This window comes from Pseudomonas sp. MF06569 (genome assembly GCF_059862735.1).
Genome location: NZ_JCBCUZ010000021.1, coordinates 1 through 98,192, shown reverse-complemented (window position 1 = coordinate 98,192; position 98,192 = coordinate 1). Strand labels below are relative to the sequence as shown.

The 98,192-nt window shown below is 58.0% G+C and carries 92 protein-coding genes, 1 tRNA gene and 1 pseudogene; 53 read left to right on the top strand and 41 right to left on the bottom strand.

Annotated features, from left to right (window positions below; all coding sequences use genetic code 11):
• Window positions 1-113 precede the first annotated feature (113 nt).
• From AC19YQ_RS18160 to AC19YQ_RS18125, 8 genes are all read right to left on the bottom strand, one after another.
• On the bottom strand, window positions 114-458 hold the full coding sequence (locus AC19YQ_RS18160; RefSeq protein WP_500595629.1) for an Arm DNA-binding domain-containing protein: 345 nt from the start codon (window positions 456-458) through the stop codon (window positions 114-116).
• 230 nt (window positions 459-688) lie between these two features.
• Window positions 689-1,876 (bottom strand): fumarylacetoacetate hydrolase family protein, encoded by a 1,188-nt coding sequence (locus tag AC19YQ_RS18155; RefSeq protein WP_326397506.1) that lies wholly within the window; start codon window positions 1,874-1,876, stop codon window positions 689-691.
• A gap of 133 nt (window positions 1,877-2,009) precedes the next feature.
• A complete protein-coding gene (locus AC19YQ_RS18150) occupies window positions 2,010-3,794 on the bottom strand; it encodes an IlvD/Edd family dehydratase (protein WP_326397507.1) in 1,785 nt (594 codons plus the stop codon).
• A gap of 16 nt (window positions 3,795-3,810) precedes the next feature.
• Window positions 3,811-4,695, bottom strand: a complete 885-nt coding sequence (locus tag AC19YQ_RS18145) for an NAD(P)-dependent oxidoreductase (RefSeq protein ID WP_133077328.1) — start codon at window positions 4,693-4,695, stop codon at window positions 3,811-3,813.
• Window positions 4,692-6,062, bottom strand: coding sequence for an MFS transporter (locus AC19YQ_RS18140; RefSeq protein ID WP_500595628.1), 1,371 nt, complete (start codon window positions 6,060-6,062; stop codon window positions 4,692-4,694). The genes AC19YQ_RS18145 and AC19YQ_RS18140 overlap by 4 nt, the downstream gene beginning before the upstream one ends.
• Window positions 6,063-6,213: 151 nt before the next feature.
• Complete coding sequence (denD, locus tag AC19YQ_RS18135) at window positions 6,214-7,188, bottom strand: D-erythronate dehydrogenase (RefSeq protein WP_133077330.1); 975 nt, start codon at window positions 7,186-7,188, stop codon at window positions 6,214-6,216.
• Between the two features lie 38 nt (window positions 7,189-7,226).
• Window positions 7,227-8,075, bottom strand: a complete 849-nt coding sequence (locus AC19YQ_RS18130; RefSeq protein WP_133077331.1) for an ureidoglycolate lyase — start codon at window positions 8,073-8,075, stop codon at window positions 7,227-7,229.
• 126 nt (window positions 8,076-8,201) lie between these two features.
• Window positions 8,202-8,942 carry an SDR family oxidoreductase gene (locus AC19YQ_RS18125; protein ID WP_133077332.1) on the bottom strand — a complete coding sequence of 247 codons (741 nt, stop codon included), beginning with the start codon at window positions 8,940-8,942 and terminating at the stop codon, window positions 8,202-8,204.
• A gap of 106 nt (window positions 8,943-9,048) precedes the next feature.
• Here AC19YQ_RS18125 and AC19YQ_RS18120 point away from each other — a divergent pair, with 106 nt between their 5' ends.
• Both AC19YQ_RS18120 and AC19YQ_RS18115 read left to right on the top strand, forming a co-directional pair.
• Window positions 9,049-10,005, top strand: a complete 957-nt coding sequence (locus AC19YQ_RS18120; protein ID WP_133077333.1) for a LysR family transcriptional regulator — start codon at window positions 9,049-9,051, stop codon at window positions 10,003-10,005.
• 116 nt (window positions 10,006-10,121) lie between these two features.
• The gene (locus AC19YQ_RS18115; protein WP_326397509.1) at window positions 10,122-11,390 is read left to right on the top strand and encodes an MFS transporter; all 1,269 of its coding nucleotides are present in this window, start codon (window positions 10,122-10,124) and stop codon (window positions 11,388-11,390) included.
• A 121-nt stretch (window positions 11,391-11,511) separates the two neighbouring features.
• Here AC19YQ_RS18115 and AC19YQ_RS18110 read toward each other — a convergent pair whose 3' ends face one another.
• The 9 genes from AC19YQ_RS18110 to AC19YQ_RS18070 all read right to left on the bottom strand — a co-directional run bounded on the left by AC19YQ_RS18110 (window position 11,512) and on the right by AC19YQ_RS18070 (window position 19,458).
• The gene (locus AC19YQ_RS18110; protein ID WP_133077335.1) at window positions 11,512-11,763 is read right to left on the bottom strand and encodes a hypothetical protein; all 252 of its coding nucleotides are present in this window, start codon (window positions 11,761-11,763) and stop codon (window positions 11,512-11,514) included.
• 95 nt (window positions 11,764-11,858) lie between these two features.
• A complete protein-coding gene (locus AC19YQ_RS18105; protein ID WP_219262045.1) occupies window positions 11,859-13,181 on the bottom strand; it encodes an MFS transporter in 1,323 nt (440 codons plus the stop codon).
• Window positions 13,182-13,221: 40 nt separating this feature from the next.
• Window positions 13,222-14,457, bottom strand: coding sequence for an L-fucose:H+ symporter permease (fucP, locus tag AC19YQ_RS18100; protein ID WP_133077337.1), 1,236 nt, complete (start codon window positions 14,455-14,457; stop codon window positions 13,222-13,224).
• Window positions 14,458-14,513: 56 nt separating this feature from the next.
• Window positions 14,514-14,855 (bottom strand): L-rhamnose mutarotase, encoded by a 342-nt coding sequence (locus tag AC19YQ_RS18095; RefSeq protein ID WP_133077338.1) that lies wholly within the window; start codon window positions 14,853-14,855, stop codon window positions 14,514-14,516.
• On the bottom strand, window positions 14,852-15,628 hold the full coding sequence (locus AC19YQ_RS18090; protein ID WP_338648665.1) for an L-fucose dehydrogenase: 777 nt from the start codon (window positions 15,626-15,628) through the stop codon (window positions 14,852-14,854). Before AC19YQ_RS18090 ends, AC19YQ_RS18095 begins: the two co-directional genes overlap by 4 nt.
• Complete coding sequence (locus tag AC19YQ_RS18085) at window positions 15,625-16,470, bottom strand: amidohydrolase family protein (RefSeq protein ID WP_500595627.1); 846 nt, start codon at window positions 16,468-16,470, stop codon at window positions 15,625-15,627. The genes AC19YQ_RS18090 and AC19YQ_RS18085 overlap by 4 nt, the downstream gene beginning before the upstream one ends.
• Window positions 16,471-16,494: 24 nt before the next feature.
• Window positions 16,495-17,772, bottom strand: a complete 1,278-nt coding sequence (locus AC19YQ_RS18080; protein ID WP_133077341.1) for an L-fuconate dehydratase — start codon at window positions 17,770-17,772, stop codon at window positions 16,495-16,497.
• A 14-nt stretch (window positions 17,773-17,786) separates the two neighbouring features.
• Window positions 17,787-18,635 (bottom strand): fumarylacetoacetate hydrolase family protein, encoded by an 849-nt coding sequence (locus AC19YQ_RS18075; protein ID WP_133077342.1) that lies wholly within the window; start codon window positions 18,633-18,635, stop codon window positions 17,787-17,789.
• A gap of 82 nt (window positions 18,636-18,717) precedes the next feature.
• Window positions 18,718-19,458 carry an SDR family oxidoreductase gene (locus tag AC19YQ_RS18070; RefSeq protein WP_133077343.1) on the bottom strand — a complete coding sequence of 247 codons (741 nt, stop codon included), beginning with the start codon at window positions 19,456-19,458 and terminating at the stop codon, window positions 18,718-18,720.
• 241 nt (window positions 19,459-19,699) lie between these two features.
• Here AC19YQ_RS18070 and AC19YQ_RS18065 point away from each other — a divergent pair, with 241 nt between their 5' ends.
• A complete protein-coding gene (locus AC19YQ_RS18065) occupies window positions 19,700-20,461 on the top strand; it encodes a FadR/GntR family transcriptional regulator (RefSeq protein ID WP_326427268.1) in 762 nt (253 codons plus the stop codon).
• Between the two features lie 121 nt (window positions 20,462-20,582).
• Entirely contained in the window at window positions 20,583-21,848 is a 1,266-nt protein-coding gene (locus AC19YQ_RS18060) for an EAL domain-containing response regulator (RefSeq protein ID WP_500595625.1), read from the top strand.
• Here AC19YQ_RS18060 and AC19YQ_RS18055 read toward each other — a convergent pair.
• Window positions 21,803-23,101 carry a histidine-type phosphatase gene (locus AC19YQ_RS18055; protein ID WP_338648663.1) on the bottom strand — a complete coding sequence of 433 codons (1,299 nt, stop codon included), beginning with the start codon at window positions 23,099-23,101 and terminating at the stop codon, window positions 21,803-21,805. The genes AC19YQ_RS18060 and AC19YQ_RS18055 overlap by 46 nt on opposite strands.
• A gap of 374 nt (window positions 23,102-23,475) precedes the next feature.
• Between AC19YQ_RS18055 and AC19YQ_RS18050 the strand changes: the two genes are divergently transcribed.
• Window positions 23,476-24,717, top strand: coding sequence for a glutamine synthetase family protein (locus tag AC19YQ_RS18050; protein ID WP_338649463.1), 1,242 nt, complete (start codon window positions 23,476-23,478; stop codon window positions 24,715-24,717).
• Window positions 24,718-24,781: 64 nt separating this feature from the next.
• On the top strand, window positions 24,782-26,110 hold the full coding sequence (locus AC19YQ_RS18045; RefSeq protein ID WP_500595623.1) for an MFS transporter: 1,329 nt from the start codon (window positions 24,782-24,784) through the stop codon (window positions 26,108-26,110).
• Between the two features lie 70 nt (window positions 26,111-26,180).
• On the opposite strand, the gene AC19YQ_RS18040 is transcribed toward AC19YQ_RS18045, so the two are convergent.
• The 4 genes from AC19YQ_RS18040 to flgA form a co-directional block, all read right to left on the bottom strand.
• Window positions 26,181-26,921 (bottom strand): flagellar brake protein, encoded by a 741-nt coding sequence (locus AC19YQ_RS18040; protein WP_500595622.1) that lies wholly within the window; start codon window positions 26,919-26,921, stop codon window positions 26,181-26,183.
• A 96-nt stretch (window positions 26,922-27,017) separates the two neighbouring features.
• Complete coding sequence (locus tag AC19YQ_RS18035; protein WP_133077350.1) at window positions 27,018-27,485, bottom strand: flagella synthesis protein FlgN; 468 nt, start codon at window positions 27,483-27,485, stop codon at window positions 27,018-27,020.
• A 51-nt stretch (window positions 27,486-27,536) separates the two neighbouring features.
• Window positions 27,537-27,863 carry a flagellar biosynthesis anti-sigma factor FlgM gene (gene flgM / locus AC19YQ_RS18030; RefSeq protein WP_326397514.1) on the bottom strand — a complete coding sequence of 109 codons (327 nt, stop codon included), beginning with the start codon at window positions 27,861-27,863 and terminating at the stop codon, window positions 27,537-27,539.
• A gap of 151 nt (window positions 27,864-28,014) precedes the next feature.
• Window positions 28,015-28,785: a flagellar basal body P-ring formation chaperone FlgA gene (gene flgA / locus AC19YQ_RS18025; protein WP_326427264.1), complete on the bottom strand. Its 771-nt coding sequence runs from the start codon at window positions 28,783-28,785 to the stop codon at window positions 28,015-28,017.
• A gap of 78 nt (window positions 28,786-28,863) precedes the next feature.
• On the opposite strand from flgA, the gene AC19YQ_RS18020 reads away from it, so the two are divergent.
• The 6 genes from AC19YQ_RS18020 to flgE all read left to right on the top strand — a co-directional run bounded on the left by AC19YQ_RS18020 (window position 28,864) and on the right by flgE (window position 33,925).
• Window positions 28,864-29,826, top strand: coding sequence for a chemotaxis protein CheV (locus AC19YQ_RS18020; RefSeq protein WP_133077352.1), 963 nt, complete (start codon window positions 28,864-28,866; stop codon window positions 29,824-29,826).
• 12 nt (window positions 29,827-29,838) lie between these two features.
• Window positions 29,839-30,666 carry a protein-glutamate O-methyltransferase CheR gene (cheR, locus tag AC19YQ_RS18015; RefSeq protein ID WP_219262053.1) on the top strand — a complete coding sequence of 276 codons (828 nt, stop codon included), beginning with the start codon at window positions 29,839-29,841 and terminating at the stop codon, window positions 30,664-30,666.
• 314 nt (window positions 30,667-30,980) lie between these two features.
• Window positions 30,981-31,388, top strand: a complete 408-nt coding sequence (gene flgB, locus AC19YQ_RS18010; RefSeq protein WP_133077354.1) for a flagellar basal body rod protein FlgB — start codon at window positions 30,981-30,983, stop codon at window positions 31,386-31,388.
• Between the two features lie 3 nt (window positions 31,389-31,391).
• Window positions 31,392-31,835 (top strand): flagellar basal body rod protein FlgC, encoded by a 444-nt coding sequence (gene flgC, locus AC19YQ_RS18005; protein WP_133077355.1) that lies wholly within the window; start codon window positions 31,392-31,394, stop codon window positions 31,833-31,835.
• A gap of 15 nt (window positions 31,836-31,850) precedes the next feature.
• Window positions 31,851-32,576, top strand: coding sequence for a flagellar hook assembly protein FlgD (locus AC19YQ_RS18000; RefSeq protein ID WP_219262054.1), 726 nt, complete (start codon window positions 31,851-31,853; stop codon window positions 32,574-32,576).
• A gap of 29 nt (window positions 32,577-32,605) precedes the next feature.
• Window positions 32,606-33,925 (top strand): flagellar hook protein FlgE, encoded by a 1,320-nt coding sequence (flgE, locus tag AC19YQ_RS17995; RefSeq protein WP_133077357.1) that lies wholly within the window; start codon window positions 32,606-32,608, stop codon window positions 33,923-33,925.
• Between the two features lie 133 nt (window positions 33,926-34,058).
• On the opposite strand, the gene codA is transcribed toward flgE, so the two are convergent.
• The 3 genes from codA to bglX form a co-directional block, all read right to left on the bottom strand.
• Window positions 34,059-35,294 carry a cytosine deaminase gene (gene codA / locus AC19YQ_RS17990; RefSeq protein ID WP_338648660.1) on the bottom strand — a complete coding sequence of 412 codons (1,236 nt, stop codon included), beginning with the start codon at window positions 35,292-35,294 and terminating at the stop codon, window positions 34,059-34,061.
• A 170-nt stretch (window positions 35,295-35,464) separates the two neighbouring features.
• A complete protein-coding gene (locus AC19YQ_RS17985; RefSeq protein ID WP_133077359.1) occupies window positions 35,465-38,338 on the bottom strand; it encodes a ribonucleoside-diphosphate reductase subunit alpha in 2,874 nt (957 codons plus the stop codon).
• 693 nt (window positions 38,339-39,031) lie between these two features.
• A complete protein-coding gene (bglX, locus tag AC19YQ_RS17980) occupies window positions 39,032-41,323 on the bottom strand; it encodes a beta-glucosidase BglX (protein ID WP_338648659.1) in 2,292 nt (763 codons plus the stop codon).
• A 242-nt stretch (window positions 41,324-41,565) separates the two neighbouring features.
• Here bglX and AC19YQ_RS17975 point away from each other — a divergent pair, with 242 nt between their 5' ends.
• The 6 genes from AC19YQ_RS17975 (at window position 41,566) to AC19YQ_RS17950 (ending at window position 46,052) form a co-directional block, all read left to right on the top strand.
• Complete coding sequence (locus AC19YQ_RS17975; RefSeq protein WP_500595621.1) at window positions 41,566-42,174, top strand: LemA family protein; 609 nt, start codon at window positions 41,566-41,568, stop codon at window positions 42,172-42,174.
• Window positions 42,175-42,311: 137 nt separating this feature from the next.
• A complete protein-coding gene (locus tag AC19YQ_RS17970; protein ID WP_500595620.1) occupies window positions 42,312-43,052 on the top strand; it encodes a TPM domain-containing protein in 741 nt (246 codons plus the stop codon).
• Window positions 43,053-43,079: 27 nt separating this feature from the next.
• On the top strand, window positions 43,080-43,694 hold the full coding sequence (locus AC19YQ_RS17965; RefSeq protein WP_133077363.1) for a TPM domain-containing protein: 615 nt from the start codon (window positions 43,080-43,082) through the stop codon (window positions 43,692-43,694).
• A gap of 106 nt (window positions 43,695-43,800) precedes the next feature.
• Window positions 43,801-45,018 (top strand): class I SAM-dependent methyltransferase, encoded by a 1,218-nt coding sequence (locus AC19YQ_RS17960; protein WP_133077364.1) that lies wholly within the window; start codon window positions 43,801-43,803, stop codon window positions 45,016-45,018.
• Window positions 45,019-45,134: 116 nt separating this feature from the next.
• The gene (locus tag AC19YQ_RS17955) at window positions 45,135-45,716 is read left to right on the top strand and encodes a DJ-1/PfpI family protein (RefSeq protein WP_133077365.1); all 582 of its coding nucleotides are present in this window, start codon (window positions 45,135-45,137) and stop codon (window positions 45,714-45,716) included.
• Window positions 45,717-45,731: 15 nt separating this feature from the next.
• Window positions 45,732-46,052 carry a ribbon-helix-helix domain-containing protein gene (locus tag AC19YQ_RS17950; RefSeq protein ID WP_133077366.1) on the top strand — a complete coding sequence of 107 codons (321 nt, stop codon included), beginning with the start codon at window positions 45,732-45,734 and terminating at the stop codon, window positions 46,050-46,052.
• 138 nt (window positions 46,053-46,190) lie between these two features.
• On the opposite strand, the gene AC19YQ_RS17945 is transcribed toward AC19YQ_RS17950, so the two are convergent.
• From AC19YQ_RS17945 to AC19YQ_RS17935, 3 genes are all read right to left on the bottom strand, one after another.
• Window positions 46,191-48,737: a TonB-dependent receptor gene (locus AC19YQ_RS17945; RefSeq protein WP_338648658.1), complete on the bottom strand. Its 2,547-nt coding sequence runs from the start codon at window positions 48,735-48,737 to the stop codon at window positions 46,191-46,193.
• A 120-nt stretch (window positions 48,738-48,857) separates the two neighbouring features.
• Window positions 48,858-49,799 carry a FecR family protein gene (locus AC19YQ_RS17940; protein WP_338648657.1) on the bottom strand — a complete coding sequence of 314 codons (942 nt, stop codon included), beginning with the start codon at window positions 49,797-49,799 and terminating at the stop codon, window positions 48,858-48,860.
• Window positions 49,796-50,335: an RNA polymerase sigma factor gene (locus tag AC19YQ_RS17935; RefSeq protein WP_133077369.1), complete on the bottom strand. Its 540-nt coding sequence runs from the start codon at window positions 50,333-50,335 to the stop codon at window positions 49,796-49,798. Before AC19YQ_RS17935 ends, AC19YQ_RS17940 begins: the two co-directional genes overlap by 4 nt.
• Before the next feature lie 172 nt (window positions 50,336-50,507).
• On the opposite strand from AC19YQ_RS17935, the gene AC19YQ_RS17930 reads away from it, so the two are divergent.
• Complete coding sequence (locus tag AC19YQ_RS17930) at window positions 50,508-50,840, top strand: YegP family protein (RefSeq protein ID WP_133077370.1); 333 nt, start codon at window positions 50,508-50,510, stop codon at window positions 50,838-50,840.
• Between the two features lie 15 nt (window positions 50,841-50,855).
• On the opposite strand, the gene AC19YQ_RS17925 is transcribed toward AC19YQ_RS17930, so the two are convergent.
• Entirely contained in the window at window positions 50,856-51,881 is a 1,026-nt protein-coding gene (locus AC19YQ_RS17925; RefSeq protein WP_326427255.1) for a DUF4917 family protein, read from the bottom strand.
• Window positions 51,882-52,019: 138 nt separating this feature from the next.
• On the opposite strand from AC19YQ_RS17925, the gene yiaY reads away from it, so the two are divergent.
• On the top strand, window positions 52,020-53,168 hold the full coding sequence (gene yiaY, locus AC19YQ_RS17920; RefSeq protein ID WP_133077372.1) for an L-threonine dehydrogenase: 1,149 nt from the start codon (window positions 52,020-52,022) through the stop codon (window positions 53,166-53,168).
• Window positions 53,169-53,242: 74 nt separating this feature from the next.
• Here the strand turns inward: yiaY and AC19YQ_RS17915 are convergent, their stop codons facing one another.
• Entirely contained in the window at window positions 53,243-54,766 is a 1,524-nt protein-coding gene (locus AC19YQ_RS17915) for a fumarate hydratase (RefSeq protein ID WP_133077373.1), read from the bottom strand.
• A gap of 333 nt (window positions 54,767-55,099) precedes the next feature.
• On the opposite strand from AC19YQ_RS17915, the gene AC19YQ_RS17910 reads away from it, so the two are divergent.
• Entirely contained in the window at window positions 55,100-56,038 is a 939-nt protein-coding gene (locus AC19YQ_RS17910) for an iron-sulfur-binding ferredoxin reductase (protein ID WP_500595619.1), read from the top strand.
• 68 nt (window positions 56,039-56,106) lie between these two features.
• Here AC19YQ_RS17910 and pyk read toward each other — a convergent pair whose 3' ends face one another.
• Complete coding sequence (gene pyk, locus AC19YQ_RS17905) at window positions 56,107-57,558, bottom strand: pyruvate kinase (RefSeq protein WP_133077375.1); 1,452 nt, start codon at window positions 57,556-57,558, stop codon at window positions 56,107-56,109.
• A 161-nt stretch (window positions 57,559-57,719) separates the two neighbouring features.
• Here pyk and AC19YQ_RS17900 point away from each other — a divergent pair, with 161 nt between their 5' ends.
• The 3 genes from AC19YQ_RS17900 (at window position 57,720) to sbcB (ending at window position 60,159) form a co-directional block, all read left to right on the top strand.
• The gene (locus AC19YQ_RS17900; protein WP_133077376.1) at window positions 57,720-58,100 is read left to right on the top strand and encodes a tol-pal system YbgF family protein; all 381 of its coding nucleotides are present in this window, start codon (window positions 57,720-57,722) and stop codon (window positions 58,098-58,100) included.
• A gap of 180 nt (window positions 58,101-58,280) precedes the next feature.
• Window positions 58,281-58,640, top strand: a complete 360-nt coding sequence (locus AC19YQ_RS17895; protein ID WP_133077377.1) for a PilZ domain-containing protein — start codon at window positions 58,281-58,283, stop codon at window positions 58,638-58,640.
• Between the two features lie 67 nt (window positions 58,641-58,707).
• Window positions 58,708-60,159 carry an exodeoxyribonuclease I gene (gene sbcB / locus AC19YQ_RS17890; protein ID WP_500595618.1) on the top strand — a complete coding sequence of 484 codons (1,452 nt, stop codon included), beginning with the start codon at window positions 58,708-58,710 and terminating at the stop codon, window positions 60,157-60,159.
• Between the two features lie 76 nt (window positions 60,160-60,235).
• Here the strand turns inward: sbcB and mvaT are convergent, their stop codons facing one another.
• Window positions 60,236-60,613: a histone-like nucleoid-structuring protein MvaT gene (gene mvaT, locus AC19YQ_RS17885; protein WP_133077379.1), complete on the bottom strand. Its 378-nt coding sequence runs from the start codon at window positions 60,611-60,613 to the stop codon at window positions 60,236-60,238.
• A 350-nt stretch (window positions 60,614-60,963) separates the two neighbouring features.
• Between mvaT and purU the strand changes: the two genes are divergently transcribed.
• Both purU and AC19YQ_RS17875 read left to right on the top strand, forming a co-directional pair.
• Window positions 60,964-61,812: a formyltetrahydrofolate deformylase gene (gene purU, locus AC19YQ_RS17880; protein WP_500595617.1), complete on the top strand. Its 849-nt coding sequence runs from the start codon at window positions 60,964-60,966 to the stop codon at window positions 61,810-61,812.
• A gap of 132 nt (window positions 61,813-61,944) precedes the next feature.
• Window positions 61,945-62,205 (top strand): hypothetical protein, encoded by a 261-nt coding sequence (locus AC19YQ_RS17875; RefSeq protein ID WP_133077380.1) that lies wholly within the window; start codon window positions 61,945-61,947, stop codon window positions 62,203-62,205.
• Here the strand turns inward: AC19YQ_RS17875 and AC19YQ_RS17870 are convergent.
• Together AC19YQ_RS17870 and AC19YQ_RS17865 are read right to left on the bottom strand one after the other, a co-directional pair.
• Window positions 62,128-63,471 carry a methyl-accepting chemotaxis protein gene (locus tag AC19YQ_RS17870; protein WP_500595630.1) on the bottom strand — a complete coding sequence of 448 codons (1,344 nt, stop codon included), beginning with the start codon at window positions 63,469-63,471 and terminating at the stop codon, window positions 62,128-62,130. The genes AC19YQ_RS17875 and AC19YQ_RS17870 overlap by 78 nt on opposite strands.
• Window positions 63,472-63,494: 23 nt before the next feature.
• Complete coding sequence (locus AC19YQ_RS17865) at window positions 63,495-64,016, bottom strand: cache domain-containing protein (protein WP_500595616.1); 522 nt, start codon at window positions 64,014-64,016, stop codon at window positions 63,495-63,497.
• Window positions 64,017-64,211: 195 nt separating this feature from the next.
• Here AC19YQ_RS17865 and AC19YQ_RS17860 point away from each other — a divergent pair, with 195 nt between their 5' ends.
• Window positions 64,212-65,696 carry a helicase HerA-like domain-containing protein gene (locus AC19YQ_RS17860; RefSeq protein ID WP_500595615.1) on the top strand — a complete coding sequence of 495 codons (1,485 nt, stop codon included), beginning with the start codon at window positions 64,212-64,214 and terminating at the stop codon, window positions 65,694-65,696.
• Window positions 65,697-65,711: 15 nt separating this feature from the next.
• Here AC19YQ_RS17860 and AC19YQ_RS17855 read toward each other — a convergent pair whose 3' ends face one another.
• The gene (locus AC19YQ_RS17855) at window positions 65,712-66,167 is read right to left on the bottom strand and encodes a DUF721 domain-containing protein (protein ID WP_133077383.1); all 456 of its coding nucleotides are present in this window, start codon (window positions 66,165-66,167) and stop codon (window positions 65,712-65,714) included.
• 308 nt (window positions 66,168-66,475) lie between these two features.
• Between AC19YQ_RS17855 and secA the strand changes: the two genes are divergently transcribed.
• The 4 genes from secA (at window position 66,476) to AC19YQ_RS17835 (ending at window position 72,232) form a co-directional block, all read left to right on the top strand.
• Window positions 66,476-69,223, top strand: a complete 2,748-nt coding sequence (secA, locus tag AC19YQ_RS17850) for a preprotein translocase subunit SecA (RefSeq protein WP_133077384.1) — start codon at window positions 66,476-66,478, stop codon at window positions 69,221-69,223.
• A 116-nt stretch (window positions 69,224-69,339) separates the two neighbouring features.
• Window positions 69,340-70,557, top strand: coding sequence for a bifunctional glutamate N-acetyltransferase/amino-acid acetyltransferase ArgJ (gene argJ / locus AC19YQ_RS17845; RefSeq protein ID WP_338648648.1), 1,218 nt, complete (start codon window positions 69,340-69,342; stop codon window positions 70,555-70,557).
• Window positions 70,558-70,658: 101 nt separating this feature from the next.
• The gene (locus AC19YQ_RS17840; RefSeq protein WP_338648646.1) at window positions 70,659-71,291 is read left to right on the top strand and encodes a glutathione S-transferase family protein; all 633 of its coding nucleotides are present in this window, start codon (window positions 70,659-70,661) and stop codon (window positions 71,289-71,291) included.
• The gene (locus AC19YQ_RS17835) at window positions 71,288-72,232 is read left to right on the top strand and encodes a Nudix family hydrolase (protein ID WP_338648643.1); all 945 of its coding nucleotides are present in this window, start codon (window positions 71,288-71,290) and stop codon (window positions 72,230-72,232) included. The genes AC19YQ_RS17840 and AC19YQ_RS17835 overlap by 4 nt, the downstream gene beginning before the upstream one ends.
• 205 nt (window positions 72,233-72,437) lie before the next feature.
• Here the strand turns inward: AC19YQ_RS17835 and AC19YQ_RS17830 are convergent, their stop codons facing one another.
• Genes AC19YQ_RS17830 through AC19YQ_RS17820 form a run of 3 tightly spaced genes read right to left on the bottom strand, consistent with a single transcriptional unit; the run spans window position 72,438 to window position 75,980 of the window.
• Window positions 72,438-73,019: a cob(I)yrinic acid a,c-diamide adenosyltransferase gene (locus tag AC19YQ_RS17830; protein WP_326397524.1), complete on the bottom strand. Its 582-nt coding sequence runs from the start codon at window positions 73,017-73,019 to the stop codon at window positions 72,438-72,440.
• 2 nt (window positions 73,020-73,021) lie between these two features.
• Window positions 73,022-75,058, bottom strand: coding sequence for a sensor histidine kinase (locus tag AC19YQ_RS17825; RefSeq protein WP_500595613.1), 2,037 nt, complete (start codon window positions 75,056-75,058; stop codon window positions 73,022-73,024).
• Window positions 75,059-75,104: 46 nt separating this feature from the next.
• Window positions 75,105-75,980: a putative 2-dehydropantoate 2-reductase gene (locus AC19YQ_RS17820; protein ID WP_326399008.1), complete on the bottom strand. Its 876-nt coding sequence runs from the start codon at window positions 75,978-75,980 to the stop codon at window positions 75,105-75,107.
• Window positions 75,981-76,185: 205 nt separating this feature from the next.
• Between AC19YQ_RS17820 and AC19YQ_RS17815 the strand changes: the two genes are divergently transcribed.
• Complete coding sequence (locus AC19YQ_RS17815; protein WP_007906601.1) at window positions 76,186-76,671, top strand: YajQ family cyclic di-GMP-binding protein; 486 nt, start codon at window positions 76,186-76,188, stop codon at window positions 76,669-76,671.
• A gap of 136 nt (window positions 76,672-76,807) precedes the next feature.
• Window positions 76,808-77,650 (top strand): mechanosensitive ion channel family protein, encoded by an 843-nt coding sequence (locus AC19YQ_RS17810; protein WP_326397527.1) that lies wholly within the window; start codon window positions 76,808-76,810, stop codon window positions 77,648-77,650.
• A gap of 268 nt (window positions 77,651-77,918) precedes the next feature.
• Here the strand turns inward: AC19YQ_RS17810 and AC19YQ_RS17805 are convergent, their stop codons facing one another.
• Window positions 77,919-79,211: an OprD family porin gene (locus AC19YQ_RS17805; RefSeq protein ID WP_500595612.1), complete on the bottom strand. Its 1,293-nt coding sequence runs from the start codon at window positions 79,209-79,211 to the stop codon at window positions 77,919-77,921.
• A 6-nt stretch (window positions 79,212-79,217) separates the two neighbouring features.
• On the opposite strand from AC19YQ_RS17805, the gene AC19YQ_RS17800 reads away from it, so the two are divergent.
• From AC19YQ_RS17800 to AC19YQ_RS17790, 3 genes are all read left to right on the top strand, one after another.
• Window positions 79,218-79,616 carry a hypothetical protein gene (locus AC19YQ_RS17800; RefSeq protein WP_500595611.1) on the top strand — a complete coding sequence of 133 codons (399 nt, stop codon included), beginning with the start codon at window positions 79,218-79,220 and terminating at the stop codon, window positions 79,614-79,616.
• Window positions 79,617-79,995: 379 nt separating this feature from the next.
• On the top strand, window positions 79,996-80,421 hold the full coding sequence (locus tag AC19YQ_RS17795; RefSeq protein ID WP_326399010.1) for an HIT family protein: 426 nt from the start codon (window positions 79,996-79,998) through the stop codon (window positions 80,419-80,421).
• A gap of 2 nt (window positions 80,422-80,423) precedes the next feature.
• Complete coding sequence (locus AC19YQ_RS17790; RefSeq protein WP_029611570.1) at window positions 80,424-80,630, top strand: SlyX family protein; 207 nt, start codon at window positions 80,424-80,426, stop codon at window positions 80,628-80,630.
• Window positions 80,631-80,697: 67 nt separating this feature from the next.
• Here AC19YQ_RS17790 and AC19YQ_RS17785 read toward each other — a convergent pair whose 3' ends face one another.
• Window positions 80,698-81,300 carry a cold-shock protein gene (locus AC19YQ_RS17785; RefSeq protein ID WP_095029645.1) on the bottom strand — a complete coding sequence of 201 codons (603 nt, stop codon included), beginning with the start codon at window positions 81,298-81,300 and terminating at the stop codon, window positions 80,698-80,700.
• A gap of 515 nt (window positions 81,301-81,815) precedes the next feature.
• Here AC19YQ_RS17785 and AC19YQ_RS17780 point away from each other — a divergent pair.
• The 17 genes and pseudogenes from AC19YQ_RS17780 to AC19YQ_RS17700 all read left to right on the top strand — a co-directional run bounded on the left by AC19YQ_RS17780 (window position 81,816) and on the right by AC19YQ_RS17700 (window position 95,065).
• A pseudogene (locus AC19YQ_RS17780) lies at window positions 81,816-82,136 on the top strand (ribbon-helix-helix domain-containing protein).
• Between the two features lie 180 nt (window positions 82,137-82,316).
• Window positions 82,317-82,538, top strand: a complete 222-nt coding sequence (locus AC19YQ_RS17775; RefSeq protein ID WP_029611571.1) for an FmdB family zinc ribbon protein — start codon at window positions 82,317-82,319, stop codon at window positions 82,536-82,538.
• A 109-nt stretch (window positions 82,539-82,647) separates the two neighbouring features.
• The gene (gene aspS, locus AC19YQ_RS17770) at window positions 82,648-84,423 is read left to right on the top strand and encodes an aspartate--tRNA ligase (protein WP_326397529.1); all 1,776 of its coding nucleotides are present in this window, start codon (window positions 82,648-82,650) and stop codon (window positions 84,421-84,423) included.
• Window positions 84,424-84,532: 109 nt separating this feature from the next.
• A complete protein-coding gene (locus AC19YQ_RS17765) occupies window positions 84,533-85,279 on the top strand; it encodes a YebC/PmpR family DNA-binding transcriptional regulator (RefSeq protein WP_095035545.1) in 747 nt (248 codons plus the stop codon).
• Between the two features lie 292 nt (window positions 85,280-85,571).
• Window positions 85,572-86,096, top strand: a complete 525-nt coding sequence (ruvC, locus tag AC19YQ_RS17760; protein WP_019410235.1) for a crossover junction endodeoxyribonuclease RuvC — start codon at window positions 85,572-85,574, stop codon at window positions 86,094-86,096.
• A 111-nt stretch (window positions 86,097-86,207) separates the two neighbouring features.
• Window positions 86,208-86,816, top strand: coding sequence for a Holliday junction branch migration protein RuvA (ruvA, locus tag AC19YQ_RS17755; protein ID WP_326397531.1), 609 nt, complete (start codon window positions 86,208-86,210; stop codon window positions 86,814-86,816).
• A complete protein-coding gene (ruvB, locus tag AC19YQ_RS17750; RefSeq protein ID WP_326397533.1) occupies window positions 86,817-87,875 on the top strand; it encodes a Holliday junction branch migration DNA helicase RuvB in 1,059 nt (352 codons plus the stop codon).
• Between the two features lie 137 nt (window positions 87,876-88,012).
• A complete protein-coding gene (gene ybgC / locus AC19YQ_RS17745; protein ID WP_326397534.1) occupies window positions 88,013-88,480 on the top strand; it encodes a tol-pal system-associated acyl-CoA thioesterase in 468 nt (155 codons plus the stop codon).
• Window positions 88,470-89,165: a protein TolQ gene (gene tolQ / locus AC19YQ_RS17740; RefSeq protein ID WP_016782231.1), complete on the top strand. Its 696-nt coding sequence runs from the start codon at window positions 88,470-88,472 to the stop codon at window positions 89,163-89,165. Before ybgC ends, tolQ begins: the two co-directional genes overlap by 11 nt.
• Before the next feature lie 23 nt (window positions 89,166-89,188).
• Window positions 89,189-89,641 carry a protein TolR gene (gene tolR / locus AC19YQ_RS17735; protein WP_162200692.1) on the top strand — a complete coding sequence of 151 codons (453 nt, stop codon included), beginning with the start codon at window positions 89,189-89,191 and terminating at the stop codon, window positions 89,639-89,641.
• On the top strand, window positions 89,641-90,735 hold the full coding sequence (gene tolA / locus AC19YQ_RS17730; RefSeq protein ID WP_326397536.1) for a cell envelope integrity protein TolA: 1,095 nt from the start codon (window positions 89,641-89,643) through the stop codon (window positions 90,733-90,735). The genes tolR and tolA overlap by 1 nt, the downstream gene beginning before the upstream one ends.
• A gap of 47 nt (window positions 90,736-90,782) precedes the next feature.
• Window positions 90,783-92,033, top strand: a complete 1,251-nt coding sequence (gene tolB / locus AC19YQ_RS17725) for a Tol-Pal system beta propeller repeat protein TolB (protein ID WP_016782234.1) — start codon at window positions 90,783-90,785, stop codon at window positions 92,031-92,033.
• 51 nt (window positions 92,034-92,084) lie between these two features.
• A complete protein-coding gene (pal, locus tag AC19YQ_RS17720) occupies window positions 92,085-92,585 on the top strand; it encodes a peptidoglycan-associated lipoprotein Pal (protein WP_003441254.1) in 501 nt (166 codons plus the stop codon).
• Window positions 92,586-92,591: 6 nt separating this feature from the next.
• The gene (ybgF, locus tag AC19YQ_RS17715) at window positions 92,592-93,410 is read left to right on the top strand and encodes a tol-pal system protein YbgF (protein ID WP_133077400.1); all 819 of its coding nucleotides are present in this window, start codon (window positions 92,592-92,594) and stop codon (window positions 93,408-93,410) included.
• 163 nt (window positions 93,411-93,573) lie between these two features.
• The gene (gene queE, locus AC19YQ_RS17710; RefSeq protein ID WP_133077401.1) at window positions 93,574-94,221 is read left to right on the top strand and encodes a 7-carboxy-7-deazaguanine synthase QueE; all 648 of its coding nucleotides are present in this window, start codon (window positions 93,574-93,576) and stop codon (window positions 94,219-94,221) included.
• A gap of 1 nt (window position 94,222) precedes the next feature.
• Window positions 94,223-94,915: a 7-cyano-7-deazaguanine synthase QueC gene (gene queC, locus AC19YQ_RS17705; protein ID WP_133077402.1), complete on the top strand. Its 693-nt coding sequence runs from the start codon at window positions 94,223-94,225 to the stop codon at window positions 94,913-94,915.
• A gap of 74 nt (window positions 94,916-94,989) precedes the next feature.
• Window positions 94,990-95,065, top strand: a tRNA-Lys gene (locus AC19YQ_RS17700).
• Window positions 95,066-95,710: 645 nt separating this feature from the next.
• Here the strand turns inward: AC19YQ_RS17700 and AC19YQ_RS17695 are convergent.
• Window positions 95,711-97,624, bottom strand: a complete 1,914-nt coding sequence (locus AC19YQ_RS17695) for an acyltransferase family protein (protein ID WP_500595610.1) — start codon at window positions 97,622-97,624, stop codon at window positions 95,711-95,713.
• Window positions 97,625-98,192 lie beyond the last annotated feature (568 nt).

Below are 98,192 nucleotides of genomic sequence, written 5' to 3'. Positions count from 1 at the left end.
AGCACGAGGTCGGCAGCCTCGCGTTTGAATTCAGCGGAAAAGGTACGGCGTTGTTTGGTCATCTGACACCTCGATCTGGCGAGTATTCTCGCCTAAAAGGGTGTCCGGTTTCATTAGACCACTACAGCCTTGAACCACGGCAGATAGGTGTCGTCGAGGAATGCGCGCAGGGTAGGGGTGCTGGCGTTCCTGCGGTTTTGGGTGACCGCCAGTGGTTCGCCGTGCTCATGTGCGTCTGTTAGATACCTGCCAGCCTCAGTGCGGGCCTGATCCAGCGTCATCACCCCCACGCGGCCTAGAGTGGCATTCTTGTTGCGCCCCCACGTCACCATATAGCTCATGTGCCCACTGGGCAGAACGCGAATAAAAAAACCGGGGAGGTGGGTGTCGTGAACACGATAAACTTTCGGCTCTGCGGACAGGCTGCTAATGAGTCTTTGGGTAATCTTAGTCTTCATGATTCCAGTCGTGACAGCAGTGTGACAGAAGAAAGCACAGTATCAGTCAGTATCAGAACACACAATCACACAGCAACGCCCTTTGTTTGCTGGGTTTGTCCTGTGTTTACTGGTTTGTAGTTGACCCTCCTAAGGGGAAGGTTGCAGGTTCGAACCCCGCCTGGGACACCAGATACGCAAAGGCCCCGCACTGTTGAACAGGCGGGGCCTTTTTTGTGGCTTTCAATCAGTCAGGCCTGGCCCAGCAGCCCGCGCCCCGCCAGGTTCTTCATCAGTGCCCCAACCCCGAATGCCCATTGTGGAGCCTGGTCGCTACCCGTCACGCGATTGTGCAGGGCGCCCAGGGCGGGTGACGAAATGCTCACTACGTCGTCCGCCTTGTGGGTGAACCCCTGACCCGAATGGTCGCGGTCTTCTGTGGGCGCGAACAGGGTGCCGAGAAACAGCACAAAGCCGTCCGGGTACTGGTGGTTGGCATTGAGGGTTTGCTCCGCCAGATTGGCCGGGTCGCGGCTGATCTGGTTCATGGAACTCTTGCCGTCCAGTACGTAGCCGTCCGTGCCTTCGACGCGCAAGGTCACTTCGCATTGGCGCACGTCGTCGAGACTGAAGTGTTCGTCGAACAGGCGAATAAACGGTCCCAGTGCGCAGGATGCGTTGTTGTCCTTGGCCTTGCTCAGCAGCAGCGCACTGCGGCCTTCGAAGTCGCGCAGGTTGACGTCGTTGCCCAGGGTTGCGCCGTGAATCCGGCCCTGGCTGTCCACCGCGAGCACGACTTCCGGTTCCGGGTTGTTCCAGCTTGAACCCGGGTGAATGCCGATGGCATTACCGCTGCCCACCGCCGCCAGTATCGGGGCCTTGGTGAAAATCTCGGCGTCCGGGCCGATACCGACTTCCAGGTACTGGGACCACATGTTCTGTTCGATCAGCACCTGCTTGAGGCGCATGGCCTCGGGCGAGCCGGGGAGCAGGTCGCGCAGGTTGTCACCGATGACGTCCTGTACCAGGGCGCGGATCTCTTGAGCACGCAGGGCATCGCCGCCTGCTTTTTCTTCGATGACTCGCTCGATCATGCTGGCGGCAAATGTCACGCCTGCGGCCTTGATCACTTGCAGGTCTGCAGGGGCCAGCAGATAGGGCTTGGCCATGTCACGCTGCTCGCCACTGTTGGCCAGCAGGGCCTGAATCGTACCCAAGGCCGTACCGCTGATTTCGCGTACGCTTTGCAGCGGTTTGTCGCTTTCCAGTAGCGCGCTCAGGGTGGCGAAGTGCGCGGTGCAGTCGATCACCTCGCCGTCTCGAATCACCACCACGGCCGGACCACCACGCTCGCCAGGTAGCCATACACGACCCACCAGCGTCGCGCGCTGCCAGTCGTTCGGCAGGGAGTTTTCTACGGTCAATTGCAGCGTTTGCATAGGCCTGATCCTTGAAAAAATGGGCAGTGCGGGAGCGGACTTGCTCGCGATGACGCCACTGCGGTGTACCTGAGAGAGCGCGCCGCCTGCATCGCGAGCAAGCCCGCCCCCACAGGTCATGTGTCCATAGTGTTTAGTGAGAGTGGCGGGGCGGGCCGTTTTCCGGGATCACGCGCCAGTACAGTGTTGCCGGTTCCAGGCAGCCGCCCGTGGACAACTGGCCTACCAGTTGGCGATACAGTTCCTGCCACGGCGTTTGCGACGGGGCCAGCGGTGGCAGGGGTTCCTGGCGACGCTCGTTGAGCACGCTTTCGTCCACCAGCAAATTGACACTGCGCGCATTCAGGTCGACGCGCAGGCGATCCCCCGTGCGCAGCAACGACAGGCCGCCGCCCACGGCAGACTCCGGAGACATGTTGAGAATCGACGGGCTGGCCGAGGTGCCGCTTTGACGGCCATCGCCCATGCACGGCAGCGAGTCGATCCCGGCCTTGATCAGGTTGGAAGGCGGTGCCATGTTCACCACCTCGCCACTGCCGGGAAAACCGACAGTGCCGCAGCCGCGAATCACCAGAATGCAGCGTTCATCGATGTCCAGCGTCGGGTCGTTGATGCGCGCCTGATAGTCTTCGGGCCCCTCGAACACAATGGCCCGCGCTTCGAAACTGTTGGGTTGCAACGGGTCGCTGAGATAGGTCTTGCGGAAGGCTTCACCCACCACCGACATTTTCATGATGGCGCTGTCGAAGAAGTTACCGCTGAGTACGATAAAACCGGCGCGGTGCATCAGCGGATCTTCGTATGAGCGGATCACGTCGCGATCGCCGGTGACGCAGTCGGCAACCACGTCCCCCATGCTGCGGCCACTGACGGTGAGGCAGTCGCGGTGCAGGCGCCCAACCTTGTCCAGTTCATGCATCACTGCCGGTACGCCGCCCGCGCGGTGGAAGCTTTCGCCAAGGTATTCACCGGCAGGCATGCAGTTGACGAGCAACGGGACGTCTTCGCCCACACGCTGCCAGTCTTCCAGCGACAGATCGATGCCACTGTGGCGGGCAATGGCAATCAAGTGTGGCGGGCAGTTGGTGGACGCGCCCAGTGCCGAGGCCACGGCGATGGCGTTTTCAAAGGCGGCGTGGGTCATGATGTGCGATGGGCGCACGTCTTCGCGCACCAGGTCGACGATGCGCATGCCGGTGGCATAGGCCATTTGACCGCGCTCGCGGTACGGTGCCGGAATGCTCGCGCAACCAGGCAGCGACATGCCCAGTGCCTCGGCCAGTGCGTTCATGGAAAGCGCGGTGCCCATCGTGTTGCAGTGGCCCACGGACGGCGATGAAGCCGTGGTCAGGGTCATGAACCCTTCGTAGTCGATCTCCCCTGCGCTGAGCAGGTTGCGCGCATGCCACAGGACGGTGCCGGAGCCGATGCGCTGGCCTTTGTGCCAGCCGTCGAGCATTGGCCCGCCGGACAACACGATAGAGGGCAAGTCAGTGGTGGCCGCCGCCATCAGGCAGGCCGGGGTGGTCTTGTCGCAGCCTGTGGTCAGCACGACGCCGTCCAGCGGGTAGCCGTGAAGCACTTCCACCAGGCCCAGATAGGCGAGGTTGCGATCCAGCGCCGCGGTTGGGCGACGTGACTGTTCGGCGATCGGGTGCACCGGGAATTCCATCGGAATGCCCCCCGCGTCGCGAATACCGTCCTTGACCCGCTTGGCCAGTTCGATGTGGTGGCGGTTGCAGGGCGTGAGGTCGCTGCCGGTCTGGGCAATACCGATGATGGGCCGTCCCGATTGCAGTTCGGCCCGGGTCAGGCCCTGGTTCATGTAGCGCTCAACGTACAGCGCAGTAAGGTCGGCGTGGCTTGGATCGTCGAACCACAGCTGGCTGCGCAGGCGGCGTGGGGTTGAATCGGTCATGGCAGGCTCCAGCAGATTATTCGGGCAAAGGGTTGTTGCGGCGCACTTGGCGGATCAGTCCGGCGTGGTCGAGTTCGCCGTCACCGGCCTCGACCATCGCTGCAAACAGACTGTCCACCAGGGTGCCCACGGGCAGGTTCAGGCCCAGCTTTTGCGCTTGTGCGAGGGCGGTCCGGGTGTCCTTGAGTTGCCACTTGGCCGGGCCGCCGGGGGTGAAGTCGTTGTTAAGCATGCGTTGGCCGTGTTGACGCCAGATCGGCGAATCGATGAAGCCCCCCATCAACGCTTCGTGGACTTTTGACGGGTCGGCGCCGCCGCGCTCGGCCAGCAGCAGGCCTTCGGCAACGGTGGCGATGGTGCTGGCGACAATCAACTGGTTGACCAGTTTGGACAGTTCGCCAGTGCCCGCCGGGCCGACGTGTACCGGGCGGCCCATGGCGGCCAGCACCTCGCGGCCTTGCTCGAAGGCCACGGTTTCACCACCGACCATGATCGCCAGGCTGGCTTCCCGCGCCCCACGCTCGCCCCCCGACACCGGGGCGTCGAGGTAGCGCAGGCCCCGTTCGGCACATAGCCGTGCCTGTGCGGCGGCGGTGTCGACCGGGATCGAACTCATCACAATCACCAGCGCACCCGGCGCCAAGGCCAGGGCAGCGCCGTTCTCGCCAAACAGCACCTCGTCGCAGGTCGGGCCATCGCTGAGCATGCAGATCAGCACCTGGGCGCCGTTTGCGGCATGCGCCGGGGCCTGAAAAGCCTCGGCACCTTGTGCCGCGAGTGCCTGCGCCCTGGCGGAAGAACGGTTCCATGCCCGCACCGGGAAGCCTGCGTGCAGCAGGTTGCGGGCCATGGGCTGGCCCATGATCCCGGTACCGATGAAGGCTACGGTTGGCAGGCTCATGCTTTGCCTCCAGCCGCCGGGACCATTTGCTCGCCAATCTGCGACACCTTGTTGCGTGGCATCAGCACCATGCCCAGGCCACCCAGGCCGACCAGTGCAGCAATCACCATGAAGCCTGGGGTGTAGCTGCCGGTGACGGTGAACAGATAGCCGGTCAGGTAAGGGCCGATAAAGCCGCTGAGGTTACCGATGGAGTTGATCAGGCCAATCCCCACGGCGGCCCCGACGCCCGTCAGTACTTGCCCCGGGACGGCCCAGAACACGTTGATCGCGCTGTAAACACCCATCGCCAGAAGGATGAAACCGACGACGATGATCCACGGCTGGTTGAGCCACAGCGCCACGGCAATGGACACGGCCGCGAGCATGGCGGCGCCGCCGGCATGCCAGTGACGTTCTTGCAGGCGATCAGAGCGACGGCTCCACCAGATCATCGCCACAGCGGCGACGGCGTACGGGATGGCGGTGATCAAGCCGTTCTGCATCAGGCCGATCTCCAGCCCGAACGAGCCACGGAACGAGGCCAGTACGGTGGGCATGAAGAAGTTCATCGCGTTGGAGCCCGACGTGATGCCGAAATACACCAGCGCCAGCAGCCATACCTGACGGTTGCACAGTGCCTTGCGGATCATCTGGCCTTTGGTCGGTTGAATGCCCACCACCAGCGGTTTGTTGCGCTCTTCCTGGGCCAGGGTGTTGATCAGCCAGTTGCGCTGTTTGTCGGTCAGCCAGTGAGCATCCGCCGGGTGGTCGGTGAGGTAGAAGTAGCACACCACACCGAGGATCACGGCCGGTACGGCCTCAACGATGTACATCAGGCGCCAGCCGACCAAGCCCCAGGCATCGCCCAGTTCCATCAGGCCTACCGACAGGGGCGCGCCGATGATTTGTGCAATGGGAACGCCCAGGTAAAAGGTAGCGATCATGCGGGCGCGGTAACGGCTCGGGAACCACAGCGACAGCAGGTAAATGACCCCCGGAAAGAACCCGGCCTCAGCGATACCCAGCAGTACGCGCAGGGAGACGAAGTGCACGGGCGTCTGCAAAAAGCCCATGGCCCCTGCGATGATGCCCCAGGTCACCATGATCCGTGCAATCCAGACACGGGCGCCGTAGCGGTGCAGCAGAATGTTGCTCGGCACTTCGAACATGAAGTAGCCGAGGAAGAAAATACCCGCGCCCAGGCCATAAATAGTCTGGCTGATGCCGATGTCTTCGTTCATCCGCAGTGCGGCGAACCCGACGTTGTTGCGGTCCAGGAAGGCGACCAAAAACAGCAGGATAAGAAAGGGGATCATGCGTTTGGTAACGCGCTTGATCGTCTGTTGTTCGATGTCGGAGACATCGGGAAGTGGCGTTGTGGTCATATCGCACGGCCTCAGTTTTTATTGTTGTGTGTAACGCGAGCTTTTTTGCTTTTTGTGGGAGCGGGCTTGCTCGCGATAAAGGCGACGCGGTGTCACTGAACAACCGCATCGATCCCGTCGCGAGCAAGCCCGCACCCACAGAGGTGTGGGGTTATTTGGGGGCCGTATCCTCGATATGGGCGCGCACGATGGCGTCGAAGTCCGGGTCGGCGGTAAAGCCCAGTGCCCGGGCGCGAGGGGCCTGGACCTTGCTCGGCCAGCTTTCGACGATGCGCTGGATGGTGGCGTCCGGCTCCCAGCGAATCAGTTGGGTGACGTCCTCACCGGCGACCCGTTGCAGCGCCGAGACCATGTCCGCCACGGTGGTGGTCACACCCGGCAGCGGGATGATGCGTTCGTTGCCCAGGGTTTGCGGCGACAGGGTCATGCCCAGCAACATCGATTCGATAATGCGACGCGGCGAGGTCAGGTACACCTGGGTGTCCGGGCGCACCGGGCAGACGGCAGGCAGGCCTGCCAGCGGTTCGCGGATGATCGAGCTGAAGAAGGTCGATGCCGCTTTGTTCGGCTTGCCGGGGCGCACGGCCACCGTTGGCAGGCGCAGCACGCGGCCATCGACAAAGCCCTTGCGCGCATAGTCGGCCACCAGCAGTTCGCCCACGGCTTTTTGCATGCCGTAGGAGGACTGAGGGGTGAGTACGGTGTTGTCATCGACCACAGGCGGCAGCGTGCCGCCAAATACGGCGAAGCCGCTGGCATACACAAAGCGCGGTGCGTTGCCCTGTTTGCGCAGGGTTTCGAGCAGCAACATCAGGCCGTGAAGGTTGACCTGCATGCCGAGGTCGAAATCCGCCTCGGCAGCCGAGCTGACCACCGCTGCCAGGTGCCATACCAGATCCACGCCGTCAGTCACCCGGGCGATGACTTCAGGGTCAGCCACATCACCGGTCACCAGTTCGATGCGCGGATCACTGGGCAGGTCTTCGCCCGCAAAGGCATCAAACAGCACGATGCGTTCAATGGCACGAGGTGCCTGGCCTTCGAGGGTCAGGGTGTTCAGGTCAAGCAGACGCTGAGCCAGTTGCTTGCCGATAAAGCCGGTACCGCCGGTGATTAGAATTCTCATGTACAGCCCCTGTTTCTTATAGTTGTTTGAGCGGTGAATCAGTCGGCCTGCACGGTGCGCTGGCGCTGTTCGCCCAGGCCGCTGATGCCCAGGCGCATTTCCTGACCCGGGCGCAGATAGACCGGCGACGGCTTGACGCCCAGGCCCACACCCGGTGGCGTACCGGTGGAAATCACATCGCCTGGTTGCAGCGACATGCAGCGGCTCAGGTAGGCAATCAATGCCGGGATCTGGAACACCATCGTGCGGGTATTGCCGTTCTGGTAGCGCTGTCCATCTACCTCTAGCCACAGGTCGAGCTGGTGTGGATCGGTGATTTCATCACGGGTCACCAGCCACGGGCCGAGGGGGCCGAAGGTGTCGAACCCCTTGCCCTTGTCCCAGGTGCCGCCACGCTCCAGCTGCCATTCGCGTTCGGACACATCGTTGATCACGCAGTAACCGGCCACGTGTTCCAGTGCGTTGTGTTCGTTGATATTGCGGCCGCCCTTGCCGATCACCACGCCCAACTCGACTTCCCAGTCGGTCTTGGTCGAGTCGCGGGGAATTTCTACGTTATCGTTCGGGCCGCAGATGGCGCTGGTCCATTTACTGAACACCACCGGTTCCGACGGCACGGCCAGACCGGACTCTGCGGCGTGGTCCGCATAGTTGAGACCGATGCAGATGAACTTGCCGACCTGGCCGACACAGGCGCCGATACGGGGCGAACCACTGACCAGCGGCAGGGTGGCGGGGTCGATCTTGCTGAGTGCGGCCAGGCTTTCGGGGTTGAGCGCGGAGCCTGCGACATCGGCGATGTGCGCCGACACATCACGGATATTGCCTTGAGCATCCAGCAGACCGGGTTTTTCCTGACCTTTATCGCCGTAGCGCAGCAGTTTCATAAAAGCTCCTTTATCCAAATAAGAAGAGTGCAGCCATTTCCTGTAGCCGCTGCCGCAGGCCCTTCAAAAGCGGGGTAGCTGCGCTACCCATCGCAGCCTTCGGCAGCGACTACAGTGAGTCTGGTTTCAGTTGCTCATCCCGCCATCAATCACCTGGGTCGTGCCGGTGGTGTAACTGCTGGCATCGCTGGCCAGGTACAGCGCCAACCGGGCGATTTCTTCAGCGTTGCCAATGCGGCCCATGGGCTGGCGGTCGACGAAAGCCTGGTACACCTCGGCTTCGGAGCGCCCTTGCTCAAGTGCCTGCTGGGCGATGCGCTGGCGCAGCGACGGGGAGTCCACCGTGCCGGGGCAAATGGCGTTGCAGCGAATGCCCTGGCCTACGTAGTCGGCGGCCACCGATTTGGTCAGGCCGATCACGGCGGCTTTGCTGGCGGTGTAGGCAAAGCGGTTGGGCACACCTTTGACGCTGGAGGCCACCGAAGCCATGTTGATGATCGAGCCACCACCGTTGCTCAACATGCCTGGCAAGAAGGCACGGATCATCCGGTACATGGCCGTTACGTTGAGGTCGAAAGAGAATTGCCAGGCCTGTTCGTCGCACTCAAGGACGGCACCGCTGTGCACGTAACCGGCGCAGTTGAACAGCACGTCCACGTTGCCCACCTGTTGGCAGATCGCGTCAATGTCCGAGGCACGGGTCACGTCCAGAGACAGGGTTTGAATGCCGGGAATGTCGTGCAATGCTTCGATATGCAGGTCGGTGGCGATGACCTGAGCGCCGGCATCCCGAAAGGCCAGTACCGATGCGCGGCCTATGCCCTGCGCTGCAGCGGTGATCAGAACGCGTTTGTTGGCTAGGTTCATGACAAGAGTCCGTTGTTATTATTTGGCGCAACCCCTTCACACTAAAGTTGCTTTGCGATAATCGCCAATGAGATATTCTCAGGACTTAATAACCGGAGGTTATCGGATGGCGGATGTCGGGTTTAACCAACTGTGCAACTGGCTGCGGTTTCGCCATTTGGTGCTTATCGACACGCTGGCGCGCACGCAAAACATGCATGCCACCGCGCAGGAAATGAGCATCAGCCAGCCAGCAGTCAGCAAGATGCTGCGTGAGATCGAGCACCAATTGGGTTTCGACGTCTTTGCCCGTTTGCCGCGCAGCATGACGCTTACCGATCTGGGTACCCACGTGGCCCGGTTCGCCCAGATCGCGTTGAACGATACCGGCCAGTTCGTCAGCCAGATCAATCATCTGCGCCAGGGCGGGCATGGCCTGCTGAAGGTCGGCACTATCTATGCGGCAACGGCTCTGGCGGTGCCCGCGGCGATTGTGAGGGTCAAGCAGCAGTGGCCGTTGCTCACCGTGCAAGTGCTTGAAGGCACCAGTGCCAACATGCTGACCCTGCTTGAACACAAGGAACTGGACCTGGTGGTGGCCCGGTTTACCCTCGACCGTCACCGTGAACTGTTCGAGTTCCAGGCGCTGGCACCGGAGCCGTTGTGTCTGGTCACCGGCAGTCAGCATCCGTTGGCGGGGGCCAGCGAAGTCCCCCTGGCCGAACTCGGCAGTTGGCCCTGGGTGATTTACCCCACGGGCACACCGATGCGGGCGCGGGTAGAAAAAGCCTTTGTCGAGGCGGGTATGCAAACCCCTGAAAACACCGTGGAAACCGTGTCCCTGCAAACCACGATGCAACTGCTGCAAACAACGCCTGCGGTGGCCATGCTGGCGGAGTCGATGGTCGAGCCGGAAATCCAGGCCGGGCGCTTGACCCGTCTGGCGTTGCCGTTTCCCCTGGTACTGGCGGATTACGGCGTGATTACCCGGCGCAACGAAGTGCCTCAGTGGTCTGCCAAAGCCTTTATCGATGCCCTGTTAAGTGGTCCCGATGCCCTGCGCGGTGCTCGCCAGACATCTTGATAACCCTCAGTTATTAACTGATCCAATCATGTGATTGGGCACAGGCCAGATCGCCCTCTAAAGTGAGCGTCGCCCCACCTGCCGGGTAGGGGCGAAACCGCTCATGAGAGGCGCGAATGAGAACAATAAAAAGCTACAAGACGCTGACAATCTTCTTCCTGTTCCTGATTGGCGTGGTCAACTACCTGGACCGCAGTGCGCTGTCCATCGCCAACACCACTATCCAGAAAGACCTGGCCATCAGCCCGATGCAAATGGGCGTGATGCTCTCTGCATTTTCCATTGCCTACGCCTTCTCCCAACTCCCCCTCGGTGCCTTGATCGACAAGCTGGGCAGCAAGCTGGCACTGGGTGGCTCGCTGGTGGTGTGGTCGGTAGCGCAGGCGGCTTTCGGGCTATTCAGCAGCTACGGCCATCTGGTCGGGCTGAGGGTATTGCTGGGGATTGGCGAGGCACCGGTCTTTCCTTCGGCGGCCAAGGCCTTGTCGGAGTGGTTCGACACCCAGGAGCGGGGCACGGCAACCGGCTGGGTGTGGTCCTCGACCTGCATCGGGCCGTGCCTGGCGCCGCCTTTGTTGACCGTATTCATGGTGCATCTGGGCTGGCGCGGGATGTTCATCCTGACCGGTGTGATGGGCCTGTTACTGGCGGTGTGCTGGTTCAAGTTCTACAAAAGCAAAGCGCAATACATGGCCGAAACAGGCCGCGCAGAACCGGTACCGGTGCAGCAGGCCAAGGCGCCGAAAGTGCGCTGGACCTCGCTGTTCAAGGACCGCAATACATGGGGTGCATTCCTCGGGTTCATGGGCGTGATCTACATGATCTGGCTCAATCTCACCTGGCTGCCCGGCTACTTTGAGCGCGAGCATGGCCTGGACCTGTACCGCACGGCCTGGGTGATATCTCTGGCTTATCTGTTCGGCGCCTTGGGCACCATCGTCGCCGGCAAATGCTGCGACCGCCTGGTGGCGAGGGGCATGCGGGTACTGGCCAGCCGAAAACTGATGGTGATTCTGGGCCTGCTGGGCGGGGCGCTGTTTACCCTGATCGTGGCGTTTACCACCAACGTGGTGGCGTGCGTGATCCTGCTGTGCCTGACCATGTTCTTCATCAACATCTCCAGCGCCACGGCGTGGATGATCGTCAACACCATCGTGCCGTCGGAGCGTGTCGCTTCGTTTGGTTCGATCCAGAACTTTGGCGGTTATCTGGCGGGCTCCATAGCCCCGATCCTGACGGGGTTCAGCGTTCAGCAGAGCGGCTCGTTTTCTTCGGCATTCGTGATCAGTGCGGTGGTGGCTGCGTGTTCGGCTTTCGCCTACTTTGCGCTGCTCAAGGAGCCGAAAGCCCCGCAGGCACCGCAGGCTGCGTTTGTCCCCGCCTGACTGAGAGAGGGTTTGTTGGGAGCGGGCTTGCTCGCAATTCGGGCGACACGGTGTATCTGAACTACCGCGTCGATATCATCGCGAGCAAGCCCGCTCCCACGGGGGGGATAGGTGTTTACCGTTACAACCACGACTCGGTAATGCGTCGGTCCAGCTCTTCCCAGTCAGCCATGCCCAGCACCCGGGTGGTGTTCAGGCCGCGCAGGTAGCCCCGCAGTTGATGGGCGCTGGCGTGTCTATCGGCAGTGCGGGTGCTTTCGCTTTGGAGCGCCTCTTCATAAAGGCTCAGGTACTCGTTCACCCGGTCGCGGTACTCGGGCAGTACCGCTTCGCGAATCAGGTCGAAAGTTCTCAGTTTTTGATTGGTATTCACGGGTCACCCTTTGTGAGATTTCGGGCTGTTGTTTTGATTCCAACTGTTTCCCAATGTAGCTCACATGTGACCCGTGTTAATACCCGCCGCTGCGGTCAGCGTGTCGCAGGTGCTGTCACGGACGGTGAATCAACCTGGATGCCGGGTTCTTGTCCGGTTCTTGCACAGCGGATCAACATCAGCGCGCCCAGCAACGCCGTCCCGGCCAAAAAGTACATGCCTGCATGGGGGTTGTTGAAGTAGCCCTCGGCCCAGGTTTTGACCGTGGGTGCCAGGAAACCACCAAGGTTGCCCAGCGCACCAATCACCGCAATCCCGCTGGCCGCCGCCGCGCCGCCCAAAAAGCGGGTAGGCAGTGTCCAGAACAACGGTTGCACGGTAATAAAACCGGCGGCTGCCACGCAGAACGCCAAAATCACCAGTGGCAGGCTGCCACTCAATGTCGATCCCACCATGCCCACTGCCGCCAATGCCAGCATCAGCGCGGCGAAGCGGGTTTGCTGACCTGTGCGGTCGGCATGGCGAGTCACGATGTACAGCATGCACACGGTGGCAATCCACGGAATTGAAGTCAGTGCGCCGACTTTCAAGCCAATGCCGGTGCCCAGCAACTCGGCGATCCGCGTCGGCAGGTAGAACAGCACCCCATAGACGCTGACCTGTATCGTGAAATAGATCAGGGTGAAGTACAGCACCACCGGGTTGATCAGTGCCGCGCGCCACGACGAAGGGCCCTTGTTGGCCTTGAGCAGGTGTTCTTTTTCCAGTTCGTGTTCGATGACTGCCTTTTCTTCAGGGCTCAGCCACTTGGCGTCGCGGGGTTTGTCGGTCAGGTAGAAGAACGCAAACACGCCGATGATCGAAGCCGCGAGGCCTTCGGTCACAAACATCCATTGCCAGCCGGTGAGGCCGAATTGCGCGGTTTCCAGCAACCAGCCCGACACGGGCCCGCCCACCATCAGCGACACCGGTACGCCGAAATAGTAGATGCCGTAGGCCGAGCCGCGCTGGTTCTGCGGGAACCAGTAGGTCAGGTACAGCACCACCCCCGGCGACAGACCCGCTTCGGCCACGCCCAGCAAAAAACGCAGGATGTAAAAGCTGGTTTCGTCGTGGGCAAACATCATCGCCGCCGACACCAGCCCCCAGGTGACCATGATCCGGCTCAGCCAGATGCGGGCGCCGATCTTGTGCAGCATCAGGTTGCTGGGGACTTCGAACACCGCGTAGCCGATAAAGAAAATCCCCGCGCCTAACGCAAACGCTGCGTTGCTCAGGCCGGTGTCCGCCTGAAAGGCGTGTTTGGCAAAGCCGATGTTGGAACGGTCGATGATGGCCATCGCGAACATCAACGCGACAAAGGGCAGGATGCGCCAGCGAATTTTACTCAGCGCCTGTTGCAGGACGGGGTTGGACATGAGGTGCTCCGATTATTTTTTTTGTGGAGTACAACGGCATTTAAAGGGCTGGCTTGCCTCTGAGAGCACCACGGGCATAAGCCGCAACGATCACAAAGCAACCCATCGGCAGCAGGTAGGCCACGGCCGTGGAGGTGTGGTCGGCCACCAGGCCCATCACGTAGGGCAGCAGCGCGCCGCCGACAATGGCCATGATCATGAATGAGCTGCCGCGCTTGGTATGCGGCCCGAGGTTTTTCACGCCCATGGCAAACAGCGTCGGGAACATGATCGACATGAAGAAGAACGTCGCCACCAGCGCCACCACCGACAGGCCTTCAATCCCCGTTACCACCACCGCGCACAGCCCGACGTTGATCAATGCGTAGATCAGCAGCAGACGCTGGGCGTTGACGCGGCCCATCAGCCAGGTGCTGAAGAACCGGCCAAACATGAAGCTGAGCATCGCCACCGAGAGCAAATACGCGGCTTGCTGGCTGCTCATGTGTGCCCAGTGTTCGGTGACGTAGTTGATGAAAAAAGCACCCACGCCGACCTGGGCGCCCACATAGAAAAACTGGGTGATCACCCCTGTGACGAACTCGCGGTGCTGCCACAGGGTTTTGTGGTCGTGCTGCCCGGCTTGCACTTCCTGCTCGCGCAAGTCGGGCAACGGGGTGCGGGCGATCAGCACCGCCACCAGCAACACCAGCGCGGCAATCACCAGGTAGGTCATTTGCAGCGATTGGGTGGTGTCGGTGCTGTTGGCTCCACTGAAGAACAGTGCGCCGCCAATCAACGGTCCGAAGAACTGCCCCAGGCCGTTGAATGACTGTGCCAGGTTCAAGCGTCGCTCGGCACCGGCGGGCTCACCCAATACCGTGGCATACGGGTTGGCGGCGGTTTCCAGGCAACCCAGGCCGCAGGCGATTACAAACAGGGCGAACAGAAAGAACTGAAAGCTCTGTGCGGCAGCGGCTGGCATGAACAGCAGGGCGCCGGTGGCGTAGAGGCACAGGCCCAGCAAAATACCGGCCTTGTAGCCGTATCGGTCCATGATGAAGCCGGCAGGCAGGGCGATCAGAAAGTACGCCCCGAAGTACGCGCTTTGCAGCAGGCCCGACTGGGCCTTGCTGACGTGCAGGGTTTCCTGAAAGTGTTTGTTCAGTACATCGAGCAGGCCATAGGACAGCCCCCACAGGAAAAACAGGCAGGTCACCAGAATCAGTGCCCAGCGATAGGACGTAACCGCCCGGGTAAAGGACGGCTCTGCGACGTTCGAGTGCTTGAGTGACATGACGCATCTCCTTTTTATTGTTGTGTGCGACTTGCATGGTTCTGTGTGGAAGCGGGTCAGGATGAGTGTTTCAAACTGAATATCCGGCTCATTGGCGCCCATTTTTCATGGGGCAAGGTCCAGGGTGTGGGCTGTTGGAAGCGCCACATCAGTGCCTCCCATTCCTGCACCCTGGGGTCGCTGGCGCTGGCCCGTTCAAAAGCTTCAGTGCTGAAGCCGGGGGCGGTGTCCATGACCATGAACAACCGGGTGCCCAGGCGCCAGATCTGCATGTCCAGTACGCCGTGCTGGCGCAGGTGGGCGCTGATCTGCGGCCAGATGTGCCGGTGCAGGCGCTCGTACTCGGCGATCAATGCCGGGTCGTCCTTGAGGTCCAGCGCCAGGCACTGGCGAGTCATGTCAGCGCCCGGTCCAGGTGGGTGTAGCCACCGTCCACCACCAGCCATTGCCCGGTGGTGTGGGAGGCACGCGAGGACAGCAGAAACAGCACGCTGTCGGCGATCTCCGAGGCCGTGGTCATGCGTTGGCCGAAGGGGATTTTTTCGACGATGCTCGAAAGCTTGGCCTTCGGGTCGGCGAACGTGTCGATCCAGCGCTCATACAGTGGGGTCATGACTTCTGCCGGGATCACCGCATTGACCCGAATCCCGTCGGCCAGCAACGAAGTGGCCCATTCGCGGGTCAACGACAGTTGCGCGCCCTTGGCCGCGGTATAACCGCTGGTGCCGCCTTGCCCGGTGAGGGCCGTCTTGGAGCTGATGTTGACGATGGCCCCGCGAGTGGCCTTGAGCGCGTCGACACACAAGTGGGTCATCACGTAGTAATGGATGAGGTTCTTTTCCAGGGAATCGACAAAGGCCGAGCGCCCGGCCTCAAGGCCTACGCTGTCGTTGACCCCGGCGTTGTTGACCAGCCCGTCGATGCGTCCAAAGCGTTGCAGCACCGTCGCGACCGCTGCGCGGCAGGCGTCTTCGTCACGCAGTTCGACCTGGATGAACAGGCTCTGCGTACCGCGTAGATCCAGTTGCCGTGCCAGTTCATCGGACAGTGGGCTGTGACCGAAAATCACCGGTATCGCGCCTTCGTCGGCCAGCCCCAGGGAGATGGCCGCGCCAATCCCCGAACCGCCGCCAGTGACGATAAACACCTTGTCTTGCAGATACAGATTCATGGAGTCGATCCCTCTATGTTGTAGACGCGGCACGCCGTGCCACCCCAAATGGCCGCGTCTTGCGACACGCTGGCGAGCACGTCGCAGGTGTGTGCGTATTCGCTGGCCAGCAGGCACACCGGCCAGTCGGAGCCGAACATCAAGCGGTCGGGGCCGAACAGTTCCAGTGCGGTGTGCAAATAAGGCGTCAGTTGCCCGCTGTGCCAGTCTTGCCAATGGGCTTCGGTGATCAGCCCCGACAGCTTGCAACTGACGTGGGACAAGGCAGCCAGCGGCGCGAGCTGTTTGGCCCAGGCCTTTAAATGGTTGGCCTGCACATCGGGTTTGCCCAGGTGGTCGAGCACCAGATGATGCTGATCGTGTTGTCGGCACAGTGCCGTTGCCGCCCCCAGATCCTGGGCCTTGATCAGCACTTCATAGACCAGGCCCTGGCGCTGCAAGGTGCTCAGCCCCCGGTTGAACGCCGGGTTCTGCATGAACCCGGCCGGTGAGTCTTCGTCTTGCAGTTGATGCCGAAAACCACGCAATGCCGGTGCCTGCGCCCAGCGCTCCAGGGACTGTTCAAGATCCCCCGCGCACAGGTCGACCCAACCCACCACGGCGCGAATCCACGGGTAACGCTCAGCCAACAGCAACAATTGATCGGTTTCGCCGGTACAGGCCCGGGCCTGCACGGCAATGCAGCCGTCAAGCCCGGCCGCATCCAGCAGCGGGCGCAGGTCTTCAGGCTCAAAGTTGCGGCGCAAAGCGTCCATGCCGTGACCTATCCAGGGATAGCTGGCCGGGTCATAGCGCCAGAAGTGCTGGTGGGCATCGAGCCGTAGTGAGTGTAAGGACGACATTATTATTGTGCTCCGCCCGTGGGTTCAGCCCCGGTACCGATACTGCTCGCGGGACGCTGCTTTCATCTGGATCGAGAAGCCCGGCGCCTGGGGTGGCATATAGGCCGCGTTGCGAATCACGCACGGGTCTTCAAAGTGCTCATGCAGATGGTCGACAAACTCCACCACCCGGCCTTCGTGAGTCCCGGCGATGCACAGGTAATCGATCATCGACAGGTGCTGCACGTATTCGCACAAACCTACGCCACCCGCATGGGGGCACACGGGCAGGTTGTATTTGGCGGCCATCAGCATCACGGCCAGCACTTCATTGACCCCGCCGAGACGGCAGGCGTCGATCTGCACCACATCAATGGCTTCGCGCATGATCAGTTGCTTGAACACGATACGGTTCTGGCACATCTCACCGGTTGCGACCTTGACCGGGGTAACGCCCAGGCGGATCTTGCGATGACCTTCCACGTCGTCCGGGCTGGTGGGTTCTTCGATAAACCACGGGTTGGCAAATGACAGCTCGCGCACCCAGTCAATGGCCTCGTCCACTTCCCATACCTGATTGGCGTCGATCATCAACTGGCGATCCGGCCCCAACACCTCGCGTGCGATACGCACGCGGCGGATGTCGTCCTGCAGGTCATGGCCGACCTTCAGTTTGACGTGGCTGAAGCCTGCATCCACCGCCTCCTGGCACAGCCTGCGCAGTTTGTCATCGGCATAACCGAGCCACCCGGCCGAGGTGGTGTAGCAGGGGTAGCCGTCAGCTTCGAGCGAAGCCAGGCGCTCGGCCTTGCCCTGGGCGCGTTCGCGCAACAACGTGAGGGCTTGTGCCGGGGTTATGCAGTCGGTGATGTAGCGAAAATCAATGCAGCGCACCAGTTCTTCGGGGCTCATGTCGGCCACCAGGCGCCACACGGGTTTGCCTTCTGCCTTGGCCCACAGGTCCCAGGCGGCATTGACCACCGCGCCAGTGGCCAGGTGAATGGCGCCCTTGTCCGGGCCGATCCAGCGCAGTTGGCTATCGCTGGTGACGTGGCGCCAGAAGCGGCCCATGTCTTCGGCGATCCATTCCAGCTTCAACCCCACCAGCAGGCTGGACAGGGCCTTGATCGAGGCGCAGCAGATTTCATTGCCACGGCCGATGGTGAAGGTCAGGCCATGGCCTTCAAGGCCCGGGGTGTCGGTTTCGAGGATGACATAGGCCGCCGAGTAGTCCGGGTCCGGGTTCATCGCGTCAGAACCGTCGAGCGATTGCGAGGTGGGGAAGCGGATGTCTTCAACCCGTACGGCAGTAATCGTGGTCATGGTGCAGCTCCCTGTCAGTCGGCATTCACGGTGCGTTGCTGTTGTTCGCCCAGCCCGCTGATACCCAGGCGCATGGTCTGGCCTGCGCGCAGGTACACGGGTTCGGGCTTGATGCCCAGGCCGACACCTGGCGGGGTGCCGGTGGAAATCACGTCGCCCGGTTGCAGGCTCATGAACTGGCTGAGGTAGCTGATGATTTTCGGGATCTGGAAAATCATCGTCCGCGTGTTGCCGTTCTGGTAGCGCTTGCCGTCCACTTCCAGCCACAGGTCGAGCTGGTGCGGGTCGGCGATTTCATCACGGGTCACCAGCCACGGCCCAAGCGGGCCGAAGGTGTCGCAGCCCTTGCCTTTGTCCCAGGTGCCGCCCAGCTCCAGCTGGAACTCACGCTCGGACACGTCGTTGATCACGCAATATCCAGCCACATGCTCAAGGGCATCGCTTTCGCTGATGTAGCGACCGCCTTTGCCGATGACCACGCCCAGTTCGACTTCCCAGTCGGTTTTGCGCGAGTTGCGCGGGATTTCAACGTTGTCGTTGGGGCCGACAATGGCGCTGGTCCATTTGCTGAACACCACAGGCTCGGCGGGGATGGCGGCGCCGGTTTCGGCAGCATGGTCGGCGTAGTTGAGGCCGATGCAGATAAATTTGCCGACCTGACCAACGCAGGCGCCGATACGTGGGGAGCCCTCAACCAGTGGCAGGGTCGAGGGGTCGATATCTTGCAGGCGGGCAATGCTTTCGGGGCTCAGGGTTTGGCCTGCGATGTCTGCGACCACTGCGGACAAGTCGCGCAGTTGACCGTTGTTGTCGAGCAGGGCAGGGCGTTCCTGACCTTTGTCACCGTAGCGCAGCAGTTTCATAAACAATCCTTTTTGGAAGGGGTAGGGCCCTGTGGAAGCGAGCAAGCCCGCTCCCACGAGAGCAAAGTCAAAAGCGATGGCGTCAGTTGCTCCAGCCGCCATCAATGATTTGTGCCGTGCCGGTGGTGAAGCCGCTGGCACTCGATCCCAGGTACAGCGCCAACTGGGCGATTTCTTCGGCGGTGCCGATGCGGCCCATGGGCTGGCGCGCAGCAAAGGCGGCGTACACCTCGTCGACACTGCGGCCTTCGCGCAGAGCCTGTTCGCTGATGCGCTGGCGCAGGGAAGGGGAGTCGACGGTGCCGGGGCAGATGGCGTTGCAACGGATGTTCTGGCTCACAAAATCAGCCGCCACTGAACGGGTCAGGCCAATGACCGCGCCTTTGCTGGCGCAGTAGGCAAAGCGGTTGGGCACGCCTTTGACGCTGGAGGCCACCGAGGCCATGTTGATGATCGAACCGCCGCCGTTGCCCAGCATGCCCGGCAAGAAAGCGCGGATCATGCGGTACATGGCGGTCACGTTGAGGTCCAGGGCGAAGCTCCAGTCCTTTTCGCTGCATTCCAGAATATTGCCGCTGTGAACCACGCCCGCGCAGTTGAACAGCACATCCAGCGGGCCAAGTGTTTTGGCCAGGCGCTCGATGGCAGCGGCGTCGGTGACGTCCAGAAGATGAGTGTGCGCGCCTTCAAGGGCGTCGAGGGCGGCGGCATTGATGTCGGCGGCGAAGACTTCGGCGCCAGCGGCGAGATACGCCTGGACACTGGCCTGGCCAATACCCTGAGCGGCCGCAGTGATCAGCACGCGTTTGCCGGAAAGATCCATGGGGGCTCCATTGCGATGTTGTTGTTTTTGTCGTTATAGGCCTAATGGTCAGGCCATTGCGGGCGTAACAAATGGCAAAACGACGCAAGTGTGTGGATAAGGTTTGCTATGATCGCTTTACGTTATCCGTCCAATGGTCAGGCCATTGGTCCTTTTGTAGCATGCACCTCAAGCTTCAACAAGCGCCTTTTTTTGCCAAACGAGCTTGTCGAAGGCTGTCCTTACCAGAGCTTATTTCCTGATGCCATTTCAAGTTATTGATAATCAAAGGCTTTATCGGCAAATCGCTGATCAGCTACGGGCCTTGATCGACAGCGGTGAATTTCCGCCGGGCAGCCGCTTGCCGGCTGAGCGGGAGTTGGCCAAGTTGCTGGGCGTGAGTCGCGCTTCGGTGCGCGAGGCGATGATTGCGCTGGAAGTCATCGGCCTGGTGGATGTGCGCGTGGGTAACGGAGTGCTGGTCTGTGAGCCTCCGGTGCAGGCGGTGTCCGATGAGCCGGTGATGGCCCAGGCCACCCGCAATCAGTGGAAAGAACTGGACCCCGAACTGGGCATCGAAGTTGATTTCAGCGCTGAAATCCCGCCGTTCGCCTTGCTTCAGGCCCGGCGCCTGATCGAGCCCGAGGCCGCTGCACTGGCGGCGGTGAATGCCAGTGACGAAGAATTGGCGGGCATCCGCGAGGCGTTCGAACGCAACGTGCAGGACAATCGCGAAGACTCCCATACCCACCCGGGCGACCGCCTGTTCCATATCCGCATCGCCCAGGCCTCGGACAACCCGGCCTATGCGCTGATGATCCAGCATTTGCTGGGGCACCGTTACGGCAGCATGTTCCAGCGTTTGCAAAGCCATTACACCCCGGACGACATGATTCATCGTTCGGAAAATGAACACCGGCGCGTGCTGCAAGCGCTGGAGCAGCACGACCCGGACGCTGCGCGTCAGGCCATGGCCGAGCACCTGGATGAGGTGATCCGCATCTTCACCCGCAGTGCTCGCTGACGCTCAATCGACAGCCGGGTCGGCTTGGGATAATTCCTACGTTTAAGGGGAAATTTCCTAGGTAACTATCCTGTTGTCTCCGGGACAATTGACCTACACCGTTTTTCGATGGGTCAACCTGATGTCTGGTCATTCACTGCGTATCCTGATTTTGGAAGATGACGACTTCCAGCGCGCCGTAGCGGTGAGCCTGTTTCGCTCGCTGGGCTGTCATGAAGTGTTTGAGGCCAGTGATGGCAGTGAGGCGCTGGCGGTTCTTGAGCAGGCAGGTGCGGTGGATATCGCCGTGTGCGATTTGCAGATGGAAGGCATGGACGGTCTGGCCTTTTTGCGCCGGGTGGGCAAGTCGGGGCAAGCCAAAGCCATCATCATCAGCAGTGCCCTGTCGGCTGACTTGCGCCGCACGGCGCGTCAGATCGTTACCCTTTTGGGGGTGGAGTTGCTGGGTGATGTCGGCAAGCCGCTGCACGCCGAAGTGCTTGGGCCTCTGCTGGCAAAGTATCAGGGCGCCTGCACCACCGAGAAAACGCCCGGCAGTAAGGTGCAACTGGCCTGTGAAGACGAGGTGCGCCAGGCCCTGGCCCTGCAGCAACTGCAGGCCTGGTACCAACCCAAGTTCAACCTGCAGACCGGCGAGGTGTGTGGTGTTGAGGTGCTGTGTCGCTGGCAGCACCCGAGTAAAGGGGTGCTGCCCCCGGCCATGTTTATCCTGGTGCTGGAGCGCTGCGGGTTGATGGACGACATGTTGTTTGCCCAACTGGATCAGGCGTTGAGACTGCAAGAGCAAGCCAGGATTCAGGGCTTTCCCTTGAACATGGCGTTCAACCTGCAAACCGTGCAATTGGCCAATAACCAGCTGACTTACACCCTCAAGGGCATCCTGACCCGGCATGCGACGCCAGGCTCCAGGCTGACCTTCGAACTGACCGAGAACGGACTGCTGCAAGCGCCGGCCGCCAGCCTGGAGAACCTGGTACGCCTGCGAATGATGGGCTGCCGGTTATCGATCGACGACTTTGGAACCGGGTTTTCCTCGCTGCAACGGCTGTGTCAGTTGCCATTTAATGAAATCAAGCTCGACGCCGGGTTTGTTCGCCACCTGGAGCATGAACCGCGCTGCGAAGCGGTGATCGCCAACACCCTGGCCCTGGGTAAAACCCTGGGCCTGTCGGTGGTCATTGAAGGGATCGAAACCGAGGCCCAGTTTCAGCGCTTGCTGACAATGGGGTGCGTTGAAGGGCAGGGCTACTGGTTTGCACGACCCATGAGCGGACAGGACTTGCTGCACTGGTTGCAACAACGTGAAGCCAGTCCTGGCGCTGAGGTTTCAACGGCGCCGGATCACTCGAATGAGTACGGCGTCAGTGCAGTCGGGTCGATGTTCTGATCCACGGTGGCCATCGCATCCTTGAGCGGGCAAAGCAGGCCGACGCTGGTTTTACGGCAGTCCCCGGCGCTGTTGAAATCACGCTTGAGCGGTTTTTGGGCGCCGGTCAGCTGCGTCAGGTTGCGGATCTGATCCATTGACTGCGCCTCAAAGGCAATGCGCAGAAAGTACTCGCCGGTTTTGACTTCCTTGTAGCGTTCAAACTGCAGCGTACCGACGGGCGGGATATTGTTCTCGATGTAGTCCCCCAGCTTCCAGCCGAAGCCGAGCATGGTGCGCAGGTAGGCGATATTGGTGTCGTGGGCCACGAGCAGCATCAGCGGCACATCAGGCGGGATGCTTTGCCCGTCTTTTTGGGCCAGCGGGGTGCCTTGCTTGAGTTCCAGCGAAATCTGGTTCATCAGCTCTGACGCACCGCGACTGGCGATATAGGGGATGTCATTGAGGTAGTCGTACTTGGCTTTGGTCAGCACCATCAGGCTGGACACTTGGGCTGCGGTACGACCGTTGCCGAACGCGACTTTATCCAGTGGCAAGCCCTGGCTGTATTCCAGGCGGAACACTTCGCCCATGTTGGCGCCCGCGCTCAGGCCCTTGATCGAGAAGCGGCCCTTGGCGTTTTGTTCAAGGGTCCAGGCTTGTTTGCCATAGGGGCAGTCAGCCCCGGGCAGGCAGGCGACTTCCCTGAGTTTTTCTTCAAAGGGTTGGTAGCGCGCCTGTGCCGCTTCGACGCTGCCCCCCAGGGCTTTGAGGATTTCGGCTTTGGCTTTCACCGGGTCAAGGGCGGCAAAGGGCATTTCATTGGCCTGGAACAAGGCGTCCTGATTGCCGCTGACATAGGTCGGTTGCAGCCCGCAGCCGGGGAACATGCCATCGAGCAGGGCCTGTGCGGTGGCCTTGGTGCGCTGCAGGGGGCTGGCGTGTACCAGCAACTGGCTGGCATCCGGGCAACCCTTGGGGATCAGTCCGGCGGTGCGCAGTACCTCCCCGCGGTAGCGGCCCATTTCGACAGCACCGGTATAGCCGTGGCCGGTCAAGTTGCCCAAGGGTACAAGCCAGGTTGGCCATTGACGCTGAGTGACGGAGGTCAGCAGTTTTTCATTGGATTGGGTGGGAGGTCGCACGCCATGACGGCTGATTTGCACGACTTTATCCAGCACATAGCCATCGCTTGTGGGGGTTTGGGCGAAGGCTGCAGGGCTGAGCAGGCTGGCCAGCAGCAGGCTGGTAAAAAGAGGGGGCAACGGCTTCATCGTTTTTCCTTTTGGTCTTCCTGACACGGTGGGCAAAGAGCTTAGACAGTTATCGGGTAAAAACCGCACAACCTGGCGTATTGGCTCTGTGGGAGCGGGCTTGCTCGCGATAGTATCGACGCGGTGTACCTGGTGGACCGCGCCGCCTGAATCGCGAGCAAGCCCGCTCCCACAATGCCGATACGGTCCATCATCAGCGACTACACAAATCTGGAGCAGGTGCGTATTTTGTACCCATTGCCCTCAGTGGCCTGCACAACAAGGAACGTGTCATGACGAGCGATGGCCAGGGCTCACTCGCACAGCGATTGGCGGGTATTGATGAGGTTGAGTGCGTCACGCCCGATCTCAATGGCGTACCCCGTGGCAAGGTGATGACCGCTGCGGGATTTCTCGAAGGTCGGCGCTTGCAGATGGCCCGTGGCGTGCTGTTGCAATGCATCATGGGCGGCTACCCCGAGTCGCGTTTCTATGGCAGCGACGATGGCGACCTGGCCCTGGTGCCAGACCTTGCCCAACTCCATCGCTTGCCCTGGAGTCAGCAACCCCGTGCCCTGGCCATTTGTGACGCCGATGAGTTCAGCGGTGAAAGCTCGGCGTTGTCGACGCGAGGTCAGTTGAAGGCCGTTATCGCCCGTTATGCGGCCCGCGGTCTGGAGCCGGTGGTGGCGACTGAGCTCGAGTTCTTTGTGTTTGCGCCCAACACCGATCCGACCCAGCCATTCCGTCCGCCTGTGGGGCTCGATGGTCGTCCTGAAGAAGGTTTTTCTGCGTTCAGCATCAGCTCCAATAACGGCTTGCGGCCTTTTTTCAGCGAGGTCTACGCATGCATGGCGGCACTGGGCTTGCCGCGCGACACCTTTATGCACGAGATGGGCGTCAGTCAGTTTGAAATAAACCTGCTGCACGGTGATCCGCTGCTGCTCGCCGACCAGACGTTTTTGTTTAAGCATTTACTCAAGGAAGTCGCCCTCAAGCATGGACTGACCGTTGTGTGCATGGCCAAGCCACTGGCCCACACCGCCGGCAGCTCGATGCACATTCACCAGAGCGTGGTGGAGCTGGGCAGCGGTCGTAATGTGTTCAGCGACGAGGCGGGGCAGCCGACGGCCGCCTTTCGCCACTTTATCGGTGGGCAGCAGGCAGGCATGGCTGACTTCACGGCGCTGTTTGCGCCCAACGTCAATTCCTATCAGCGTCTGTTCCACCCCTATGCCTCGCCGAACAATGCGTGCTGGTCCCACGATAACCGTGCTGCAGGCCTTCGGATCCCGGCCAGCTCACCCGTGGCGCGGCGGGTTGAAAACCGTTTGCCGGGCGCTGACGCCAATCCGTATCTGGCCATTGCCGCCAGCCTTGCGGCAGGGTTATATGGCATTGAGCATGAGCTGGAACCGAGCGCTGCGATTCAGGGCGAATTCGAAGTGCCCCCGGCGCTGTCATTGCCCTGTACCTTGCATGCAGCCCTTGATCGCCTCAAGCGCAGTCAGTTGGCGATTGAACTGTTCGGGGTGGAGTTCATCGAAGGTTACGTTGCGTCCAAGACGCTGGAACTTACCAGCTTCCATGACGAAATAACTCCCTGGGAGCGTCGCGTTCTGGCGGCTCAGGCTTAACTGTTTAAATCTGTGGCACCGGGCCTTGCCCGGCTGCAGATACAAGGAGCCGCACGGAAAGCCAATGCACCAAATCTGGAAGTCTTTTCGAGCGTTGTACTTTGCCTCGCTGATGATGTTGATCGGTTCTGGCCTCTTGAGTACCTATCTGGCGCTGCGCCTGGCGGCCGACAACGTTGACGGCCTGTGGGTCGGCGCGTTGATGGCGGCCAACTATTTTGGCCTGGTCCTGGGCGGCAAGATCGGCCACCGGCTGATTGCCCGGGTCGGGCATATCCGTGCCTACGCCACCTGCGCCGGTATTGTCGGTGCGGCGGTGCTGTGTCACGGGCTGACGGACTGGTTGCCGGTATGGTTGCTGCTGCGGGTGATCGTCGGTCTGGGCATGATGTGCCAGTACATGGTCATCGAAAGCTGGCTCAATGAGCAGGCCGATGCCAAGCAGCGAGGCGTGGTGTTCAGCCTGTACATGATCGCTTCCTATCTGGGCCTGGTGCTCGGCCAATTGATCCTGGTGATCCATCCGGCCCTGGGGCTCGAATTGCTGATGGTTGTGGCGTTGTGCTTTGCCCTGTGCCTGGTGCCCGTGGCCATGACCCGACGTATTCACCCGGCGCCCCTGCACCCCGCACCGATGGACCCCAAGTTTTTTATCAAGCGTGTACCCCAGTCGTTGATCGCGGTGATGGGCGCGGGCCTGCTGGTGGGTTCGTTCTACGGTCTGGCGCCGCTTTATGCCTCGCAGCAGGGGCTGTCGACCGAGCTGGTCGGTCTGTACATGGGTAGCTGTATTTTTGCCGGGTTGCTGGTGCAGTGGCCATTGGGCTGGTTGTCCGACCGCTATGACCGGCCGTTGCTGATCCGCATCTTCGCCTTCTTGCTGGCGCTGGCCGCATTGCCGCTGGCGATCCTGCCGTCGGTACCGCTGGAGGTGCTGTTTGTGGCCGGTGGCATGGCGGCGTTGATGCAGTTTTGCATCTATCCGCTGGCCGTGGCATTTGCCAATGACCACATTGAGCCGGAGCGTCGCGTGTCGCTGACCGCCATGTTACTGGTGACCTACGGCATTGGGGCGAGTGTGGGCCCGCTGGTGGCGGGGGTTCTGATGAAGGTGCTTGGCAGCCACATGCTCTACGCCTTTTTCAGCGTGGCGGGTTTGATCCTGGTGTGGCGAATTCGCCCGAATGCAGTGACCAACCTGCACCAGGTCGATGATGCGCCGCTGCATCACGTGGCAATGCCTGACAGCATGTCCAGTTCACCGCTGGTAGCGGCGCTTGACCCGCGGGTGGATGAGCAGGTGGTGCAGGAGCAGATGGTGGATAACGTGGAGCCGGAACCGGAACCGGAACCGGAACCGGAGCCAGAACCCAAGCCAGAACCCAAGCCCTAGACACTTTCCCTGTGGGAGCGGGCTTGCTCGCGAAGGCAGCTCCCACAGGATGTGCAGGGTTCACTCACGTTCAGTAATCGTCGTCTTTATCAAACTGGCGCGCTTCGCGTTGCAGTTGATACACAAAACGTTCGACCTGACGCTGTACGGCGCCGCTGATGTTGTGAAAGCGCATGCCGGCAAAGGTAATGCTCAGCCGCTCTTCAAAGTGCAGGTAACGCAACTCGACCGGGGTGGACATCAGGCCAAACGGCAGGTCGGCGCTGAAGCGCTCATACACCTGACCCAGTTGCATGCCCTGGCCGATATCACCCTCAAAACGCAATTTGCAGCCCGTTGCAGAAACGTCCAGCAACTTGCCTTTGATCGGGGTTTTGAGTTTTTCACCCGCGACCTCCACGCTGACCAGATTGGCCAGCCGCAGGGCCGCACGAAATGCGTTGCGCCGCTGGTGGTAAACCACTTCGCGGGGTAGCGCACCGCGATAGCAGCGGTGATCCTTGCTGTCATCAAGGGTCAGCGGCGTGGTGCACTCCCAGGCAATGCGCACGCCATCGTGGAAACCCTCAACCCGAAACGGTATGCCAGCCTCAAGAAAGCGCTCGCCGTCACGGGGGATCATTTCGTCCAGCGCCATGGTGTTGCGCTCACGGTCTATATCCACCACATAGCTTTGGAAGCGCTGGGTGCGATCCTGGAAAGTGATGATCAGCGGGTCATGGCTCTCTTGCAGCATCCGCAGGTTGGAGGCAATTTCCAAAGGGGTGGTCAGCACCTTTGGCGGTTGCGGAACATCTTGGGCGTCGAACACGGTTGATCAATCTCCAGACAAAATACAGCGACACGCAAAAAAGAGGCATTCTGCCATTATGGTGCGTGTCTCGCTACAGGCTGCGGATGCGCAGGCTCAAGCCTGGCTGTAGGCGCGATGCTTGTTGAGCATCGAAGTGGTGCCGCGGGCGTCATACAACGAGGGGGCTTCGCCGCCATGAAGAATGCGCAGCTGGTTGGCGGTGATTGCCTGCTGGGTCTGGATCGACTGTCCATTGAGCAGGTTCGCAGCCTGGCATTGGGCCAGTAACTGGTTCAGCACATCGCTTTGGCTGAGCAGTTGCGCGCCTACGCTTGAGTGGCTGGCAAGGCTTTCGAGGCCGCTGCGGTTGGTGGCCAGGCCAAGGGCCGCGAGAATCTCGCTGCGCTTGCGGCCATGTTGCTCCAGCAAAATGATCAACGACTGTTTGCGCGCCAGAATGTTTTCCAGCACCTGCATGTCGCGGCCTTTCAGGGCAATGGACTCGTCTTGCAGCAGGCCGAGCAGTTGTTCGGCGGGGGCCAGGTCATCATTGATCAGTTGCAGTAAATTTTCGTCGTGCATAACGGGCTCTGGGAGTTAAGCGTCCAAAAGCCTGGCACAGGCCATGTGGGCCTAGCGCTGGGCTTCCATGTTGAGCAGTTTGCTGGCGACCCGGTTGCTGTCGACTTTGTAGCTGCCCTCGGCGATGGCCTGTTTAAGCTCGGCCACCCGATTTTTGTCGACAACAGGTTGGTCACGCAACGAGTCGCTGATCTTCTGCAACTGCTGAGCCTCTTGGCTGAGGTGTACAGATTCCCCGCTAGGGGCGCTGGCGCTGGTTTGCTCAGGGCCTTTAGCCGGGGCCGCTTGCGTGGCGCTGCCTGCTTCCTGATTTGCATTGCTGCGCGTACTGCCGGTTAAGGGCGGCGCGCTGCCAAGACGACTGAAGTCGATGACCATAACGATAAACCTCTGGGTATTTGGACGCTTGCCATGTTTTCGGCCATACCCGGAAAAACTTTAGGCTCGATTAATCATAGCTTCACACAGAACTGTACTGATCTGCGTCAAACCACAGTGTAGGAAAGTCCGGAGACTGATGCCAACTTTCCTACAATGCCACCTCAACTTGACCGGGTGCTGTCACTCGGGCCCGGATCACACGCTTGGAGTTCAGGTTCTTGACTCGTATCTGCTCGCTGAGGCCTCCGTCTGACAGGGCTTCGCCGGGCATTTTGACACTTAACGTACCGCTACGGGCGCTGATGACCACATGGTCGCCCTTGCGCACGGTGGCAACCTGTTCCAGGTGCGTGAGGGTCAGTACCTGATCGGTGATCATGGGCCGCAGCAGCTTTTGACCCACTGCCAGTTCAGTCGCCGTCAGGTAGCCCTGATTGATCAGGCTGATATCCCGCTCGCGCAAGGTGACATCGGCATAGTCGATCACCATGCCGCGCTTGAGCGGGTGATTGACGATGACCACGTCACGGAACAGTTTGACCTGGGCTGGAACGAAGATAGTCCAGGGCGAGCCCCCTTCGCAGCGCACGCGCACGATCACCCGGCCCATGGGTTGTGCCGGGCTTTCGAGGGTTGCTGTCAATTCCTTGTCGCAATGAGCCAGTCGCAGACGGGGGTCAAGGTTGTTGACCTGGATCTGATATCGCCCCTCGGTCTGGCTGGTTGCCAGGTAGTCTTCAACGGTGAATTCAAGAAAGCCCTGGGTCACGCCGATAAGCTGATCAGGCGATGTAAACGCATCAGCCTGGGTATGAGTGCCCAGGCCAAGCAGGGTGCCAGCCGCCAGGACGCTCAGACAGCTGCGGCGCAGGGTCTGGAGGAAGGGCCGGTGGCAGGAAATTGTCGTTTTTGCGTTCATGGCCGATAAAAAAGCAAGCCCCGTGCCGTTTACCGGGAAGTGCGTGATGAAACTTGAAGTTTTTAAGAGGAGCTGAGAATGGCCGGGATGATGGATGCGGTTAACCAGCGCACTCAGCTGGTCGGGCAAAATCGCCTGGAGCTGTTGTTGTTTCGTCTGGATGGACCACAGCTTTACGGGATCAATGTGTTCAAGGTCAGGGAGGTGCTGCAATGCCCGAAACTGACCTTGATTCCCAAGTCTCATCCCGTGGTATGTGGTGTGGCGAGCATTCGAGGCGCGACCATCCCGATTCTCGATCTGGCCATGGCCACCGGGGCGGGGGCCCTGAAAGATCAAAGCAGCCCGTTTGTGATCATCACCGAGTACAACACCAAGACTCAGGGCTTTCTGGTTCGCTCGGTTGAACGCATCGTGAACATGAACTGGGAAGAGATCCATCCGCCGCCCAAGGGCACGGGTAACGACCATTACTTGACGGCCGTCACCCGGCTGGACGATCAACTGGTCGAAATCATCGATGTCGAGAAGGTACTGGCAGAAGTCTCGCCATCACCTGAAACCATCACCCACGGTGTAGTGGATGTCGAAACCCGGAGCAAGGCACTGTCATTGCGGGTGCTGACCGTCGACGATTCGTCGGTGGCACGCAAGCAGGTAGCCCGTTGCCTGCAAACGGTAGGCGTTGAAGTGGTGTCGTTGAATGATGGCCGTCAGGCGCTGGACTACCTGCGCAAGCTGGTGGAGGAGGGCAAGGACCCGTCTGAAGAATTTCTGATGATGATCTCGGATATCGAGATGCCGGAAATGGACGGCTACACCCTGACTGCTGAAATCCGTAACGATCCGCGGATGCAAAAGCTGCACATCATTCTGCATACTTCGTTATCCGGGGTATTCAATCAGGCTATGGTGAAAAAGGTCGGTGCCGATGACTTTTTGGCCAAGTTCCGACCTGATGACCTGGCATCCCGGGTAGTTGACCGGATAAAAGCAGCAGACCATAGCCAGGGCTCACCCCTGGCGGTCAAATCGATTTAAGAGGCAGGACATTTGTCGACGGCTAATTTGGATTTTGAACAGTTCCGGGTCTTCCTGGAAAAAGCCTGTGGCATTTTGCTGGGTGAAAACAAGCAGTACCTCGTCTCCAGCCGGCTTAACAAGCTGATGGAGCAGCAAGGTATCAAGTCCCTGGGCGAGCTGATTCAGCGTATCCAGAGCCAGCCGCGCAGCGGGCTGCGCGAACTGGTGGTCGATGCGATGACCACCAACGAAACCTTGTGGTTTCGCGACACCTACCCCTTCGAAGTATTGAAGAACAAGGTGCTGCCCGAGCAAATCAAGGCCAGTCCTGGCCAGCGTTTGCGAATCTGGTCGGCGGCCTGTTCTTCGGGGCAGGAGCCGTACTCGTTGTCGATGGCCATTGACGAGTTTGAGCGCAGCAACCTTGGGCAGTTGAAAGCGGGGGTGCAGATTTTTGCCACCGACCTGTCGGCCCAGATGCTCAATACCTGTAAAACCGGCGAATACGACAACCTTGCGATTGGCCGGGGCCTGTCGCCAGAACGCTTGCAGCGCTATTTCGATCCCAAGGGGCCGGGGCGCTGGGTGCTCAAGACGCCGATCAAGAATCGGGTCGAGTTCCGCTCCTTCAACCTGCTGGACAGTTACGCAGGGTTTGGCAAATTCGACATCGTGTTTTGCCGCAACGTGTTGATCTACTTCTCGGCAGAAGTGAAAAAAGACATTCTGCTGCGTATCCACAGCACCTTGAAACCGGGTGGCTATTTGTTTTTGGGCGCCTCTGAAGCCCTCAACGGCTTGCCGGATCACTACCAGATGGTCCAATGCAGCCCGGGAATCATCTACCAGGCCAAATAGACCTCTATCCGTAGTCGCTGCCGCAGGCTGCGAAGGGTTGCGCAGCAACCCGTTTCCCGAGATCGGTGCAAAACCTTTTCAAGGGCCTGCGGCCCTTATCGCAGCCTTCGGCAGCGACTACAAAAAACCTGCTCCAAGCGGCAGAAAAGCGGCAGTCAGCGGTCAACCGTTGCCGCTTTTCTGGCATTGCCGCTGTCCGCAACCCGGCAAACCCTTGAAATACGGGGCTGTAAAAACTGGCACGGGGTTTGCTCTATCCCTGTCATGTAAAACCTGAATCACATTCTCAGGTCAGCCCACAAAGGTTTTCCGACATGAGCATCAGCTTCGATAAAGCGCTCGGTATCCATGAGCAAGCCCTGGGCTTTCGCGCTCAGCGTGCCGAGGTACTGGCCAACAACATCGCCAACGCCGACACCCCGAACTACAAGGCTCGGGATCTGGACTTTGCCTCTGTGCTCGCGGCACAGAGCGACAAAAACCAGAACGGCGCCTTTGCGTTGAACAAGACCAACACTCGCCATATCGAAGCCCAGGGCCTGAGCAGTGGCGACGAGTCGCTGCTGTACCGCACCCCGATGCAGCCCTCGATCGACCAGAACACCGTGGATGCTCAGTTGGAGCAATCGAACTACGCAGAGAATGCGGTCAACTTCCAGGCCAGCTTCACCCTGCTCAACAGCAAATTCAAAGGGCTGATGTCGGCCCTGCGTGGGGAGTAATCCATGTCTCTATCCAGTGTTTTCAATATTGCCGGTAGTGGCATGAGCGCCCAGACCACGCGCCTGAACACCGTGGCCAGCAACATCGCCAACGCCGACACCGTGTCTTCGAGCATCGACCAGACCTACCGTGCTCGTCACCCGGTATTTGCCACTATGTTTCAGGGCGCGCAAAGCACCACCGGCGACTCGCTGTTCCAGAATCAGGACGGTGCAGGCCAAGGTGTGCAGGTGCTGGGCGTGGTTGAGGACCAAAGCGAGCTTCAGGCCCGTTACGAACCTAACCATCCTTCTGCAGACGCCAAGGGCTATGTGTACTACCCCAACGTCAATGTGGTTGAAGAAATGGCTGACATGATTTCTGCCAGCCGTTCGTTCCAGACCAACGCCGAGCTGATGAATACCGCCAAAACCATGATGCAGAAGGTCCTGACCCTCGGTCAGTGATAAGGGGCGACGCAAATGAGTGTGACCGATTCCACCAGCGGCATGACCCTTAACCAGGTGCTTGCCAACTCCGCCCAGGCCAAGACCACCGATACCAGTCTGGCGGCGGCCTCGAAGGCTGCGTCCGGGAACACGGCGCTGGGCAAGGATGCGTTCCTGCAACTGCTGGTTACCCAACTGAAAAACCAGAACCCGCTGGACCCGCAGGACAACACTGCGTTCGTCGCGCAACTGGCCCAGTTCAGCAGCCTGGAAGGCATCACCACGCTCAACGATACGGTCACTTCGCTCTCGGGCAACTTCCAGTCTTCGCAAGCCTTGCAGGCCTCGTCGCTGGTGGGGCGCTCGGTGATTGTGCAAACCGGTGAGGCCTATGTGGACCCCGCCAGCGAAAAGCCATTCAACGGCACCGTGGTGGTCCAGGACGCCAACTCCAATCCCGTGATCAGCATTACCAATGCGGACGGTGAAGTGGTCCGCACGATCGACATGGGCACCCAGAAGGCCGGTAACGCGGGCTTTACCTGGGATGGCAAGGACGACGAAGGCGTGCTGCTGGACAAGGGCTCGTACACCTTCACCGCATCAAGCAAAACCGACACCGGCACGACGGCGCTCACCACCTACCTGCCAGCCACGGTTAACAGCGTGACCCTGAGCAAGACCGGTGGCGAAATCATGCTCAACCTCGCAGGCCTGGGCAGCATTGGCATATCCAAAGTCCAGACCATTGGCCTCTAAGCCGACTCATACGCCTCAAGGAGAGAAACATGTCATTCAATATCGGCCTTAGCGGCCTCTATGCGGCGAACAAGCAGCTCGACGTGACCGGCAACAACATCGCCAACGCTGCGACCACCGGCTTCAAATCTTCGCGGGCAGAGTTTGCCGACATCTACTCGGCCAACAAGCTGGGGATCGGCAGCAAGACCATCGGCAGTGGCGTGAACCTGGCAGCGGTTTCGCAAAACTTTGGTCAAGGTGCAGTCAACAACACCGGCAACCTTCTGGACATGGGGATTCAGGGCAGCGGCTTCTTCGTGCTGAGCGACAACGGCTCCTTGAGCTACACCCGTGCCGGTACGTTCAAGTCCGATAAAGACGGTTATGTGACCAGCTCTGATGGCACTGCGCGCTTGCAGGGTTATGGCGTGGATGCCAACGGCAATATCGTCAATGGCGTGCTGACCGACCTGCGTATCGACACCTCGAACCTGGCGCCCAAGCCTACAGGTTCGGTCACGTCCGAGATCAACTTGAACTCCAGCGCCGATGCGATCGATCAGGCCAAGGTCCCGTTCGATCCGACCGTCTCCACCAGCTACACCAAAAAATTCAGCACCACGGTCTATGACACCCAGGGCAACGCGCACCCGATGGACCAGTACATGGTCAAGACCGGTGGCAACAACTGGAGCGTCTATACCCTGATCGATGGCCGCAACCCGGATGGCACCTTGCCAACAGGCGAGAATGCCACGGCACCAGTGCCTTCAACCATGGCGTTTGATTCGGCCGGTGCGTTGACCAAGGTGACGCAGCCAGGCGCGGCTGATGACCAGGCTGAAAACACCCTGGTTGTCAGTGGCTGGAAGCCGGGCGCCATGATCAATGGCGAATGGAAAGACAACGGTGCGGCGTCCAAAGCGGGTGGCATCGTGATCAACATGGCCAAAACCACCCAGTACAACACCGATACTTCCCGTAACCCGCCCACCCAGGACGGCTATGCCACCGGCCAGATCAACAACCTGACCATCGATGGTTCGGGCGTGATGTTCGCCAACTTCAGCAACAACCAGAGCCGCGCCATCGGCCAGATTTCCCTGGCCAGCTTTACCAACGAGCAAGGCTTGCAGCCGGTGGGTGGCACCGCCTGGAAAGAAACCTATTCCTCGGGTGTGGCCGGTTACGACGCGCCGAAAATTGGCAGCCTGGGCGCCATCCAGTCCAACTCCCTGGAAGACTCCAACGTCAACCTGACCAGCGAACTGGTGGACCTGATCAAGGCGCAGAGCAACTACCAGGCCAACGCCAAAACCATCTCGACCCAAAGCACCATCATGCAGACCATTATTCAGATGACGTAATGGCGGGTCGCGGGAGGGTATGCCCGTCACCATTGTGGGAGCGGGCTTGCTCGCGATAGCAGCAGCGCGGTCTGGCAAGTGACCGCGTTGTCAGCATCGCAGGAAAGCCAGCTCCTACCCAAAGCGCGCAGGTTCAGGTGAACTCAACCCGCTCCGGCACTCGGGTCATCAGTACCTTGCCTCCACGAATCGAGACCCGCGCCTTGGCCTGGCGGCGCACCGCTTCGTAGTCGTTCTCGGCATCCAGCACCAGCAGATTTGCCGGACGGCCCACCGCAATGCCGTACCGCTCGCCCAGGTCGAGGGTGCGTGCGCTGTTGTCAGTGACCAGATCCAGGCAGCGCGCCAGGTCTTCAAAGCCCATCATGTGGCAGATATGCAAGCCGGCATCCAGCACCCGCAGGATGTTGCCGTTGCCCAATGGATACCAAGGGTCCTTGATCGAGTCCTGGCCGAAGCACACGTTCATCCCGGCCCGATCCAGTTCGCCAACCCGTGTCACGCCGCGACGTTTAGGGAAGCTGTCGAAGCGGCCCTGCAAGTGGATGCTTTCGGTCGGGCACGAGACGAAGTTGATGCCCGAAGCCTTGAGCAGGCGGAACAGTTTCGAGCAGTAGGCGTTGTCGTAAGAGCCCATGGCCGTGGTGTGGCTGGCGGTTACCCGGCTGCCCATACCGCGTACGCGGGCCTCTTCGGCCAGCACTTCAAGAAAGCGCGAATGGGGATCGTCGGTTTCGTCGCAGTGCACATCCACCAGGCAGCCGGTGCGCTCGGCCAGGTCCATCAAGAATTTGATTGAACTGACCCCTTGCTCCCGGGTGTTTTCAAAGTGCGGAATGCCGCCGACCACATCAGCGCCCAACTCCACGGCCAGGGTCATCAGCGCGCGCCCTGCGGCGTACGACTCGATACCTTCCTGCGGAAACGCAACGATTTGCAGGTCAACCAGATGCCGGGCCTCTTCGCGCACTTCAATCATCGCCCGCAGTGCGGCCAGGGTTGGATCGGTCACATCGACATGGGTGCGCACGTGCTGAATGCCATGCTCGGCCAGCATGCGCAGAGTGGTGTGGGCACGCTGCTTGGTATCTTCGTGGGTGATGGTTTCCTTGCGCTGTGCCCAGCGCTCGATGCCTTCGAACAGGGTGCCGCTCACATTCCACTCGGGCTGGCCCGCGGTCAGGGCTGCATCCAGATGGATATGGGGTTCAACCAGAGGGGCGATTAACAGTTGGTCGCGGGCATCGATATCACCGTTTTGCACGGGCACAGTGCCTTGCTGCAACGTGATGGCGCCGATGCGCTCGCCTTCGCAACTGACCGTGAACAGGCCGGGTGTTTTACGCAACGTGGCATTGATGATGTTCATGGGGCGTCCTGTTGTTGAATTCTGCAACCTGCAATGTAGTCGCTGACGAGGCAGGCAGGGGATTCCCGTCGTTTAATCGCGCAAAAAACAAAACCCCCGTTAAACCCAACTGTTACCAGGGTTTAACGGGGGTTTTTGGTCAGGCGGTTTGACCCGCCTGCCCGCTCAGGTTATTGGCAAGCTTCGCAATCCGGCTCGTCAATCGCGCAAGCCTTTGGTACCGGTGCTGGACCGGCAGGGGCTGCAGCGACGTCTTCGCTGTTGTTGCCGTTCGACACGGCGTTGAGCTTGCCCGTGTTGACGGTGGACTTCTCGGTGCTGGTCGCGGCCAGGGCACGGAGGTAGTAAGTGGTTTTCAGACCACGGTACCAGGCCATGCGGTAGGTCACGTCCAGCTTCTTGCCCGAAGCGCCAGCGATGTACAGGTTCAGCGACTGAGCCTGGTCGATCCACTTCTGACGGCGGCTGGCGGCGTCAACGATCCACTTGGTATCGACTTCAAACGCGGTGGCATACAGCTCTTTGAGCTCTTGCGGGATGCGTTCGATCTGCTGCACGGAACCGTCGTAGTACTTCAGGTCGTTGATCATGACCGAGTCCCACAGATCGCGCGCCTTGAGGTCGCGAACCAGGTACGGGTTGATCACGGTGAATTCGCCCGAGAGGTTCGATTTCACGTAGAGGTTCTGGTAGGTCGGTTCGATCGACTGCGATACGCCAGTGATGTTGGCGATGGTGGCGGTCGGTGCGATGGCCATGATGTTGGAGTTACGAATGCCTTTTTGTACACGGGCACGAACCGGTGCCCAGTCCAGGGATTCGTTCAGGTCAACGTCGATGTACTTCTGGCCACGCTGCTCGATCAGGATCTGTTGCGAGTCCAGGGGCAGGATGCCTTTGGACCACAGCGAACCCTGGAACGTCTCGTAAGCGCCGCGCTCGTCTGCCAGGTCGCAAGAAGCCTGGATTGCGTAGTAGCTGACCGCTTCCATCGACTTGTCTGCAAATTCCACGGCTGCTTGCGAAGCGTACGGAATGTGCTGCAGGTACAGAGCGTCCTGGAAGCCCATGATCCCCAGACCCACTGGACGGTGCTTGAGGTTCGAGTTGCGTGCTTGCGGCACCGAGTAGTAGTTGATGTCGATCACGTTATCGAGCATGCGAACGGCTACGTCGATGGTGCGCTTGAGCTTGTCGGTGTCCAGTTTGCCGTTGACGATGTGGTTCGGCAGGTTGATCGAGCCCAGGTTGCAAACGGCGATTTCGTCCTTGTTGGTGTTCAAGGTGATCTCGGTGCACAGGTTCGAGCTGTGGACCACGCCCACGTGCTGCTGCGGGCTGCGCAGGTTGCACGGGTCTTTGAACGTCAGCCACGGGTGGCCGGTTTCAAACAGCATGGACAGCATTTTGCGCCACAGGTCTTTGGCCTGGATGGTCTTGAACAGCTTGATCTTGCCCGGGTACTGGGACAGCGCTTCGTAGTACTCGTAACGCTCTTCGAAGGCCTTGCCGGTCAGGTCGTGCAGGTCCGGTACTTCGGATGGCGAGAACAGGGTCCACGGGCCGTCATCGAAGACACGCTTCATGAACAGGTCAGGGATCCAGTTGGCGGTGTTCATGTCGTGGGTACGACGACGATCATCACCGGTGTTCTTGCGCAGCTCGATGAACTCTTCGATGTCCATGTGCCAGGTTTCCAGGTAGGCACACACAGCGCCTTTGCGCTTGCCACCCTGGTTAACGGCCACAGCGGTGTCGTTCACGACCTTGAGGAACGGAACCACGCCCTGGGATTTGCCGTTGGTGCCCTTGATCCACGAACCCAGTGCACGTACTGGCGTCCAGTCGTTGCCCAGGCCACCGGCGAATTTGGACAACATGGCGTTGTCGTGAATCGCGTGGTAAATGCCCGACAGGTCATCCGGCACGGTGGTCAGGTAGCAGCTGGACAGCTGCGGACGCTGGGTACCGGCGTTGAACAGGGTCGGAGTCGACGACATGTAGTCGAAGGACGACAGCAAGTTGTAGAACTCGATGGCGCGGTCTTCTTTTTGCTTCTCTTCGATTGCCAGGCCCATGGCCACGCGCATGAAGAAGATCTGCGGCAGTTCGAAACGCACGCCATCGTGGTGGATGAAGTAACGGTCGTACAGGGTTTGCAGGCCCAGGTAGGTGAACTGCTGATCGCGCTCGTGGTTGATCGCCTTGCCCAGTTTTTCCAGGTCGAAGGTGGCCAGCACAGGGTTCAGCAGGTCGAACTCGATACCCTTGGCGATGTAGGCAGGCAGGGCCTTGGCGTACAGGTCAGCCATCTCGTGGTGGGTGGCGCTGTCAGCTACTTTCAGGAAGCTCAGGCCTTCGGCACGCAGGGTGTCCATCAGCAGGCGAGCGGTCACGAACGAGTAGTTGGGCTCGCGCTCTACCAGGGTGCGGGCGGTCATCACCAGGGCGGTGTTGACGTCGCTCAGCGCTACGCCGTCGTAGAGGTTTTTCAGGGTTTCGCGCTGGATCAGGTCGCCGTCAACTTCTTCCAGACCTTCGCAGGCCTCGGTGACGATGGTGTTCAGGCGGCCCATGTCCAGGGGTGCAAAAGTACCGTCGGCAAGGGTGATGCGGATCGACGGGTGAGCATTCACGGCGTCTTGGGCCGGAGCGCGGATGGCGCGTTCCTTGGAGCGGGCGTCACGGTAGATCACATAGTCGCGAGCCACTTTTTGCTCGCCGGCGCGCATCAGGGCCAGTTCAACCTGGTCCTGGATTTCTTCGATGTGGATGGTGCCACCCGATGGCATGCGACGCTTGAAGGTCGCGGTGACTTGTTCGGTCAGGCGCGCAACAGTGTCGTGAATGCGGGACGAGGCAGCAGCGTTGCCGCCCTCAACTGCGAGAAACGCCTTGGTGATGGCAACGGTGATCTTGTCATCGGTGTAAGGAACCACAGCCCCGTTACGTTTGATCACGCGCAGTTGGCCTGGCGCGGTCGCAGACAGATCCAGATTTGAATCGGAACCCTGCGAGTTCTCGCGAGTTGTATCGGTTTGCATGGGGGGTGTCTCCACATTCTCTATGTTTGTTTGGGCGCCTTTTGGGTGCCCACCGTTACGTCCTGAAGCACTACAACCGGTGATGAGCCGGGCATAACAACTTCGGGACGTACAGAAGGGGGGTTGAGCCGCTTCCGTGCCGAAGTCTTGATTCACGCAGACCGCGTGAAACCGTATTCCTGTTGGATGACAGTATTTTTACTGCAACACCCGGGCCGCTTTCCGACATTTACGTTGGAAAGCGGTTGCCATCCGCATGAGCGGTTTGGTCTTTAAAATCGTGTTTGGTTCACCAGGCAGGCGCGAGAAAAGGGCTTGAAATTCTCGTCTGAGTTGTGCTTGGTCTTTTTGCTTAAAACCCTACATATGGGGTTTTTTGGCTGGATAGATACAAGATATGCGTTTTGCCGAGTCTCTGCAACGTAGGATCTTGGCTTGAATCCATGCTCGATTTGTGTATGAAAGTATAAAAAACGGCGTAGGCCCCACAGGCTCTGCATCAGACCGTTTGTCACCAATTTTTACCGGATTAAACTGTGCGTGCTGAATTTTGAGGGCGCGAACCCTACCATAAAAAACAGCGCTGTCCGAACGCATTTTCAGGCGGGTGCAAAGATAGGAAAGGTCAAGGGGATATTGCTACGAAGAAGCACCGGGAAGGTCAGGGCAGACCTTCCCGGTCATTGAGCGAAATTACAGCAATTGGAAGCTGTTTTGCTGGACGTTTTGCGAATCGAGGCCGATCTGCACGTTGAATTCACCCGGTTCTGCGGCGTACTTCAATTGTGCGTTATAGAACTTCAAGTCGTTCTCGTCGATGTTGAACTGCACCACCTTTTCCTCGTCAGGCTGGAGCATGATCTTCTGGAAGTTTTTCAGTTCCTTGAGCGGACGGCTCATGGACGCGGTGACGTCCTGGATATACAGCTGAACCACTGTTTCGCCAGCACGCTTGCCGGTGTTTTTGACGGTCACGCTGGCCGTCAGGGTGGCACCCGGCTTCAAGGTCTTGGCCGACAGGCTGACATCCGACAGGCTGAAGTCGGTGTAGCTCAGGCCATAGCCAAACGGGTACAGCGGGCTGTTGGGCTCATCGAAATACTGCGAGGTGTAGTTGCCCGGCTTGCCCGGCGTGAACGGTCGGCCAATGCTCAGGTGGCTGTAATAAGTCGGAATCTGACCAACCGAGCGCGGGAAGGTAATCGGCAATTTGCCGGACGGGTTGTAGTCACCGAACAGCACGTCAGCGATTGCATTACCGCCTTCGGTGCCGCTGAACCAGGTTTCCAGCACTGCGTCGGCCTGTTGCTGTTGTACATCAATCGACAGCGGCCGGCCGTTCATCAATACCAGCACCAACGGCTTGCCCGTAGCCTTGAGCGCTGTAATCAGGGCGCGCTGGCTGGCAGGAATGTCGAGGTTGGTGCGGCTTGATGATTCGTGGGACATGCCCCGCGACTCGCCCACCACGGCAACCACCACATCTGCCTGCTGTGCTGCCTTGACCGCTTCGTCAATCATCACCTGCGCCGGGCGCGGATCATTGACCACTTCGGGTGCATCGAAGTTGAGGAAGTTGAGGTAGTCGACGATTTTCTGGTCGTCAGTGATGTTGGCGCCACGGGCATAGATCAAGTTGCCCTGTTCGCCGAGTGCGTTGCGCATGCCGTCGTATACGGTGACAGATTGTGCTGGCTGACCGGCCGCCGCCCAACTGCCCATGATGTCAATCGGGGCCTTGGCCAGCGGGCCAACCAGCGCGATGCGCGCCTCTTTTTTCAGCGGCAGGGTTTCAGACTGGTTTTTCAGCAGCACCAGGCTCTTGCGCGCCACTTCACGGGCTTCGCTGCGATGCAGGCGACTGTCGGCCTTGGTATCGACCGGATCATCTTCAGCCTTGCCGATCCGCAGGTACGGGTCGCCAAACAGGCCCATGTCGTATTTGGCGCCAAGCACCTCACGCACCGCGTTATCCAGATCGCTTTGCGGCACTTCGCCGGACTTGAGCAGGCCGGGCAACTCCTCACCGTAGGCCTTGTCGTTCATGCTCATGTCGATACCGGCCTTGATCGCCAGCTTGGCGGCCTCCCGGCTGTCCTTGGCCACACCATGCTTGATCAACTCGATGATTGCGCCGTGGTCGCTGACAGCAACGCCTTTAAAGCCCCAGTCCTTGCGCAGCAAATCCTGCATCAGCCACATGTTCGAGGTGGCCGGTATGCCATTGATCGAGTTCAGGGCCACCATCACGCTGCCGGCGCCGGCTTCAATCGCTGCATGGTAGGGCGGCAGATAGTCCTGGAACATGCGTGTCGGGCTCATGTCCACCGTGTTGTAGTCCCGGCCGCCTTCCACTGCGCCATACAGGGCGAAGTGTTTGACGCTGGCCATGATGTTGCCGGGCAGGGCCGGTGACGCGCCCTGATAGGCCTGCACCATGACCCTGGCGATGCGCGAGACCAGGTAAGTGTCTTCACCAAAGCCCTCGGAGGTACGGCCCCAGCGCGGGTCGCGGGCGATATCCACCATGGGTGCGAAGGTCAGGTCGATACTGTCGGCGCTGGCTTCCTTGGCGGCCACGCGACCGCTCAGGCCGATGGCATCCATGTCCCAGCTGGAGGCCAGGGCCAGGCTGATCGGGAAAATAGTGCGATGGCCATGGATCACGTCGTACGCAAAAAACATCGGGATCTTCAGACGGCTGCGCATGGCAGCGTCTTGCATCGGGCGGTTTTCGTCACGGCTGATGGAGTTGAAGGTGCCACCGATACGGCCTGCGGCGATTTCCTTGCGGATCATCTCGCGGGGCATTTCCGGGCCGATGCTGATCAGGCGTAATTGGCCGATCTTTTCATCGACGGTCATTTTCTTCAGCAGGTCAGCGACGAACACGTCTTTATGCGGGAGCGGGGCCGCAGGGGTTTGAGCCCACACGGTGTGACTGGCCAGGCTGATGACAATGCCCAGCAAACACATTTTTCTCATTGGATTCTTCTGCGCAGCCGCTCACTTGAAGCGAGGGAAGCCCACGCTTGTGCAGCGATATTGTTCTGGGGAGGTATCAGGAGTACTCGAATTAAAGAATTGACCTACCTTTAGAGCGGAGTATTCCTGAATGGTAGGCAGTCTTTTAGCTGATTCGCCGCGTGCAATCCAGTATTGCCGGGAGTTTTTAGGCGTGGTGTGTGGTCAATAACCAAATGTCGTTATTTCGGAGCGTCACAAGCATGGGAATACAAAGCGTTAGAGTTGTGGGCTGGAAAGTGATCGCCCTGCTGGCCTTGAGCAGCCTGCTGGCGGGGTGCGGGATCAACACCATTCCGACCCTGGACGAGCAGGTCAAGGCGGCCTGGTCGCAAGTGCAGAACCAGTATCAGCGTCGCTCGGACCTGATCCCCAACCTGGTCGAAACGGTCAAGGGCGCGGCCAAGCAGGAGCAAGCCACCTTGACGGCGGTGATTGAGGCGCGGGCCAAGGCGACCTCGATCCAGGTCGATGCCAGCACCCTGAACAATCCCGAAAAACTCAAGCAGTTCCAGGAAGCGCAGAACCAGCTGACGGGAGCCTTGAGCCGATTGATGGTGGTGTCCGAGCGTTACCCGGACCTCAAGTCGAACCAGAACTTCCTCTCGCTGCAGTCACAACTTGAAGGCACGGAAAACCGCATCAGCGTGGCCCGTCGCGACTTTATCCTTGCGGTAGAGCGCTACAACACTGAAATCCGCACCTTTCCGGGGCGTTTGTGGCATGCGGTGATGTACAGCGACCTGCCAGTACGCTCGACCTTTGAAGCCACCACCCCGGACGCCGACAAAGCGCCTGAAGTGAAGTTCTAATTGCTTGTGTGATGTTGTAGTCGCTGCCGCAGGCTGCGAAGGTTTGCGGAGCAAACCGTTTCCTCAAAGACCCTGCGAACCCCTTCGCAGCCTGCGGCAGCGACTACAAGAGTCCGGGCTTTAATATCGAGGTAGCGATGCGCTTATCAAGACCGGGGCTTGGCCTGTTGCTGTGGCTCTTTATAGCCACGGCCCAGGCACTGACCTTTCCCGCGCTCAGCGGGCGGGTGGTGGATGACGGGCAAATGCTTGATCCCGCCACTCGCCAGCAATTGACGCAAACCCTGCAAGCCCACGAAAAAGCCACCGGCGAGCAAGTGGTGGTGGTCACGGTGCCCGACCTGCAAGGCACCCCGATTGAAGACTTCGGCTACCAGTTGGGTCGCGCCTGGGGCATCGGCCAAAAGGACAAAAACAACGGCGCCTTGCTGATCGTGGCCCGTGACGACCGCAAGTTGCGCATCGAGGTCGGCTATGGCCTGGAAGATCGGCTCACTGACGCCCAGTTCTCTGTGATCATCAATCAGGTCATCACTCCGGCCTTCAAGGCAGGGAACTACAACCAGGGGATCAGCGACGGTGTCGGCGCCATCCTGCAGGTATTGGGCGGTGCTCCCTTGGCCGAACCGGCCTACGCCACCGGGCAGGGCGGCGGCAATGATTTCATGGCTGAGCACCCGGGCGTGGTTGTGCTGCTATTTATACTGTTTGTGCTGATTGTCGCTGCCTGCCAGTTCCTGGGCATCTGCCACTCGGGCGGTGGCGGTGGTTCGCGCTCGGGCGGTTTTGGGGGTGGCGGGTTCGGAGGAGGCGGTGGCGGAGGTTTTCGCGGCGGCGGTGGCAGCTTTGGCGGCGGCGGGGCCTCAGGCGGCTGGTAATTCATTTTTCAACGAGTATCGAGACTTATGGCTTTATTAACTCCAGAGCAACAGCGGCAGGTCGAAGAAGCCGTCACCCGTGCCGAATTGCACACCGACGCCGAAATTGTCACCGTGCTGGCTCCCCGTGCCGACGACTACAGCTACATCCCCTTGCTGTGGGCCAGCCTCATCGCCCTGGTGGTGCCCGCTGTGGTGCACTTTTTAAACAGCGGGCTGACGACTTACACGCTGCTGATGCTGCAGTGGGCCAGCTTTGTCTTCCTTAGTCTGATCTTTCGCCTCCCGGCCATCACCACCCGGCTCATTCCGCCCCGTGTGCGGCACTGGCGCGCGAGTAATCTGGCCCGACGCCAGTTTCTCGAACAGAAACTGCATCACACGGCGGGGCGCACCGGCGTGCTGATTTTTGTCAGTGAGGCTGAGCGTTATGTCGAAATCCTGGTAGACGAAGGCATCTCGCGTCATCTGGACAACAGCGACTGGGGTACCATCGTTAACGACTTCGTGCGGCGCGTGGCGCTGGGGCATACGGCAGAGGGCTTTATTACCTGCATCGATGCCTGTGCCGAAGTGCTCAAACAGCATGTGCCCAAGACGCAGACACGTAATCAATTACCGAATCGGTTGGTGATGTTGTAATTGCCGCTGTCTGAAATAACTCCGTGCCCCCGGCGGCCAACACGCCTAAAATGGCCGCCATTCGTTTTTTGATTTCCCCTCCTGCACCCCCGAGGCACCTTTTTCAATGTCAGTGACTGCTACCACCGCCGCGTCTGTGCCGGATCATCGTGCGCAATTTTTGAGCCTGCTGGAAACCGGCCTGGCCCAGAACTCCTTTATCAAGCTGGTCCTGGCCAAGTACGTGGGTGCTGAAGCCGAGCTGCAGCGGATCATCATCAAGCAGGTCACGGTCAAGGATCAGGCCTGCCTGTCGTTTGTGTATCGCTACAAAACCCGTGACATCACCAAGAACTTCCCGCTGCAAGAGGGCGTGGCCAACATTGCCGAGCTGCTGCCGGAAGCGTTCAAGAACGCACATTTGTTGACCCTGACCGACGAAGTGCAGCTGGAATACAGCAAAAAAGGCAAAAGCTCGCTGTTCAAAGGCAAAAGCCAGCAAGAGCGGGAAGTGCCGTCGGCCGAGCACAACCGTGAAAAGAACCGCTTTGTGGATCTGACTCGGCCGTTTCTGGCTGATCTGGGCGTGACCAACAAGCAGCAAGAACTGATCCCGGCGATGTCGCGCAAGTGGAAGCAGATCAACAAGTTTATCGAGGTGTTTTCCCACGCCCTAAGTAACTCGCCCCTCAAGCTGGATCAACCGGTCAAGGTGGTGGATTTTGGTTCGGGCAAGGGTTATCTGACGTTTGCCATCCACGATTACCTGCGCCACAGCCTGCAAGCCGAAGGCCTGGTGACCGGGGTTGAGTTGCGCGAAGACATGGTCACGCTGTGCAACAACGCCGCTCAGCGCCTCGAACATCCGGGCCTGACGTTCCAGCATGGTGATGTGCGCAGTTTTGCGCCGACCCCGATCGACGTAATGATCGCGCTGCATGCCTGCGACATTGCCACCGACTACGCCATCCATATGGGGATTCGCTCCGGGGCTGCGATCATCATGTGTTCGCCGTGCTGCCATAAGCAGATCCGCCTGCAAATCCAGAGCCCGGCATTGCTCAAGCCGATGCTGCAATACGGCCTGCACCTGGGCCAGCAGGCCGAAATGGTCACTGACAGCTTGCGCGCACTGTTCCTGGAAGCCTGCGGTTATGAAACCAAGGTGTTTGAGTTCATCTCCCTGGAGCACACCAACAAAAACAAGATGATCCTCGCGGTCAAGCGCGCCGAGCCGCTTGATCCGGCTCAGCTGTTGGTGAAAATCCAGGAGCTCAAGGCGTTCTACAACATCCAGGAACACTGTCTTGAAACGCTGCTGCAGGCCGATGGCTTGCTGAAATAAGCCTGTAAGTTGCGTCTGGCGGGTACGTAGTACTTGGCTATTACCCGCTTGGGCGCTGAGGGGTTACTTTGGCTACTCTTACTGGCCCAAGGTCTTACCCCACAGGAGCACGCACCATGGCAGCGAAAAAAATTCTGATGCTGGTCGGCGATTACGTCGAAGACTACGAAGTGATGGTGCCGTTTCAGGCGCTGTTGATGGTCGGTCATCACGTGCACGCCGTGTGCCCGGGTAAGACCTCTGGCCAAACCGTGCGTACCGCCATCCACGACTTCGAGGGCGACCAGACCTACAGCGAAAAACCCGGCCATCTGTTTGCCCTGAATTTCGATTTCGACAAGGTTAAAGCCAGCGATTACGACGCTCTGCTCGTGCCGGGTGGTCGTGCACCGGAATACCTGCGCTTGAACGAAAAGGTTCTTGAACTGGTTCGTGATTTCGACACGGCGGGCAAGCCGATTGCGGCGGTGTGCCATGGTGCGCAACTGCTGGCGGCGGCGGGCACGCTTGAAGGACGTGAATGCAGTGCTTATCCGGCGTGTGCACCGGAAGTGCGTCTGGCGGGCGGTACGTATATCGACATCGACGTGACCAAGGCCCATGTACAGGGCAACCTGGCTACCGCTCCTGCCTGGCCGGCACATCCTGCATGGCTTGCGGCGTTTCTGGGCTTGTTGGGCACCAAGATCACTTTGTAGGAAGGAGGCGTGACCATGTGTGAACTGTATGTAAAAGCCGATCCGATTCTTTACGAGTCACGTTCGCGCTCATTGCGTATTTGCGGCGTGGTCACGACGTTGCGCCTGGAAAACCAGTTCTGGGACATTCTCAGTGAAATCGCCGAAGCAGACGGCATGACCACCAACCAATTGGTGGCCAAGCTGTATGAAGAGGTCATGGATTATCGCGGCGAAGTGGTCAACTTTGCCTCGTTCCTGCGCGTGAGTTGCACCCGCTACTTGAGCCAGCGCCGGGTGCAGGCGCCGGAGTTGAGTGTGGTAGCACGTCACAGTAACCGCTCTCTCCCGCAATAGCGCTTGCGGGTGTGAGCGGCACACACCTGTGGGAGCCGGGCTTGCCCGCGATGGCGTCGACGCGGTGGGCCAGATACACCGTGCAGGCCGAATCGCGAGCAAGCCCGCTCCCACAGAGGGTTTGCCGGATCAGCCAACTCAGAAGAACCGCGTTACGCTGACCTTGGCATTGCGGCCCTGGCTGTAGGCGTTATCGCCGCTGAGCATCGGGCGAAAGCTGTTATTGAACATATTGTCCAGGGTGAAGTTGACCTCGGTGCCCTTGAGGTACGGCTGTTGCGGCTTCCAGTTGGCAAACAGGCCCTGCACGTTGTAGCCGTCGTTGTTGTAGTGATCCCAGTAACGGTCACCCAGAACGCTGATCGGGCTGCTGTAGTAATCGTCGCTCGGTCTGCGGTCTGTTTTACGCACCCATTCTCCCTTCCAGCCAACGCGAGCATCCAGGCTCGGTATTTTGGTGCCCAGTACGGCAATCCATTTTGGTGCAGGCACGTCTCGGGCCCAGACGTTGGGGCCCCACGGGTTGGTGTAGGCGCCTTCGTGTTTACCCGTCATCCATGCGTACGACAGTGAGCCGAACACGTAGGTGGACTCGTAAAAGCTCTCAACCTCAAACCCTTTGATCGTCACACTGCCAATATTGCGGTAGTTGGGCATATTGGGGCCGCAGGCTGTGCTCATGCTGACATCGACTGTTTGTGCGGCACAGCCCACACCTGTGGCTTTGAAAATCTCGTCGTCGACGGTGTTGTGGAACAGGGTGGTGCGCACCAGGGCGTGGTCGCTGTCGCCGAAAATCTGATCAAACGTGGTGATGTTTCCCCCGCGCCAGCCGGTGATGCGCTCGGGATCCAGGCTCCGGCTGCTGGAGGTGCGGCTGCCAGTGCCCTGGACTTCGTATTGCTCGTCGATCACCGGGGCGCGCCAGGTCTTGCTGTAGTTAACGAACAAGGCTGTTTTCGGGGTAATTGTCCAGAAGGCCGACAGGCGAGGCGACCAGCCAGTGTAGGTTTTGTCGCTGTAGTCGTGACCCAGTTCCGGATGGTTGTAAAAGGGCGCGTCGTTTTCCTGACCGCGATTGCGCACATGGTCGTAACGCATGGACGGGGTCAAGGTGAAGTCGCCCCAAGTGATGGCGTCCTGAAGGTAGACGCTGTTGGTATTGACCTTGCCCCGTGGCATGAAGTTGGGTTGGTAGTGGCCGTAATTGTACTTCTCTGTTTCGTAATTCCCGCCTGGCATCCACATGTCCACATCACGCTGATGTCTGCGAAATTGCACGCCGGTGGTCACGGCATGGTCCAGCGGGCCGGTGGCAAACAGGCTGATGTTTTCGATCTGCAGCATGTCATCGGTGTAGCCGGTTTCCATCTTGCGCCCGCCGGTGGTGGGCTGGGTGTGGGCCTGTTCGCTGCGCTTGTCGGTTTGTTCGGTGTTGGAGTGGGAGTACTTGACCTCAAGGTCTACCAGGGGGTTGTCCAGAGGCTCGTATTTGTATTGGGTCGACCAGGTGGTGTCGATGGTTGAGCGGTTGGACAGGTATCGTCGGGAGGCAATGTCATAGCCATATTTGGCAATGTTGGCCTTGCTGGGTGGCTCCGGATAGCTGACAGCCGAGAAGGGCACCCACAGGTCATTGTTCGCCCGTGAGTAAGACATGCCGACGCGGTGTTCGTCATTGAGTCTCAGGTTGAGCTTGAGCAGTTGCGCGTCCAGATCCTGGGCGGTGTTGGGCAGGCGCTTGGGATTGACCGGGTACAGGTTTTTCGGATCGGGCATCGTGTCGGCCAGCTTCATGTTGTCGCCGTCGCGTTTGGTGTAGTACACCAGTGCATCGGCGCGGCCATCTTCGGTGCGGCCGTACGCGGCACCGCTGTAAACCTGTTGATGATCATTGCTGCTGTAGCCGTACTTGAGCATGGCGCCAACGTCTTTGCCGTCTTCGAGCAAGTCCGGGGCATCTTTGGTTTCCATGTGTACGACGCCAGCAAAACCACCATTGCCGGTGTGTATGTCATGGGGGCCTTTTTCTACTTCAAGGCGCTTGATCAGCTCGGGCTCGATAAAAATCGTGCCCTGTTTGTAGCGCTCAAAGCCGCTTTTGGTCGCGCCATCCACCGTCATTTGAACGTCTTCGGCTTCGCCCATGCCCCAGATATTGATGGTCTGACCGCCAGGCTTGAGCGATCCGCCGAGGTTGATGCCCGGCAGTGTGGCCAGCAGGCTGGGGATGTTGTTGGCCTGATACTGATTGATCTGGGTTTGGGTCATGGTCGATTTGCCGACGCTGCTGGAGTCGACCTCGTTGCCATTACCCACGACGCTGACTGCGCCGAGTTCAAGGCTGTTGCTGGTGGTGGTGCCGTCTTCCCGAGGCCGGACAACGTAGGTGCGGTCGACCTGGATCAAGCTGAAGTCGGTGCCCTTGAGCAGTAGCTGGATGGCCTGTTGTGGTGTGAAGTCGCCTTTGAGCGCGGGGGCTTTTATGTTGCGTAGCAGGGCTTCGTCAAACAGCAGCTGGATTTTCGCTTGCTGTGCCACCTCACTCAGTGAGCTGGCCAGCGATTGTGCCGGCAGCTGCAACTGGAACGACTGGGCATGGGCTTGCAGGCTGATCGCCAGGCAAGCCGCCGCCAGTGTCGGGCGCGCGTAAACGTGCGAGAAGTGATGTGGTGTGCGAAACATGAAATCCCCCGGTGTGGCAACAAAGGCCAAAAAGACATGCGTTAGCAACGCAGACCGGAGGAAGACGCGACAGCCTGAAAAAACCACATATGCGAATGCAAAATATTCGCATATGTTTTTTTAGCGAGGTTCGATGCGGATGATTCCGTTGTCCAGCAGCACGTTTTTTACCGGGATCAACGCGGGAAGGGCCTTGACCAGTGCCAGTGGATCGCGGGTGTCCAGGTTGCCGGAGACCTTGTAGCGAGCGAGGGGGCCATCGGCAAGCTGGATGACGCCGGGGCGGTACAGGTCCAGCTCGTCCACCAGGCTGGCCAGTTCGCGATTGCGAAAGGACAGGTGCCCGCTGCGCCAGTCCGCCACTTCATCAGGGCCCAGGTTTTGCTCTTGCAGTGAGTGCCTGGCGTAGTCGTAGGTGGCGCGTTGCTGAGCGCCAAGCAGGGTTGAAGAGGTGGCATCGGGGGTAAACGCAACCTGGCCATGGGCGACACTGACCACCAATTGGCGTGAGCTGCGCCGGACATCGAATCCGGTGCCGACTACCCGGATGCGCGCATCGCCAGCATGCACCACCAGTGGTTGCTCTTTATTGGCCGCTACGTCGATATAGAACTGGCCCTGATCCAGATATATATCGCGTTGTTGTGCGCTGAATTCGAGGCGTACCCGGGTGTTGGCATTGACATTCAAGGTGCTGCCGTCAGGCAGTGATACCGTGCGCCCGCCTTGGGCCGAGGTGCTCACGTGCTGCTGGTGCAGGGCCACTGGGGCTCCCAGGTTCAGCGCAAAGACGGCGCACAGGACGGCGGCCGCGGTGGCCAGCGCTGCGTTGAATCGCCGGGGGCGCACGGGAAGCGTTACGGGACGGTTTACCCGTTCAAGTTCGCCCAGATCAGCCCACAGGGATTGGAATTCGGCATAGGCCTGTGCATGGGCCGGGTTGGCATGCCACCTGTTGAATTGCTCTCGGCTGGATGGGTCGCGCTCGTTACGATTGCGCGAAAACCAATGGGCCGCCTGTTCATCGATGCTCTCGTGCCCGGCTTCTTGAAAAGGACTCATTTTGGCTGCTCCTTGCCGCTGTCCCGTTGTAGATGTTGCTTGCAGTGCAGTAAGGCCAGGGCAATGTGCTTTTCGACCATGCTCACGGAAATCCCCATGCGTGCGGCAATCTGTGCCTGACTCAAGCCTTCAAAACGGTGCAGCATAAGGGCTTCGCGGCGCCTGGGCGAGAGTTCTGCAAGCACGCTTTTGAGCTGCTCAAGGCGCTGCTGACGCTGGGCCGCGGCCATCGGGTCATCCCTCTCATCACTTAAGGGTTCGGCTTCACTCTCGGCGTGCTCTCCGTGCACGGCTTGTCGTACTTGCTGGCGCCGCCAGTGGTCGCGCAACAGATTGCGCGCCATCTGAAATAAAAAAGCCCGTGGCTGCTCGACCTTGGCCCGGTCCTGATAACCCAGCCATTGGGTGAAAACATCCTGGGTCATGTCGGCTGCATCGCTGGTGTTGTCGGTGCGCTTGCGCAGAAAGTGCAGAATTTGCGTATAGAACTCGCGAAAGTGATCGGCCGCGGGCGGGTCGGGTTTAAGGCCTGACATGAAGATCCTTGTGAACACAGCGATGCAAATAAGTCGCGAATGGTATCGATAACCATTGCTATTTGTCTCGTTGAAAATGCGTGTCCCGTTCATTCCTGTCGATAAATGGATAAATAGCCTGTGGGGTCTTTACTGAATAAGCGCAGGCACCCTTATTTTCAGGAGAAAGGCTATGTCGGGTTGGTACGAATTGAGCAAGACCAGCAGCGGGCAGTTTCGTTTTGTATTGAAAGCGGCGAATGCCGAAACGATATTGGTCAGTGAGCAGTACACCACGCTCGCGGCGGCCAAGGCCGGGATTGCCTCGGTTCAGGCCAACAGCCCGCTGGATGAGCGCTACGAGAAAAAAGCGGCCAAGGATGGCAAGCCCTACTTCAATCTGAAGGCGGCCAATCACCAGGTCATTGGTACCAGTGAGTTGTACAGCTCAGAGGCCGCGCGGGACAAAGGCATTGCCAGTGTCAAACACAACGGCCCGACGACGGTGATCAAAGAGAAGCTCTGAGGGACGTGGTGTGGGTCAAGCCTCTACCGGCACGGAGTGTCGGCTGAGGCCCAGCGGGTGAGTCTTTGAATTGAAGAAGCGAAGTGCCAGTTTCTTTTCGGCAAACAGCGCGGTGTAATGGTTTTTCTGGAAACGGATAAACGCCTCGCTGCGCGGGTAGATGGCGATGCACAGGGTTTTGAGCGGCGCCAGGCGCAAGGCGTCGATCAGGTGTTGGTCCTGCTCGCTCAAGCTATGGCCAAAAATGCACAGCGCGTCTTTATGAGCCATTAGCTGCTCATGGCAAAAAGACAGGTAATCGGACTGGCGAATGGATTTGCGCTTGTCGTCACTGCTGGTTTCGCTGACAAATAACGGTACATCGTCCAGTGCGCTGATCGAGTGGTTAATGGCGAAGTTGCTCAACAAGGTGGGCTCGCTGGCCGTGATTTTCCGGGCCTTGCCTTCCTGATTCCTGACCAGGTGCAACGCTCCGTGCAGGTAGAGCATGCGGGTGGTTTTGCCCTTGGCGGCGCTCGCACTCAATTCAAAGGTCGAACCGGATGCATTGAACAGGTCATTGAACTGCTTGGGTGCCTGCATGACAGCCCAGGGCGCCAGCAGGTCGTAGTTGGAACAATACACGGTGGCATAGCGCGCCAGTTCCTCGTGCCAGCAAGCCAGGGTGTCGGGCTGCATCAGGCGCCAGGGGATGTGGATGTCCTGAGTGCAGTTGATCAGGGCTTCCTTGATGGCGTAATAGCGTTTGCGCGGTGAGGCCGAGTTGATGGCCAGTGCCTTGTTGACCTTGCTCGCGGTCTTGAGGGCGCTCAGTACATGTTCGAAATTGCGGGTGCCAAGGGCTTCGAACACGCTGAGTTCGGTCTGGCTCAGCGGTTTTTCGGCTACGCTCTTGGCTTTATCAAACAGTGAGTCGTAATAGAAGTCATGCCACACGGCCATGCTCGCGCCGTTACCGATCAGCAGACCGCTGCACGGCGTGCTGGTGCGTAACTGGTTCCAGTCTTCTAGTTCGGCATCAAATTCCTGGAAGGGTGTCATCGCAAATATCGTCTCAAGGCGTGGGCGGTAGCGGACTTTATCACGCTCAAGTGTTGAGCCAGATCAACATTGCTGCATTGTGATTGGGCGAAGCTGTAAAGAACCGATTTAGCCAATGACCCGTCAAGAGGACTCGACATGACCAGTACTTTCTTTATTCCCGCCGTCAACATCATGGGTAATGGTTGTCTGGACGAGGCCATGACTGCGATCCGCAACTATGGCTTTCGCAAGGCATTGATTGTGACCGACGCGGGGCTGGCCAAGGCGGGGGTTGCGACCTTGATCGCTGAAAAGCTCGCGCTGCAAGACATTGATTCGGTGATTTTTGACGGTGCCAAACCTAACCCGAGCATTGCCAACGTAGAGGCGGGACTGCTGGTGCTCAAGGCGCAGCACTGCGACTTTATCGTGTCGCTGGGCGGCGGTTCGCCCCATGACTGCGCCAAGGGCATTGCGCTGTGCGCGACCAATGGCGGGCATATCCGTGATTACGAAGGTGTCGATCGCTCGGCCAAGCCGCAAATGCCGCTGGTTTCGATCAACACCACGGCTGGTACGGCCAGTGAAATGACGCGTTTTTGCATCATCACAGACGAAGAGCGCCACGTAAAAATGGCCATTGTCGACCGCAACGTCACGCCGCTGCTGTCGGTCAACGACCCTGAGTTGATGGTCGCGATGCCTAAAGGCCTGACGGCAGCCACGGGCATGGATGCGCTGACCCATGCCATTGAGGCTTATGTGTCGACCGCAGCCAACCCGATTACCGATGCCTGCGCGATCAAGGCAATGGAGCTGATCAGTCAGAACCTGCGCCAGGCGGTGAATGACGGCAAGGACCTGACGGCGCGCGAAAACATGGCTTACGCGCAGTTCATGGCCGGTATGGCCTTTAACAACGCATCCCTGGGCTTTGTGCATGCGATGGCCCACCAGTTGGGCGGGTTCTATGACTTGCCCCATGGTGTGTGCAACGCAGTATTGCTGCCCCATGTGCAAACCTTTAACGCCAGTGTGTGCGCGGCTCGTTTGACCGACGTGGCCCATGCGCTGGGTGCCGATGTGCGCGGCCTGAGCCCGGAAGAGGGCGCCCAGGCGGCCATTGCGGCGATTCGTACGCTGGCCAGGGACGTCGAGATTCCGGCGGGGCTGCGTGATCTGGGGGCCAAGCTGGATGACATCCCGATCCTGGCCACCAATGCCCTGAAAGATGCGTGTGGTTTGACCAATCCGCGCAAGGCAGATCAGGGGCAGATTGAGGAAATCTTCCGTAACGCGTTTTAAGCGGGCTGGTTTGAGGGCATAAAAAACGGCCGGGTTATTAACCCGGCCGTTTTTATGTCTGGCTTTAAAAGCGCTTATTGCACTTCTACGGCCAGGCTGTCGCTGATTTTTTTCTGCCAGATCGCCGGGCCGGTGATGTGGACCGACTCGCCGTTGCTGTCGACTGCCACGGTGACGGGCATGTCTTTGACGTCGAACTCGTAGATCGCTTCCATACCCAGTTCGGCAAATGCCACCACGCGCGATTTCTTGATCGCCTGGGCTACCAGGTACGCAGCACCGCCGACGGCCATCAGGTACACGGCTTTGTGTTCCTTGATGGCTTCGATGGCGGTAGGGCCGCGCTCGGATTTGCCGATCATGCCCAGCAGGCCGGTTTGATCGAGGATCTGACGGGTGAACTTGTCCATCCGCGTGGCGGTGGTCGGACCGGCAGGGCCAACCACTTCGTCGCGCACCGGATCAACCGGGCCCACGTAGTAGATGAAGCGACCCTTGAGGTCTACCGGCAAGGTTTCACCCTTGTTCAGCATTTCAACCATGCGCTTGTGCGCAGCGTCACGACCGGTCAGCATTTTGCCGTTCAGCAGGACGGTTTCGCCCGGCTTCCAGCTCTGCACGTCTTCCGGGGTCAGGGTGTCGAGGTTGACACGGCGGGCCGACGGGCCTGCTTCCCAAACGATTTCCGGGTAGGCGTCCAGCGGTGGCGCTTCGAGTGCTGCAGGGCCGGAGCCGTCCAGTACGAAGTGGGCGTGACGGGTGGCCGCGCAGTTCGGGATCATGCACACCGGCAGGGACGCTGCGTGGGTCGGGTAGTCCATGATTTTCACGTCAAGAACAGTGGTCAGGCCGCCCAGGCCCTGGGCGCCGATACCCAGTTGGTTGACCTTCTCGAACAGCTCGATGCGCATCTCTTCGATACGGCTGGACGGGCCACGCTTGATCAGGTCGTGAATGTCGATGGACTCCATCAACACTTCCTTGGCCATCACGGCCGCTTTTTCAGCGGTGCCGCCGATGCCGATGCCGAGCATGCCCGGTGGGCACCAGCCCGCGCCCATGGTTGGAACAGTCTTGAGCACCCAGTCAACGATCGAGTCGGACGGGTTGAGCATGGCCATTTTCGACTTGTTCTCGGAACCGCCGCCCTTGGCCGCTACGTCCACTTCCACGGTGTTACCCGGAACGATGGAGTAGTGGATGACCGCAGGGGTGTTGTCCTTGGTGTTGCGACGGGCGCCTGCCGGGTCGGCCAGGATCGAAGCGCGCAGGACGTTTTCCGGCAAGTTATAAGCGCGACGCACGCCTTCGTTGATCATGTCGTCCAGGCCCATGGTGGCGCCGGTCCAGCGTACATCCATGCCTACGCGCACGAAAACGGTGACGATGCCGGTGTCCTGGCAAATCGGGCGGTGGCCAGTGGCACACATGCGCGAGTTGATCAGGATTTGCGCCATCGAGTCACGGGCCGCTGGCGATTCTTCGCGCAGGTAGGCCTCGTGCATCGCCTGGATGAAGTCCACGGGGTGGTAGTAGGAAATGAATTGCAGGGCGTCAGCAACGCTCTGAATCAGGTCGTCTTGCTTGATCACGGTCATGGGTCGCGCTCCTCTATAAGACGGGAACATTCAATTAAGGTGTTTGCGACCTTGGTGTATCGGTCTGTCGAAAACATCTTTGCTAGGCATACCGGGCACGCATGACCGGTACAAAAACGGCGCGGCAGTATAACCCGGTACACTCCTTGATACACCCGCACGGACAAAACTTGTAGCCGCTGGCGAAGGCTGCGATAAAGATCTATCAATCAACCCATACCCCATGTGGGAGCGGGCTTGCTCGCGATGCAGGCTGCACGGTGAACCTGGTACACCGCGGTGATGCAATCGCGAGCAAGCCCGCTCCCACAGAATTATCCTGCGGAGGCCTGAGTGCCCGAATTACACGTTGCCGACCGGCATTGGTCGGTTGCCGATGGCACCAATCTGCTCGACGCCTTGAATCAGGCCGGTGTGGCTGTGCCCTACAGCTGCCGGGCGGGCAGTTGCCATGCGTGTCTGGTGCGTTGCGTGAGGGGTGAGCCTGTGGATCTCAAGCCCGACGCTTTGGTCCGGGCGCAACGTGAGCAGGGCTGGCGCCTGGCGTGTCAGTGCCAGGTGGTCGAAGATCTGGAGGTTGAAGCGTTTGATCCCGTGCGCGACGGCTTGCCTGCCGAGGTGGCGGCGCTCGACTGGCTGAGCCCGACGGTATTGCGTCTGCGTCTTTTGCCGCAGCGCCCTTTGCATTATCGCGCAGGCCAGCATGTGGTGCTGTGGACCGCCAGTGGTATCGCTCGTCCTTACTCGCTGGCCAGTCTGCCCGAAGAAGACCGCTTTCTGGAGTTTCACCTCGATTGCGCTCACCCCGGTGAGTTCGCCAGCGCTGCCCGTCATTTCAAGGTCGGGGAGGGTGTGCGGCTGGGTGAGTTGCGCGGTGGCGCGCTGCGTTACGACCCGGACTGGCAGGAGCAGCCGCTCTGGCTACTGGCGTCGGGTACCGGTTTGGGGCCGCTGTATGGCGTGTTGCGCGAGGCGTTGCGTCAGGACCATCAAGGGCCGATTTTGCTGGTGCATGTGGCGCGTGATGAAAGCGAGTATTACCTCAAGGACTCATTGTCCGCCTTGGCGGGCACTTGCCCCAACCTTGTAGTCGAGCACCTGGAGCGTCATCAGTTGCCGGAGTACTTGCTTGAGATGCGCATTGTCTCGCGCCAGACCCACGCGCTGGTCTGTGGGCATCCCGACAGTGTCGATGGGTTTGCCAAGCGTCTGTTTCTGGCCGGACTGCCTCGTAATCAACTGCTGGCGGATGCTTTCTTGACGCGCAGCTAAGTCTGGCAGCCATAAAAAAGCCCCGCCTGATCACTCAGGCGGGGCTTTGGGCTAGAGCCTTGTAGGGCTTAAACCATTTTGTCGCCGACATGCAGAATCTTCATGCCGTTGGTGCCACCGATGGTGTGGTAGCTGTCGCCCTTGGTCAGGATGACCCAGTCGCCATTTTTAACAGCGCCCAGCTTGAGCAGCTCGTCGATGGCAGCCTGGCTGACCTGTTCTGGCGGCAGCGAAGCCGGGTCGAACGGTACGGTGTACACACCACGGAACATCGCGGCGCGGGCCTGGGTTTCACGGTGCGGGGAGAACGCGTAGATCGGCACCGAAGAACGGATGCGCGACATGATCAACGGCGTGTACCCGCTTTCGGTCAGGGCGATGATCGCTTTGACACCCGGGAAGTGGTTGGCGGTGTACATGGCCGCCAGTGCAATGCTTTGATCGCAGCTTTCGAAGGTTTTACCGATGCGGTGGCTGGAGGTCTTGCTGGTCGGATGCTTTTCAGCGCCGACGCAAATACGTGCCATAGCTTGTACGGCTTCCAGTGGATAGGCACCGGCAGCACTTTCGGCCGAGAGCATTACGGCGTCGGTGTAGTCGAGAACAGCGTTGGCAACGTCGGACACTTCGGCGCGAGTTGGCATCGGGTTCTGGATCATCGACTCCATCATCTGGGTCGCTACGATCACCGCTTTATTGTGGCGACGTGCGTGCAGAATGATTTTCTTCTGGATGCCCACCAGCTCTGCATCACCGATTTCAACGCCCAGGTCGCCACGGGCAACCATTACCGCGTCGCTGGCCTTGATCAGGCCGTCGAGGGTTTCGTCGTCAGCCACGGCTTCAGCGCGTTCAATCTTCGCGACCAGCCAGGCAGTACCGCCAGCCTCGTCACGCAGTTGACGGGCGTATTCCATGTCCGCAGCGTCCCGAGGGAAGGATACGGCCAGGTAGTCGACTTCCATTTCGGCAGCCAGCTTGATGTCAGCCTTGTCTTTTTCAGTCAGGGCTGGAGCGGTCAGACCGCCGCCGCGACGGTTGATGCCTTTATGGTCGGACAGCGGGCCGCCGATCAGCACGGAGCAGTGCAGGGCGTCGTCGGTGGCAGTGTCTACACGCATGACGACACGGCCGTCGTCGAGCAGCAGCTCGTCGCCCACGCCGCAGTCTTTAACCAGGTCGGGGTAGTCGATACCGACCACTTGCTGGTTGCCTTCGGTCAACGGATGGCTGGTGGAGAAGGTGAACTTGTCACCGATCTTCAGCTCGATCTTTTTGTTGGCGAATTTGGCGATACGGATTTTCGGGCCTTGCAGGTCACCCAGCAGGGCGACGAAACGACCATGCTTGGCCGCGATCTCACGGACCAGCTTGGCGCGAGCCTTGTGCTCATCGGGAGTGCCGTGGGAGAAGTTCAGACGGGCAACGTCCAGGCCAGCGAGGATCAGCTGCTCCAGCATTTCTGGTGAATTGCTGGCAGGGCCAAGTGTGGCAACAATTTTGGTTCGACGAACAGACATGCAAAGACTCCTGAGTTCAAGCGCTGCCAAAGGCTACTATGGTCTTTAGCTGTAGTCATTGTTCCTCTGCACTACTTTCTGCTTAAGTTGTGGTGCATCGGATCTGTTGCCTGAAGAATTTGACCGTGGGGTCGATACACTGTGGTGAACAGGAGATCCCCATGCGAATTGTGCTCATTTTAGTGTTGGTTGCCAGTGTGGCCGGCTGTACCCGTTGGTCGATGAATCACCATTTGAACAATGCCTACCGTGCTTATGACCGCGGCAACTGCGAAGCGGTGATGCTTGAGTTGTCCGAGGTTGACCGCGACAGTCGCAGTCGTCCGTATATCTGGCCACAAACAGCTATGCTCCGTGGGTTGTGTCTGGAACGTACGAAGTTTTACCTGGATGCGGCCCAGACCTATCAGTACATCATCAATGAATTTCCCAAGAGCGAGTACGCCTATCGGGCCAAGGCGCGGATTGAGACCCTGCGCATTCTCAAATTCATCCCGGGGCCCGGGACAACGGCTCAGGCGCTACCTGCAGTCATTCCATGATGTACGAAATTTAAACTGGTCATTTGGAGTCGGTTGACTAATATTCAACTCGTTTGAGCTTGTCATGTATTTGTGCGTATCCAATAAGGTGTAGTGCCTGGGGGCTGTGCCTCAGGCGGGCAGGGTGTTTCGAGGCGCTAGCGCGGCCATGCTGAATGGCCTTTTAAAGTGATAGTGATCATGGTTATCGAGCGGCTTATCCAGCGGCATCAACTGACGTTTTTCCTAAAAGTGTTCAATAGGTTCACGGACAAGCCCATTGGTTTTTTGGGTAATGTGTCCGAGGGTGGCCTGATGCTGATCAGTCAGCTACCGATGCTGGTGGACGCCAACTTCGAGTTTCGGCTCAAGCTTCCCGATACCGAAGGATACCCGCAGTTTATTGATCTGACGGCGCGTTGCATGTGGTGTCATGAGGATGTAACGCCTCATTATTACGACTCCGGCTTTGTCCTGTATCAGCCGCCTGCCGAATACGCGGCATTGATTACATCCCTGCAGCGCTACTTCAGTTTTCAGCCCTTGCAGGCCTCTGCCTAGCTCCAAGGCTGGTCTTGCCCGGGTTTGAGCGCCTAGACTGTTGAGGTCTACTGCTCAGGAACACCCCGTGACCTCTATTTTTTGGTACGACTACGAAACGACCGGCATTAATCCGCGCTGCGATCGAGCCGTGCAAGTGGCCGGTATCCGCACCGACCTGGAACTCAACGAGATTGATCAGCCGGTCAATCTCTACTGCCAGCCCAGCGACGACATTCTTCCTCATCCGATGGCCTGCCTGATCACGGGCATCACCCCTAGCCGCCTTGAAGACAAAGGCTTGGGCGAGGCGGAGTTCATGACCCGCACGCATGCCCAGCTGGCGCAACCCGGTACCTGTGGCGCGGGCTACAACTCGCTGCGCTTTGATGACGAGGTAACGCGCTACAGTCTGTATCGAAACTTTTTCGATCCTTATGCCCGTGAATGGCAGGGCGGCAACAGTCGCTGGGACTTGATCGATGTCGTGCGTACAGCCTACGCCCTGCGCCCTGAAGGGATCGTCTGGCCTCAGGAAGACGGGCGGGTGACGCTCAAGCTGGAGCGTTTGACGGCCGCCAACGGGATTGATCATGGTCAGGCCCACGATGCGTTGTCCGATGTGAGGGCAACCATCGCACTGGCCCGGCTGATCCGTGACAAACAACCCAAGTTATATGACTGGTTATTCCAGTTGCGCAGTAAGCAGCGCGTGCTTGATCAAGTTCGTCTGTTGCAACCGATGGTGCATATTTCGGGACGCTTTTCTGCGGCCAGACATTATGTGGGCGTGGTATTGCCGCTGGCCTGGCATCCGAAGAATCGCAATGCGCTGATTGTGTGCGATCTGCACTTTGATCCTCAGCCATTACTGGACATGGGTGCCGACACTTTGCGCACAATGCTTTACACCCGTCGTGAAGATTTGCCCGAAGGTCAATTGCCGGTTCCGCTAAAGCTGATTCAGATTAATCGTTGTCCGGTGGTGGCGCCCTTGAATGTAGTGCGTGCACAGGATCAAGAGCGCTTGCAATTGGATATGCCGCTCTATCAAGCACGAGCCGCTCGCCTGAGCGAGGCACAGGAAGTTTGGAAGGATAAGTTGTCGGCCATTTATACCCGCGAAGACTTTGCCCCCAGTGAAGATCCGGAGCAGCAATTGTATGACGGCTTTTTCGGTGATCGCGATCGTCGCTTGTGTGAGCAAGTCAGACTCAGTGACCCGGAGCAGTTGGCCAACGATACATGGGCTTTTGATGATGAACGGTTACCCGAATTATTATTCCGCTACCGGGCCCGAAACTTTCCTCATACCTTGAGTGCTGAAGAAGTTGAACGCTGGCATCTGTTCTGCCAACAACGTTTGACTGATCCTGCCATGGGAGCCCCCATGACCCTGGATAACTTCATGCAGGCAGCGGACGAGCTGTCCCGCAGCGCCACGGCGGCCCAGCTAAAGCTGCTGGGCGAATGGCAGCGTTATGCACGGGAGTTGAGCCGTCGCGTTGGGCTGGATGCGTGCACGGAGAGTACGGATTAAAAAACAGGCAATAAAAAACGCCAGCAAGCTGGCGTTTTTTATTAGCGGCGCAAAAAGTGTGCGCGCGGGGTGTCACTTAGTCGAGCAAAGTAGCCCAACCTTCAACCTCGTCGCTGCCCCACTTGGCTTTCCACTCTTTCAGAGTTTTGTGGTTGCCGCCTTTGGTTTCAATCACTTCACCGTTGTGCGGGTTTTTGTATTGTTTAACCTTGCGGGCACGTTTGGTGCCGGTGGTTTTAACAACACCGCGTGGTGCTTTGCTTACTTTGGACTCTGGGTCCAGAAGCGCGATGATATCGCGTAGCGATTTCTGGTATTCGCCCATCAGCGTGCGCAGTTTGCCTTCAAATTCCAGCTCGGTTTGAAGTTTGTCGTCTTCGGACAGGTTCTTCAGGCGAGCTTGCAGTTCTTTGATAGCTTCTTCTGTTGCACGGTATTCGTTGATCAAGGACATGAGGATAACCTTATGTTGAAAAGGGTAACAGGGAGGCAGTGGCGCAATAGTAGTCAGACAGTAACTGCAAGTAAACCTGTAACAGGTGATTAATTTAAAATTTTATTCATTAACTTCACCGTCTCTATATGCGCGCTCATTAAATAATGAGCGGTACAGCAGCCTTAATAACGGTGATTAATAAGGCCTGCCAGTTACACGCCAATTACAGTGCAGGCCACGTCGGTGCTGGCGTGTGGAACAGGCAGCGCGACGCCGTGGCGCAGGCAGCAGGGCGTAACGAATACTGTAGTTTTGCCGCGCACTCGCTAGAATGGCGGCTTTAGTAAAGTTTTTGGAGTTTTTCCCTCATGCGCACTTTTCGGTTGGTGATTGCGTGCCCCGACGGCGTCGGCATTGTCGCCAAGGTCAGCAATTTCCTTGCCTCCCACAATGGCTGGATCACTGAAGCGAGCCATCACTCGGACGACCAGAGCGGTTGGTTCTTTATGCGTCACGAGATTCGTGCCGATTCCCTGCCTTTCGATCTCGAGGCATTTCGTGAGGCATTTGCCCCGATCGCCGAAGAGTTCTCGATGGAGTGGCGTATTACCGATACGGCGCAGAAAAAACGCGTGGTGTTGATGGCGAGCCGCGAATCCCACTGTTTGGCAGATCTGCTGCACCGCTGGCATAGCGATGAACTGGACTGCGATATTTCGTGCGTGATTTCCAACCACGATGACTTGCGCAGCATGGTCGAGTGGCATGGCATCCCGTTCTATCACGTCCCGGTTGACCCGAAGAACAAAGAGCCGGCATTTGCCGAGGTCTCGCGTCTGGTCAAGCATCATGATGCTGAAGTGGTGGTGCTGGCGCGCTACATGCAAATCCTGCCACCTGATCTGTGCCGTGAATATGCAGGCCAGGTCATCAACATTCACCACAGCTTCCTGCCATCGTTTGTAGGCGCCAAGCCTTATCACCAGGCATCAATGCGTGGCGTGAAACTGATCGGCGCAACGTGCCATTACGTGACTGAAGAACTGGACGCCGGCCCCATCATCGAGCAGGACGTGGTGCGCGTCAGCCACAGCGACAGTATTGAAGACATGGTTCGTTTCGGTCGTGACGTCGAGAAGATGGTGCTGGCCCGTGGCCTGCGTTATCACCTTGAAGACCGCGTGCTGGTTCATGGCAACAAGACGGTTGTGTTCTAAGCATTCACTGCACAACACGTGCGGGAGCGGGCTTGCTCGCGATGGTATCGCCTCGGTGTTTCATATGGGCCGGGTTGCCTGTATTGCAGGCAGCCAGCTCCCAAAGGTTTGCAGCAGTGCAGGGGAGGTGACATGAGTGATCCACTCGACAACGCTACATCCCGTGCACCCGCCACTGTGGGTGAAGGCTGTTTGAGTCGTTATGATCCGGATGCGCTGAGCCCGGAGGACGGCACCGATTTTGCCGATGCCGCCAGGCTTTGGGAGCAGTTGCAGCAAGCTTCAAGCGACAGGCTTGAAGCGGCTGACTGTCACTCAGATGCGGAAACTACCCACCAGTTGCTTCAAGCGGGCAGCCTGCTGTTCAAGGTCGGAACAGGCCCGAAGCGTTGACTGAAGGTTTTCAACCCCTTCCTGGTTGAGCGTATTGATTTCGGTAATGTCCATGTTGATCGACTCGACCACCGAGGTTTGCTCTTCGGTTGCCGTGGCGACGGACTGGTTCATCCCGTCGATCTCGCCAATGCGTTCGGTCACGCTGATCAGGCGCTCGCCTGCGCGGTTGGCGATTTCTACGCTGTCCTGGCTGTGACGCTGACTTTCTTCCATGGTGCTCACTGAACCGCGGGCGCTGACCTGCAACTCCTCGATCATCTTTTGTACTTGCTGCGCCGACTCCTGAGTACGGTGTGCCAGGTTGCGAACTTCATCGGCCACCACGGCAAAACCGCGCCCGGCCTCGCCAGCACGAGCCGCTTCAATGGCAGCGTTAAGCGCCAGCAGGTTGGTTTGCTGAGAAATGCTGGTGATCACTTCAAGGATCTGTCCGATGTTCACGGTCTTGTCGTTCAACGACTCGATATGACCGCTGGATGTGCCGAGCATTTGCGACAGTTTCTGCATCGAGTTGATGCTGCGTTCCACCACTTGCTGGCCTTCTTCGGCCAGGCCGCGTGCATCGCTGGCCTGGTGTGATGCCTGGGCCGCATTGCGCGCGATCTCTTGCGCGGCGGCACCCAATTCGTTGATCGCAGCTGCAACGCTGTTGGTGCGACTTGCTTGCTCGTCCGAGTTGAGCATCGATGAGTTGGATGCGCTGACGACTCGCAGGGCCACTTCGTTGACCTGTTCAGTCGCCGAGGCCACTTCGCTGATCGACGAGTGAATGCGTTCGACAAAACGGTTGAACGCACTGCCCAGCATGCCGAACTCATCCTGGGACTCAACCACCAGGCGGCGCGTCAGGTCGCCTTCACCTTCGGCAATGTTCTGCATGGCACGGGTCATGACGTGCAGTGGCTGCATCAGCAGGCGGATCAGCAGGCCGAGGAGGGCAATGATCGAAACCACTGCAATCACGGTGGCAATGATGGCCGACGTGCGGAACTCGCTGAGCGCTGCGAACGCTTGTTCCTTGTCAACTGACAGGCCGATGTACCAGTTGACCGAACCCAGGCCTTTGACCGGCGCAAAGGTCACGATACGGGTTTTGCCGTCGACCTGGATCTCGCTGAACCCGGCGTTGATCGAAGGCGTGTCCTGGGGATAGACATCCTTCAGGTTTTTCGTCACCAGGGTTTTGTCCGGGTGGACCAGGATCTTGCCGTCGGCACTGATCAGAAAGGCGTAGCCCATGCCATTGAAGTTCAGGGCATTGATGCTGTCGGTAATGGTTTGCAGCGTCAGGTCGGCGCCGACGACGCCCAGGGTTTGCCCGGATTCTTAACCGGGGCACCGATGGAAATAACCATCTGGCCGGTGGCTGCATCTATATAGGGTTCAGTCAGGCTTGAGGAGGCGCTGTTCAGCGCATCCTTGTACCAGGGGCGGGTACGCGGGTCGTAGCCGTCAGGCATTTTGCTGTCAGGGCGAATGGTAAAGCCGCCCTGGCTGTCACCAAAATAAACGGCCATAAACGTACTGCTCAGGGTTTTTTGCTCCAGCAGGTTCGCCACCTGGGCGGGCTCTGGAGTGAGGGCGATGGATTCGGCGAGGTTTTGCGCCAGCAGAATCCGGCCTCCCAGCCATGTCTGTATATTGTTGGCCGTGACGCTGCCCATTTCGTGCAGGTAGCTGTCCAGGTTGTGGCGGATGGCATTGCGTTGCAAGTAGTCGTTGTACAGCGTAAATAGCGAAAAGGCGGCTATTACGATCAGGGACGCGGCAAGCAGGATTTTATGGCTGAAACGCAGGTTTTTATTCATGGCTTGAAGGGGCCGCTAAGGTCTAAAAGTGTGAGGCATACACTCTGGTAAAACGCGCGTGCTACACATCACCGCCTTAACCGGGCAGGTTGAGTGTTCATCAAGGCGCTTTACGACGCTAAATCCGGTTTTTTCTGGTCTAGCATTCAAGGTGTATCGACCCGCGATCGCGAAAGATTAATCAAAGGTGGCAAAATGCCTGACTCTTCTGCTCTAGTACTTGGTGCCGACCTTTCGGGTCAGCCCATCGCTCAGTCCTTGCGCCTTGCCAACCGGCACGGGCTGGTGGCGGGTGCCACGGGGACGGGTAAAACCGTGACTCTCCAACGTTTGGCCGAACAGTTCAGCGATGCCGGAGTTGCAGTCTTTGGCGCTGACATCAAGGGCGATCTGTGCGGTTTGGGCGCGGCTGGCAACCCCCAGGGGAAAATCGCGGAGCGGATTGCGGGAATGCCGTGGCTCAATTACCAGCCCAAGGCGTATCCGGTGACCTTGTGGGATATCCAGGGCAAGACCGGTCATCCGTTGCGTACAACCTTGAGTGAAATGGGACCGTTGCTGTTAGGCAGCCTGCTGGAGCTGACCGATAGCCAGCAGTCGGCGCTCTATGCAGCCTTCAAGGTGGCGGATCGTGAAGGGTTGTTGTTGCTCGACCTCAAAGACCTGAAGGCGCTCCTCAATCATCTGCGTGATAACCCTCAAATATTGGGCGATGACGCCGCCCTGATGACCACCGGCTCAAGTCAGGCCCTGTTGCGGCGTCTGGCAACCCTCGAACAGCAGGGTGCTGAAGCCCTGTTCGGGGAGCCGGCACTGCAACTCGAAGATATTTTGCAGCCTGCCAGTGACGGTCGCGGGCAGATTCATCTGCTTGATGCCAGTCGCTTGGTTCATGAAGCGCCAAAGGTGTACGCAACCTTTCTGCTGTGGCTGTTGGCGGAGCTTTTCGAGCAACTGCCCGAGCGCGGCGACGCGGACAAACCCCTGCTGGCGCTGTTTTTTGACGAGGCGCACCTGCTGTTTGCCGGGACGCCAAAAGCGTTGCAGGATCGCTTGGAACAAGTCGTACGCCTGATCCGTTCCAAAGGTGTCGGGGTGTATTTTGTCACTCAATCGCCTGCGGACTTGCCGGATACGGTGCTCGCGCAGTTGGGGCTGCGTATCCAGCATGGCCTGCGGGCCTTTACGGCCAAGGAGCAGAAGTCCCTGAAGGCCGTGGCTGACGGATTTCGTCCGAATCCGGCGTTTAATGCGTTGGCGGTACTGACAGAGCTGGGTACAGGGGAGGCGCTGGTGGGCATGCTTGAAGAAAAAGGCACGCCAGCCATGGTCCAGCGCGTACTGATTGCGCCACCGCAATCGCGTATTGGTCCGTTGACTGAAGCCGAGCGCGAGGCCTTGATTCGCGGTTCTGCGCTGCTGGGGCGATACGACAAGCCTGTGGATCGGGAGTCGGCGTACGAGATTCTCATGGCCCGCAAGGGCGTGGCGCCGCAAGACCAGACGCAGACACAGGCTGCGCCGCACGAGCCGGGGTTTCTGGATCAGGCGGGAGACTTTCTGGGCTCGACCGCAGGCAAGGCGCTGCAGTCGATGGCGCGCCAGGCGGCCAGCCAGATGGGGCGCCAGTTGGTTCGGGGGCTGCTGGGGTCGTTGTTGGGCAGCAGCAAGCGCAAGTGAAACGGTGGGAGCGGGTCAGGGTTTAGGTCGTGCGTGACTCGCCAGGCGCTCAAGGGCGGCGCGCAAGGCCGGGTCGGTAATGCCGTCGGCCGTTGCCTGGATGGTCTGGGCGGCATCCTCGGATAAATCCAGCGTATGCCCCGCAACCTTGGCCTGCACTGTGGGCGGCTGCACTTTGAAGAGAATCCGGGTCAGGCTGGCGAACTCGTCAAATGCCTGCAGTTGGCGCAGCAGGCGTTTTTGCTGATAGCGCAGGCGAGTGGCCCAGTGGCCGTCAGTCACGATTAGCAACAGGTTGCCTTCACGCCACGAAGCGACGTGGCAATGCTCGCGTGCGGCTGGCTGGAGCTGGCTTTCAAGCAAGCGCTGCAGGTGCGCCAGACGCTTTGCATGACCAAAAATGGCTTTTAGGGGCTTGGCCTCGCGGAGCAGAACGGAGGGTGCCCGTGCTGGATGTGGGCGAAATGCCATGTTCAAACACCTGAGAAAGCAGAGCCGCAATCTTAGCAGAAACCGCCGGTTTCACTCGCTCAGATCAAGGGTCATGAACATTTATTCATGAAATCAATGAGTAACTTCTTGTTCTTATGCCTTGAAGTTCAGCAAAAAGCCCTTATTTTATGTAAGCCCCTTCACAACGCTGTACCAGTATCGTGGAATAACGCCACTTTCCTCACCGCCGTTTCCGGGTAGAATGCTCGTTCGCATGCGGCCATCAGGGCTGCTCGGGCGACTCTCGGGGCCGCCCTCCATCCCTATGTGTGGAAGATCCTGCCGATATGTTTGCGCCTTTGTTAAAGAAACTTTTTGGAAGCAAGAACGAGCGCGAAGTTAAACGCATGCTCAAGACAGTACAGGTCGTCAATTCCTTCGAAGAGCAGATGGTTGCCCTGACCGATGAGCAATTGCGCGCCAAGACCCAAGAGTTCAAGGCCCGCATAGCCAAAGGTGAGACCCTCGACCAACTGTTGCCGGAAGCTTTCGCGGTATGCCGTGAGGCAGGCAAGCGTGTCATGGGCATGCGCCACTTCGACGTTCAGTTGATCGGCGGCATGACCTTGCACGAAGGCAAGATCGCTGAAATGCGTACTGGTGAAGGCAAGACCTTGGTCGCGACCCTTGGGGTTTACCTCAACGCGCTGTCGGGTAAAGGCGTTCACGTCATCACCGTGAACGACTATCTGGCTCGCCGCGATGCCAACTGGATGCGTCCTCTTTACGAATTCCTGGGCCTGACAGTCGGTGTTGTAACGCCGTTCCAGCCGCCTCAAGAGAAGCGTGAAGCCTACGCCGCCGACATCACGTACGGTACCAACAACGAGTTTGGCTTCGATTACCTGCGCGACAACATGGCTTTCAGCATGGAAGAAAAATTCCAGCGCGAGCTTAATTTCGCCGTGATCGACGAAGTCGACTCCATCCTGATCGATGAAGCCCGTACTCCGCTGATCATCTCCGGTCAGGCCGAAGACAGTTCCAAGCTGTACACCGAAATCAACAAACTGATCCCGCGCCTTGAGATGCACGTCGAGGAAGTCGAAGGTGAAGTTACCAAGGCAGGTCATTTCACCATTGATGAAAAGACTCGCCAGGTAGAACTGAACGAAGCCGGTCACCAGTTTGTTGAAGACATGCTGACCCAGATCGGCTTGCTCGCAGAAGGCGAGAGCCTGTATTCGGCACACAACCTGGGCCTGTTGACCCATGTGTACGCCGCGCTGCGTGCTCACAAGCTGTTCAATCGCAACATTGAATACATCGTTGAAGACGGTCAGGTATTGCTGGTCGACGAACACACTGGCCGTACCATGCCGGGTCGTCGTTTGTCCGAAGGCCTGCACCAGGCTATCGAAGCGAAGGAAGGCCTGAATATTCAGGCAGAGAGCCAGACCCTGGCTACGACGACCTTCCAGAACTACTTCCGTCTGTACAACAAGCTGTCGGGCATGACCGGTACTGCGGACACCGAAGCGTTTGAATTCCACCAGATCTATGGTCTGTCGGTGATGGTTATCCCGCCGAACAAGCCACTGGCGCGCAAGGACTTCAACGACCTGGTGTTCCTCACCGCCGATGAGAAGTACGCGGCGATTGTGGCTGACATCAAGGACTGCATGGCCAAAGGCCGTCCAGTGCTGGTGGGTACAGCGACCATCGAAACCTCCGAGCACATGTCCAACCTTCTGAATAAGGAAGGTATTGAGCACAAGGTTCTGAACGCCAAGTTCCACGAAAAAGAAGCCGAGATCATTGCCCAGGCCGGTCGTCCGGGTGCGCTGACCATCGCTACCAACATGGCGGGTCGTGGTACTGACATCCTGTTGGGCGGCAACTGGGAAGTGGAAGTCGCCTCCCTGGAAGATCCGACGCCTGAGCAGATCGCACAGATCAAGGCCGATTGGCAAAAGCGTCACCAGCAAGTGCTGGAGTCGGGTGGCCTGCATGTGATCGCTTCCGAGCGTCACGAATCGCGCCGTATCGACAACCAGTTGCGTGGTCGCGCCGGTCGTCAGGGTGACGCAGGTTCCAGTCGTTTCTACCTGTCGCTTGAAGACAGCCTGATGCGCATCTTTGCCTCTGATCGGGTGAAGAACTTCATGAAAGCCCTGGGCATGCAGTCTGGCGAAGCGATTGAGCACCGCATGGTGACCAACGCGATCGAAAAGGCGCAGCGCAAGGTTGAAGGTCGCAACTTCGACATTCGTAAGCAATTGCTGGAGTTCGATGACGTCAACAACGAACAGCGTAAAGTGATTTATCACATGCGTAACACGTTGCTGGCAGCCGACAACATCGGTGAAACCATCGCAGACTTCCGCAAGGACGTCCTCGACAGCACCATCAGCGCTCACATTCCGCCGCAATCGTTGCCGGAGCAGTGGGACGTCAAAGGCCTGGAAGCTGCCATCGAAAGCGGCTTTGGCGTGAAATTGCCGATCCAGCAATGGCTCGACGAAGATGATCACCTGTACGAAGAAACCCTGCGCGAGAAGCTGCTGAACGAGCTGATTGCTGCCTACAGCGAAAAAGAAGATCAGGCCGGTGCTGAAGCGCTGCGCACGTTCGAGAAACAAATTGTTCTGCGCGTACTGGATGACCTGTGGAAAGACCATCTTTCGACCATGGATCACCTGCGTCACGGTATCCACTTGCGCGGTTATGCACAGAAGAACCCGAAGCAGGAGTACAAGCGGGAGTCGTTCAACCTGTTCTCCGAGCTGCTTGATTCGATCAAGCGCGATTCGATTCGTGTTTTGTCACATGTACAGGTTCGTCGCGAAGACCCTGAAGCCGAAGAAGCACGCCTGCGTCAGGAAGCTGAAGACCTGGCTTCGCGTTTGCAGTTCCAGCATGCCGAAGCGCCGGGCCTTGATCAGCCAGACGCATTGGCCAAGGTGCTGGAAGGCGCCGATGTGGCTGACGTGGTTGCCGAGCCTGCTCGTAACGAGCCAAAGCTGGGTCGCAACGAACTCTGCTACTGCGGCTCGGGCAAGAAATACAAGCACTGTCACGGGCAAATCAACTAAAGCCCGCTTCAACTGCTGAAACACCTGCGCCGCGACCGGCATTAGCCGTCGCGGCGTTTTACCATTGAATTCCCGTCCTTTTGCGGCGGGGCACAGAACATTTTTAGGAGCGCGTCATGGCTGTTGGTCTTGGTCCTTTGCCTGTTTTGCACCCGGTGGCCGGTTTTGAACTGGGTATCGCTTCTGCCGGTATCAAGCGCGCAGGGCGCAAGGACGTGGTGGTTATGCGCTGCGCCGAAGGCTCCAGCGTGGCGGGTGTGTTCACCCTCAATGCGTTTTGCGCAGCGCCCGTGATCCTGGCCAAACAACGTGTGCAAGGCCCGGTACGTTATCTGTTGACCAATACCGGTAATGCTAACGCCGGTACCGGTGAGCCGGGGCTGATCGCTGCAACCCGTACCTGCGCCAGGCTGGCTGAGCTGACTGGCGTCGATGCCAGTGCCGTGCTGCCGTATTCCACCGGGGTGATTGGCGAGCCGCTGCCTGTCGAGAAGATCGAAGGCGCACTGCAGGCCGCCCTGGACGATCTGTCCGAGAACAACTGGGCTGAAGCTGCAACCGGCATCATGACCACCGACACTCTGCCCAAGGGTGCCAGCCGCCAGTTTGAGCACGAAGGCGTGACCATCACCGTGACCGCCATCAGCAAGGGTGCGGGCATGATTCGTCCAAACATGGCCACCATGCTGGGCTATATCGCCACTGACGCCAAAGTTGCTCGCGACGTGTTGCAAAACCTGTTGCTTGACGGTGCGAACAAGTCGTTCAACCGCATCACTATCGATGGCGATACCTCAACCAACGACTGCTGCATGCTGATTGCCACCGGCAAGGCTGCCCTGCCTGAAATCAGCGAAGCCAGCGGCCCGCTGTTTGCCGCGTTGAAACAGGCGGTGCTGGAGGTCTGCATGGAAGTGGCACAGGCCATCGTGCGTGACGGTGAGGGTGCTACCAAGTTTGTCACCGTTGAAGTGAATGGCGGCGCCAATCATCAGGAATGCCTGGACGTGGGCTACACCGTTGCTCACTCGCCATTGATCAAGACTGCGCTGTTTGCCTCTGATCCGAACTGGGGTCGTATTCTGGCTGCGGTCGGCCGCGCTGGCGTGCCGGATCTGGACGTCAGCAAGATCGATGTGTTCCTCGGTGAAGTGTGCATTGCCAGCGGCGGCGCCCGTTCGGTCACTTACACCGAAGAACAGGGCTCGGCAGTGATGGCGCGCGAAGAAATCACCATCCGCATCGAGCTGGGTCGTGGTGCCTGCAGCGAGACCATCTGGACCACTGACCTGTCCCACGAATACGTGAAAATCAACGCCGAGTACCGTACCTAAGTCGTCTCGACATCACGGGGCCGTCAGCCGATCCTGCGCAGGCAGCACCGTGATGCCTTGAGGGCATCAGATCTTCCCCCTATTTTTCAAGGTGTCCGTGTATGAGCCTTCACCTGATCATTGGCGACAAGTTGCACTCATCGTGGTCCCTGCGTGGCGCATTGGCGCTGGATCTGGCGGGTGCTCACTACACTGAGACACTGATAAAACTGGGTCAACCGGATACCCGGGCACTGATCCTGCAACACTCGGCAACGGGCAAAGTACCGTTGCTCAAGACCGAACATGGCACCATCGCCGATTCATTGGCGATTGCCGAATACCTCAATGAACGCTTCCCTGCGGGCCAATTATGGCCGGCAGACGTTGCTGCGCGGGCGCAGGCACGGTCGGCGTGTGCGCAAATGCACAGCGGTTTTTTTGCCTTGCGAGGCAACCTGCCATTTGATTTGAGCCATGATCAAGCGCTGGTACTCATGCCGGCCGAGGCCCAGACCGACATCGAACGCATCACTGCCCTGTGGGCGGAGTGCCGTGCCGTGGCTACCGAGCCCGGGCCGTACCTCTTTGGACGGTTAAGTGTGGCTGATGCGTTTTTCGCGCCGGTGGCCGTGCGCCTGCGTACTTATCGCGTGGAGCTGTCAGCAGAAGATCAAGCGTATATCGACGCCATTTACCAATGGCCTGCGTTCAAAGCCTGGCAACAGGCCGGATTAGAGGAAGTACAAGGGTGAAACGAGTTCATGTGGCTGCGGCCGTTATCCGAGGCACAGACGGCAATATTCTGATCGCTCGTCGCGCCGACACTCAGCATCAGGGCGGTCTGTGGGAGTTTCCCGGCGGCAAGGTCGAGGCCGGGGAGTCGGTCGAAGCGGCATTGGCGCGCGAGCTGAAAGAAGAACTGGGCATTGTGGTCAAGGCAGCCCGGCCTTTGATCAAGGTTCAGCATGACTACCCCGACAAGCAGGTTCTGCTGGACGTGTGGGAAGTTTCGGCGTTTACCGGCGAACCTCATGGTGTAGAAGGTCAGCCATTGGCCTGGGTCAGTCAGCGCGAGTTGCTGGACTACACGTTCCCTGAAGCCAACCAGCCCATTGTGGCGGCTGCCCGCTTGCCCGATCAGTACCTGATTACTCCGGATGGCCTTCAAACCCCAGAGCTGTTGCGTGGCATCCAGAAGGCTATTGCTGGCGGGATCAAGCTGGTTTCGCTGCGTGCACCCAATGGATACGACCCCAAATACCGTGACCTGGCTGTGGATGCGACCGGCCTGTGTGCTGGCAAAGCGCAGTTGATGCTCAAGGGGCCGCTGGAGTGGTTGGGGGACTTCCCTTCGGCCGGCTGGCATCTGACCGCCGCGCAACTGCGCAAGTACGCCGCCAAGGGCCGGCCATTAGCCAAAGACCGCTGGCTGGCCGCTTCATGTCATAACGCCGAAGAACTGGCGCTGGCTGAACTGATGGATGTGGACTTTGTGACCCTGTCGCCGGTGCTGGCGACCCAGACTCACCCGGATACACAACCACTGGGTTGGGAGCAGGCGCAGCAACTGATTGCCAATTTCAGCAAGCCGGTATTTTTGCTGGGTGGGCTCGGTCCTGATGATCGTCCGCAGGCGTGGCAGATCGGAGCCCAGGGCGTGGCGGGTATTCGGGCGTTCTGGCCGCAGGTTTGATGTAATCTGGAGGCTGTTGCGCGTCCAGCGGCGTCATACGCGCTCTGTAGCAGCTGACGAGTAGAACGAGGCTGCGTTCGGCTGCGCAGCAGTCGTAAAACCATGCGGCTCGGTGTTTCAGAGCTACCGCGTCTATTGGGTTTACGACGACTGCGTCGTCGGACGCAGCCTCGTTCTACTCGTCAACGACTACAAATGAACTTCATCAAGCCTTTGGTTTAGCTGCCGCCTGCCAGAGGATCTCGGTAACTCCCTGGCGCTTGGCAATCAAGCGCGCGGCGACAAACAGCAAGTCAGACAAGCGATTGATGTACGCCAGCCCCACACCTGCCAGTGGCTCCAGTGCATTGAGCTGCTGGCAGCGACGCTCGGCGCTGCGCGCCAGGCTGCGGCAAACATGGGCCTGGGCAATCAGGCTCGAACCGCCTGGCAGTATGAAGTTCTCCAGCGGCCCCAACTCCTCATTCCAGCGATCGATCGCGGCTTCAAGCCGTTCGATCTCAGCCGCGTTGAGTGCCTGGTATTGCGGCATCGCCAATTCACCCCCCAGGTCAAACAAGCGGTGCTGACAAGGTTCAAGTACTTCAATCAGCTCGCCAAGGCCCGGATTCTGCGCACTGTGCTCAATAAGCCCGGCCAGCAGCAGGCCGACCTGACTGTTCAGCGTATCGACTTCGCCGATGGCCTCTATACGCGGGTGATCCTTGGGAACGCGGCGGCCGTCGCCAAGCCCTGTTTCGCCCTTGTCGCCGGTTCGGGTGTAAATTTTCGATAAGCGAAAGCCCATGTTTACAGTTCCACGTTGGTTGGTTCGGGGGAGGTCGGCTGGTTGCCGGCCAAAGGCAGGCGCAGGGTAAAGCAGGTGCCTTGGCCCTGAGCTGAGTGCACTTCCATTTGGCCCTTGTGGTTGTTGGTAATGATGAAGTACGACACGGACAGGCCAAGCCCTGTGCCCTGACCAACTTCCTTGGTGGTGAAGAAGGGTTCGAAAATTCGTTTGCGAACAGCCTCGGGCATGCCTACCCCATTGTCTTCCACCTGTATTTCCGCCCAGGGCGGGTTAAGTCTGGTGCGCAGGGTTATGCGCCCCGGCTCGCTCTGGTAGCCACGTTGATGAATGGCCTGGGCGGCGTTCTTCAACAGGTTGAGCAATACTTGTTCCAGTTCGTTGGGGATAACGGGAACCGGCCCCAGTTGCGGGTCGAACTGGCGGACAATGGCTTGCCCCATGAAGTCAAAGCCAATGGTCAAGTCAAAATCATTGCTGGCGATGTCCAGAGCCTGATCAATCAGGGCCGACAGATCACAGGGGCTCATCTGGCGATTGCTGCGGCGGCTGAAGCTGAGCATGTGTGTGACGATTTTCGCGGCACGTGCCCCGGCCTGTTGAATACCATCAAGTAATTGCGGGATTTCCCGGGCCTGCAGGTAGTGATTAACCACCTCCAGGTCTATGCCGGTCTGCCCGGCTTGTTCGATGTTCTTGGGCAAGTCGCTGGACAGGCGTCGGCGAATGTTCTGCACGTTATGCAGGATGGCCCCCAACGGATTGTTGATTTCGTGAGCCATGCCGGCAGCCAGGCCACCAACGGAGAGCATTTTTTCGGATTGCACCATCATGTCTTCCAGCGACAGGCGTTGGGTGATGTCATCGATACGGATCACCACGCCGCGCCCACCACCGCCCATGAGCGGGTAGAAGGTCAAGGCATAATGGCGGGCGTCTTCGCCCTGAGCCCAGGTAACCCGTTCGATTTTTGCGACCTGATGGTGCTCAATCGTGTCCTTGAGTTGCGGCAGGAACGGCTTGAGAGGTGTAAATGCCAACTCTATGGGCTTGTTTAACGCTTCATCCAGTTGTGTACCGGAGAGGGCGCTGGCTTCCTGGTTCCACTGGGTCACATAGAGCTTTTCGTCCAGTGCAATCAGTGCAGAAGGCATGGAGCCGATAATGCAGTTGAGATAGTTCTGAAAGCCGGTGAGTTTCTTCTCTATTTTGCTGCGTACCTGGACTTCCAGCTCCAGTTTGCGATTGGTGTTGCGAGTTTCTTCGGCCAGCGACTGCGCTTGATCGTACGCCTGGCGGGCCTCGTCACGTGCGCGCTTGAGCTCTTGATCGCGTACTTCAATGCGCGACAACATGGTGTTGAATGCCTCGGCCAGGCTGCCGATTTCATCATTGTTGCCGGGCGCTGCGCGTAATGCGTAGTTTTCTTCGCGGGTAACCTGACGAGACAATTCTTCGAGGTGGTGAATGGGCTGGGTGATCAGGCGCTTGATCTGGCTGGCCACCATGAACCAGAGCAAGACGCTGAATACCAGGATGCCCAGGCTGGCCGTAAGCGTGCCGGTGTAGAACGCCATCGGCAGTTCGCTGCTGGCGATCAGCAGCAGATGCCCGGGCGGTTGGTCGCCGTTGTGCAGGTGGGTGATTTGATGGCTGCGCAGTTCGGTAAGGCTCCAGGCCTCAAGCTGGCGATAGTGCTCCGGGAGCGGCAGGTGTTCGCCATGCTGCAATTGCACCAGTAGGTTACCCGCGCTGTCATACACCGCCGCTGCACGCAGGGGGGCGTAGCTGCCGATCTCGTTGAGCAGCGCTTTGGCGCTCTGCGGCGAGTCCAGCGCGTGGGTGATCAGGTCAGGGTTTGCAGTCAGCTTGCCCAGGGTTTGCAGGGCTTGAGGAGCGGTACTCTCGTGGGAAATCCAGTACGCCACGCTGATAAACGTCAAGTTAGCCACCAACAATACGGTGGCCAGCAAGACGAGCAGGGCGGCCAGCAACTTCTGGCCTACCGGGAGGTTTTCAAGGCGCTGGCGCAAGGGCATGAGATGGCCATTTGATAAAAAACACAAGGCCAGGGTAGCGCGGCCCTCAGTTGCAGGGCAATCCGCGCTGGCGCAGGTGTTTGCTCAAGCGTTGGTGCAGATCATGCAAATGCGCTGCGGCGAACTGCCGGTTGCGGGCGGCTGTGCAAGCGTAGCCCAGCAAGTAACCGATTTCGGTGCGTCGGCCCTGGCTGACATCTTGATGCATCGATGAGTAATTGTTGGCCGTGGCCTGGATTACTCGGTGAACCTCGGTGGCTAGGTCGATAGCGGCTTGTGCCTGGCCGCAGTGTTTCAGCAAGGCGCTGAGTTCGGCGCACAGGGTGCTCACTTCTGCATCATGGGCTTGCAAGCCGCCGTTGCGGCAATCATGGAGCACCGTCAGTGGGTTGATCGCACAGTTCAGGGCCAGTTTGCGCCACAGCCTGCTCAGAATATTCGGGCTCCATTCGTGGCTGATACCGCTGAGCTCAAGCGCTGTTAGCCATTGTGGGGCAGGGCCCTGCCGGGGGTCGCCCAACCAGGTATGACCACGCCCGGCAAATACTACGCGCCAGTCGCCATCGCGATAGGCGCCTTCAGTGCTGGAGGCGAAGATGCAGCGCGCATGGGGCACCTGCGCGGCAACGGCCTGCTGACTGCCGAGGCCATTTTGCAACAAGATCAGTTCGGCATCCGGGGTCAGGCGTCCGGCTATCTGCTTGACGGCCTGCTCGGCGTCGTATGCCTTGCATGTGACCAATAAATGCTGAATCGGCTCGTCGGTTTCAGGTGTTTGCGCACTGATGGCCCATTGTTGCGAATCTTCGCCTTCAATCAGGGTTAACCCTTGCGCGGCTTTATAGGCTTGCAGGCGGTCATCATTGCGCAGGATGAGGGTGACGGGCAGGCCGGCGCGTGCCAGCCGTGTTGCCCACAGCATTCCCATGCTGCCTGCACCTAAAATGTGCCAGGTCGTTCCAGCATGTGCCGGTGCGTTTGGGGGAGTTTGTGGGATAGCCGAATCTGGCATGTGAGCTCACAAGTGAATGAAGACGAAGAACCGCTATAATGCCCGCGCATTTTAACTGTCAGGCCAGGCGTGCTCCATCTGTGTTGAGCACGCCCTTTATTATTGGAGAAATTACATGCCGTCGTTCGACGTGGTATCCGAACTGGACAAGCACGAAGTCACCAACGCCGTCGAGAACGCCGTCAAGGAGCTGGACCGTCGTTATGACCTCAAGGGCAAGGGTACTTTCGAGTTCAAGGAAAAGGATTTGACGGTCAACTTGACCGCTGAAGCCGACTTCCAGCTCGAAGCCATGATCGAGATCCTGAAGCTGGCACTGGTCAAGCGCAAGATCGACGTTCAGTGTCTTGAGGTCAAGGACGCTTACGCTTCGGGCAAACTGATGAAGCAGGAAGCCGTGCTCAAGGAAGGTATTGATAAAGAGCTGGCGAAAAAGATCGTCGCTCATGTCAAGGACGCCAAGCTCAAGGTTCAGGCCGCCATTCAGGGCGAGCAAGTGCGTATCACCGGCAAAAAGCGTGATGACCTGCAAGAAGCCATTGCTGCGTTGCGTGCCAAAACGTTCGACATGCCTCTGCAGTTCAACAACTTCCGCGACTGATCATCGCCCGGGGAACCTCTGGCGATCATTGACGTCCGATTTTCCCGGGCGTTGCAGAAACGATTGAGCTGCCAGGGTGGCTTGATCGTTTTGCTGAATAAATGACGCTGGCAGGTAATGGCGTGAGGAGATGTAAATGGATTTGAACACTGAAGTCGATCACTTGATCAAGGCCTCGCAGGCCTGGATTCCGATGATCATGGAGTACGGAAGTCGTGTGCTGCTGGCACTGGTTACGCTGGCTGTAGGCTGGTGGCTGATTAATCGCCTGACGACCAAGATCGGTCAGTTGCTGGCATTGAGGAAGGCCGATCTTGCGCTGCAGGGCTTTATCAGCAGCCTGGCCAATATCATTCTCAAGGTGCTGTTGATCGTCAGCGTTGCCTCGATGATTGGTATTCAGACCACCTCGTTTGTCGCGGCCATCGGTGCGGCAGGTCTGGCCATTGGCCTGGCGTTGCAGGGCAGCCTGGCCAACTTTGCCGGCGGGGTGCTGATTCTGTTGTTTCGCCCGTTCAAGATCGGTGACTGGATTGAAGCACAGGGTGTGAGCGGGACTGTCGACAGCATTCAAATCTTCCACACGGTGCTACGCACCGGTGACAACAAAACCGTTATCGTGCCAAACGGCAACCTGTCCAACGGCATCATCACCAACTACAACCGTCAGCCGACACGCAAGGTGGTGTTTGATGTGGGCGTGGACTACGAGGCGGATCTGCAGAAGGTGCGTGAAGTGTTGCTGGCGCTGGCCGATGACCCGCGCGTGCTGAAACATCCTGCTCCTGTTGTGGTGGTGACTGCCCTGGGCGAAAGTGCGATCACCATGTCGCTGCGTGTTTGGGTTAACACGCCGGATTACTGGGATGTGCTGTTTATGCTTAACGAGCACTCCCGTGATCGCTTGAAAGCCGAAGGTGTTGATATTCCTTTCCCACAGCGTGTAGTTCGTGTGGTTCAGGAAGTGGCTGCGGAATAAGGCCGGACACTGCATCTGATAGTTGAGTCGGGTACGGGTAAACAATTAAAGGGGCGAATGCCCCTTTAATTGTTTTTGTCGCTTGTGGTCGCCGTTGCGAATGCAAGATCGGACACATATGCATAACTGATAATTAGTTGCATTCGATGTTGTTAGTTAGCTTGCTATATAACTTGGTTTTATGTCGGCCAATAAAAAGCCACGCCCTGAGACAGGTGCGTGGCTTTCACTAAACAGTGTGTTTGCAACTAGAGCCCTAAGGCCTTGGTTACAAGATGTTCAGTGGGTACTCGGCAATGATACGTACGTCGTTGTTGTCTGTGCCGTTCACGCTGTTGTTGCCGTTGGTGCGGTAAACCGCGCTACGCAGACGCAAGGACAGGTCTTTGGCCGGGCCTTCCTGCAATACGTATTTGGTCTCGAAGTCGAACTCGTGCTCTTTGCCTTCGCCCGTGCTGGTGGAGATGTTGTCACCTTTCACGTAGCGCGCCATGAAGCTCAGACCTGGCACGCCGTAGCTGGCCATGTTCAGGTCGTAGCGACCCTGCCAGGAACGTTCGTCACGCTGTTTGAAGTCGGAGTATTGCACGGAGTTGGCAAGGAAAATGGTGCCGTTGCCGTCTACGCCGTAGTAGTAAGCGCTGTCACCGGTAGAGCGCTGGTGAGCGATGGTGAACTTGTGGGCACCCAGGCTGTAGGCGGCTGCCAGGCTCCAGATCTTGTTGTCCACGTCACCAGCACGTTCCTGGCCCTGGCTGGAAGTTCTGTAGCCGTTGAAGTCGAAGTTCAGGGCTTGAGACTCTGCGATTGGCAGGGTGTAGTTCAGGTTGATGTACTGCTTCTTGAAGTAGTCATCAACATCGGATGCGGCAATGCCGCCGACGAAGTTGTCAGTGAACTGGTAGGTTGCGCCGGCAATATTGGCGGCGGTCAGGCCTGGCTCGCCCTTGCCGTTGATGCTGTCACGGGCCATGCCGGTTTGGGAGCTCAGTGCGGTGAAGCGACCTGCGTTCAGCTCCAGGCCTTTGATTTCCTTGCTGGTGATCAGGGTGCCGGTAGCGACCTCTGGCAGCAGACGGCTGTCGTCAGTGGAGAAAACCGGGCTGGCGACGAACTGGTTGCCGTATTTCAGCTCAGTGTCGGACAGGCGGAATTTGACCGCGCCGCCGATTTTACCTTGGGTATCTTCCGGAGAACCGTCGCTTTTGCTGGCGAACAGATCGTTGCCCTGGCGACCAGCGCCGCCGTCCAGGCGTACAGTACCCATGGCGAAGGCATCAACACCGACACCAATAGTGCCTTGGGTGAAGCCGGACTGGTAGTTGAGCAGCTCGCTCAGACCCCAATCTTCACGGTAGCCGCTTTTGAACGTGCCATCGGCCTGCTGCTTGTTGCCAGCGCCGTTACGGAAGTCGCGGTTCATGTACAGCATGCGGGTTTTGGAAGTCAGCGTGCTGTCTTCAACGAAACCTTTTGCGTCGTCCTGGGACGAGGCCATTGCGAACTGCGTAGTACCGGCTGATACAGCCAGGGCGATCATGCTCCACTTCATCACGCGCATCGTGATTTGCTCCTTTGGTTTTTAGGAAGAGTACTGCCGCCCCACCTTGGTTTATTATCTGGGCGGCTCTTTCTTTTTGTGTCGGCGCAAACTTATATCACGCCGGCAATATTGGCGATACTTGCGCTCATAAGCTTTCAGCTTCTTTACAGCTATGTCGCAAATGGCACCTCGCATGTCGCTGACGCGCAGCTTAGAGCTGTTTTTCAGCCTCTATCCAGTGCTGTTTTTCAGTGCGGGCAAATACTTGATTTCGCGTTGCCTACAATGAAAGATCCAAATTCCTACGGCGTAACTATTGTTATTTATCGTCAGGTTGCTGTGCTCCTGCTCAGACCTGGCGACTGTGTTAAAGGTGTATGCAACAAGCATGCTCAAACGCCTGGGCAGATGAAAAATAAATAATATTGTGCGTTTTTGAGTTGTGAGGCCTGATCTTGCTTGGGTCAAACGGCGATAAGGCTGCGCACAAGGTGTTGTTTTTTGTTGCAAGGAGTCGTTCTTGTCCTCGATGTACGCCGAAAGCGTTACCGGTTAACACCCACTGGGGTGGCAGGTGACGTTTTGGCGCACTAAAAGCATCCGTTTTGTGCCGTTTTGGTGCACAAGTGTTCGTGTGCTGTTGATTGGGCGTGCAGCCAGGCATTTCACCCGGGCATGTACGGTTGGCAGCGTGATGCCGGTCGCAATCAAGGGTATCCTTGGTTTCTGTCATCTGGCCTGCGGTGAATGTCACCCGGTGCCGGGTTGTGCTGAAATGAACGGTCAAACAGGAGAGCTCCCAGTGTTCGCTTTGGATACACGTCTTCAAGAGGATACCTGGCTGATAGGGGACTTCCCCTTGTGCCGCTTGCTGCTTTCCAATGATTCAAATTACCCCTGGTTTATCCTGGTGCCGCGGCGCGAGGGTATAAGCGAATTGTTTCAATTGGATGACGCCGATCAGCAGCAGATGTGGGCTGAAACCACGGCTTTGGCGCGGGTGCTGAAAGAGTTGTACGTTGCGGATAAAATGAACGTTGCCACACTGGGTAATGTCGTCAGTCAGTTGCATATGCATGTGATTGTTCGTTACCAGACTGATGTGGCATGGCCAGGTCCGGTATGGGGCAAGCATCCTGCAAAGCCGTATGCGCCGGCAGATGTACGTGCTGTCCGGGACAGGCTGGCGTCGGCTGTTGACGCAAGTTTTACTATTTCGGAGGGTTGATCGTGACGCTTGAAGCGCGAGTGATGGACCTTGAGAGCCGCTTGGCTTTTCAGGATGACACCATTCAGGCACTGAATGATGTGCTGGTGGCCCAGCAGAATGCAGTGGATCGTCTGCAGATGCAGATGGCAGCCTTGCTCAAGCGCCAGGAGGAAATGGGCGGGCAGTTCGAGTCATTTGAAGAAGAGGCTCCGCCACCGCACTATTGATTGTTTTGTGCGGGCATAAAAAACCGCGATTCAGCCAGGCTGATCGCGGTTTTTTTTCAGCGCTGAATCAGCGGCGCGGCAATGCAGCAATCACATCTTCTGCTTGCAGGCCCTTGTCGCGGTTCATCACCGAAAACTCGACACGTTGTCCTTCCACCAGAACACGGTGGCCTTCGCCGCGAATGGCGCGAAAGTGAACAAAAATATCATCGCCGGAATCGCGGGAGATAAAGCCGAAACCCTTTGAGGTGTTGAACCACTTGACGGTCCCGGTATCGCGGTTGGTCATGTCATAGTTTTGCGAGGACGACGAAGGTGAAGATTTGTAGAAGCTGACAGCCAGATGAAGCAGCACGGCAACAACGGCAGGTGTCAGGCCCAGAAGTACAGCTGGCTGGTCACCGATCGGCAGTAGCAGGCCGAACAGGGTCAGTGTTTGCAGAACAACGGAAAGCACCAGCAGGGCGCTGACCAGGTTCTGCAGTTGGTGGCGCGGGCCTTTATTCCAGAACGGAATGACTGGGGCCAGTGTCAGGTTCAGCAGGCCAAAAAACGCCAGGTAAAGGGCATCAGGATGTTGTAGGTAAGGTAAGGCTTCGGGTTGCAGGCTGGGAATAAAGGACAGCAGCAAAGCCGCTGCACCCGTTATCAGGTGGACGATTTTCAACATTTCAATGACTCACATTAAGATAGATCGCAAGGAAGAGCTGATTGCACACGGTTCGCTTCAGAAAAAATGGAGGCGCTGGACACGTGAGTTCATCAGCCTATGCGCCCTCGCCAGAGGCGAAAATTGGGCAACACGCTGCCTATTTAACAGCAAAGCTTGGGTCTACTCAAATTAAGCGTATTGGGCTATCTGTGAGAGAGGCTGCTCGCTGCGACTAGGGCAATATCGGCTTGTTATGAAAGCCTTGTCTTAGACGCTTGTAGTCCTCTGGTCTGGATGTAGAGGGAGCGGTGCTATTTGATGCTGGCGCTGCCAGTCCCGTCCTTGACCATATTCGCCGCTCGTACCGAGAGCGCTCCTACAGACTTGTGGGTTTGCTCCGCTGGATAAGAATTTTTACATGTCGTTTTATGAGGCGAACTCTTTGAAAAAAGATTAATCAAATCCAAGGGTGCGCAATGGAGTGCTTTTACGATGGGCGATTGATTCAGCAAGAAAATCCCGGGCGCAGATTAATGCAAAGAGTCAGGGTAGATCCTGTGATTCTGGATTTTGGCTTGACCCTGGCCCGGCCACTATCACGCTCGGTGCTGTTGAATGGCTTTGCCACCTGTTTGCGGCTTGAAGAAGTGTATTGGGAGGTGTTGTCCGATATATAACGTATTAACAACTGTTCAATAAATACGCTGCTGTCTTATATCGATCTGGAGGTGCATCTGCGCCATGGCAGGGTGAAAAACTTCAGCGGGTTCATTCGGGTCGTCTGCGTCATGCATTTGTTGACAATTGACCGCGACCTTCGGGAAGTGACACGACAGCAGATAGTTGCGGGTTGAAGGCGGTGGCCGGCTGCAGGCGCATGCCCGACGGCTTGTAATCGTTGAATATTTATGATGCATTTAGGGGCTTCTGGCTGTTCATGCGGCTGCAATGGCTCGATTTACCAGATATAATCTCGGCCTTTGCTGTGTGGCCCTGCTTAAGGGTTGCCGCTAACGGATTGTCGAGACACGCCAATGCCCATGTACGATTACCAGTGTGCTTCCTGTGGTCATCAGCTGGAAGCCATTCAAAAGATCAGCGCTGCACCGCTGGTTGATTGTCCTGCCTGTCAGGCCCCCGAGCTGAAGAAAATGCTGTCCATGCCGGGTTTCCGCCTTAGCGGTACAGGCTGGTATGAAACAGACTTCAAGACAGGCTCGAAAAAGAATCTGGCAGGCGGCGATAAATCCGACTGAGGTTGAGCGAAAGCAGTCAGAACACAAGCGGGCTCTTGCAAGGTTACCAGCACCCACGGTGCGCAAGACCTCCACCGAATTTCGAATTACGAGAAGTGAAACCACTACCATGATGCGCAGCCATTATTGCGGCCAACTGAACGAAAGCCTGGACGGCCAGGAAATTACCCTTTGCGGATGGGTTCACCGTCGCCGTGACCACGGTGGGGTGATTTTCCTCGATATCCGTGATCGTGATGGTCTGGCCCAGGTGGTTTTCGACCCGGATCGCGCTGAAACCTTCGCTGTCGCCGACCGTGTGCGCAGTGAGTATGTAGTCAAGATCACCGGCAAGGTGCGTCTGCGCCCGGCCGGTGCCGGCAACACCAACATGGCTTCGGGCATGATCGAAGTGCTGGGTTACGAGCTTGAAGTGCTGAACGAAGCGGAAACCCCGCCGTTCCCGCTCAACGAGTTCTCCGACGTTGGCGAAGAGACCCGCCTGCGCTATCGCTTTATCGACCTGCGTCGCCCGGAAATGCTCGAGAAGCTGCGCCTGCGTTCGCGCATGACCACCAGCATTCGCCGTTACCTCGACGAAAACGGCTTCCTGGACGTTGAAACACCGATCCTGACCCGTGCCACGCCTGAAGGCGCACGTGACTACCTGGTGCCTAGCCGTACTCACGCCGGTTCGTTCTTCGCATTGCCGCAATCGCCACAACTGTTCAAGCAGTTGCTGATGGTTGCCGGTTTTGACCGCTACTACCAGATCGCCAAGTGCTTCCGCGACGAAGACCTGCGTGCCGACCGTCAGCCTGAGTTCACCCAGATTGACATCGAAACCAGCTTCCTCGATGAAAAAGACATCATGGGCCTGACCGAAGGCATGATCCGCAACCTGTTCAAAGAAGTGCTGGATCTGGAATTCGGTGAATTCCCGCACATGACTTTCGAAGAAGCCATGCGCCGTTACGGTTCCGACAAGCCTGACCTGCGTAACCCGCTGGAACTGGTTGACGTTGCCGATCAACTGAAAGACGTCGACTTCAAGGTGTTCAGCGGCCCGGCCAACGACCCTAAATGCCGCATTGCTGCCCTGCGTGTTCCGGGTGCTGCAAGCATGCCGCGCAAGCAGATCGACGACTACACCAAATTTGTCGGTATCTACGGTGCCAAAGGCCTGGCGTACATCAAGGTCAACGAGCGCGCCAAAGGCGTGGAAGGTCTGCAGTCGCCGATCGTTAAAAACATCCCTGAGGCCAACCTGAACGTGATCCTCGATCGCGTTGGCGCAGTCGATGGCGACATCGTGTTCTTCGGTGCCGACAAGGCCAAGATCGTCAGCGAGGCCCTGGGCGCGCTGCGGATCAAGGTGGGCAACGACCTGAACCTGCTGACCTGCGAGTGGGCCCCGATGTGGGTTGTCGACTTCCCGATGTTCGAAGAGAACGACGACGGCAGCTTCAGCGCCTTGCACCACCCGTTCACGGCACCGAAGTGCTCGCCTGAAGAGCTGGAAGCCAACCCGGCAACCGCGATTTCGCGCGCTTACGACATGGTCTTGAACGGCACTGAGCTGGGGGGCGGTTCTATCCGTATCCATCGCAAGGAAATGCAGCAAGCTGTCTTCCGCCTGCTGGGTATCGAAGAAGCCGAACAGGAAGAGAAATTTGGCTTCCTGCTGGACGCACTGAAGTACGGCGCACCGCCGCACGGTGGCCTGGCCTTCGGTCTGGACCGTCTGGTCATGCTGATGACCGGTGCTCAATCGATTCGTGAAGTCATTGCCTTCCCGAAAACCCAGAGCGCTGCCTGTGTCATGACACAAGCGCCTGGTGTTGTAGATGCCAAAGCGTTGCGCGAACTGCACATTCGTTTGCGCGAACAAGCCAAGGCAGAGTAAGTCTGACCTGCAAAGGCGCATCTTCGGGTGCGCCTTTGTTTTTGGGGTCGAGAATTTTTATTGCCAGGTCTTGGCCTGGCAAGGTTTTTAAAGGGATTCGGAGTGCGTTATGGCAGGTCATTCTAAGTGGGCGAACATCAAGCACCGCAAAGAGCGTCAGGATGCCAAAAAAGGCAAGATTTTCACCAAGTGGATCCGTGAACTGACCGTCGCTGCCCGTCAGGGCGGCGGTGATCCGGGTTCCAACCCGCGTCTGCGTCTGGCGCTGGACAAGGCCCTTGGTGCAAATATGAGCCGCGACATCATTGATCGTGCGGTCGCACGCGGCGCAGGCGCAGCAGACACCGACGACATGGTCGAGTTGAGCTACGAAGGCTACGGCCCGGGCGGTGTTGCCGTGATGGTTGAGTGCATGACCGACAACCGCAATCGCACCGCAGCAGCTGTGCGTCACGCGTTCAGCAAGTGTGGCGGCAACCTTGGCACTGACGGCTCCGTCGCTTATCTGTTCGAGCGCAAGGGGCAGATCTCCTACGCCGCCGGCGTCGATGAAGATGCGCTGATGGAAGCTGCGATGGAGGCCGATGCTGACGACGTGGTGACCAACGAAGACGGTTCGATCGATGTGTTCACGTCGTTCTCCAGCTTCTATGCCGTGCGTAACGCATTGGAAGCTGCAGGATTCAAACCAACAGACGCTGAAATCGTCATGTTGCCGACCACCAGTGCCGAGCTTGATCTGGAGGGCGCTGAAAAGGTGCTCAAGATGATCGACATGCTTGAAGACCTGGATGACGTACAAAACGTATATTCCAACGCTGAAATCCCTGACGCCGTCCTGGAACAGCTTGCCTGAGACTTTGGTGTCCTGCCTCGCAAGTATTGATCCTTTTTGACTGCGTCTGTTGTTGCCATGCTGCGTTGCCGCCCCTCCCCATAGCCAGCTATGAGTCGTCGCGGCGTCTTGCCTGACAACAACAGCCACTTTTCAAAAAAGAATCATATTGGTGAGGCAGAACACTGACTGCGTCAATCAAGAGGCCGGAGGTGCTCCGTCGCGACAATCGCGGCGCTGTGCACCTCCGGCTTCTGCCTTTAAGCTGTCCGGGTATTTGCCGGTGGGCGTCACTTCATAAGCTGCAGGCGTTATGACTCTTATTCTTGGTATCGATCCGGGTTCGCGAATCACTGGCTATGGCGTAGTGCGAGACACTGGGCGTGGTTGTGTGTATGTGGCTTCGGGGTGTATTCGTACAGGTAGTGGCGAACTGCATGAGCGGTTGCAGATTGTCTATCGTGGGGTGCGTGAAGTTATTCAGACGTATGGCCCCGTTACTATGGGCATCGAAAAGGTGTTCATGGCGCGCAATGCCGACTCGGCACTCAAGCTGGGTCAGGCCAGGGGTGCGGCGATTGTTGCCGGGGCCGAGGAAAGCCTGGAGATCGCCGAATATTCGGCAACTCAGGTCAAGCAGGCTGTGGCCGGTACTGGTGGTGCCAATAAGGAGCAAGTGATGATGATGGTCATGCACCTGCTCAAACTGACCACTAAGCCGCAAGTCGATGCATCCGATGCGCTGGCAATTGCCTTGTGTCATGCCCACACTCGCTCGAGTCTGTTGCCCCACGGTTTGGGTGCGGCGCGAAGCCGTGGTGGGCGTTTGCGGCTCTGAGACGTGATTTTTAACCTGATTATGCTTGCTGGCAGGGTGTCATCTGTAATGATGCGTCCCTGTCGTTCTACTTGTCAGCCATTGATCTGGCCAGAGAAAAGGATCTGAAACGTGATTGGACGCTTGCGCGGCACTCTGGCTGAAAAACAGCCGCCGCACCTGATTCTTGATGTAAATGGCCTGGGCTACGAGCTGGAAGTGCCCATGACCACGCTCTATCGGTTGCCGTCCATCGGCGAGCCTCTGACCCTGCATACCCATCTGGTAGTTCGCGAAGACGCCCAGTTGCTCTATGGTTTCATAGGCAAGCGCGAGCGCGATTTCTTTCGTGAACTGATCCGGCTCAACGGTGTCGGTCCAAAGCTGGCCCTGGCTTTAATGTCCAGCCTTGAAGTCGATGAGCTTGTTCGTTGTGTGCAGGCTCAGGATACGTCCGCCTTGACCAAGGTCCCGGGTGTCGGGAAAAAGACAGCCGAGCGATTGCTGGTCGAATTGAAGGATCGCTTCAAGGCATGGGAGCAGGTGCCAAGCATGTTCGCCCTGGTGCCTAACCAGCCTGATGCCACGATACAGGTGGCCAGTGCTGAAAGTGATGCGGTCAGTGCCTTGATTTCCCTGGGTTACAAGCCCCAGGAAGCGAGCAAGGCTGTTTCGGCAATCAAGGACAAAACGTTGAGCAGTGAAGATATGATTCGTCGCGCCCTTAAGGGGATGATTTAAGTGATTGAAGCTGATCGTTTGATAACGGCCTCAGGCGGACGAGACCGGGAAGAGGTTCAGGACCGGGCAATTCGTCCTTTGAGCCTGGCCGACTATATTGGTCAGCCAACCGTACGTGAGCAAATGGAGCTGTTTATCCAGGCTGCACGCGGGCGTTCGGAGTCGTTGGACCACACGCTGATTTTCGGGCCGCCGGGACTGGGCAAGACCACGCTGGCCAATATCATTGCCCAGGAAATGGGGGTATCCATTAAAAGCACGTCAGGTCCTGTGTTGGAGCGCCCGGGCGATTTGGCGGCCTTGCTGACCAATCTTGAGCCCCATGACGTGCTGTTTATCGATGAAATCCATCGTCTGTCACCCATCGTCGAAGAAGTGCTCTACCCGGCAATGGAAGACTTTCAGCTCGATATCATGATTGGCGAAGGGCCAGCAGCGCGCTCCATCAAGCTAGACCTGCCGCCTTTTACCCTGGTGGGTGCGACGACCCGCGCCGGGATGCTGACCAACCCTTTGCGCGATCGTTTCGGGATTGTTCAGCGACTGGAGTTCTATAGTACTGACGACCTGGCGACGATTGTCAGTCGCTCCGCGAGGATTTTTGGTCTGCCACTCGATCCTGAGGGGGCTTACGAAATTGCCCGGCGGGCTCGCGGTACACCGCGGATTGCCAACCGTTTGTTGCGTCGTGTGCGAGATTTTGCCGAGGTACGGGCCAAGGGGCACATCACCAAGCCGGTGGCAGATCTGGCGTTGAACCTGTTGGACGTTGATGAGCATGGTTTTGATCATCAAGACCGGCGTTTGCTGCTGACCATGATCGAGAAGTTCGATGGTGGGCCGGTAGGTGTAGACAGTCTGGCCGCTGCGATCAGCGAAGAGCGTCATACAATTGAAGATGTGCTGGAGCCGTATCTGATCCAGCAGGGCTACATCATGCGCACGCCGCGTGGGCGCGTTGTGACCCGTCATGCGTATCTGCACTTCGGTTTGAATATTCCGTCCCGTCTGGGTGACATGCCTGTGGTAGACGAATTTTTGAATGCCCTGGACGATTAATAAGCCCTTGGCGGCCGATTTTTTTAAGGTTTTTGCTGTCTCAAGGGCTGGCGTTGAAAATCTTGGGTCATAAAGCTCAAGAAGCGTAAAAAACAGTCGTCTGGCGGATTGGCAACCTGAGGAGTAAGCACTAGAGTATGCGCGCGCAAAACAGGCTAGAGCCATTCGCACATCGCTGTCGCGTTTATTATGAGGACACCGATGCGGGTGGCGTCGTGTATTACGTAAATTATCTAAAATTTATGGAGCGGGCTCGAACCGAAAGGCTACGGGAGATGGGCTTTGCCCAGTCCGAGCTTGTGGGTGAGAACCTGTTATTTGTCGTGCATTCCAGCGAGGCGCGTTACCACGCACCGGCGCTACTGGACGACGAACTGTTGGTAAGTGCGCAAGTAACAGAGCTCAACCGTGCCAGTCTGCGTTTCAAGCAACAGGTCTGGCGGGCTGCAGATGCAACGTTGCTCTGTGAAGGGCAATTTTTGGTGGCCTGTGTGCGCGCCGATAGTTTCAAACCCCGGGCCATTCCCGAAGCTTTACGTACGGCCTTTGCCGACGTGAGCGGCGCGGGTAAACATTTAGAGCAGGAGATAAAGCGTGGAAGCTAACGTCGTCGACCATTCCTCCATGTGGAGCTTGGTTAGCAATGCCAGCATTGTTGTGCAGTTGGTAATGTTGACCCTGCTGGCCGCATCGGTTACCTCGTGGGTCATGATTTTTCAGCGCAGCACAATGCTGCGCGCCGGTCGACGTGCCCTGGAAAGCTTTGAAGAGCGTTTCTGGTCGGGTATCGACCTGTCGAAGCTGTATCGTCAGGCAGGCAGCAATCCTGATCCGGACTCTGGGGTTGAACAAATCTTCCGTGCCGGTTTCAAAGAGTTCTCGCGTCTGCGTCAGCAGCCGGGCGTTGATCCTGAAGCGGTGATGGAAGGTGTTGCACGTGCCATGCGAGTCGCCATCTCCCGCGAAGAAGAAAAGCTTGAGCAAAGCTTGCCGTTCCTGGCCACTGTAGGTTCCGTGAGCCCGTATATCGGTCTGTTCGGTACCGTATGGGGCATCATGAACTCCTTCCGTGGCCTGGCAACTGCCCAGCAAGCAACACTGGCTACCGTAGCGCCAGGTATTGCCGAAGCACTGATTGCAACGGCCATCGGCTTGTTCGCTGCTATCCCGGCGGTTATCGCGTACAACCGTTTTGCAGCTCGCAGTGAAACCCTGATCAGCCGCTACTACACCTTCGCCGACGAATTCCAGGCGATCCTGCACCGCAAAGTGCACACCAGCGAAGAATAAGCAGGTAATTTCCAATGGCTTTAATCGCTCGAGCTCGCAAGAAGCGCAAGCCGGTTGCCGAGATGAACGTGGTGCCTTACATCGACGTGATGCTGGTACTGCTGGTTATCTTCATGGTGACCGCTCCGATGCTCAATCAGGGTGTGAAGGTTGATTTGCCCAAGGTCTCCAGCGAGGCTTTGCCGCAAGACAACAACACTCAGGTTCTGACTATTTCGATCAAGGCTGACAAGACCTATTTCTGGAATCTTGGCAGTGAAGTTGATACCGATAAGCAGATGGACAAGGCAATGACCTTGCCTCAGATGACTGACGCTGTAACTAAGATCATTCGCGCAGGCAATGAAGGCGGCAAACACACCCAGGTCTTCATTCGCGGTGACAAAACCGTTGATTACGGCGCGGTAATGGGTGCTATGGGTGGCCTTCAGAAGGCCGGGGTCGGTAACGTTGGCTTGATAACCGAGGCTCCCTGATGCGCGAACAGCGGGAGCCGTCCGCCTCTGAAAATTATTTTTGGCCTACAGTCTGGGCGATAGGGCTGCACGTTCTGATTTTTGGCATGCTGTTTGTCAGTTTTGCCATGACCCCGGATCTGCCGCCTTCAAAACCGATTGTTCAGGCAACCTTGTATCAACTGAAGTCAAAAAGTCAGGCGACCACTCAGACCAATCAAAAGATTGCGGGTGAGGCGAAGAAATCCGCCGCGCGTCAGACCGAAGTCGAGCAGATGGAACAGAAGAAGGTTGAGCAGGAAGCTGTAAAAGCCGCGGAACAAAAGAAAGAAGAGGCTGCCGAAAAAGCTGCAGAAGCCAAGAAAGCTGACGAAGCCAAGGCGAGCGAAGCTAAAAAGGCAGACGAAGCCAAGAAGGCTGATGAAGCCAAGAAAGCCGACGATGCTAAAAAGGCTACGGAAGCTAAGAAAGCCGAAGAGAAAAAACTGGCTGACATAGCCAAGAAAAAATCCGAGGAAGAGGCCAAGAAGGCCGCGGAAGAAGAGGCCAAGAAAAAGGCCGCGGAAGACGCCAAGAAAAAAGCGGCTGAAGATGCGAAGAAAAAAGCAGCTGAAGACGCCAAGAAAAAGGCCGTAGCAGACGAGGCGAAGAAGAAAGCCGCCGAAGATGCGAAGAAAAAGGCCGCTACCGATGCAGCCAAGAAAAAGGCCGTAGAAGCAGCACGTAAATCGACCGAAGAGAAAAAGGCGCAAGCCTTGGCTGATTTGCTTTCCGACACGCCGCAACGCCAGCAAGCTCTGGCAGATGAGCAAGGTGATGAGGTCGCCGGCAGTTTCGATGACCTGATTCGTGCTCGTGCAGCAGAAGGGTGGGCTCGTCCGCCGTCGGCGCGCAAGAACATGACAGTGGTGCTGCAAATTGGCATGTTGCCAGATGGCACGGTGACGTCTGTGACGGTTGCCAAATCCAGTGGTGACGGGCCGTTCGATAGCTCGGCTGTGGCAGCGGTCAAGAACATTGGCCGTTTAACGGAAATGCAGGGTATGAAACCCAGCGATTTTAATCCTTATCGATCATTCAAGATGACATTCACACCTGAGGATCTAGCCTTGTGATTAAACTTTTTCGAGGACTGCTGGTCGTCGTCTGCTGCTTGGCAGGGATGGCTGTAGCAGATGAAAAGAACATTCTGGTCACCAGCGGTAGCGACCGGGCGACGCCTATTGCCGTAGTGCCTTTTGGCTGGCAGGGCGGCACCGTATTGCCGGATGACATGGCTGAAATCATCGGCAATGACCTGCGTAACTCGGGTTATTACGCGCCGATTCCAAAGCAGAACATGATCGGCTTGCCGACTCAGGCCAGCGAAGTCATTTTTCGCGACTGGAAAGCCCTGGGTGCCCAATACGTAATGGTCGGTAATATCGTGCCAGCGGGCGGTCGCCTGCAGGTGCAATATGCTTTGTTCAACGTTGCCACCGAGCAGCCAGTATTGACTGGCAGTGTGTCGGGAACGGCTGAACAATTGCGGGACATGGCGCATTACATCTCCGACCAGTCGTTTGAAAAGCTGACGGGCATCAAAGGTGCATTCTCAACTCGCCTGCTTTATGTAACAGCAGAACGTGCAAGTGCAACCAACACCCGTTACACCTTGCAGCGCTCGGACTACGATGGTGCCCGTGCCGTTACTTTGCTGCAGTCGCGCGAGCCGATCCTGTCGCCGCGTTTTGCACCGGATGGCAAGCGCATCGCTTATGTATCGTTCGAGCAGAAACGTCCTCGTATCTTTGTGCAGAACATTGATACTGGTCGTCGCGAGCAAATCACCAACTTTGAAGGTTTGAACGGTGCGCCTGCATGGTCGCCGGATGGCTCCAAGCTGGCGTTCGTATTGTCCAAAGACGGCAATGCCGAGATCTACGTGATGGATCTGGCTTCCCGTGGGTTGACTCGCGTCACCAACAACCCGGCAATCGATACCGAACCGTTCTGGGGTAAAGATGGTTCTACCATCTACTTCACCTCTGACCGTGGCGGCAAACCGCAGATTTACAAAACCAATGTAGGCAGCGGTAACGCAGAGCGCGTGACGTTTATCGGGAACTACAACGCCAGTCCCAAGCTTTCGGCTGACGAAAAGACCCTGGTAATGATCCATCGTCAGGACGGTTTCACCAATTTCCGTGTTGCGGCGCAAGATTTGCAACGTGGAAGCGTGAAAATCCTCACAGATACCAACCTTGATGAGTCTGCTACTGTTGCACCCAACGGCACCATGGTAATCTACGCCACCCGCCAGCAGGGCCGGGGAGTCTTGATGCTCGTGTCTATCAATGGACGCGTAAGGCTCCCTCTTCCTACCGCTCAAGGCGAAGTCAGAGAACCTTCCTGGTCCCCTTACCTGAACTGACGTGGTGCTGTACGTTTCACATAACACTTGGGGTTCATTAGGAGTTTTACGATGGAAATGCTGAAGTTTGGTAAATTTGCTGCGCTGGCACTGGCCATGGCTGTAGCTGTAGGTTGCTCGTCCAAAGGCGGCGACAATGCCGGTGAAGGCGCTGCTGTTGATCCAAACGCTGGTTACGGCGCAAACACTGGCGCTGTTGATGGTTCCCTGAGCGAAGAAGCTGCTCTGCGCGCTATCACTGTTTTCTACTTCGAATACGATTCTTCGGACCTGAAACCAGAAGCAATGCGCGCTCTGGACGTTCATGCTAAAGACCTGAAAGCTAACGGCGCTCGCGTTGTTCTGGAAGGTAACACTGACGCCCGTGGTACTCGTGAGTACAACATGGCACTGGGCGAGCGTCGTGCGAAAGCCGTTCAACGCTACCTGGTACTGCAAGGCGTTTCTCCAGCACAGCTGGAGCTGGTGTCCTACGGTAAAGAGCGTCCAATCGCTACTGGCAACGACGAACAGTCGTGGGCTCAAAACCGTCGCGTCGAACTGCGTAAGTAATTCGTCATGCGAACGTGCCGCCGTGCTGTAACTATTCTGACTCTCAGCCTCATGCCGCTAGCGGCATGGGCTGCGGTTCCTGTGGTCGATGACAACTCTGGCTATAACAATAGCGGGGGGAGTTATCCATCACCGGGTTATGGTGCGAGCGGCGCCTATGCCGGGGGAGGGGTTTCGGCCCCTGTCTCGGCACAGGGCGAGCTGTTCAACCAGTTGCAACAAATGCAGGAGCAGATTGCACGCCAACAAGGTGTGATTGAAGTTCTGCAAAATGATGTTTCGCGCATGAAACAAGAAAGCCTGGAGCGATACCAGGAACTTGATCGGCGCATTGGTGCTGGCATTGCTCCTGCAGCCACTCCTGATAATTCTTCTGCCGGTGGTGCTAACGCCGCCGGTAATACAGCAGCGCCTGCTACTCAGGCTGCTGCCAGTTCGGAACCAGGTGATCCTGCGAAAGAAAAGCTCTATTACGATGCTGCTTTCGACTTGATCAAAGCCAAGGATTTCGACAAGGCCAGCCAGGCATTTACGGCCTTTCTGCGCAAATACCCAAACAGCCAATATGCGGGCAATGCCCAATACTGGCTGGGTGAAGTGAACTTGGCCAAAGGCGATTTGCAGGCCGCTGGCCAGGCATTTGCCAAAGTCAGTCAGCTGTATCCCAAGCATGCGAAAGTACCGGATTCACTCTATAAGCTTGCTGATGTAGAGCGCCGCCTGGGTCACACAGACAAGGTTAAAGGCATCTTGCAGCAGGTAGTGGCCCAGTATCCGGGTACTTCGGCTGCTCAGCTGGCTCAGCGCGATTTGCAGCGCATGTAAGCATTAACCGGCTTAAATCGAGAAACCCGCGCCTATCGCGGGTTTTTTCGTTAGAATCCACGCCCTTTTATGAAATACGCTCCTCTTAATCCTGCGTGAGCAGATTCTTTGGAGTGCCTGACGGAGGCGGACAGCCTGTTTAGCTGTTACGCCCGTGGCGAATATGCAAGACACATTGAGAATTACCGAAGTTTTTTACTCGTTGCAGGGTGAAACGCGAACGGCTGGCCTGCCCACCGTTTTTGTACGCCTGACCGGTTGCCCTTTGCGCTGCGGTTACTGTGACAGCGCTTACGCCTTCAGTGGCGGGACTGTGCGCCCTCTGGACGACATCCTCCAGCAAGTTGCCGACTTTCGTCCGCGTTACGTATGTGTGACAGGTGGCGAGCCGCTGGCTCAGCCCAATGCCATTCCTCTGCTCAAGCAACTCTGTGATGCTGGCTACGAAGTCTCGATCGAGACCAGCGGTGCGCTGGACATCTCGGCAGTCGACCCGCGCGTTAGCCGCGTTCTTGACTTGAAAACGCCGGGCTCCAAAGAGTCCCATCGCAACCTCTACGAAAACATCGCTTTGTTGACGCCTAATGATCAGGTCAAGTTCGTGATCTGTTCGCGGGAAGACTACGACTGGGCGGTATCCAAGCTGATTGAGTATGGTCTGGATCGACGGGCGGGCGAAGTGCTGTTTTCGCCGAGTCACCATGACTTGCCGGCCCGTGATCTGGCTGACTGGATCGTGGCGGATAACCTGCCTGTACGTTTGCAAATGCAGCTGCACAAATATCTGTGGAATGACGAGCCGGGGCGCTGAAATGACCGAACAAACTGTTGTCACCGAAAAAAGAGCCGTGATCTTGCTGTCTGGCGGCCTCGACTCAGCAACTGTCGTGGCCATGGCTCGTGCTGAAGGCTATAGCTGCTACACCATGAGCTTTGATTACGGTCAGCGTCACCGTGCCGAACTCGATGCCGCAGCGCGTGTTGCACGGGATCTGGGGGCGGTTGAGCATAAAGTCATTGGCCTGAACCTGGACGGTATTGGCGGCTCGGCACTGACCGACACTTCGATTGACGTGCCAGAAGCTCCAAGTGAAGGCATTCCGGTTACCTACGTACCCGCACGCAACACGGTGTTCCTTTCTTTGGCGTTGGGTTGGGCTGAAGTGCTTCAGGCGCGAGATATCTTTATCGGCGTCAATGCTGTGGATTACTCCGGCTACCCGGATTGCCGCCCGGAGTTTGTTGAAGCATTTGAAGTCATGGCAAACCTGGCAACAAAGGCCGGTGTAGAGGGGCAGGGTTTTCGAATCCAGGCGCCTTTGCAAAACATGAGCAAGGCTCAAATTGTGCAAGCGGGTACAAAGCTGGGTGTGGATTACGCGTTGACAGTTTCTTGCTACCAGGCGGACGCCCAAGGCCAAGCTTGTGGCAAGTGTGATAGCTGCCGCCTTCGTGCGGAAGGCTTCGCAGCAGCCGGAATTATTGACCCAACCCGTTATTTTTGAATTATTTCGAATTTATTTCGAACAAGGTGTTGAATTCTCGTTAGAAATCAGTATTATACGTCCCACAACGAAGCGGGTCGTTAGCTCAGTTGGTAGAGCAGTTGGCTTTTAACCAATTGGTCGTAGGTTCGAATCCCACACGACCCACCATATGCAACACCAAAACAGCCGGTCTAATCCTCAGGATTAACCGGCTTTTTTGTGTCCGGGATTTGGTAAGGCAAGAAAATGCGTATTCCTCCAGGCAGGGGCGGGTGTGATAGCGCGACAGTTGTGAGGGGGCAATCACTTGCGGCTCTGTCGCCAGTGGCTTGCTCAGTGACTGAAGCCTGAGGTTGATCATCTCGATACGGTCCTCGATCATGATCGCCTGTTCCTCGTCCACTGCATCCGGTGGGCTTATCAGGCTTGGCCGACCGCGTCAGAGGTGCATCGAGTGAATCCTTGTTGGCGGTGGTTCTCGGGCTGTTGGTGGGCAGGGAGAGGCTGACGAGCAGCATGGTGCGGGTTTGGTGTAGGAGGTCTTGGGCGGCCTTGCGTGAGTGCGAGCTCGGTATCGATGCTTGTTCTTAGGCTTGGCACTCGTGTGCATGACACCCCAAAGGCAAAGCGACCAGTTTTATAGTCGCTTCATGGCGGTCAACTGGACGCAACTCATGCTCAAGGGGTTCAAGCCGGTTGGCCCGCAATCAACCTGTGTTGGCGGACCTTTTTTATGGAGGGCAACTACCAGATCCCCAAAACGGCCCGGACGAGTCGCTATCCAGTGCCAGTTCAATCGAGGATGAGAAAGATTTAAATCTTTTCAATGACTCCATTGAACAACCCTTTCAGCTGCTCATTGCCAGCATCTACTAGATGGTTGTCATCGTAGTACAGAGGTACACCGTCCCTTGAACCCATGCATTGTCCGTTTGGGCAAAGGTATGGGGTTGGGTCAATAACCTTGGCATTGCACTGCTTTGCCGCGACTTCAATGGCGTGGTTGGCTATGCGATTACGTTGCTCGTAGTCCTGCAGTGAAACAGTGATGTCCGATGAGGACTGGAAAATGCGTTTGTGCAGGTTCAAGCCTTTGTAGATATTGAACGGCATTTCCGGGATCGGTTTGACGATATACACAGGACGATTTTCTGCGATAGCACACACAACCTTGGTGTACTCGGCGGCGTATGCATCGGCAAATGACTGACCTGTCAGGTGCTCCTGGCCCGGGAAGTACACGCGGTAACTATTGCCTCTGCTTGTATCGGTGTACATGGCTGCTCTACTGAACAGAACGACGGGTACACCCTGGTGTGAGTTTTTCAGTGCCAGAAGCTTTTCGCTGTTGAATCCGTGGCATTTGCTCTCCAGATCTTTGTCATGCATTGCAAAGTTCTGCAGGGTTGGGCAGCCCCCGCGGGCCCAGGATAAGGCTGCCTGGCCATTTTCAACCTGGACAGCCGCAGCAGTCGATTGGGCGTGACTGTCACCGAATAAAATGACAGACACGTCGCCTGAGCCCAGTTTGCATTCGGCAGCATTATAGGGATTGGAGATGCACTCTTGTGTGTAGAGGCTGCTGGTGTATTCGGGTTGGCCGAGGTCTACATAAGCAAACCGAATGCCAGGATGGTCCTTGGCGACGGAGGAGATGATGGCCGCGAAGCCGACCATCAACACGACAAAGGATGCATATTTGAAGATCGTCCGGGGTGCCGTGATGATTTTTCTTGTCTTCGATTCAATCAGGTAGAACGAAAGGGCTCCGAGCACGAAAGACATCACGATCGCCGCCAGTACATGCGGCCAGCTGTTTAGCAGCCCGCATGTAAATAGGAACACGACTAGCGGCCAGTGCCATAGATACACGGAGTACGAGATGGTTCCAGAGAACTGCAAGGCGCGACTATTACTGAAGGCCGACTGAGTATTTGCGATGATTACCAGCGCGGTGCCTAGTACGGGCAACAGGGCCAGGTATCCCGGCCAGAGGTCCTGCTCGGAAAAACAGAAAATACTTAGCAGGATTGCGCCGAGCCCGAGCCCTTCAAGTGTGTAGCTGATTCGTTTACTCAGTTGCAGCGGGAACAGGAATACCAGCCCGCCGACGATCAGTTCCCAGGCGCGGGTAGGCAGCATGTAGAACGCAAAAACCGGATTGGTATTGGTCAGATAGACCGATGCGCCCAGCGACCCTAGCGCGAGCAATACAAGCGCCGTTTTGGTCTTGTGTATGCCCAGGAACTTGTAGAGTGCCATCAGCAGCACGGGGTAGAGCATGTAGAACTGCCACTCGACCGACAACGACCAAGTGTGCAACAGCCAATTCTCGTGCAGCGGTGCGTCGAAATAGCCTCCGCTTTTGGCGAACATGAAGTTGGAGCTGAAGAGCAGGCTGCTTTTGATTGCTCTGATCAGTTCCCGGTAGTCATCAAGGGGGAAATAGATAAAACCGAAGATCAGCAGCGCCGCACACAGTGTCAGCAGCGCCGGGACAATTCGGCGTGCTCTGGATGCGTAAAACGCTAATAGAGAGAAATTTTGCTTCTGGAGCCCGCTGACGATGATCCCTGTCATCAAGAAGCCGGATATAACGAAGAAAATATCGACCCCTGAAAACCCGCCGTCGAATCCTCCAATCTTGAAGTGAAACAGCACGACGGAAATAACCGCAAGTGCTCGAAGCGAGTTTATGTTTTTTCGGAAGTGCATTTGTGTGCCCATGATCACAGTTTTAATAATATGGCATTATAGTGGCCATCATAGCATGTTAGAGCCAAAAAGCGCTGTATTCCAAACTACGAGAGATATCACATGTCGAGCTTTTCCGCTCGCTAGTATCCGGAGTAGTGATTACTTAAAGAAAGATTTGTAGTGATTTTTTTGGCTGTGCAGGGTGTGCTGAAGTGGTTTGAGTGCTTGTGATAGACCGGGTGCACGCGCTTTATTTGGTGGGTTCATCTCTGTGGTGAATGCTTGTAAGTTGACAAGAATTTAAGCGGTATATTAGAAATATAATGCGCTATTCGGAGGGTGGTAGTTGAAAGTTTATCTTCGTATGAGTGTGACTTCATAAGTAATGACTCCCCGTCAGGCACCCGTGGCGGCGCATATTTTCTGTTGAGTTGAACGTGTAGCCGCGGAACTTGTACTTAAGCAAGGTAGCTAGTGTCTCGAGCGGTTAGTTCATTAGCTTATTCTTCATCACACTCAGCTTTGCCATATGTACCGAGCTGATGATGGCCGCTGCGGTCTTTGTCCACTTGAACGGCTTGGCTGAATGCTCGTTATG

What these genes read in the sequence shown, in the direction of transcription:
- AC19YQ_RS18160 (WP_500595629.1), bottom strand. Translation starts at nt 458, where the DNA reads ATGAAGACTAAGATTACCCAAAGACTCATTAGCAGCCTGTCCGCAGAG.
- AC19YQ_RS18155 (WP_326397506.1), bottom strand. Translation starts at nt 1,876, where the DNA reads ATGCAAACGCTGCAATTGACCGTAGAAAACTCCCTGCCGAACGACTGG.
- AC19YQ_RS18150 (WP_326397507.1), bottom strand. Translation starts at nt 3,794, where the DNA reads ATGACCGATTCAACCCCACGCCGCCTGCGCAGCCAGCTGTGGTTCGAC.
- AC19YQ_RS18145 (WP_133077328.1), bottom strand. Translation starts at nt 4,695, where the DNA reads ATGAGCCTGCCAACCGTAGCCTTCATCGGTACCGGGATCATGGGCCAG.
- AC19YQ_RS18140 (WP_500595628.1), bottom strand. Translation starts at nt 6,062, where the DNA reads ATGACCACAACGCCACTTCCCGATGTCTCCGACATCGAACAACAGACG.
- denD (WP_133077330.1), bottom strand. Translation starts at nt 7,188, where the DNA reads ATGAGAATTCTAATCACCGGCGGTACCGGCTTTATCGGCAAGCAACTG.
- AC19YQ_RS18130 (WP_133077331.1), bottom strand. Translation starts at nt 8,075, where the DNA reads ATGAAACTGCTGCGCTACGGCGATAAAGGTCAGGAAAAACCCGGTCTG.
- AC19YQ_RS18125 (WP_133077332.1), bottom strand. Translation starts at nt 8,942, where the DNA reads ATGAACCTAGCCAACAAACGCGTTCTGATCACCGCTGCAGCGCAGGGC.
- AC19YQ_RS18120 (WP_133077333.1), top strand. Translation starts at nt 9,049, where the DNA reads ATGGCGGATGTCGGGTTTAACCAACTGTGCAACTGGCTGCGGTTTCGC.
- AC19YQ_RS18115 (WP_326397509.1), top strand. Translation starts at nt 10,122, where the DNA reads ATGAGAACAATAAAAAGCTACAAGACGCTGACAATCTTCTTCCTGTTC.
- AC19YQ_RS18105 (WP_219262045.1), bottom strand. Translation starts at nt 13,181, where the DNA reads ATGTCCAACCCCGTCCTGCAACAGGCGCTGAGTAAAATTCGCTGGCGC.
- fucP (WP_133077337.1), bottom strand. Translation starts at nt 14,457, where the DNA reads ATGTCACTCAAGCACTCGAACGTCGCAGAGCCGTCCTTTACCCGGGCG.
- AC19YQ_RS18095 (WP_133077338.1), bottom strand. Translation starts at nt 14,855, where the DNA reads ATGACTCGCCAGTGCCTGGCGCTGGACCTCAAGGACGACCCGGCATTG.
- AC19YQ_RS18090 (WP_338648665.1), bottom strand. Translation starts at nt 15,628, where the DNA reads ATGAATCTGTATCTGCAAGACAAGGTGTTTATCGTCACTGGCGGCGGT.
- AC19YQ_RS18085 (WP_500595627.1), bottom strand. Translation starts at nt 16,470, where the DNA reads ATGTCGTCCTTACACTCACTACGGCTCGATGCCCACCAGCACTTCTGG.
- AC19YQ_RS18080 (WP_133077341.1), bottom strand. Translation starts at nt 17,772, where the DNA reads ATGACCACGATTACTGCCGTACGGGTTGAAGACATCCGCTTCCCCACC.
- AC19YQ_RS18075 (WP_133077342.1), bottom strand. Translation starts at nt 18,635, where the DNA reads ATGAAACTGCTGCGCTACGGTGACAAAGGTCAGGAACGCCCTGCCCTG.
- AC19YQ_RS18070 (WP_133077343.1), bottom strand. Translation starts at nt 19,458, where the DNA reads ATGGATCTTTCCGGCAAACGCGTGCTGATCACTGCGGCCGCTCAGGGT.
- AC19YQ_RS18065 (WP_326427268.1), top strand. Translation starts at nt 19,700, where the DNA reads ATGCCATTTCAAGTTATTGATAATCAAAGGCTTTATCGGCAAATCGCT.
- AC19YQ_RS18060 (WP_500595625.1), top strand. Translation starts at nt 20,583, where the DNA reads ATGTCTGGTCATTCACTGCGTATCCTGATTTTGGAAGATGACGACTTC.
- AC19YQ_RS18055 (WP_338648663.1), bottom strand. Translation starts at nt 23,101, where the DNA reads ATGAAGCCGTTGCCCCCTCTTTTTACCAGCCTGCTGCTGGCCAGCCTG.
- AC19YQ_RS18050 (WP_338649463.1), top strand. Translation starts at nt 23,476, where the DNA reads ATGACCGCTGCGGGATTTCTCGAAGGTCGGCGCTTGCAGATGGCCCGT.
- AC19YQ_RS18045 (WP_500595623.1), top strand. Translation starts at nt 24,782, where the DNA reads ATGCACCAAATCTGGAAGTCTTTTCGAGCGTTGTACTTTGCCTCGCTG.
- AC19YQ_RS18035 (WP_133077350.1), bottom strand. Translation starts at nt 27,485, where the DNA reads ATGCACGACGAAAATTTACTGCAACTGATCAATGATGACCTGGCCCCC.
- flgM (WP_326397514.1), bottom strand. Translation starts at nt 27,863, where the DNA reads ATGGTCATCGACTTCAGTCGTCTTGGCAGCGCGCCGCCCTTAACCGGC.
- flgA (WP_326427264.1), bottom strand. Translation starts at nt 28,785, where the DNA reads ATGAACGCAAAAACGACAATTTCCTGCCACCGGCCCTTCCTCCAGACC.
- AC19YQ_RS18020 (WP_133077352.1), top strand. Translation starts at nt 28,864, where the DNA reads ATGGCCGGGATGATGGATGCGGTTAACCAGCGCACTCAGCTGGTCGGG.
- flgB (WP_133077354.1), top strand. Translation starts at nt 30,981, where the DNA reads ATGAGCATCAGCTTCGATAAAGCGCTCGGTATCCATGAGCAAGCCCTG.
- flgC (WP_133077355.1), top strand. Translation starts at nt 31,392, where the DNA reads ATGTCTCTATCCAGTGTTTTCAATATTGCCGGTAGTGGCATGAGCGCC.
- AC19YQ_RS18000 (WP_219262054.1), top strand. Translation starts at nt 31,851, where the DNA reads ATGAGTGTGACCGATTCCACCAGCGGCATGACCCTTAACCAGGTGCTT.
- flgE (WP_133077357.1), top strand. Translation starts at nt 32,606, where the DNA reads ATGTCATTCAATATCGGCCTTAGCGGCCTCTATGCGGCGAACAAGCAG.
- codA (WP_338648660.1), bottom strand. Translation starts at nt 35,294, where the DNA reads ATGAACATCATCAATGCCACGTTGCGTAAAACACCCGGCCTGTTCACG.
- AC19YQ_RS17985 (WP_133077359.1), bottom strand. Translation starts at nt 38,338, where the DNA reads ATGCAAACCGATACAACTCGCGAGAACTCGCAGGGTTCCGATTCAAAT.
- bglX (WP_338648659.1), bottom strand. Translation starts at nt 41,323, where the DNA reads ATGAGAAAAATGTGTTTGCTGGGCATTGTCATCAGCCTGGCCAGTCAC.
- AC19YQ_RS17975 (WP_500595621.1), top strand. Translation starts at nt 41,566, where the DNA reads ATGGGAATACAAAGCGTTAGAGTTGTGGGCTGGAAAGTGATCGCCCTG.
- AC19YQ_RS17970 (WP_500595620.1), top strand. Translation starts at nt 42,312, where the DNA reads ATGCGCTTATCAAGACCGGGGCTTGGCCTGTTGCTGTGGCTCTTTATA.
- AC19YQ_RS17965 (WP_133077363.1), top strand. Translation starts at nt 43,080, where the DNA reads ATGGCTTTATTAACTCCAGAGCAACAGCGGCAGGTCGAAGAAGCCGTC.
- AC19YQ_RS17960 (WP_133077364.1), top strand. Translation starts at nt 43,801, where the DNA reads ATGTCAGTGACTGCTACCACCGCCGCGTCTGTGCCGGATCATCGTGCG.
- AC19YQ_RS17955 (WP_133077365.1), top strand. Translation starts at nt 45,135, where the DNA reads ATGGCAGCGAAAAAAATTCTGATGCTGGTCGGCGATTACGTCGAAGAC.
- AC19YQ_RS17950 (WP_133077366.1), top strand. Translation starts at nt 45,732, where the DNA reads ATGTGTGAACTGTATGTAAAAGCCGATCCGATTCTTTACGAGTCACGT.
- AC19YQ_RS17945 (WP_338648658.1), bottom strand. Translation starts at nt 48,737, where the DNA reads ATGTTTCGCACACCACATCACTTCTCGCACGTTTACGCGCGCCCGACA.
- AC19YQ_RS17940 (WP_338648657.1), bottom strand. Translation starts at nt 49,799, where the DNA reads ATGAGTCCTTTTCAAGAAGCCGGGCACGAGAGCATCGATGAACAGGCG.
- AC19YQ_RS17935 (WP_133077369.1), bottom strand. Translation starts at nt 50,335, where the DNA reads ATGTCAGGCCTTAAACCCGACCCGCCCGCGGCCGATCACTTTCGCGAG.
- AC19YQ_RS17930 (WP_133077370.1), top strand. Translation starts at nt 50,508, where the DNA reads ATGTCGGGTTGGTACGAATTGAGCAAGACCAGCAGCGGGCAGTTTCGT.
- AC19YQ_RS17925 (WP_326427255.1), bottom strand. Translation starts at nt 51,881, where the DNA reads ATGACACCCTTCCAGGAATTTGATGCCGAACTAGAAGACTGGAACCAG.
- yiaY (WP_133077372.1), top strand. Translation starts at nt 52,020, where the DNA reads ATGACCAGTACTTTCTTTATTCCCGCCGTCAACATCATGGGTAATGGT.
- AC19YQ_RS17915 (WP_133077373.1), bottom strand. Translation starts at nt 54,766, where the DNA reads ATGACCGTGATCAAGCAAGACGACCTGATTCAGAGCGTTGCTGACGCC.
- pyk (WP_133077375.1), bottom strand. Translation starts at nt 57,558, where the DNA reads ATGTCTGTTCGTCGAACCAAAATTGTTGCCACACTTGGCCCTGCCAGC.
- AC19YQ_RS17900 (WP_133077376.1), top strand. Translation starts at nt 57,720, where the DNA reads ATGCGAATTGTGCTCATTTTAGTGTTGGTTGCCAGTGTGGCCGGCTGT.
- AC19YQ_RS17895 (WP_133077377.1), top strand. Translation starts at nt 58,281, where the DNA reads ATGGTTATCGAGCGGCTTATCCAGCGGCATCAACTGACGTTTTTCCTA.
- mvaT (WP_133077379.1), bottom strand. Translation starts at nt 60,613, where the DNA reads ATGTCCTTGATCAACGAATACCGTGCAACAGAAGAAGCTATCAAAGAA.
- purU (WP_500595617.1), top strand. Translation starts at nt 60,964, where the DNA reads ATGCGCACTTTTCGGTTGGTGATTGCGTGCCCCGACGGCGTCGGCATT.
- AC19YQ_RS17875 (WP_133077380.1), top strand. Translation starts at nt 61,945, where the DNA reads ATGAGTGATCCACTCGACAACGCTACATCCCGTGCACCCGCCACTGTG.
- AC19YQ_RS17865 (WP_500595616.1), bottom strand. Translation starts at nt 64,016, where the DNA reads ATGAATAAAAACCTGCGTTTCAGCCATAAAATCCTGCTTGCCGCGTCC.
- AC19YQ_RS17860 (WP_500595615.1), top strand. Translation starts at nt 64,212, where the DNA reads ATGCCTGACTCTTCTGCTCTAGTACTTGGTGCCGACCTTTCGGGTCAG.
- AC19YQ_RS17855 (WP_133077383.1), bottom strand. Translation starts at nt 66,167, where the DNA reads ATGGCATTTCGCCCACATCCAGCACGGGCACCCTCCGTTCTGCTCCGC.
- secA (WP_133077384.1), top strand. Translation starts at nt 66,476, where the DNA reads ATGTTTGCGCCTTTGTTAAAGAAACTTTTTGGAAGCAAGAACGAGCGC.
- argJ (WP_338648648.1), top strand. Translation starts at nt 69,340, where the DNA reads ATGGCTGTTGGTCTTGGTCCTTTGCCTGTTTTGCACCCGGTGGCCGGT.
- AC19YQ_RS17840 (WP_338648646.1), top strand. Translation starts at nt 70,659, where the DNA reads ATGAGCCTTCACCTGATCATTGGCGACAAGTTGCACTCATCGTGGTCC.
- AC19YQ_RS17830 (WP_326397524.1), bottom strand. Translation starts at nt 73,019, where the DNA reads ATGGGCTTTCGCTTATCGAAAATTTACACCCGAACCGGCGACAAGGGC.
- AC19YQ_RS17825 (WP_500595613.1), bottom strand. Translation starts at nt 75,058, where the DNA reads ATGCCCTTGCGCCAGCGCCTTGAAAACCTCCCGGTAGGCCAGAAGTTG.
- AC19YQ_RS17820 (WP_326399008.1), bottom strand. Translation starts at nt 75,980, where the DNA reads ATGCTGTGGGCAACACGGCTGGCACGCGCCGGCCTGCCCGTCACCCTC.
- AC19YQ_RS17815 (WP_007906601.1), top strand. Translation starts at nt 76,186, where the DNA reads ATGCCGTCGTTCGACGTGGTATCCGAACTGGACAAGCACGAAGTCACC.
- AC19YQ_RS17810 (WP_326397527.1), top strand. Translation starts at nt 76,808, where the DNA reads ATGGATTTGAACACTGAAGTCGATCACTTGATCAAGGCCTCGCAGGCC.
- AC19YQ_RS17805 (WP_500595612.1), bottom strand. Translation starts at nt 79,211, where the DNA reads ATGCGCGTGATGAAGTGGAGCATGATCGCCCTGGCTGTATCAGCCGGT.
- AC19YQ_RS17785 (WP_095029645.1), bottom strand. Translation starts at nt 81,300, where the DNA reads ATGTTGAAAATCGTCCACCTGATAACGGGTGCAGCGGCTTTGCTGCTG.
- AC19YQ_RS17775 (WP_029611571.1), top strand. Translation starts at nt 82,317, where the DNA reads ATGCCCATGTACGATTACCAGTGTGCTTCCTGTGGTCATCAGCTGGAA.
- aspS (WP_326397529.1), top strand. Translation starts at nt 82,648, where the DNA reads ATGATGCGCAGCCATTATTGCGGCCAACTGAACGAAAGCCTGGACGGC.
- AC19YQ_RS17765 (WP_095035545.1), top strand. Translation starts at nt 84,533, where the DNA reads ATGGCAGGTCATTCTAAGTGGGCGAACATCAAGCACCGCAAAGAGCGT.
- ruvC (WP_019410235.1), top strand. Translation starts at nt 85,572, where the DNA reads ATGACTCTTATTCTTGGTATCGATCCGGGTTCGCGAATCACTGGCTAT.
- ybgC (WP_326397534.1), top strand. Translation starts at nt 88,013, where the DNA reads ATGCGCGCGCAAAACAGGCTAGAGCCATTCGCACATCGCTGTCGCGTT.
- tolA (WP_326397536.1), top strand. Translation starts at nt 89,641, where the DNA reads ATGCGCGAACAGCGGGAGCCGTCCGCCTCTGAAAATTATTTTTGGCCT.
- tolB (WP_016782234.1), top strand. Translation starts at nt 90,783, where the DNA reads ATGGCTGTAGCAGATGAAAAGAACATTCTGGTCACCAGCGGTAGCGAC.
- pal (WP_003441254.1), top strand. Translation starts at nt 92,085, where the DNA reads ATGGAAATGCTGAAGTTTGGTAAATTTGCTGCGCTGGCACTGGCCATG.
- ybgF (WP_133077400.1), top strand. Translation starts at nt 92,592, where the DNA reads ATGCGAACGTGCCGCCGTGCTGTAACTATTCTGACTCTCAGCCTCATG.
- queE (WP_133077401.1), top strand. Translation starts at nt 93,574, where the DNA reads ATGCAAGACACATTGAGAATTACCGAAGTTTTTTACTCGTTGCAGGGT.
- queC (WP_133077402.1), top strand. Translation starts at nt 94,223, where the DNA reads ATGACCGAACAAACTGTTGTCACCGAAAAAAGAGCCGTGATCTTGCTG.
- AC19YQ_RS17695 (WP_500595610.1), bottom strand. Translation starts at nt 97,624, where the DNA reads ATGGGCACACAAATGCACTTCCGAAAAAACATAAACTCGCTTCGAGCA.